A 115,343-nucleotide genomic window follows, 5' to 3' on the forward strand; every position below is an offset into this window, starting at 1 on the left:
GGCCAACGCCGAGACCATCCAGGGCTACATCACTCAACCGATGCAACAGAGCCTGGCGAGCGCCGAGGGTATCGACTACATGACGTCGGTCAGTCGCCAGAATTTCTCGGTGATCTCGATCCACGCCCGTATCGACGCCAACACCGACCGTCTGTTCACCGAATTGCTGGCCAAGGCCAACGAGGTCAAGAACCAGCTGCCACAGGATGCTGAAGACCCGGTGCTGAGCAAGGAGTCCGCCGACGCTTCGGCGCTGATGTACATCAGCTTCTTTAGCAAGGAACTGAATAACCCGCAGATTACTGACTACCTGTCGCGGGTGATCCAGCCGAAACTGGCCACATTGCCCGGCATGGCCGAGGCCGAGATTCTCGGCAACCAGGTCTTCGCCATGCGCCTGTGGCTGGACCCGGTCAAGCTCGCTGGCTTCGGTCTGACCGCCAGCGACGTGACCAACGCGGTGCGCCAGTACAACTTTCTCTCCGCCGCCGGCGAGGTGAAAGGCGAGTACGTGGTCACCAGTGTCAACGCCAACACCGAGCTCAAATCAGCTGAAGCCTTCGCCGCCATTCCACTCAAGATCGAAGGCGACAGCCGAGTGCTGCTCAGCGATGTCGCGCGGGTGGAAATGGGCGCGGAAAACTACGACACCATCAGTTCCTTTGGCGGCACCCCTTCGGTGTACATCGGCATCAAGGCGACGCCGGGCGCCAACCCGCTGGACGTGATCAAGGAGGTGCGCAAGATCATGCCGGAGCTGGAAGCACAGCTGCCGCCGAACCTCAAAGGTGAAATCGCCTACGACGCGACGCTGTTCATTCAGGCGTCGATCGATGAAGTGGTGAAAACCCTGTTCGAAGCCGTACTGATCGTCATTGTGGTGGTGTTCCTGTTCCTCGGCGCCCTGCGGTCGGTGGTGATTCCGGTCGTGACCATCCCGCTGTCGATGATCGGCGTGATGTTCTTCATGCAAATGATGGGTTACTCGATCAACTTGCTGACCCTGCTGGCGATGGTGTTGGCCATCGGCCTGGTGGTGGATGACGCCATTGTGGTGGTCGAGAACATTCACCGGCACATCGAAGAAGGCAAGACGCCGATGGATGCTGCCATCGAAGGCGCCCGGGAGATCGCCATGCCAGTGGTCTCGATGACCATCACCCTGGCGGCGGTCTATGCCCCCATCGGCTTCCTGACGGGGCTGACCGGGGCCCTGTTCAAGGAGTTCGCCCTGACCCTGGCCGGTGCAGTGGTGATCTCCGGCATCGTGGCCCTGACTCTGTCGCCAATGATGTGCGCCTTGCTGCTGCGCCACGACGAGAATCCCAGCGGACTGGCGCATCGACTGGACCGGATATTCGAAGGTCTCAAACGCCGCTACCAGCGCATGCTCCACGGCACGCTCAATACCCGGCCAGTGGTGCTGGTGTTCGCCGTCATCGTGTTGTGCCTGATTCCGGTGATGCTCAAGTTCACCAAATCCGAACTGGCACCTGACGAGGATCAGGGCATCATTTTCATGTTGGCCAACGCACCGAAACCCACCAACCTCGACTATCTGAACGCCTACACCGACGAATTCATTGCCATTTTCAAGGAGTTTCCCGAGTACTACTCCTCGTTCCAGATCAACGGATTCGACGGTGTGCAATCGGGCATTGGCGGCTTCCTGCTCAAGCCGTGGAATGATCGTAGCCGCACTCAAATGGAAATCCTGCCGGAGGTTCAGGCCAAGCTGGAGAACATTTCCGGACTACAGGTTTTTGGTTTCAACCTGCCCTCCTTGCCAGGCACGGGCGAAGGGTTGCCGTTTCAATTCGCCGTCAACACGGCTAATGACTACGAGATGCTGGCGGAGGTAATGGGCCGGATAAAAAAACGCGCCATGGAATCGGGCAAATTCGCCTTCATCGACGTCGACCTCGCGTTCGACAAACCCGAAGTCGTCGTGGATATCGATCGCGCCAAAGCGGCACAGATGGGCGTGTCGATGCAGGACCTGGGCGGAACGCTGGCAACGTTGCTGGGTGAGGCGGAGATCAACCGATTCACCGTTGAAGGTCGCAGCTACAAAGTCATCGCCCAGGTCGAACGGCCTTTCCGGGATAACCCGGACTGGCTGAACAACTATTACGTAAGAAACACCAAGGGGGAGTTGCTGGCATTGTCGACCCTCATCACGGTGACAGACCGGGCGCGACCGCGACAGCTCAACCAGTTCCAGCAACTCAACTCGGCGCGCTTGTCCGGCGTGCCTTTAGTGAGCATGGGCGAGGCGCTCGACACTGTGCGCCAGATCGCTCGGGAAGAAGCGCCGGTGGGGTTCGGAATCGACTATGCCGGCGCCTCCCGCCAGTTTGTCCAGGAGGGCACTGCCCTGTGGGTGACGTTTGCCTTGGCACTGGCGATTATTTTCCTGGTGCTGGCAGCGCAGTTTGAAAGCTTCCGCGATCCGCTGGTGATCCTGGTGACGGTGCCGCTGTCGATTTGCGGGGCGTTGATTCCGCTGTTCCTGGGGTGGTCGAGCATGAACATCTATACCCAGGTCGGACTGGTGACACTGATCGGGTTGATCAGCAAACACGGGATCCTGATCGTGGAATTCGCCAACCAGCTGCGCAAGGAAAAAGGGTTGACGGCACGCGAGGCAGTGGAAGAAGCAGCGGCGATTCGTTTGCGGCCTGTATTGATGACCACGGCGGCAATGGTGTTTGGCATGGTGCCGCTGATCATTGCCACGGGTGCAGGGGCTGTCAGCCGTTTCGACATCGGCATGGTGATCGCCACCGGGATGTCGATCGGGACGCTGTTTACGCTGTTTGTATTGCCGTGCGTGTATACGTTGCTGGCGAAACCTGACAAGCCAAAGGAAAACACATAACCCTGTGGGAACAGGTTGGTTCCTGTAGCAGCTGCCGAGGCACGAGGCTGCGTTTACGGTCCGCAGGACCGTCCTCGGGGGCCGCTTCGCAGCCCAACGCAGCCTCGTGCCTCGACAGCTGCTACAGGGCTCACCCGCTTCCACCCTCAAGCCCAAATAAAAGGCCTCGCATTTGCGAGGCCTTTTATTTGGGCTTCAATTTGTTCAACTCTGCGGCCTCATTCCCTGGGAAAGTCCGAACATGAACAGCAACAGGTCATGATCGGGTTGGGACGCTTCGGATGCTTTCGCGACCCGTGGCAGCGGACAGTGAGCGTCGCCGCTCACCGAACTGAGGACCTGCGTGCGGGGCTGCTCCCAAGCCGCCACCGCAATTGAAGCAACTGCCAAGGCTCCTATCAGAAACACACCTCGCGCAATTTCGAGTTTCATTGCTATAAACCCTTGATAGCGCTGCCAAACGCCGTCTCATAAAGGTAGACCAGTTTTGTCCAATCCGCCGTGCTGAACGACGAGTGGCGGCGCAGTTGCTTCATGTCATGGGCGGCTGCCTGGCGAGCCGTCAGGCGCTGTCGGCACTTCTCCAGATCGATCAATGCGACCTCTACTTTGGCCGCCTCGCCTTCACCCGTGACACGGACAAAAACGTGCTTGATGTAAATACAACTGTGCTGCCAGCGACCCTTGTGCATCCGCGCCAGATTGTCGGCCAGATCTTTCAGCACTCGGTCGTGCACTGCCTCGCCAGAACGCTCGCGACCACCGCCGGCGTACCAGTGTTCGATTTCTTCAAAGCCGTCCAGTGACTTGGTCACCAGCAAGGCGCGCCACTTGTGCACAGGATCCCGTTGAGCTCCGCAGAAAACGACTTCCGGAACGCGTACGCCGATCTTGCGCAAACCGGTCAGCGCATCCAGTTCGCGCAAGACGGTCGGCCGTCCGAACGGGTGCAGCCAGCTGCGGTAGATATGCCCGGTCTGACGCTTGGCGTACAGCAATTGACCGTCGCTGCCCCGAACACGCTGAACGCCGCTTTCACCACCGCGACGCACGTTAGGTTCTTCTACCCATTCACCGCGCTGATTCCAGAAATAGTCGAACCGATCGCCGGAAGCGACCTCCGTTTCTGGTGCACATTGCACTGCCATCCTGTTACCTCTTGCGTAATACGTAAACTCGCCACATGGCATAGAGCGGTAAAAAATCCAGTTGTTCCTGGATGCGGAAACCCGCTTGCTCAAATTCTTTCTCTAACGTAACAGCTGGTAACACAAATCTATTTTGGTAACCTTCTTGCCCACGCGTTCTCTCGGAGCGCTTGCGTTTCCAGGCTTTGAAGTTGCCGTCCACCCACAGTGAAATGATCACGCTGTCACGCGTGACGCGCTCGAATTCACGCAAAATGGCCAATCGATGCTCGGCTTCACCAATGTGGTGCAGCAAGCGCATACAGAAAATGCTGTCGACGGCGTTATCGGGTAAGGCGATGTCGAAAGCAGATGTGTGCAAGGGTTGTACCCGTTTCACCACATCGGCAGGTTGCGCGCTCATAGCGATCTTGAGCATTGACTCGGAGTTGTCGGCTCCGATGATTGCCCGATTGGATTTTTCCGCCAGTAACGGCCAGAAACGTCCTGCGCCACAGGGTAGATCCAGGACTAGCCCCGGTTCTCCGACCAGAGACAGCGCCTTTCGTGCCATTTGCTCGTCACGCCAGTGAGACAGGCGACGGCCCAGGCCATCCTTGTGTTTGCGCAGATACCGTTGCGCATGTTGATCGTCATACTTCTCGGAAAAATCAAGTTTGATCGGCTTGTCCATCATCAAGTCTCCTAACTGCTGATGACGACCACCTTAGGTAGCGCCATGTCAGCGTCAGGTCATGACTTTGTGAAAGATTTGTCATGTAAATCGGGGATGTATTTCGAAGTTTTACAGGATCGAGTGGCGGCTATGGGCCACCACCCTTTTTAATATCTTCTCATCTCGGGTCCGAAGGTCGAAGTTCGACCTCGAAACGACAGCCATTGGGCTCCATGGTCGTCAAGCTGACGACCCATCCCTGGTTTTCACAGATCCGTTGCACCAACGAAAGTCCCAACCCCAAACCTTCCCCACGTTTCTCGGTCCCTCGCACGAAAGGCTCGAACATCGCTTCGCGCTTTTCCTCGGGAATCCCCACACCACTGTCTTCGACCAGGAAACCGGTAGGTGTCAGGGTCAAGCGGATAAAGCCGTATTCGGTGTAATGCAGTGCGTTACGCAGAAGGTTACCCATGACTGCGTGTAACAGTGTGGCGTTGTAGCAGTTGTCTGCGGGGTTACCTGGTTCAAAGATCAGCTTCAAACCTTTCGCCTCTATGGGCTCGCGCCATAGATTGAGCAACCCGTCGGCCACTTCGCCAAGGTTTTGCTGAAGCGCCTGACTGGCGTCTTCGCGTTGCGCACGCGCCAGCATCAGGAAGGTTTGCACCAGCTCTCGCATTTCCTCGCAGGCGCGAGCGATTCGCTCCACCTGGGCGTGACCGCGCTGATCGAGGCCAGGGTTTACCAGCAATAACTCGCAGGAACTGGCCAATACCATCAACGGCGTGCGCAGTTCATGACTGACATCACTGGTGAACAGTCGCTCCCGGGTCAATGCCTGGCGCAGTCGCCCCAGCGTAGCGTCGAAGGCCACGGCCAATTCGCCCACTTCATCGGCGGCGTAGTCAGGTGCCAGTGGTGGTGCCAGGCCCAGCAGTTGATCGCGATGACGCACCTGGCGAGCCAGTCGCACTACAGGAGCCATGACTTTGCGCGCCAACACCCAGCCAAGAAATACTGCCAACGCAAGACTCAGTACAAAGCCCACCAGCACGACGGCAAACAGCACCCGTTCACGCTCTTCGAAATCACTTTGATCCTGCAACAGCACGTAACGTCGGCCATCGACGACTTCGACCATTGCGTGATACGACAGCTGTTCGCGAAACACTTCGTGAAAACCAGGCTCCAGATGCCGCAAATCCTTGGGCAAGTCGAAGTCGCCAGGCCCACCGCTGAAATAGAACAGCTGGTCCGGCTCCGGTCGATGGCTCCAGTCCGAGACACTGTCCATCAGCAGCAGGCGCTGTAGATCGCCGCCCAATCCTGCCGAGATCAGTTTTTCTTCCACCAGGTGCACCGTCGCCACAATGCCCATGGCGAAAGCGCCCGCAACCAACGCGCTCATCAGCGCAAAGGCAATGATGATCCGTTGAGCAAGGCTCTGTTTAAACTCCATCTCGACCCTCGGCCAAGCGATAACCGACACCGTGAACGGTCTGCAGCAACGGTTTGGCGAAGGGTTTGTCGATCACCTGGCGCAACTGGTGGACATGGCTTCGCAGGCTGTCACTGTCCGGGCAGTCATCGCCCCACAGCGCTTCTTCGAGAATTTCCCGGCGCAGGACGTGCGGGCTTTTCTGCATCAACACGGCCAACAATTTCAGGCCGACCGGGTTGAGCTTCAGCAAGCGACCTTCGCGGGTGACTTCCAGGGTATCGAGATCATAGGCCAGGTCACCGACCTGCAAGGTACGTCGACCGCCACCCTGAGCCCGGCGCATGACTGCTTCGATTCTTGCGGCCAGCTCAGACAGGGCGAAGGGTTTGATCAGGTAGTCATCGGCACCGGACTTGAAACCCTGCAGGCGGTCGTCCAGTTGATCGCGAGCGGTGAGCATGATCACCGGCGTGTCGCGGCGGGCATCTTCGCGCAAGCGTTTACACAGGGTGTAGCCGTCGATACCGGGCAACATGATGTCCAGAACGATCAGGTCATAATGCTCGGTGGCCGCCAGGTGCAGGCCTGACAAACCGTCTTGCGCGCAATCCACGGTGTAGCCTTTGAGCCCCAGGTAATCCGCCAGATTGGCCAGGATATCGCGGTTGTCTTCAACCAATAGAATTCGCATGGGTAACTCCTCCGTACACAGTGACGGCCGTCTTGGCCCGCGCAGCTTAAGGCCAAGTCAGGCTCAGGGCTAGGACTGTGTGCAGATGTAATTTGGCCATACAAGCCTGTTCGAGCCTTGACGACTTTTTCACTATCGATTCACACGTAGACGACAGAATCCGGTTCAAACTCCGCGCGGCTGCGCCTTCAGAACACTTTACAGAACACTTCACAGAACAAGGAATTGCCATGGTGTCCACCACTGCCCGCCCCACCTCGCGCCCTCTCAATTTCTGGGTGTGCCTTGGGGTTCCTGCTGTCGCGGCAATTGTTCTGCTGCTGCTCGAACTGACCGACCTGGACATGGCCCTGGCCAACCTGTTCTATGACCCGGTCGCCGGTGGTTTCGTCGGACGACACAGTTACTTCCTGGAAAACATCCTGCACGACCGCGCCAAACAAGTGGTCATTGCCTTCTCTGTGCTGGCCATCTTCGGCTTCATCGGCTCTTTTTTCATGGAGAAGCTCAAACCGTTCAAGCGGGAGCTGGGGTGCCTGGTGCTGTCGCTGGCGCTGGCGACGTCTTTTGTCACGCCGGTCAAGGCGGTGACCGCGGTTCAGTGCCCCTGGAGCCTGGAGCAATTCGGTGGACATGAGACCTACAGCGAATTGTTGAGCCCTCGCCCGGCCACGGAAAAACCTGGACGTTGCTGGCCAGGTGGGCATGCGGCGACGGGTTTCACGTTGTTTGCGCTGTTCTTTGTGCTGCGTGATCGTCGACCCAAGCTGGCGCGCAAGGCGTTTGTCTTTGCGTTTGCGCTGGGGTCGGTATTTTCCGTAAGCCGGATGATGCAGGGCGCGCACTTCTTTTCGCACAATGTGTGGACGGCGATTTTTTGCTGGCTGATTTGTCTGGGGGCGTATTACTACGTTCTTTATCGACCGGCCTCAAGGGTTGACGCGGTTGCTAAAGCAGAACCTGTAGGCGTCTGACAGAAGATCAAAAGATCGCAGCCTGCGGCAGCTCCTACATAGGTCCGCGATCAACTGTTGGAGCTGCCGCCGGCTGCGATCTTTTGCTTTTGATCATGTAAAAGACAATAAAAAACCCCGCCTGCTTTCGCAGGCGGGGTTTTTAGTACAGGGGTAAGGCTGGCTTACATCATGCCGCCCATGCCACCCATACCGCCCATGTCTGGCATACCGCCGCCAGCTGGGCCGTCTTCCTTGATCTCGGCGATCATGGCTTCGGTGGTGATCATCAGGCTGGCGATGGAAGCCGCTGCCTGAAGAGCCGAACGAGTCACTTTAGCCGGGTCCAGGATACCCATTTCGATCATGTCGCCATATTCGCCGGTAGCAGCGTTGTAACCGTAGTTACCCGAACCCTGCTTGACCTTGTCCACAACTACGCTTGGCTCGTCGCCGGAGTTGGCAACGATCTGGCGCAGTGGCGCTTCAACAGCGCGACGCAGCAACTGAATACCAACGTCCTGATCAGCGTTGTCGCCTTTCAGTTCGGAGATTGCCTGCAGAGCGCGAACCAGTGCCACGCCGCCGCCAGGTACCACGCCTTCTTCAACGGCTGCACGAGTAGCGTGCAGGGCGTCTTCAACGCGGGCTTTCTTCTCTTTCATTTCAACTTCGGAACCAGCGCCAACCTTGATCACTGCAACGCCGCCGGACAGTTTGGCCAGACGCTCTTGCAGTTTTTCACGGTCGTAGTCGGAAGAAGTATCAGCCACTTGCTGACGGATCTGCAGAACGCGAGCCTGGATGTCAGCCTCAACGCCGGCACCGTCGATCACGGTGGTGTTTTCTTTCGACAGGATGACGCGCTTGGCATTACCCAGGTGTTCCAGGGTAGTGCTTTCCAGGCTCAGACCGATCTCTTCGGAGATAACGGTACCGCCAGTCAGAACAGCGATGTCCTGCAGCATTGCCTTGCGACGGTCGCCGAAGCCTGGAGCCTTGACGGCTGCGACTTTAACGATGCCACGCATGTTGTTCACAACCAGAGTCGCCAGGGCTTCGCCTTCAACGTCTTCAGCAACGATCAGCAGTGGACGGCCGGCTTTTGCAACGGCTTCCAGTACTGGCAACATTTCGCGGATGTTGGAGATTTTTTTGTCGACCAGCAGGATCAGCGGACCGTCGAGCTCGGCAGTCATGGTCTCTGGTTTGTTGACGAAGTACGGGGACAGGTAGCCACGGTCGAACTGCATGCCTTCAACAACCGACAGTTCGTTTTCCAGGCCCGAGCCTTCTTCAACGGTGATCACGCCTTCTTTACCGACTTTTTCCATGGCTTCGGCAATGATGTCGCCGATGGAGCTGTCGGAGTTGGCCGAGATGGTACCGACCTGAGCGATTGCCTTGGTGTCAGCGCAAGGCTTGGACAGGGCTTTGAGCTCTTTGACGATAGCGATGGTCGCTTTGTCGATGCCGCGTTTCAGGTCCATCGGGTTCATGCCGGCAGCGACGGCTTTGAGGCCTTCGTTGACGATCGACTGAGCCAGAACGGTAGCGGTGGTGGTGCCGTCGCCTGCGTCATCGTTGGCACGGGAGGCAACGTCTTTGACCAGCTGCGCGCCCATGTTTTCGAAGCGATCTTTCAGCTCGATTTCTTTGGCAACGGAAACGCCGTCCTTGGTGATGGTCGGAGCGCCGAAGCTCTTCTCGATGATCACGTTACGGCCTTTAGGGCCCAGGGTCGCTTTTACTGCGTCAGCCAGGACGTTGACACCGGCGAGCATTTTCTTGCGGGCGGAATCGCCGAATTTAACTTCTTTAGCAGCCATGATCGATATTCCTTAAATACTTTGTAGTAGCGGGAAAATGAGCGGGGAATCAGCCTTCGATAACAGCGAGAATCTCGTTCTCAGCCATTACCAGCAGGTCTTCGCCGTCGACTTTCACAGTGTTGCTGCCGGAGTACGGACCGAACACAACCTTGTCACCCACTTTAACGGCCAGTGCGCGCACTTCACCGTTTTCCAGCACGCGGCCGGTACCGACAGCGAGGATCTCGCCGCTGTTGGCTTTTTCAGCAGCCGAACCTGGCAGGACGATACCGCCAGCGGTTTTCTTTTCTTCTTCGCTGCGACGGATGACGACGCGGTCATGCAGAGGACGAAGCTTCATTGTCGATCTCTCCTAATTGTGGTTTTCATCGGCCGGTGTAGTCCCGGCGGGTTTAACAAATCCGGCGGTGCCGGGTGCGGCTCGACAAGCGAGACGCGGAAGTCTGTCTGGCGTGAATGCCAGAAACCTTGCGGTGACCGTTACATAAGGGCGCATAAGCTTATTACAAGAGCGGGGATCGAAAATTTTTTACCTTGATACCCCGAAAAACGAACACGGCACCCGAAGGTGCCGTGCAGTGAAGCGGTTACTTGGGATCGCGGTGTTCGAACTCGCCTTCAATCACGTTCGGCTCGCGGCCCAGAGGCTCGCGGGGGGCCGGACCGCCACGGGATTGCAGGTCATCGGCGAACGCACGCTGCCGGATGGCCTGCTCTTCGGCGCGCTGGCGCATTTTATTGGCCAACAGCCGACGAGAGATCGGCAGCAGCATGATCAGGCCAAGCACATCGGTGACGAAACCCGGAAGGATCAACAGACCACCGGCCAATGCCAGCATCAGCCCTTCGATCATGGTCTGGGCCGGCAGCTCACCGCGGTTAAGGCTTTCACGAGCACGCAACGCAGTGGCCAGACCGGCGATACGCAGCACGAATACACCGAGCATCGAGCCGAGAATGACCAGCAGGAGGGCCGGGAAAAACCCGATCGCACCGCTGACCTTGACGAATACGAACAGCTCCAACACCGGAAACAGTACAAAGAGCAATAAAAAAGGGCGCATCAAATGGTTCCTCAACGCAAGAATGCCTTGCCAGTCTTCCCTAGATGACGTCGCCGTTTCGTGAATTCAAGCGTCGGCCACTTCATTTTTTGGCCAATGCTCGGCGTGAGCCAGGAAAACCAAGGCTTCCCGCACTTGTGTCGGCGTATTACACGGGGCTTGGAATGGCAGCCAGTAGAGCGTCTGAGCAATGCGCAGGTGCATGCCTTCAGTATCGATACCGGCCAACAGCGCCGGCTCGGTCTTCGGCAAGCCCGCCAGTTCTACATAGTGAGCAATGGCCTTGGTGTGATCGGCATTCATGTGCTCGACCATGCTTACTTCAGCCTTGCCCGCGAACGGGTTGGCCAGGGTCAGATGATCAACCCAGTGAATCGCGCCGAAACCGCCGATGTAGCGATGGCGTACGGGTTTGAGCACCCAGAAATCGAAATCGTGAGCCTTGTGATAGTTCCGGGAGTCCGGGAAATAGCGGTAGTAGCGCTCGGCTGCCGCCTCTATTGCGGTAGCGTCCTCGAGCTTCTCGGCTTCGGCCAGGTAGGTCAGTCGACCAACGGCTTGCACATCTTCGGCTCCGCGCTCGCCTACAAACAAGGAGCATTTCGGGTCTTTCTGCAGGTTATGCGTGTGCTGGGCAATACGACTGATCAGGATCAGCGGCCGGCCTTGCTCATCCAGGCAGTACGGAACGACAGATCCGAAAGGAAAACCTGGCATGGCCTTGGAGTGGGTCGACAAGACTCCACGGTATTCCTTGAGAAGCAATTCTCGGGCATTCTTGGCCGCTTCAACGCTCAATTTATGACTCCTTATATAGAATCCGTCGTAAAAACGGACAGGCGCCTGGTGATAGTTCCAGCACGCCATCGGGGCAGTTCTCATGTGCAGCCGGGTGGTATCAGGTGCAGATCGAGAGGCCCTCTAGAAATAAGACCACTGCGACCTACTACCGGGGCATGCGAATGCAACTCACTGACAAAGTAATCATTATCACGGGCGGTTGCCAGGGTTTAGGCCGCTCCATGGCCGAGTATTTCGCTGGCAAAGGCGCGAAACTCGCGCTGGTGGACCTGAACCAGGAAAAGCTCGATGACGCGGTCGCCGCGTGCAAGGCCAAGGGCGTCGAAGCCCGCGCCTACCTGTGCAATGTGGCCAATGAAGAGCAGGTTACGCACATGGTCGCTCAGGTGGCTGAAGACTTCGGCGCGATCCATGGCCTGATCAACAATGCCGGGATCCTGCGTGATGGTTTGCTGATCAAGGTGAAAGACGGCGAAATGACCAAGATGACCCTGGCCCAATGGCAGGCCGTGATCGACGTCAACCTGACCGGTGTGTTCCTGTGCACCCGTGAAGTCGCGGCCAAAATGGTCGAGCTCAAGAACGGCGGCGCGATCATCAATATCTCGTCGATCTCCCGCGCTGGCAATGTCGGTCAGACCAACTACTCCGCTGCCAAGGCCGGTGTCGCTGCGGCGACCGTGACCTGGGCCAAGGAACTGGCACGCTATGGCATTCGTGTGGCGGGGATTGCACCGGGCTTTATCGAAACTGAAATGACCTTGGGCATGAAGCCTGAAGCACTGGAGAAGATGACGGCGGGGATTCCGTTGAAGCGCATGGGCAAGCCAGAAGAGATCGCCCATTCCGCGGCTTACATTTTCGAGAACGACTACTACACCGGTCGGATTCTGGAGATGGATGGCGGGTTGCGGATCTAAGCGAGACTTAAAACGCAGTCTCGTGTAGCAGCTGCCGAGGTACGAGGCTGCGTTGCGTGTCCGCAGGACCGCCCTCGGGGGCCGCTACGCAGCCCAACGCAGCCTCGTACCTCGGCAGCTGCTACAGGAGGCTGCGATCCGTTCGTTGAATCAATCGTCGCTGATGGTGATGTTCGGCATCGCCGGCGATACCGCTTCCTGCAACACGATCCGCGCGCCGACATGACGAGCGAGCTCCTGGTAAACCATTGCGATAGGGCTGTCCGGCTCGGCGATCACCGTCGGTTTGCCGCCATCCGCCTGTTCGCGGATCGCCATCGCCAGTGGCAACGACGCCAGCAACTCGACGCCGTACTGGCTGGCCAGTTTCACACCACCGCCCTCACCGAACAGATGCTCGGCATGTCCGCAATTGGAGCAGATGTGCACGGCCATGTTTTCCACGACACCCAGCACCGGAATGTTGACCTTGCGGAACATCTCGACGCCTTTGCGCGCATCGAGCAACGCCAGGTCTTGCGGCGTGGTGACGATGACGGCACCGGCCACCGGGACTTTTTGTGCGAGGGTCAGCTGAATATCACCGGTGCCTGGCGGCATGTCGATGACCAGATAATCCAGGTCGCCCCACGCGGTCTGGGTGACCAGTTGCAACAGCGCACCGGAGACCATCGGGCCGCGCCAGACCATCGGCGTGTTGTCGTCAGTCAGGAACGCCATGGACATCACTTCGACACCATGGGACTCGATCGGCACAAACCACTTCTGGTCTTTGACCTTTGGTCGGGTGCCTTCAGGGATACCAAACATGATGCCCTGGCTAGGACCGTAGATGTCCGCGTCGAGAATCCCGACCTTGGCGCCTTCGCGGGCCAGGGCCAGGGCCAGGTTGGCAGCGGTGGTGGATTTGCCCACACCGCCCTTGCCGGAAGCGACGGCCACGACGTTCTTGACGTTGGCCAGGCCCGGGATCTGTGCCTGAGCCTTGTGCGCAGCGATGACGCTGGTGATGTCGACACGGGCGCTCGTAACGCCCTCCAGGCCTTCGATGGCCATTTGCAGCATCTGCGCCCAGCCACTTTTGAACAGACCGGCGGCGTAGCCCAGTTCCAGCCGGACGCTGACACGATCACCCTGGACGTCGATGCTGCGTACGCACCCGGCGCTGACCGGGTCCTGGTTCAAATAAGGGTCGGTGTATTGGCGAAGGACGGCTTCCACCGCTGCGCGATTGACGGCGCTCATGGGCAACTCCGATAACAAGACTGGAAAATCAGGCGGGTATCCTAACCGTTCTAGGTCATGGACGGCATGCCCGACAATCATTTGCAGTGAACACAGTCCTGTGGCGAGGGAGCTTGCTCCCGCTGGGTGGCGAAGCCGCCCCATCGATATACGACTGCTGCGCAGCCGAACGGGAGCAAGCTCCCTCGCCACAAAAACGCCCCTGCACCGCAGTCATGCGTAACGATGATTTTTACATTCAGCGCATTTGGATACAGGCACACGGGGTGAAAAATATGCGCCGGCGCTTTATAGTGGCCGACCTCCGTTTCATCAAGTAGCCGAGCCCCATGTCCGAGCCACGCAAGATCCTCGTCACCAGCGCCCTGCCCTATGCCAATGGTTCGATCCATCTTGGCCACATGCTGGAATATATCCAGACCGATATGTGGGTGCGCTTCCAGAAGCACCGCGGCAACCAATGCATCTATGTCTGCGCCGACGACGCCCACGGTTCGGCCATCATGCTGCGCGCGGAAAAGGAAGGCATCACCCCGGAACAACTGATCGCCAACGTCCAGGCTGAACACAGCGCCGACTTTGCCGAGTTCCTGGTGGACTTCGATAATTTCCACTCCACTCACGCCGACGAAAACCGTGAGCTGTCGAGTCAGATCTACCTGAAACTGCGTGACGCCGGGCACATCGCCCAGCGTTCGATCACCCAGTACTTCGACCCGGAAAAGAAAATGTTCCTGGCCGACCGCTTCATCAAGGGCACCTGCCCTAAATGCGGCACGGAAGACCAGTACGGCGACAACTGCGAAAAATGCGGTGCGACCTACGCCCCGACCGATCTGAAAGATCCGAAGTCGGCGATCTCCGGCGCCACTCCGGTGCTGAAGGATTCCCAGCACTTCTTCTTCAAACTGCCGGACTTCCAGGAAATGCTGCAAGCCTGGACCCGCAGTGGCACCCTGCAAGACGCCGTCGCCAACAAGATCGCCGAATGGCTGGATGCCGGCCTGCAACAGTGGGACATCTCCCGCGATGCGCCGTACTTCGGCTTCGAGATCCCGGACGAGCCCGGCAAATACTTCTACGTCTGGCTGGATGCGCCGATCGGCTACATGGCGAGCTTCAAGAACCTTTGCGCCCGTCGCCCGGACCTGGATTTCGACGCGTTCTGGGCCAAGGACTCGACCGCTGAGCTGTATCACTTCATCGGCAAGGACATCGTCAATTTCCACGCCCTGTTCTGGCCAGCCATGCTAGAAGGCGCGGGTTTGCGCAAGCCGACCGGCATCAACGTCCACGGCTACCTGACCGTCAATGGTCAGAAAATGTCCAAGTCCCGCGGCACCTTCATCAAGGCCCGGACCTACCTGGATCACCTGTCACCGGAATACCTGCGCTACTACTACGCGGCCAAGCTGGGTCGTGGCGTCGACGACCTGGACCTGAACCTCGAAGACTTCGTGCAGAAGGTCAACTCCGACCTGGTCGGTAAAGTCGTCAACATCGCCAGCCGTTGTGCCGGTTTCATCAATAAAGGCAATGCCGGCGTGATGGTCGACACCAACGCCGCGCCCGAGCTGACCGATGCGTTCCTGGCCGCTGCGCCAAGCATTGCCGACGCCTATGAAGCCCGCGACTTTGCCCGCGCCATGCGCGAGATCATGGGCCTGGCCGACCGTGCCAACGCCTGGATCGCCGACAAGGCACCGTGGTCGCTGAACAAACAGGAAGGCAAGCAGGAAGAAGTCCAGGCCATCTGCGCCACCGGCATCAACCTGTTCCGCCAGCTGGTGATCTTCCTCAAACCTGTGCTGCCGCTGCTGGCCGCAGACGCCGAGGCGTTCCTGAACGTCGCGCCGCTGACCTGGAACGACCACGCGACCTTGCTCGGCAACCATCAGCTGAACGAGTTCAAGCCGCTGATGACCCGTATCGATCCGGTGAAGGTGCAAGCCATGACCGACGCTTCTAAAGAAGACCTGACTGCCAGCCAGACTGACACCGGCAGCGCTGCACCCGTTGCCGATGGCGAACTGGCCAAGGATCCGCTGTCGCCGGAAATCGATTTCGATGCCTTTGCCGCAGTCGACCTGCGTGTCGCCCTGATCGTAAAAGCCGAACACGTGGAAGGTGCCGACAAGCTGCTGCGCCTGACCCTGGACATCGGTGGGGAGCAACGTAACGTGTTCTCCGGGATCAAGAGTGCTTACCCGGATCCGTCCAGGCTCGACGGTCGCCTGACCATGATGATTGCCAACCTCAAGCCGCGCAAAATGAAGTTCGGGATCTCCGAAGGCATGGTGATGGCCGCCGGTCCTGGTGGTGAAGAGATCTACCTGCTCAGCCCGGACAGTGGCGCCAAGCCAGGTCAGCGCATCAAGTAAGTCTGCGCGACACCCCTATCCCACAGTCGTGCCCGGCGCGCCTGTGGGATTTTCATGTCTGGCCCATACTATCTCTCAGGTCCGGCTTTCCCCTTGTCGGAGCTGCCGCAGGCTGCGATCTTTTGATCTTGCTTTATAAGATCAAAAGATCGCAGCCTGCGGCAGCTCCTACAAGGTAATCGGCGACCAGCAATATGTTCGGATACGGACGATCATGACCGAGACGCTTCTTACACTCATCAGCGCTGCCCTGATCAACAACTTTGTGTTGCACTGGCCGCTGGGCGTCGATCCACTGCTCGGCGCCCAGCGCCAACAGGTCCATGCACTGGGCATTGCAACGACCAGCCTGATGCTGGTGGTCGGCGTGCTCGGTTATGCGCTCTATCAGGGGGTGTTGGTGCCGTTGGAGCTGACATCGTTGAGTCTGTTCGTGTTCCTGCCGCTCAACGTCCTGTTGATAACTCCGCTGCTGACGCTGTTGACGCGACTGCTGCCACAGCTTTCATTCCAGGGGCTTTGGCCACTGGTGCTAGGCAACGCCGGACTCTTGGGGTTAATGCTGATCAACGTTCAGGACGACAAGGGTTTTTTCCACGCTACGGCGCTGAGCCTTGGTGCAGGGTTGGGGTTCTGGCTGGTGCTGAGCCTGTTCAGCGATTTACGCCAACGCACGCTCGATAACGATGTCCCCCTGCCCTTTCGCGGCCTGCCGATCGATCTGATCAGCGCCGGCCTGATTGCAGTGGCTTTTCTCGGATTCACCGGACTGATCAAAACATGAGTCTGATTCAACGCATCGACGCCCTCTTGCCGCAGACCCAATGCGGTAAATGCGGTCATCCCGGATGCAAACCCTACGCCGAAGGCATTGCCAGCGGTGAGTCGATCAACAAGTGTCCTCCCGGTGGCAGTGAAACCATCGCGGCCCTGGCCGACCTGTTGAAAGTCCCGGTGCTGGAACTGGATACCAGCCGCGGTTCTGCGCCTGCGCAAATTGCTTTTATTCGGGAAGCTGAGTGCATCGGTTGCACCAAGTGCATTCAGGCATGCCCGGTAGATGCAATCGTCGGCGCGGCGAAACTGATGCACACCGTCATCATCGACGAATGCACCGGTTGCGATCTGTGCGTAGCGCCTTGCCCGGTAGATTGCATCGAAATGCGTCCGCTGCCGCTGGCGACGGTGGTGCCTATTGTTGGCGGTCTGGCCGTCAGCCTTGAGGAACAACGCTCGCGAGCCGTTAAACGCAATCACGCACGGCGTCGCTTCGAACAGCGTAATGCCCGTTTGCATCGTGAGGAAGAACAGAAACTGGCCGAGCGTCAGGCCCGTGCGCATCGAACCGCGCCACAGCCCAGCGCCTCGACGCTCGATCCGGTGCAGGCCGCACTGGAACGCGTTCGGGCGCAAAAAGCTGCCACCGCCGACACGGCGCTGAAAAAAGCCAAGATCGATCTGGCCATGAGTCGCGCGCAGTTGAATAAATCACTCAAGGCGTTTGGGCACCCTCCCACCTTCGATCAGCAGTCGCAGTTGATCATCCTGCAGCAGCAATTCGAGGCGGCCGAACAGGCATTGGCAACACTGGAAGACGGTTCAGCGGCCCTGCCGACGCCGGCTCCCCCGGCGAAAAATGCTGAGTTGAATCGTGCAAAAATCCAGTTGGCCATGCGTCGCGCCGAGCTCAAAAAGGCGCAATCCAGCGAGTTGCCGCCGGAGCAGATCGAGGCATTGGAACGTGCGTTGAATGAAGCCGAGCGCCTGGTGGACAGTTATGCCACCCCTTGAACCGGTCGACGAGCGTCTTCAGCAGGCCATGAAGCTGGTGTTGCTGGCGACTCTGCCAGGCATGCTGGCGATGTTTTGGCTGTATGGCTGGGGGGTATTGATCAATCTGATTCTCGCCGCTGTCAGCGCGCTGGCCGTTGAAGCGGTGCTGCTGCAACTGCGCAAGCGCCCAATTTCGGCGAACGTGTGGGACGGTAGCGCGCTAGTCACCGCGACCTTACTGGCGTTGGCTTTGCCGCCTTATTGCCCTTGGTGGCTGACCGTCAGCGCCGCGAGCTTTTCGATGGTATTGGGCAAACACCTGTACGGCGGAGTCGGCAGCAATCCGTTTAACCCGGCCATGCTTGGCTTCGCCTTGGTGATTGTGAGCTTTCCTCAACCGATGACCCATTGGCCATCGTCCCACGGCATGGACCTGGTGGGTGGTTTGCAGCATATCTTCGGCTCTAATTCCGGCCAGTCACCGGATGCCTGGGTTCAAGCCACCGCACTGGACAGCCTGCGCATCAACAAAAGCCTGACCATGGACGAACTGTTCGCGGGCAACCCTGCGTTCGGTCACTTTGGCGGACGTGGCGTGGAATGGGTCAACCTGGCGTTCCTCGCGGGTGGCGTCTTTCTGCTGCAACGGCGGGTGTTCAGCTGGCATGCGCCTGTCGGCATGCTGGCGAGCCTGTTCGTCATAAGTTTGTTGTGCTGGAACGGTTCGGGCTCCGACTCCAATGGGTCTCCGCTGTTTCACCTGCTCACCGGCGCGACCATGCTGGGCGCCTTCTTCATCGCCACCGAGCCGGTGTCCGGACCAAACAGCCCCGGCGCGCGATTGATGTTCGGTGCGGGCGTGGGACTGTTGACGTACTTGATCCGCACCTGGGGCGGTTATCCCGATGGTGTGGCGTTTGCCGTGCTATTGATGAACCTCTGCGTACCGGCGCTGGAGCGGCTGGTCACAGCGAGACAGGAAAGGATTGCGCCGTGAACCGAGCAACGAGTGGCGTGATCCTGGTGTTGGTTGCAGGTCTGGGCATGGCCGCGACGTATTTCGCGCAGCATGTCAGTGCCCCGGGGATCGCCGCGCAACAACGCCTGATCGACAGTCGCAAGCTGCTGGATATGCTTTCGCCTGACAGCTACGACAATCAACCGCTGGAACTGCCCCTCACACTCACCGACACCACATTGGCCAACAGCACTCTGCTGGCTGGCTATCGCGCGACCAGAGCCGATCAACCCAGCGCCATATTGCTACGCAGCCAGACTACCGGTTACGCAGGTACTCTCGAGCTGCTGATCGCCATCGACGTCAATGGCAAGTTGCTGGGCGTTAAAACGCTCAAGCAATCCGAAACCTCCGGGCTGGGTGCGCGAATCGCCGAATGGCCAAATGGCTGGCTTCAGGTGTTTTCCGGCCTGTCTCTGGCGGAAACCGGCAACAATGGCTGGGCGCTGAAAAAGGATCAGGGGCAATTCGATCAGATAGCGGGGGCCACCATCACCTCCCGCGCGGCGATCAATGCGATCCATGATGCGTTGCGCTATTTCGATGAACATCGGCAAGCGTTAATCGGGGCTGACAGCCATGGATAAGACATCGTCACTGCGGAACTCGCTGATGCTCGCGCCATTGATCGGTGCTACGGGCTCGTGGATGACCGCTTTGGGCGTGTGGCTGATGTTTATGGTGGTGACCCTGTCTTTCGGCCTGAGCATGAACGCTGTGCGAACCCGTTTGATGCCTGCGACCCATTTGGTGGCGGGGGTGTTGCTGGCGGCGACGTTGACCGGTTGCGCGGAAATTGCCGCACGGGCCTGGTCACTGCAATGGCACCAACACCTCGGAATCTACTCAGGATTTATTGCCTTGCAGTGCGTCATTCTGGACCACTCCGGTTTTTTCCAGAATAACTGGCGTGATCGCCTTCGATTGTGCGTCCTGTTCGGCGCATTGATGGTCGGCCTCGGACTGCTGCGTGAAATCCTCGGCACAAGCGGGATACGTCTGGCCACCCTGGCACCCGGCGGTTTCATCCTGCTCGGATTATTGATCGCTGCCTGGCAGGCTTGGGCCCGTCCTACCTCATCACACTGACCTCCTTCGGAGAAACGTACTGTCCATGAATGCAGCAAAACGGCTGGAAATTTTTCGCAGGCTTCACGAAGACAACCCGGAACCGAAAACCGAACTGGCCTATTCCTCGCCGTTCGAACTGCTGATCGCGGTAATCCTCTCGGCGCAGTCAACTGATGTGGGCGTCAACAAGGCCACCGCCAAACTCTACCCGGTGGCGAATACTCCGGCGGCCATTCATGCGTTGGGTGTCGAGGGGTTGTCGGAATACATCAAGACCATCGGCCTGTTCAACAGCAAAGCGAAAAATGTGATCGAGACCTGTCGGTTGCTCGTGGAACGTCACGGCGGCCAAGTGCCGCAGACTCGCGAGGAGTTGGAAGCGCTACCAGGGGTGGGTCGCAAGACGGCGAATGTCGTGCTCAATACTGCGTTCCGTCAGCTGACCATGGCCGTAGACACTCATATTTTCCGGGTCAGCAATCGCACCGGCATTGCGCCCGGAAAGAATGTGGTCGAGGTGGAAAACAAACTGATGAAGTTCGTGCCGAAACAATATTTGCTCGATTCTCATCATTGGCTGATCCTCCATGGCCGCTACGTCTGCCTGGCCCGCAAGCCTCGCTGCGGGAGCTGTCGCATCGAAGATCTGTGCGAATTCAAGCACAAGACTTCGGACGATTGAGCCGCTATTGGTTTTATTGATACATCGATTGAAAAAATCTTTTTTACCCGCAGGGAGATTATCGCTATAAGAGGCGCCAACGGCAGTCTTAGCCTGGAGTTAACCTATGAGCACTGGCAAAGAGCAATTGGACGTAGAAGAAGACTTCACAGCCGTTGAAGCCGAAGACGCTGAACCGGTAGTGGAAGTGGCAAAGACCAACCTCAGCAAGCGCCGTACCATCGACAATATGCTGGAGGAGCGCCGATTGCAGAAGCAACTGGCCGATTACGATTTTGACCTATGACACCTAAAAGCCTCCCGAAACGGAGGCTTTTTACCAGGTGCGAAACTTTGATGAACGCGAGATCAATCACACCAGTCCATTGCGTTGTGCCAGCTCGATCAGGTCAACAAGCGAACGCGCATTAAGTTTCAATAGCAACCGGGTTTTGTACGTGCTGACCGTTTTATTGCTGAGAAACATTCCATCGGCAATCTCCTTGTTGGTTTTACCTCGAGCCAACTGTTGCAACACCATCATTTCTCGTCCGGACAAGCGATCCACCATGTCGGCTTCACTGGCATTTCCCAAACTGGAACGCACGGTGTGCAAGGCCTGGTTCGGAAAGTAGCTGTAACCTGACAACACAGCCTTTATTGCACTAAGCAATTCAGTAAGATCCTGCTGTTTGCAAACATATCCTGCCGCGCCAGACTGCATGCAACGCATTGAAAAATGCCCCGGAGCCTGCGACGTTAAAATCAGGACTTTAATCGGCATTGCTGTCGATACCAGGCGCGCGATAACTTCAAGCCCGTCCAACTTCGGTATATGAATATCCAGAATGACAATATCCGGCATATGGTCACGAGCCAGCTGCAATGCATCCACGCCATTATCGGTTTCGGCAACGACCTCGTAGCCATGACGCTCCATCAGCATACGTACCGCAAGACGAATGACGGGGTGATCATCCACGATCAGCACTTTATTCATGGGCAAGTCCAATTTCGCTGTTCGAATTTTTAGAACCAGCACAATAGCCTAGTCGTTTCGCCCATGGCATGGCAGCCCCCCCGCCTGCTTGCACCGAGAGACGATTCCTACAAATATTGAAGATTTGTCCTACAAAAAAACCTTCTGAACAGCCCCTCTGAAGTGTAAATCGTCTCGTAATATTTCGATTTTTTATAGTTTTTGTATCCACTCACAACAACAAACGCGTTAACAAAAATGTGAGCAGTCAATTTATAATTCATCCAGCAATAGATTACGATAAAGAAGACGCCACACTTAGACCTTTTTAATTCACTCTAAAAATACCGCACCTCACAACTAACCTTACCGACGTCAGCCAACAACTATTATAAAAAATCCTGCCCACTCTAAGAAGCAGAGCGCCAGTCGAACCACTGTAGCGCCCTGTAAAACCCTAAACCCACGAGAAAAAGATAAAACAGATGAGAAAAAATCATGAACAAACTCAAACAACGAATAACCAACCCCATGACAATTATCGCCATATTCGCAACACTGTCTGAAACGTCGGCGGCTATCTCCCTACCCTTTCTCGACGATTCGGAACGAGAGATTTATGTCTGGTTTCTAATCAGTTTCCCTTTTTATTTACTGCTGCTTTTCTTCGCCACGCTCAATTTCAACTACCGCTCACTCTATGCGCCTGCCGACTTTGAAAAGAGTAAACATTTCCTGAAAGTCATGGGCAACGAGCGCTCGCAGACGCGCGAAGCCAAAGCGCCAAGCGAGGAAGGTTTGCGCATACCCCGACCTATGGAGCATTACATTCGTTTTCCCAAGCGACTCAAGGACCTCTATATCGTCGACGTGCGGGGAGTCAGTAAAAAAACTGTCATCAACTTTTCAGTTGAGAACATTCAGGACGAACCGGGAAAACGAGCCCGTGCGATCGTATTCATCACGTGTGCGGATTCGGAGGTTTTGCTGCAGGCGAGCGCGCTCGATAATTTCAAGCACGCGAAAAAAGGCAGCACGTTCTGCGCGTCTTACAATTTGAGCTCGAATGACCTGACGATCATGGAACATGACACCCCACTGGCACATGGCAACCAGTAGCGTAGAGACCCAACCTGAGAGATAAAACGGGAAGGAATTGAAAGCGCACGAGAAAACGCAGCACATTCAAATGGAACATTTCTTTTTTCGAATGTGTGGCCTTGTCGCTGACAAGGCCACACATCACTGCGCGGGGTTAACGCTCAAAGGGCTCAGAAAAGCTTCCGGCCTTTGTTCGCGGCAATGCGCATGCGCAAGGCGTTGAGCTTGATGAAGCCCGCCGCGTCCGCCTGGTTGTAGGCACCGCCGTCTTCTTCGAAGGTCGCAATGTTCGCATCGAACAACGATTCGTCGGACTTGCGACCTGTAACGATCACATTGCCTTTGTACAGCTTCAGACGCACAACACCGTTCACGTGTACCTGGGAGGCATCGATCATCTGTTGCAGCATCAGACGCTCCGGGCTCCACCAGTAACCGGTGTAGATCAGGCTCGCGTACTTTGGCATCAGCTCGTCTTTGAGGTGAGCCACTTCACGGTCCAGCGTGATCGATTCGATCGCACGGTGAGCGCGCAGCATGATGGTGCCGCCAGGGGTTTCGTAGCAGCCACGGGACTTCATGCCCACGTAACGGTTTTCCACGATATCCAGACGGCCGATACCGTGCTCGCCACCGATTTTGTTCAGGGTCGCCAGAACGGTGGCCGGGGTCATCTCGACACCATCCAGTGCAACGATGTCGCCATTGCGGTAGGTCAGTTCCAGGTACTGAGCCTTGTCAGGAGCCTGCTCCGGGGAGACGGTCCATTTCCACATGTCTTCTTCGTGCTCGGTCCAGGTGTCTTCCAGCACGCCGCCTTCATAGGAGATGTGCAGCAGGTTGGCGTCCATCGAGTACGGGGATTTCTTCTTGCCGTGACGCTCGATCGGAATATTGTGCTTCTCGGCGTAATCCATCAGCTTCTCGCGGGACAGCAGGTCCCACTCACGCCAAGGGGCAATCACTTTCACACCAGGTTTCAAGGCGTAAGCGCCCAGTTCGAAACGAACCTGGTCGTTACCCTTGCCAGTGGCACCATGGGAGATAGCGTCAGCGCCGGTTTCGTTGGCGATTTCGATCAGGCGTTTGGCAATCAACGGACGAGCGATGGAAGTACCCAACAGGTACTCGCCTTCGTAAACGGTGTTGGCGCGGAACATCGGGAAAACGAAATCACGCACGAACTCTTCGCGCAAATCGTCGATGTAGATCTCTTTGACGCCCATGGCCTGAGCCTTGGCGCGTGCAGGTTCGACCTCTTCGCCCTGACCCAGGTCAGCGGTGAACGTCACCACTTCACAGTTATAAGTATCCTGCAGCCACTTGAGGATCACCGAAGTGTCCAGGCCGCCGGAATACGCCAGAACGACCTTGTTTACGTCCGCCATGCCATCACTCCACGGGGTTCTACGGAAAGCCGTCGAGTCTACCGGTCATGCGCAATAATTTACAGAGGCGCGACAGCTTATGACGACGAAGCGACAGATTCTGTCGAGAGCGCGACGATGACCGGCAAGTCAGGATGTTGCCGACGTACTGCCGGGTGCAGTGATTTGTGGCGCGACTTGCGGCGTGGCCTTCTCCGTGGGTGCCACCCTTTCGAGGCGCACGGCGACCCGGCGATTCTTCGCCCGGTTAGCGGCGCTGTTGTTAGGGGCCACAGGATAACGTTCGCCATGAAAGCGCATCGTGATCTGCGATTCCTGAACGCCATTGGCCTTGAAGAACTCCATGACCGCCAGGGCACGACGTCGCGAGAGGTCACGGTTGGTGAGGCGATTACCACTGTTGTCGGAGTGACCGTCCAGTTCGATGTGATTGACCGTCGGATCAGCCTTCATGAACTCGAGCATCACCTGCAACTGGGCCTTGGCTCGGGCGTCCAGATCCAGGCCTTCGCCGGAAAAACCTATCTGGGACTGCCGGATTTGTTCAAAATTCTTCGGCAGCAGCTTGGCCACACAGCTCTGGTAGTCATTGAACGCCTGGCTGAACCTGACCGGCAGCAGTCGCACTTCCGATACCCGGCCATCTCCTGATGAATGCCGGATAACCGGGCTTCGACCGTCCAGCAAGCCGCTGATCAAACGCCCGGCCTGTACCTGCGAAGTGTCAAACAGAACGTTGCCACTCCCGATGCGCACAGACCCCAGGTTAATATCGCCACGCCCCGGCTGCCAGGGCGCGGCGGCAGCCAGCAAGGTCGCCGAACCGCCGCCAATCATGGCGTTGAAGGCCGTCAGACGAAAAGTCGCCTGTTCTCCAGCACGGCGGACGAATCCACCAGCGCCGAAGTCGGTAATCGGTTGAGTCAGACGGCATTCGAACTTGTCCCCTTCGACCGTCCACTCGATGCTCTCCAGGCGCGTCTGGAAAGTGAGCGCCATGGCAGGAACGCTGGCAAACACACTGAGCAAGGCTAAATAACGCTGGCGCACGGGAGGCTCCACTGGCTTCTACAACAAAAAGACCGACACAGACTTGTTTACGGCATACCTGTTGGATATCGGAAGCTTGCGGCAAAACTTGATAGCGAGTGCCTGGAAGAGTCTTTTCCGGTAGCATTCCCCTCAGTTTGACCCGCCTGGAATCCCCTCATGTCCGACCGCCTGACCCTGCTGCGTCCCGACGACTGGCATATTCATCTTCGCGATGGTGCCGTGTTGACCAATACCGTCGCGGATGTTGCGCGCACCTTTGGTCGCGCCATCATCATGCCCAACCTGGTTCCTCCGGTACGCAACGCTGCTGAAGCCGATGGCTATCGCCAGCGAATTCTGGCCGCACGGCCGGCCGGTAGCCGTTTCGAACCGCTGATGGTTCTCTACCTGACCGACCGCACCCAGCCCGAAGAAATTCGCGAGGCCAAGGCCAGCGGATTTGTTCACGCCGCCAAGCTGTACCCGGCCGGCGCGACCACCAACTCGGACTCTGGCGTCACCAGCATCGACAAGATTTTCCCTGCGATAGAGGCCATGGCCGAAGTCGGGATGCCCTTGCTGATTCACGGTGAAGTCACCCGCGGTGATGTCGACGTCTTTGACCGCGAGAAGATCTTCATCGACGAGCACATGCGTCGTGTGGTCGAGCGCTTCCCGACGCTCAAGGTAGTGTTCGAACACATCACTACCGCAGACGCCGTGCAGTTCGTCAACGAGGCCTCGGCCAACGTCGGCGCGACCATCACCGCTCATCACCTGCTGTACAACCGCAACCACATGCTGGTTGGCGGGATTCGCCCGCACTTCTACTGCCTGCCGATTCTCAAGCGCAATACACACCAGGAAGCCCTGCTCGACGCCGCCACCAGCGGCAGCGAAAAGTTCTTCCTCGGTACCGACTCGGCGCCGCACGCCCAGCACGCGAAAGAAGCCGCATGCGGCTGTGCAGGTTGCTACACCGCTTATGCAGCGATCGAGATGTACGCCGAAGCGTTCGAGCAACGCAACGCGCTGGACAAGCTCGAAGCCTTTGCCAGTCTGAACGGCCCGCGCTTCTACGGCCTGCCGGTCAATACCGATCGCATTACCCTGGTCCGTGATGAATGGACCGCCCCTACCAGCCTGCCATTTGGCGAGCTGACCGTTATCCCGCTGCGCGCCGGTGAAAAACTGCGCTGGCGCCTGCTGGAGGAACACGCGTGAGTGAAGACCATTTCGACGACGAACAGGACGGTCAAGGCGGCGGAGGTGGTTCACGCCACCCGATGGCTGCTCGCTTCCGTGGATACCTGCCAGTTGTTGTCGACGTTGAAACCGGCGGTTTCAACTCTGCCACTGACGCCTTGCTGGAAATCGCCGCAACAACCATCGGCATGGACGAAAAGGGCTTTGTTTATCCCGACCACACCTACTTCTTCCGTGTAGAGCCTTTTGAAGGTGCGAACATTGAAGCAGCGGCGCTGGAATTTACCGGGATCAAACTCGATCATCCGTTGCGCATGGCTGTCAGCGAAGAAGCTGCACTGACCGATATCTTTCGCGGCATCCGCAAGGCTTTGAAAGCCAACGGTTGCAAACGGGCGATCCTGGTCGGTCACAACAGCAGTTTCGACCTGGGCTTTCTCAACGCTGCCGTAGCGCGCCTGGACATGAAACGTAACCCGTTTCATCCGTTCTCCAGCTTCGATACTGCAACGCTTGCCGGTCTGGCCTACGGTCAAACCGTGCTCGCCAAGGCCTGCCAGGCCGCTGACATCGATTTCGACGGTCGCGAGGCCCACTCGGCTCGCTACGACACCGAAAAGACAGCCGAGCTGTTCTGCGGCATCGTCAATCGCTGGAAGCAGATGGGTGGCTGGGAAGACTTCAACGACTGATTGCTGTTGCTGATTTGCGCCCACAAAAAAACCGGCCTCAGAGGCCGGTTTTTTTATGCCTGAAACGCGCCTTACAAAGCAGCAGCGTTTTCGGTCAGGTAAGCCGCGACGCCTTCGGTCGAAGCGGTCATGCCTTTGTCGCCTTTTTTCCAGTTGGCAGGGCAGACTTCGCCGTGCTCTTCGTGGAATTGCAGAGCGTCGACCAGACGGATCAGCTCTTCAATGTTACGGCCCAGCGGCAGGTCGTTGATGATCTGCGAGCGGACAACGCCCTTGTCGTCGATCAGGAATGCGCCACGGAAAGCCACGCCGCCTTCGGATTCAACGTCGTAAGCCTTGGCGATTTCGTGCTTCAGGTCGGCCGCCATGGTGTAACGAACTTCGCCGATGCCACCGTTGTTCACCGGGGTGTTGCGCCAGGCGTTGTGGGTGAAGTGCGAGTCGATCGACACGGCGATCACTTCAACGTTGCGTGCCTTGAAGTCAGACATGCGGTTGTCCAGAGCGATCAGCTCGGACGGGCAAACGAAGGTGAAGTCCAGCGGGTAGAAGAACACCAGGCCGTATTTGCCTTTGATGGCCGACGACAGGGTAAAGCTGTCGACGATTTCGCCATTGCCGAGTACAGCCGGTACGGTGAAGTCAGGGGCTTGTTTGCCTACGAGTACGCTCATCGAATATCTCCTGGTGTAAAAACGTGAAGTTCCGGGTTTGCGCCAGCCTGCCACCTTCAGGCGACAGCCCTGTGACACGAACCCGCTTCATAAGGACCGGCCATCATACACTGCGTTTTTAACCTGTCCTCAACGGATTTTTCAACGCTGCCAAATTGCTTCTCACAGAAAAATGCTATAGCCAACCGTTCGTCAGGGACGGGCGCTTATAACGCGAAGCTTTCAGAAACCACTTTGACAATCATTCTCGTTAACATTAAGATCCATCGCAATTGAGTCACAACCAGCGACGGTTATCACTTATGTATGTCTGCCTCTGCACTGGCGTCACCGACGGACAAATTCGCGATGCAATCTATGAAGGTTGCTGCAGCTACAAGGAAGTCCGCCAAGCTACCGGCGTAGCCAGCCAATGCGGTAAATGCGCCTGCCTTGCCAAGGAAGTGGTTCGTGAAACCCTGACCAAACTGCAAACGGCCCAGGCCGCGATACCTTTTCCTGTAGAATTTACGGCCGCTTAAAATACCCTATTTAAAGAACCGGACTTGATGTCCGGTTTTTTTATGCCTGCAAATCAATCGCTTAGGCGCTAGACGCGGAACACAAACATTCTTATTCCGATTAATTTTCACTTAACTTTCAATAACTTAGGTTTGACACTCTTTATGACGCGGCTCAAACTCTGCCTTATAGACAGTTAATAAAGGGCAGGACCCCATCATGAAAGGCGACATTACAGTCATCCAGCATCTCAACAAGATCCTTGCCAATGAGCTGGTCGCGATCAATCAATATTTCCTGCATGCGCGCATGTACGAAGATTGGGGCCTGAACAAGCTCGGCAAGCACGAGTATCACGAATCCATCGACGAGATGAAGCACGCGGACAAGCTGATCAAGCGCATCCTGTTCCTTGAAGGCCTGCCGAACGTCCAGGACCTGGGCAAGCTGCAGATCGGCGAGCACACCCAGGAAATGCTTGAGTGCGACCTGCGTATCGAACGTACCGGTCACGCTGATCTGAAGGTCGCGATTGCTCACTGCGAAACCGTAGGTGACTTCGGTAGCCGTGAACTGCTCGAAGATATCCTTGAGTCTGAAGAAGAACATATCGACTGGCTGGAAACCCAACTGGGCCTGATCGATAAAGTTGGTCTTGAGAACTATCTGCAATCGCAGATGGGCGAAGAGTAAGGCTGTAGGAGCTCTGTAGGAGCTGTCGAGTGAAACGAGGCTGCGATCTTGGCTTTAGCAGCAGCGACATTGACTTCGACTTCGACTTCGACTTCGACTTCGACACAACTTACCAAACGCAATAAAAAGCCCCGCTCCTCTCACGAGGGCGGGGCTTTTATTTGCTGAAGATCAAAAGATCGCAGCCTCGTTTCACTCGACAGCTCCTACAGAGCTCCTACAGAGCTCCTACAGAGCTGCTACAGCCTTAAGCTTCAGTCTTGTTCGCAGCAGCTGCTTCGACAGCAGACTTGATAGTGCTCTGCAACGAACCGTCCGCAGCCATCTCGGTCATGATATCGCTACCGCCGACCAGCTCACCACCGACCCACAGTTGCGGGAAGGTTGGCCAGTTGGCGTATTTAGGCAGGTTGGCACGGATTTCCGGGTTCTGCAGGATGTCCACGTAGGCGAACTTTTCACCACATGCCATCACGGCCTGTGCAGCTTTTGCGGAGAAGCCACACTGGGGGGCATTCGGCGAGCCTTTCATGTAAAGCAGAATGGTGTTGTTAGCAATCTGCTCTTTAATCGTTTCGATGATATCCATGGAGCACCTCGGCTGAACTTTCCGACTCAGAGGTCGGCACGGTGGCGCATTGTAACGGAAACCCGAGCGCTATGCTCGGTCTCCCCGACAGACACGATCACGCCGCCGCCACGGTCACCGGCACCCCGTTGAGCGCCGCATTACCCGACAATTCGTCGAGCTGGCATTCATCGGTCAGGTCATTGGCGCTGGAGCCTGGCTGACCACTGGCGATTGTCATCTGCACGCCCGGCCGCGCATGCCCCCACCCGTGGGGCAGGCTGACCACGCCTTTCATCATGTCCAGGCTGGCAACCACCTCCACTTCGATGACCCCGACCCGAGAACTGACCCGCACGCGCTGACCATCGTTAAGGCCGCGGCTGGCGAGATCCTCAGGGTGCATGAGCAGTTGATGACGCGGCTTGCCTTTCACCAGTCGGTGATAGTTGTGCATCCACGAGTTGTTGCTGCGCACGTGACGCCGGCCAATCATCAACAACTCATCGGGCGCAGGCGCCTGCAAGGCTGCAAAGCGCACCAGGTCCGAGAGAATCGCTGGAGGCGCGGCCTGAACACGCTGATTGGCAGTTTTCAAACGCGGCGCCAGGTTGGATTTCAGGGCCCCCAGATCGATACCGTGAGGGTGATCGAACAAGGTCGCCAGCGACAGCTTGTGCGGCGACGCATCGCCATACGCCCCCATCCGCAAGCCCCGATCAATCATCTGGGCCGGCGCGATGGTCGGTTTCAGCTCCTTGCCGGTCTTGCTGGCAAAGGCCTTGGCCAACCCGACGAAGATTTCCCAATCGTGCAACGCACCTTCAGGCTTGGCGAGAATGGCGCGATTGAACCGACTGACATTGCGCACGGCGAACATGTTGAACGTCGTGTCGTAATGATCGTTTTCCAGGGCCGAGGTGGAAGGCAGGATCAGGTCGGCATAGCGCGTGGTTTCATTGATGTACAGGTCAATGCTGACCATGAACTCCAGCCCGTCCAGCGCCTGCTCCAATTGCCGGCCATTGGGTGTCGACAACACCGGATTGCCCGCCACAGTGACCAGCGCGCGTACCTGCCCTTCCCCTTCGGTGAGCATTTCTTCGGCCAAGGCCGACACCGGCAGCTCGCCAGCGTACTCCGGGCGCCCGGAGACACGGCTTTGCCACAGATTGAAATGCCCTCCTGACGTAGACGCCACCAGATCCACGGCCGGTTCAGTGCACAGCGCACCACCGACCCGATCAAGATTACCGCTGACCAGATTGATCAATTGCACAAGCCAATGGCACAACGTGCCGAACGCCTGGGTCGACACGCCCATGCGCCCATAGCAAACAGCCGTAGGTGCCGCAGCAAAATCGCGAGCCAGTTGCCGGATCTGCTCGGCCGGCACCGCGCACAGCGGGCTCATGGCCTCGGCGGTGAAATGGCTGACCGCCTCACGCACTTCATCCAGACCGTCCACCGGCAGATGGCTTTCGCAGTCCAGTCCTTCGGCAAACAAGGTGTTGAGCAACCCGAACAACAACGCTGCATCGCCACCGGGACGCACGAACAGATGCTGATCGGCCATCGCCGCCGTTTCGCTGCGACGCGGATCGACCACCACCACTTTTCCGCCCCGTGCCTGAATAGCCTTCAGGCGTTTTTCCACATCCGGCACGGTCATGATGCTGCCATTGGACGCCAGCGGATTGCCGCCAAGGATCAACATGAAATCGGTGTGATCGATGTCCGGGATCGGCAACAGCAAGCCATGGCCGTACATCAAATGGCTGGTGAGGTGATGCGGTAACTGGTCCACCGACGTCGCGGAAAACCGGTTGCGGGTTTTCAACAGCCCGAGAAAGTAATTGCTATGGGTCATCAACCCGTAGTTGTGCACGCTGGGGTTGCCTTGATAGACCGCCACCGCATTCTGCCCGTGATGCGCCTGAATCGCCGCAAGGCGCTCGGCGATCAGGTTGAAGGCGTCTTCCCACTCGATGGGCTGCCATTCGCTTCCCACGCGCTGCATCGGCTGATGCAGGCGGTCCGGGTCGTTCTGGATATCCTGCAGCGCAACGGCCTTGGGACAGATATGACCGCGGCTGAACGTGTCCTGCGCATCCCCCTTGATCGAGGTGATCTGCACGCCGGCGCCGTCAACTTCAGTGGTTTCGATGGTCAGGCCGCAAATGGCCTCACACAGGTGGCACGCACGGTGATGGAGAGTCTTGGTCATGGCCAGTCTCTGTTTTGTTCTGAGCGGGCAATATCGGCCGCGGGAACAAAACTATGGCGCCAGACCCGAAAGTGCGCCAGCGACGTTCGTCTTGTGAATCGGCGGCCATCAGGCCAGCCGATGAGCGCCACTGATCATCGCGACCAACCCTTCAAGCAGATCAGTTCGGTGGAAGCCTGGGGGGCGATTGCAGCTGGATCTCCTGGACGGTCTCGATCTGCTCCTGGGCAACATGCACACCAGTGAGTTCACCGATCAGGCGCCAATGCTCGTCCAGTCCGGTACTGATGGTGGCCATGCGATCGATCATGCGTCTGCCGGCGGCTTTGGTGACTTCGTCATGGCTGCGCATCAACTCGAAGGACATCGAGGTCATTGAGGCCGTGAGATGGGTCAGTGAGCGGGCCGTGAGGCTGAGTAATTCCATTAATTGCTGTTCTTTCGATTCCATTCCGGAAGCTTCCTGCGTCGCTCGAAAGGTAGTTATAACCCAGCACTTTGCTTTAGCAAATGTTTCAGACGAGACACAGGCTCCATAAGCCTTGCCGAATGACAGGTCGCAAACCGACCGGCGATACACCCTGCCCGCCCTGCAAGATTGCAAAGCCCCGCAAGCACAGTGTACAAATGGCGGGCTGCTGTCAGGAAACAGGCTTCAAAAGCGCTACTGCGGTCTCCCCGTAGCCCCTCTGAAATCCCCTAAAAACCGTAGCCCTATTGGTAAGACGCGACATTTAATTATAAGATCGCGCCTTCCCCTATTTCGTCGCCCCGTGCGGCTTACGCCGCAGGTCTCGCCCGTTTTTCAGTTAAACAAGGCTTTGAGTATCTGCGGTCTGTTGCAAAAAGGTAGTCAATGATGAGCGCAAGGCACTTTCTCTCCCTGATGGATTGCACGCCCGAAGAGCTAATCAGCGTGATCCGTCGAGGCGTTGAGCTCAAGGACCTGCGTAACCGCGGCGTACTGTTCGAGCCTCTGAAAAACCGCGTTCTCGGGATGATTTTCGAGAAGTCCTCGACCCGTACCCGTATTTCCTTCGAAGCCGGCATGATCCAGCTCGGTGGCCAAGCGATTTTTCTGTCGCCCCGTGACACCCAACTGGGTCGTGGCGAGCCGATCGGTGACGCTGCCATTGTGATGTCGAGCATGCTCGATGCCGTGATGATCCGTACGTTTTCCCATAGCACCCTGACCGAATTCGCTGCCAACTCCCGCGTTCCGCTGATCAACGGCCTGTCCGATGACCTGCACCCGTGCCAGTTGCTGGCCGACATGCAGACTTTCCTCGAACACCGTGGCTCGATCCAGGGCAAGACCGTGGCCTGGATCGGCGACGGCAACAACATGTGCAACAGCTATATAGAAGCGGCGATCCAGTTCGACTTCCAGTTGCGCGTTGCCTGCCCGGAAGGTTTCGAGCCTAACGCTGAATTCGTGGCCAAAGCCGGTGATCGTGTGACCATCGTCCGCGATCCGAAAGACGCCGTGCGCGGTGCACACCTGGTGAGCACCGACGTCTGGACCTCCATGGGCCAGGAAGAAGAGACCGCCAAGCGCCTGAAGCTGTTCGCACCGTTCCAGGTCAACCGGGCCTTGCTCGACCTGGCCGCTCCGGACGTCTTGTTCATGCATTGCCTGCCCGCTCACCGTGGCGAAGAAATCAGCCTCGACCTGCTCGACGACAAGCGCTCCGTTGCCTGGGATCAGGCCGAGAATCGTCTGCACGCACAAAAGGCCTTGCTCGAGTTTCTCGTCCCGCCTTCGTACCACCACGCATGAGCCAGCCATTACTGCTTAACCTGCGCAACCTCGCCTGCGGCTATCAAGATCAGCGCGTGGTACAGAATCTCAATCTGCATTTGAACGCGGGTGATATCGGTTGCCTGCTCGGCTCTTCGGGTTGCGGCAAGACCACCACCTTGCGTGCCATTGCCGGGTTCGAACCGGTGCATGAAGGTGAAATCCAGCTGGCCGGCGAGACGATCTCCAGCGCCGGCTTCACGCTTGCGCCAGAGAAACGCCGTATCGGCATGGTGTTCCAGGACTACGCGCTGTTTCCGCATTTGAGCGTCGCCGAAAACATCGCATTCGGAATCCGCAAGCACCCGCAAAAAGAACGCGTCACCGAAGAATTGCTCGAACTGGTGAACCTGAAGAACCTCGGCAAGCGCTTTCCCCATGAGTTGTCTGGTGGTCAGCAACAACGCGTGGCCCTGGCCCGTGCGCTAGCGCCGGAGCCCCAATTGCTGCTGCTCGACGAACCGTTCTCCAACCTCGATGGCGAGTTACGCCGCAAGCTCAGCCATGAAGTACGCGACATTCTCAAGGCTCGCGGCACCAGCGCCATCCTGGTCACCCATGATCAGGAAGAAGCCTTTGCAGTGAGCGATCACGTCGGGGTTTTCAAAGAGGGTCGCCTGGAACAATGGGACACGCCCTACAACCTGTATCACGAGCCGCTGACTCCCTTCGTTGCCAGTTTCATCGGTCAGGGTTACTTCATTCGCGGGCAGCTGAACAGCCCGGAATCGGTGCAGACCGAACTGGGTGAACTGCGCGGCAACCGCGCCTACACCTGGCCTGTGGGTGGCGCGGTCGATGTGCTGCTGCGTCCGGACGATATCGTTTATGCACCGGATAGCGCCCTGAAAGCCCGCATCGTGGGCAAGACCTTCCTCGGCGCATCAACCTTGTATCGGTTGCTGTTACCGACCGGCGCGCAGCTTGAGTCGATCTTCCCAAGTCACGCGGATCATCTGGTCGGTGCCGCAGTCGGCATTCGCGTTGCGGCTGAACACCTGGTGCTGTTCCAGGCAACCGGTAGCACGGCGGCGCAGATACCGGCAGTGGAGTCAGGCGTCCGACGGTACAGCACAACCAGCTGACATCTGTAGATCTAAACTGTGGGAGTGAGCCTGCTCGCGATGACGGTGCTTCAGTCAATGATTTGTCGACTGACACTTCGCCATCGCGAGCAGGCTCACTCCCACAATGGATTTGGGCGCATGCCCACTCCAGGTTATGCCCTGCCGATATCCGCAAACTTCGCCTGGGTATGCTCCGCCAGCACCGCAGGCGCCAGCTCCACTTCAAGCCCCCTCCGCCCAGCACTGACAAAAATACTCGCAAACGGCTGGGCCGAATTGTCGATAAACGTGCGCAGACGCTTCTTCTGCCCCAACGGACTGATGCCACCCAGCAGATAACCTGTCGACCGCTGCGCCGCTGCCGGGTCCGCCATCTCGACTTTCTTTACCCCCGCCGCATGTGCCAGCCCTTTCAAGTCGAGACTGCCAACGACGGGCACTACAGCCACCAGTAACTCACCCTTCTCACTGGCTGCCAGCAAGGTCTTGAATACCTGTGCCGGGTCGAGCCCCAGTTTCTCCGCAGCCTCCAATCCGTAAGACGCAGCCTTGGGATCATGTTCGTAACTGTGCACGCGATGTTCGGCTCGAACTTTTTTCAACAAATCCAATGCAGGGGTCATGACAGCTCCAGACTGGTCGGCAGTACAAAAATCTCGTGCTGGATTCTAGGCCATTGACCCGTAAAAGGCTCTATCACAGCCCTGTTTCATTGAACTTGCCGATCATTTTGCCGTTCGTCCACATTAAGCCCATCTCGTGAACAACAGGATCATTCACGTGACTAATAGTTGAAATGTGACCGATGGTTCACTTTCGACCTTTGACAGCAGTGTTTCTTGTCTATATTTTTTCGAATACGAATACGGTACGAATATTCCTTTGCAGCACCCAGACAAAAACAACAACGAGGTTTTCAATGACAACTGCTTTACAACAACCGCCGCTCTCGAGCCAGTGCATGGCCGAGTTTCTGGGTACTGCCCTGCTAATCTTTTTCGGCACCGGTTGTGTGGCTGCACTCAAGGTTGCAGGTGCCAGCTTTGGCTTGTGGGAAATCAGCATCATCTGGGGCGTCGGTGTGAGCATGGCGATCTACATGACCGCCGGGGTTTCAGGCGCGCATCTCAACCCTGCCGTCAGTATTGCGCTGTGCATTTTCACCGACTTCGAAAAGCGCAAACTGCCGTTCTATATCCTTGCCCAGGTAGCGGGCGCCTTTTGTGGGGCCTTGTTGGTTTACACGCTCTACAGCAATTTATTCTTCGATTACGAACAAACGCACCATATGGTTCGCGGCACCCAGGCCAGTCTTGAATTGGCCTCGGTGTTTTCCACGTTCCCGCACCCAGCCCTGTCCACAGCCCAGGCGTTTCTGGTTGAAATGATCATCACGGCCATTCTGATGGGCGTGATCATGTCTCTGACCGACGACAACAATGGTTTGCCCAAAGGGCCGTTGGCACCCTTGCTGATCGGTTTGCTGATTGCAGTGATCGGCAGCTCGATGGGGCCTTTGACCGGTTTTGCGATGAATCCGGCGCGCGACTTCGGGCCCAAGCTGATGACGTTCTTTACGGGCTGGGGTGAAATGTCCTTAACCGGCGGGCGCGACATCCCGTACTTCCTGATTCCGGTTTTTGCACCGATCGTCGGTGCCTGCCTCGGTGCTGCAGCTTATCGCGGGCTGATTGCCCGGCATTTGCCCGGTACCCAACCTGCTACAAAGGATGCAGCACCGGCCATTGACGGCAAACCTCGAACTTCTTGATACCGTAGGCGTGTGATCCTGCCAATCTGGTCCCTCGCCTGACCTCACTCCCTTATTTCGTCCAAGGCAATCGACATGACCGACATTCAGAATAAGAACTACATCATTGCCCTCGATCAGGGTACGACCAGTTCGCGCGCGATCATTTTTGACCGTGACGCAAACGTGGTGTGCACCGCCCAGCGTGAATTCGTCCAGCATTACCCGCAAGCCGGTTGGGTCGAGCATGACCCGATGGAAATTTTCGCCACGCAAAGCGCAGTGATGGTCGAGGCCCTGGCCCAAGCCGGCCTGCATCACGATCAGGTCGCCGCCATTGGTATCACTAACCAGCGTGAAACCACCGTAGTCTGGGACAAGACCACCGGTCGCCCGATCTACAACGCGATCGTCTGGCAGTGCCGCCGCAGTACTGAAATCTGCCAGCAGCTCAAACGCGATGGCCACGAGCAATACATCAGCGAGACCACCGGACTGGTGACCGACCCGTACTTCTCCGGCACCAAATTGAAGTGGATCCTCGACAACGTCGAAGGCAGCCGCGAACGTGCGCGCAAGGGTGAGCTGTTGTTCGGCACCATCGACAGCTGGCTGATCTGGAAATTTACCGGCGGCAAAGTACACGTCACCGACTACACCAACGCCTCGCGCACCATGCTCTTCAACATCCACACGCTGGAGTGGGATGCGAAGATGCTCGACGTGCTGGATATTCCCCGCGAGATGCTGCCGGAAGTTAAATCCTCGTCCGAAATCTACGGCCACACCAAAAGCGGCATCGCCATCGGCGGTATCGCCGGTGACCAGCAGGCGGCTCTGTTCGGCCAAATGTGCGTCGAGCCCGGACAAGCGAAAAACACGTACGGCACCGGCTGCTTCCTGCTGATGAACACCGGCAACAAAGCGGTGAAATCCAAGCACGGCATGCTGACCACCATCGCTTGCGGCCCTCGCGGTGAAGTCGCCTACGCACTCGAAGGTGCAGTGTTCAACGGCGGTTCGACCGTCCAGTGGCTGCGCGACGAGTTGAAAATCATCAACGACGCCCATGACACCGAGTATTTCGCCAACAAGGTCAAAGACAGCAATGGTGTGTACCTGGTCCCGGCCTTTACCGGCCTGGGCGCTCCGTACTGGGACCCGTATGCCCGTGGTGCGCTGTTCGGCCTGACCCGCGGCGTACGCGTGGATCACATCATTCGTGCAGCGCTGGAATCGATTGCCTACCAGACCCGCGACGTTCTGGACGCCATGCAACAGGATTCCGGCGAACGCCTCAAAGCCCTGCGCGTGGATGGCGGTGCGGTGGCGAACAATTTCCTGATGCAGTTTCAGGCCGACATTCTCGGCACGCAGGTCGAGCGCCCGCAAATGCGCGAAACCACCGCACTGGGCGCAGCCTATCTCGCGGGCCTGGCGTGTGGCTTCTGGGGCAGCCTGGACGAGTTGCGCGGCAAGGCGGTGATCGAACGTGAATTCGAGCCGGCGCTGGACGAAACCAAGAAGGAAAAACTCTACGCGGGCTGGAAAAAAGCGGTCAGCCGCACCCGAGACTGGGAACCCCATGAAGGCGATGAATAAGCCATCCTTGCGAGAGGATTAGGGTTGTAACTGGTCGGGAGCAGATTCCTGCGGCATCATGGGCAAATTTTGCATGGCAGCCCAAAGGAAGCCCAATGAATCTGCCTCCCCGTCAGCAGCAAATCCTCGAACTGGTCCGCGAACGCGGCTACGTGAGTATCGAGGAACTGGCCACGCTGTTCGTCGTTACACCGCAGACTATTCGCCGCGATATCAATCAGCTCGCGGAAGCCAATCTATTGCGCCGCTACCATGGCGGCGCAGCCTACGACTCTAGCGTCGAAAACACCGCCTACGCCATGCGCGCCGATCAGATGCGCGACGAAAAACAGCGTATCGGCGAAGCCATCGCGGCACAGATCCCCGACCACGCCTCACTGTTCATCAACATCGGTACCACCACCGAGTCGATCGCCAGGGCGTTGCTCAATCACAATCACCTCAAGATCATCACCAACAACCTGCATGTAGCCTCCATGCTCAGCGCCAAGGACGATTTCGACGTCCTGCTGACCGGTGGCAATGTGCGGCGCGACGGTGGTGTGGTTGGCCAGGCCAGCGTCGATTTCATCAACCAGTTCAAGGTCGACTTTGCGCTGGTCGGCATCAGCGGCATCGATGAGGATGGCAGCCTGCTGGACTTCGATTATCAGGAAGTGCGCGTGTCCCAGGCGATCATCGCCAATGCGCGGCAGGTGATTCTGGCAGCTGACTCCAGCAAATTCGGGCGCAACGCCATGATTCGTCTGGGTCCGATCAGCCTGATCGATTGCCTGGTCACCGATCAGCAGCCGGTGCCGGCGCTGGCGCAGTTGTTGAGTCAGCACAAGATTCGGCTGGAAGTGGTTTAACCCCTTTCCGCCTGTTGAAGAAACCCTGTGGCGAGGGGATTTAGCGAACCGTCGCACCGCCCCGTTGGGTGGCGCAGCCACCCCAAAGATTTTGGAACTGCTGCGCAGCCCAACGGGGCGGTGCGACGGTTCGATAAATCCCCTCGCCACATTTGCATTCCGATAAATCCCCTCGCCACATTTTGTTCTTCACGCCCCCTAAATGTTCGTAAATTTTCCTTTCATAGCCCTTCGATGAGTATTTTCAATCGAAGTTGACTGGCTGTGGGCGTCTTTATGGGCTACCATTTTCGCAAATGAACATTAATGTTCGAATTCCAATACAGAAAATCAAAGCCCGAGGCCAGCCGATGCCCACTTCTACCTTGCCTACGCCCCCTCTCGCCGAGGTCTACGATGTTGCCGTTATCGGTGGCGGCATTAATGGCGTGGGGATCGCAGCGGATGCCGCCGGTCGCGGTCTTTCGGTGTTCCTTTGCGAAAAGGATGACCTGGCCAGCCACACCTCGTCTGCCAGCAGCAAACTGATCCACGGCGGTCTGCGCTACCTCGAACATTACGAGTTCCGTCTGGTGCGCGAAGCGCTGGCCGAACGCGAAGTGCTGCTGGCCAAGGCGCCACACATCGTCAAGCAAATGCGCTTCGTGTTGCCTCACCGCCCGCACCTGCGCCCGGCGTGGATGATCCGTGCCGGCCTGTTTCTGTATGACAACCTTGGCAAACGGGAAAAACTGGAAGGTTCGAAGAGCCTGAAGTTCGGTCCGGACAGCCCGCTGAAAAGCGAAATCACCAAGGGCTTTGAGTACTCTGATTGCTGGGTCGACGATGCTCGCCTGGTGGTGCTGAACGCCATGGCCGCCCGCGAAAAAGGTGCCCATGTGCACACCCAGACCCGTTGCACCAGCGCCCGTCGCAGCAAGGGCCTGTGGCATCTGCACCTGGAACGCGCCGATGGCAGCCTGTTTTCGATTCGCGCCAAGGCCCTGGTAAACGCCGCCGGCCCGTGGGTCGCCAAGTTCATCCGTGACGACCTGAAGATGGAATCGCCGTATGGCATCCGCCTGATTCAGGGCAGCCACCTGATCGTGCCGAAGCTGTACGAAGGTGAGCATGCGCACATTCTGCAAAACGAAGATCAGCGAATCGTCTTCACCATTCCGTACCTGAACCACTTCACCCTGATCGGCACCACCGACCGTGAATACACCGGCGATCCTGCGAAAGTCGCAATCACCGACGGCGAGACCGACTACCTGCTCAAGGTGGTCAACGCGCACTTCAAGAAGCAAGTCAGCCGCGACGACATCCTGCACAGCTACTCCGGCGTTCGCCCGCTGTGCAACGACGAATCCGACAACCCTTCGGCCGTTACCCGCGACTACACCCTGGCACTCTCCGGCAGCGGCGAAGAAGCACCGTTGTTGTCAGTCTTCGGCGGCAAGCTGACGACCTATCGCAAACTGGCCGAGTCGGCGCTGGCACAACTGACGCCGTACTTTACCCAGATCAAACCCAGCTGGACGGCCACCGCTACGCTGCCAGGGGGCGAAGACATGACGACGCCTCAAGCGTTGTGCGCCTTGATTCGCGACAAGTTCGACTGGGTGCCGACCGAAATCGCGCGCCGCTGGTCCACTACCTACGGCAGCCGCACCTGGCGGATGCTCGAAGGCGTACAGAGCCTGAATGACCTGGGTGATCACATCGGCGGCGGGCTCTACACCCGCGAAGTTGATTACCTGTGCAGCGAAGAGTGGGCAACCACTGCGCACGACATCCTGTGGCGTCGCAGCAAGCTCGGGCTGTTCACTACCCCGGCAGAACAGCAGAAGCTGGTGGATTACCTGAGCAAGGTCGAACAGAACCGCAGCAAGATCGAAGCGGCCTGATCGGCCATTTACTTAAACGAAAGCCCCTGAATCGCAAGTTTCAGGGGCTTTTTGCATTTCCCCTGCACCGCTGTTCATTGTGGGAGCCGGGCTTGCCCGCGAAGACGGCAGCACAGCCGAGATTAAATTGACGGACACACCGCTATCGCGGGCAAGCCCGCTCCCACAAGGTTATGTACAAGGAGTGCCATTCGGTTTTCCGAACACGACTTGGCAGTCGATTCGGTAAACCGGATTAAACAACGTGAAAAATATCGCCACAAATATTTAATATCCTTAAAAATCAATGATTTGATCTATAGCGCCTAGCCTGGCACGAGTCATGCTCTACACTCTTGGACGAATGCTTGCTGCGCCGATCCTTCAAACGCCAGCAAACCTTCGAAGCACAAAAGGGCCGACGAACTGGCTCCATAAAAAAAACAATGTCGAGGAAAATTTGATGCGCATCGTTCCCCATATCCTGGGCGCAGCCATTGCTGCCGCTCTGATTACCACTCCAGTTTTCGCTGCCGAACTCACTGGCACACTGAAGAAGATCAAAGATTCCGGTGTCATCACCCTCGGGCATCGTGACGCCTCCATTCCGTTTTCCTACATCGCTGATGCCTCCGGCAAACCGATCGGCTACTCCCACGACATCCAGCTGAAAATCGTCGAAGCGATCAAGAAAGACCTGGACCTGCCAAACCTGCAGGTCAAATACAACCTGGTCACCTCGCAAACCCGTATCCCGCTGGTGCAAAACGGCACCGTGGACGTCGAGTGCGGCTCCACCACCAACAACGTCGAGCGTCAGCAGCAAGTTGACTTCTCCGTCGGCATCTTCGAAATCGGCACCCGCCTGCTGTCGAAGAAAGACTCCCCTTACAAAGACTTCGCCGACCTGAAAGGCAAGAACGTCGTGACCACTGCCGGCACCACGTCCGAGCGCATCATCAAATCGATGAACGCCGACAAGCAGATGGGCATGAATGTCATTTCCGCCAAAGACCACGGCGAGTCGTTCCAGATGCTGGAATCGGGCCGCGCCGTTGCCTTCATGATGGACGACGCCTTGCTGGCCGGTGAAGCAGCCAAAGCCAAGAAGGCCAGCGACTGGGCCGTGACCGGTACGCCACAGTCCTACGAAATTTACGGCTGCATGGTCCGCAAGGGCGACGAGCCGTTCAAGAAAGCCGTGGATGACGCGATCGTAGCGACCTACAAGTCGGGCGAGATCAACAAGATCTACGAAAAATGGTTCATGGCGCCAATCCCGCCAAAAGGCCTGAACCTGAACTTCCCGATGAGTGATGAACTCAAGGCCCTGATCGCCAATCCGACCGATAAAGCGGCTGACGAAAAGAAATCCTGATTTCTGACTAACCTTACCTCCTGAGAGGGCCGTTGCCCTTTCAGGAGGTTGTCACTCCCTGCTGGCATTTCTGGAAACACTCGAACCGGTGGCTGTCGAGCCGGTGGCGTGTGCCCGACGTTCAAGTCGGGTGGGAACGGAGCTTCCCCAGGCGGGCACTTGCACATTGATCGATCCGAGGGGAGACCCTAATGAATTACAACTGGGACTGGGGCGTGTTCTTCAGGTCCACCGGGGTGGGCAGCGAGACGTATCTCGACTGGTACATCACCGGGCTGGGCTGGACCATCGCCATCGCCATCATGGCCTGGATCATTGCCCTGACGCTGGGCTCGATTCTGGGTGTCATGCGCACCGTACCGAATCGCATCGTATCGGGCATCGCGACCTGCTACGTCGAAATCTTCCGTAATGTGCCGCTGCTTGTTCAGCTGTTCATCTGGTACTTCCTGGTACCCGATCTGCTGCCTCAAGGCATGCAGGACTGGTACAAGCAGGACCTGAACCCGACCACATCGGCATTCCTCAGCGTCGTCGTGTGCCTGGGTCTGTTCACCACTGCTCGTGTCTGCGAACAGGTACGCACCGGCATCCAGGCGTTGCCGCGCGGTCAGGAATCCGCCGCTCGTGCCATGGGCTTCAAGCTGCCGCAGATCTACTGGAACGTGCTGCTGCCTCAGGCCTACCGGATCATCATCCCGCCGCTCACCTCGGAATTCCTGAACGTGTTCAAGAATACCTCCGTGGCCTCGCTGATCGGTCTGATGGAACTGCTTGCACAAACCAAGCAAACCGCCGAGTTCTCCGCCAACCTGTTCGAAGCCTTTACCCTGGCGACCCTGATCTACTTCACCCTGAACATGAGCCTGATGTTGCTGATGCGCCTGGTCGAGAAGAAAGTCGCTGTGCCGGGCCTGATCTCCGTAGGGGGTAAATGATGGAATTCGACTTCTCGGGCATCATCCCGTCCCTGCCGGGCTTGTGGAACGGCATGGTCATGACCCTGCAATTGATGGTAATGGGCGTCGTCGGCGGGATCATTCTCGGCACCATCCTCGCGCTGATGCGCCTGTCCCACAGCAAACTGCTGTCGAACATCGCCGGCGCCTACGTCAACTACTTCCGCTCGATCCCGCTGCTGCTGGTCATCACCTGGTTCTACCTGGCGGTGCCGTTCGTGCTGCGCTGGATCACCGGCGAAGACACGCCGATCGGCGCGTTCACCTCGTGCATCGTGGCCTTCATGATGTTCGAAGCCGCGTACTTCTGCGAGATCGTCCGGGCCGGTGTGCAGTCGATTCCCAAGGGCCAGATGGGCGCTGCCCAGGCGCTGGGCATGACGTATGGCCAGATGATGCGGTTGATCATCCTGCCGCAAGCGTTTCGCAAGATGACCCCGCTGTTGCTGCAACAGAGCATCATCCTGTTCCAGGACACCTCGCTGGTTTACGCCGTCGGCCTGGTGGACTTCCTCAATGCCTCGCGTGCCAGTGGCGACATTATCGGTCGCTCCAATGAGTTCCTGATCTTCGCAGGGCTCGTGTACTTCATCATCAGCTTTTCCGCCTCGCTGCTGGTCAAGCGTCTGCAAAAAAGGTTCGCCGTATGATCTCTATCAAAAATATCAACAAGTGGTATGGCGACTTCCAGGTGCTGACTGATTGCAGCACCGAGGTCAAAAAGGGTGAAGTGATCGTGGTGTGCGGGCCTTCCGGCTCCGGCAAGTCGACCCTGATCAAATGCGTCAACGCCCTGGAACCGTTCCAGAAAGGCGACGTGGTCGTCGATGGCACGTCCATCGCCGACCCGAAGACCAACCTGCCGAAACTGCGCTCGCGCGTCGGCATGGTGTTCCAGCATTTCGAACTGTTCCCGCACCTGACCATTACCGAAAACCTGACCATCGCGCAGATCAAGGTGCTGGGTCGCAGCAAGGAAGAAGCCACCAAGAAAGGCCTGCAATTGCTTGAACGCGTCGGCCTGTCGGCGCATGCCCACAAGCACCCTGGCCAGCTTTCCGGTGGTCAGCAACAGCGTGTGGCGATTGCCCGTGCGCTGGCGATGGACCCGATCGTCATGCTGTTCGACGAACCGACTTCGGCGCTCGATCCGGAGATGGTCAACGAAGTGCTGGACGTGATGGTGCAACTCGCTCACGAAGGCATGACCATGATGTGCGTCACCCACGAAATGGGCTTCGCCCGCAAAGTGGCGGACCGGGTAATTTTCATGGACCAGGGCAAGATCATCGAAGACTGCAAGAAAGAAGAGTTCTTCGGCGACATCAGCCACCGGGCCGAGCGTACCCAGCACTTCCTCAACAAGATTCTGCAGCACTGAGAAAGACACCGCTCCCCTCTGTGGGAGCGGGCTTTTGTGGCGAGGGGATTTCTGTGGCAAGAGGATTCATGTGGCGAGGGGATTTATCCCCGTTCGGCTGCGAAGCAGTCGTAAATCCGGACAACTCAGTTTGACTGAACTGACGCTGGGGCCGCTTCGCAGCCCAACGGGGATAAATCCCCTCGCCACATGAATCCCCTAGCCACAGGAGTCTCCTGGCCACAAGAGCCACCATCACAAAGTTCGTGGTGGTCTTGAGATTTGTGTTGTGGTTGACCCAAGGCATCTGTGATGAAATGCGACCCCACTCTCTATCGCGCAGCGCCGCCATCACTCGCCGTGAAACCCCGTCTGATTCGCCATCTGTTCCTGCCTCCGCTGATCATCGCACTGATGATCGGATTGGGTTACGTCGGCTTCTGGGTCAGCGAGTACTACGGCATACGCAGCCTCAGCGAAAACGGCCAGCGCCAGCTGGAGTTGCATGCACGCGCCGTCGAGAGCGAGATCAGCAAGTACACCTACCTGCCCAGCCTGCTGGAACTCGAAACCAGTGTTTCCCAACTGCTGGCCGATCCGTCGCCGGAACATCGGCAAACGGTCAATGACTACCTGGAAGGCCTGAACCGCCGCAGCCGCAGTCGCGCCATCTACGTGATGGATACCACCGGCCGCGTCATGGCCACCAGTAACTGGCGCGATGTCGACAGTTACCTGGGTGAAGACCTCTCTTTTCGCGCCTATTTCCAAAACGCTATTCGCGGCCAGCCGGGACGCTTCTATGGCATCGGCAGCACCAACGGCGAACCCGGTTACTACCTGGCCCACGGCCTGGAAGAACACGGCAAGATCATCGGTGTCGCGGTGGTCAAAGTCCGTCTTGAAGCGATGGAAGAACGCTGGCAGCGCGCACGTCTGGAAGCCTTCGTCAGTGACGAGAACGGCATCATCATTCTTTCCAGCGATCCGGCGCGTCGTCTCAAATCAGTGATACCGCTGAGCGACGAGACCAAGGAAAAACTCGCCCGCAGCCTCCAGTACTACTGGTTCCCGCTCAACGAACTGCAACCGCTGGCCCGGGAAAAACTGGCAGAGGGTGAAGAGAAACTGACCTTCCCCGCCAACAGCGAAGTGGAATCCGATCAGGAAGACATCAGCTACCTGTCGCAAACACGCCCGTTAAGCGACACACCGTGGAATTTCACCCTCCTCACCCCACTCCAGGATTTGCGCCGCGAAGCAATCAATCAGGGGATTCTGGTGGCCGTGGCATTGGCCCTGGTGACGTTTCTGCTGATTGCCTGGAATGAGCGCCGAAAGGTCATCTCCACCCGCCTCGCCGCCCGGGAAGCCTTGCAGGAAGCCAACAATCAACTGGAGCGTCGGATTACCGAACGCACCACCGACCTGCGCGCCAGTAACGAACGGCTCAAGGGTCAGATCCGTGAACGGCGCCAAGCCGAAGAGACCTTGCGCCGGGCCCAGGATGAACTGGTGCAGGCGGGCAAACTCGCGGCCATCGGCCAGATGTCCACCAGCATCGCGCATGAACTCAACCAGCCGCTCGCCGCGCTGCGAACCTTGTCCGGCAACACGGTTCGTTTCCTGGAACGCGGTCAGCTGGATGTCGCCAGCACCAACCTCAAAACCATTAATGAACTGATCGACCGCATGGGCCGGATCACCGCCAGTCTGCGGTCATTTGCCCGTCGCGGCGACGACAAGGGTCAGGCCAGCCTCGGTAAGGCCGTGGATGCGGCCTTGCAGTTGCTTGGCGGCCGGGTAGAAAGCGCGCACCTGCAAGTGCATCGCGACTTCAGCGATGTGCAGGTGCAAATCGATCAGACGCGACTGGAGCAGATTCTGGTCAACCTGATGGGCAACGCCCTGGATGCCATGCAGGCCCAGCCGTTGCCGGAGCTGTGGCTTGAAGGCGAAGTGTTCGATGGCAAATACCGTCTTCGTGTCCGCGACAATGGCCACGGCATCGACGCCGAAACGCGCAAGCATCTGTTTGAACCTTTCTTCACCACCAAACCCGGCGAGCAGGGTCTGGGCCTCGGCCTGACCTTGTCCGCGAGCCTGGCCGCCGCCACCGGCGGACACCTGGGTGTCGAACACCCGGCCGGCGGTGGAACCACTTTTGTCCTCAGTTTACCGTTGGTAAGCCCCTCTTTCGCCGAGCCAATATGAACAACGATCTTAGTGTGCTGATCGTCGAAGACGATCCTCATGTACTGCTCGGCTGCCAGCAGGCGCTGACCCTGGAAGACATTCCCTGCGTGGGCGTGGGCAGCGCCGAAGAAGCGCTGGAGCGGGTCGGCGACAACTTTGCCGGGATCGTCATCAGCGACATTCGCCTGCCGGGCATTGACGGCCTGGAACTGCTGACCCGACTCAAGGCCCGTGATCGCAGCCTGCCCGTGGTGTTGATCACCGGCCACGGCGACATCTCGATGGCGGTCGGCGCGATGCAAAAAGGCGCCTATGACTTCATGGAGAAACCGTTTTCCCCGGAGCGCCTGGTGGACGTTGCCCGTCGCGCCCTGGAGCAACGCAGCCTGGCGCGTGAAGTTTCGTCGTTGCGGCGGCAACTGGCAGAGCGCGATTCGTTGGAAGGCCGGATCATCGGCCGTTCTGCGGCCATGCAGAATCTGCGGGAGCTGATCGCCAACGTCGCCGACACCTCGGCCAACGTGTTGATCGAAGGTGAAACCGGCACCGGCAAAGAATTGGTCGCCCGCTGCCTGCACGACTTCAGTCGCCGCCACACCCGGCAATTTGTCGCGCTGAACTGCGGAGGCCTGCCGGAGAACCTGTTCGAAAGCGAAATCTTCGGCCACGAAGCCAACGCGTTTACCGGCGCCGGCAAACGGCGGATCGGCAAGATCGAACATGCCGACGGCGGTACGTTGTTCCTCGACGAGGTGGAAAGCATGCCGCTGCCGCTGCAGATCAAACTGCTGCGGGTATTGCAGGAGCGCACCCTCGAACGCCTCGGTTCAAACCAGAGCGTGGCGGTGGATTGCCGGGTGATCGCGGCGACCAAATCCGATCTGGACGAGTCGAGCAAGGCCGGCGAATTCCGCAGCGATCTGTATTACCGCCTGAACGTGGTGACCCTGGAACTGCCGCCGCTGCGCGAGCGTCGTGAAGACATTCTGCAGCTGTTCGAGCACTTCCTGCAGCAATCGTCCCTGCGCTTTGACCGCGCGGTGCCGGAGCTGGACAACCAGACCCTGTCGAACCTGATGAGCCACGACTGGCCGGGCAACGTGCGCGAACTGCGCAACGTCGCCGAACGCTTTGCCCTTGGCTTGCCGGCTTTCAAGAAATCCGGCACCAGTGGCAGCAATCACGGCCTGGCCTTCGCCGAAGCGGTGGAAGCGTTCGAACGCAATCTGCTCAGCGACGCCTTGCAACGCAGCGGCGGCAATCTGACCCAGGCCAGCCTGGAGCTGGGCATGGCCAAGACCACCCTGTTCGATAAAGTGAAGAAATACGGGCTGAGCCACTGATGGACCTGATACTCAAAGCAACCCTGGGTGCAGCGGTGGTGATCATTCTTGCCGCGCTGGCTAAAACCAAAAACTATTACATCGCAGGATTGGTGCCGCTGTTTCCGACCTTTGCACTGATCGCGCACTACATCGTCGGCAAGGGCCGTTCACTGGATGACCTGAAGACCACCATCGTGTTTGGCATGTGGTCGATCATTCCGTACTTCATCTACCTGGCAACGTTGTATGTGATGGTAGACAAGATGCGGCTGGAGGCTTCGCTGGCCGTTGCGGCAGTGGCGTGGTTGATGGCAGCGACTGTGCTGGTCAGCGTGTGGGTGCGCGTCCACGGCTGACCCTCTGCCCCCCCTGTGGCGAGGGGATTTATCCCCGTTCGGCTGCGAAGCAGTCGTAAATCCGGACAACTCAGTTTGACCGAACGAACACTAGGGGCTGCTTCGCAGCCCAACGGGGATAAATCCCCTCGCCACAAAAGCGCGAATCAGCTGACGGTTCCGCCCTTCGACTCGCTCATGATCTGCCGGATCGCCCCGACAAACGTCTCAACCGGTTGCCCGCCGCTGACCGCGTACTGCCCGTTGAACACCACGGTCGGCACCGAACTGACGCCCCGTGACAGCCACAGCTGCTCTTCTTCGCGAACCTCTTTGGCGAACTCATCCGACGCCAATATGGCTTCGGCGCGCTTGCAATCCAGTCCGACGCTTTCGGCGATCCTGGCCAACTGCTGAGGGTCAGACGGATTGCCGCCTTCGGTGAAATATGCCCTGAACAGCGCCTCCTTCAAATTGAACTGCGCACCCTCGAGCCCCGCCCAATACAGCAAACGGTGAGCATCGAAGGTGTTGTAGATGCGGCTATTACCGTCCGTGCGGAAGGCAAACCCGAGCTCGGCACCACGGGCCCGGATCATTTCGCGATTCTTCTGCGATTGCTCAGGCGTCGATCCGTATTTCTCGGTGATGTGCTCGGTAATGTTCTGCCCTTCAGGCCCCATCTTCGGGTTCAGCTCGAACGGCTGGAAACGAATCTCGGCCTGCACCTCATCGCCCAGCAAATCCAGAGCGCGAGTCAGGCCGTACAAGCCCACAACGCACCAGGGGCAGGACACGTCGCTGACGAAATCGATTTTCAGGGGGGTACTCATCACTCACCTCGCAAACTGGAATGCGCCGCAAAGGTCAAACGATACACCTGTAGGAGCTGCCGAAGGCTGCGATCTTTTGAGCTTGATCCTCGAATGCCCCGAAGAGATCAAAAGATCAGGATCAAAAGATCGCAGCCTTCGGCAGCTCCTACAGGGCCAATGGTTACAGGAGGTTCGGTGCCGGCACCGGATCAATCTGCGCCCAATGCGAAGTGTCTTCGCGATGAGCCTGCAAATAAGGCAGCACCGCCGCCAGCAGCGGCGCCTTGAACGCCTCCTGGAATCGATGAGCCAGCCCCGGAATCAGCTTCAACTGGCTGCCGCGAATATGCGCCGCCAGGTGCACGCCGTGCATCACCGGCAGCAACGGATCCGCCGTGCCATGCACCACCAGCGTGGGTACCCGCAGCTGATTGAGCAACGCTACCCGACTTGGTTCCGCAAGGATGGCCATGATCTGGCGCTTGACGCCTTCAGGGTTGAAGGCCCGGTCATAGGACTGTGCCGCCTGATGCAACAATGCCTGCCGATCATCACTCACCGTCGGACTGCCCAGCGCCGCGAGCAGATCAGCCTGCTGTTCCAGGGCGGCTTCGCGATTCGGCGCACCACGACGCGCAAGCAACTGCACCAGTGCCGCGCTCGGCGCCGGCAGTCCTTCGGCACCGGAACTGGTCATGATCAAGGTCAGGCTCTCGACCCGCTGCGGCGCCATCGCCGCCATGTGCTGGGCAATCATCCCGCCCATGCTCGCGCCCAGCACGTGGAATTGCTCGACGTGCAAGGCGTCCATCAACCCAAACGCATCGTCCGCCATGTCGGTCAGGGTGTAGGGCGCCGACACAGGCAGACCCAGTTTGTAGCGCAGCACTTCGAAGGTCAGGTTGGCGTCGACAGGAGGTTGCCGCCAGGTCGAGAGACCGACATCGCGATTGTCATAACGAATCACCCGAAAACCCTGCTGACACAGCGCGACGACCACCTCGTCGGGCCAGTGAATGAGCTGTCCGCCGAGCCCCATCACCAGCAACAGCGCAGGGTCCGATGCACGACCAATGCTCTGGTACGCCAGACTCACCTGTGCCATATCGGCCCGCTCAGTCGGAACATTGACATCGCAACGCGAAGCCGCCAAAGACGGCAGGCCGAACAACAGCGCGGCCAGGAATAAAAATACACGCATGAAAAAACACCGAAACGCAGAACCCCAGTAGAGCGCGAGTCTGATGAAGTTTGTTCAAGCGCGCTGCCACAGTTGCGTGACAGTTTGATGAAGAGTGCCGAGCGGTCATGTTCTAGACCGAGTCATCGAGAAAGGGCCTTGTCAGGCGGGGCGGATGTTGGATGGGCGACCGCTTTCGTCGGAACGCCGCCCGGACCAAGCCTGCTTCCACAGGATCCATGCCGTACACAACCTCTGCGGTCGACATAAACACAATGTGGGAGCGAGCCTGCTCGCGATGGGGCCGGGTCAGCTGGCATCGATGCTGGATGTGCAACCGCTATCGCGAGCAGGCTCACTCCCACAGGGTTCATGCCGTATACAACCTCTGCGGTCGACATAAACAGAATGTGGGAGCGGGCTTGCCCGCGAAGGGGCCGTGTCAGGCGGGGTGGATGCTGGATGGGCAACCGCTATCGTCGGAACAGGTGTCGCTAGACGTTACGCCAGCTGACTGCGCAACTGCCGAGCCGCCGCCACCATATTCACCAGCGCTGCCTCGGTTTCCGGCCACGCCCGTGTTTTCAGTCCGCAATCCGGATTGACCCACAACCGCTCGGCCGGAATTCGCTTCACTGCCTTGCTCATCAACTTGACCATCTCGGCCGTGTCCGGCACCCGTGGCGAGTGAATGTCGTAGACGCCCGGACCGATGTCGTTCGGGTAGTCGAACGCCTCGAACGCCTCCAGCAACTCCATGTCCGAGCGCGACGTTTCGATGGTGATCACATCGGCGTCCATGGCCGCAATGGACTCGATCACGTCGTTGAATTCGCTGTAGCACATGTGGGTGTGGATCTGGGTTTCGTCACGGACACCGGAGGCGGTCAAGCGGAATGCTTCCACCGCCCAGTCCAGGTATTCCTGCCACTGTGCGCGGCGCAGAGGCAAGCCTTCACGGAATGCGGCTTCGTCGATCTGCACGATCTTGATGCCGGCAGTTTCCAGGTCCACCACTTCGTCGCGCAGGGCCAGGGCCAGCTGCTGCGCCTGAACTTTGCGCGAAACATCCTCACGGGGGAACGACCACATCAGCATGGTCACGGGACCGGTGAGCATGCCTTTCATGACCTTGTCGGTCAGGCTCTGGGCATAAGTGATCCAGTCCACGGTCATGGCGTTCGGGCGGCTCAGATCGCCGTAGATGATCGCCGGTTTCACGCAGCGCGAACCGTAGCTCTGCACCCAGCCGAAGCGCGTGAACAGATAACCATCAAGCTGCTCGGCAAAGTACTCGACCATGTCATTGCGCTCGGCTTCACCGTGCACCAGCACATCCAGGCCAAGCTGTTCCTGAACCTGCACGGCGTGGCGAATTTCGCTGTGCATGGCATCGGTGTAATCGTTGGCCGACAGCTTGCCCTGCTTGAACGCCTGACGCGCCAGACGGATCGAGCCGGTCTGCGGGAACGAGCCGATGGTGGTGGTCGGGAACGCTGGCAATTTCAGGCGCGCACGCTGCTGTTCGATGCGCTTTGCGAACGGCGAATGACGTTGGCTATCCGCCGCACTGATCGCGTCGATACGAGCCTGAACATCGGTTTTATGAATGCGTGGCGACTCGGCGCGGCTCGTTTGAATGGCACGACTCTCGGCCAGTGCTGCCCGTACTTTCGGCGATTGCGGGTCGTTGAGCGCATCGCGCAGAACAGCGATTTCGCCACACTTCTGCACCGCAAAGGCGAGCCAGCTTTTGAGTTCCGGATCGAGTTTGTCTTCACGGTCCAGGTCCACCGGGCTGTGCAGCAACGAGCAGGAACTGCTGACCCACAGGTTGTCGCCGAAACGTTCCTGGGCAAACTGCAGTTGTGCCAGCACCGGTTCCAGCTCACAGCGCCAGACGTTGCGCCCATTGACCAGACCCACCGAGAGAATCTTGTAGGTCGGCAAGCGGTCGAGCACGTGCAGCAGTTGGTCGGGGGCACGCACGGCATCGATGTGCAAGCCTTGTACTGGCAGGCCGACCGCCAGACCGAGGTTGTCTTGCAGGCCGCTGAAGTAGGTGGCCACCAGCTTTTTCAGCGGCGAATACTGAAGGATGTGATAAGCGCGTTCGAACGCGTTTTTCCAATCCTGTGGCAGATCGAGGGTCAGGATCGGTTCGTCTATCTGCACCCACTCCACCCCTTGTTCGGCGAGGCGAACAAGGATTTCGTTGTAGACCGGCAGCAGGCGTTCCAGCAGGTCGAGTTTGTCGAAGTCGTTGCCTTTGGCTTTGCCCAACCACAGGTAGGTCAGTGGGCCGATGATCACCGGTTTGACGCTGTGGCCGAGAGCACGAGCTTCGTCGACTTCATCAAACAGCTGCTCCCAGCTCAGTTTGAAGGCCTGGTCCGCGCTGAACTCCGGGACCAGATAGTGGTAGTTGGTGTCGAACCACTTGGTCAGCTCCTGGGCGTATTGCGCCTTGTCGTGCTCACCGCCGCAGCAACTCGCCGTGGCGCCACGGGCCATGGCGAACAAGGTATCTAGGGTCGGCAGGCCATTGGCATCCAGGGCGCTGTCGAAGCGCGCCGGGATCACACCGAAGGTCAGGGAATGGGTCAGCACCTGGTCGTACCAGGCGAAGTCGCCGACCGGCAGCAGGTCGATGCCGGCGTCTTTCTGCAATTGCCAATGGCTGGCGCGCAGTTGTTGGCCAACGCGCTTCAACGCGTCCTGATCGAGGTCGCCTTTCCAGTAGGATTCCAGGGCTTTTTTCAGTTCGCGATCAGCGCCGATGCGTGGAAAACCAAGTGTGTGTGCCAGGGCCATGATGAAAATTCTCTCTTTAAAAGATGCTGTAAAACATGGCGCTATTGTCGACACTCAACCCAACATGAGACAAACTCAACCTTTTCGTGTTGATCACAAGTTTTCCTCATGGAGCCCCCGGTGCTTGAAATCCGTCACCTGAAAACCCTGCATGCCTTGCGCGAAGCCGATAGCCTGGTAGACGCAGCCGATCGCCTGCACCTGACGCAGTCCGCCCTCTCCCACCAGTTCAAGGAACTGGAAGAGCGCATGGGCATGCCGTTGTTCGTGCGCAAGACCAAACCGGTGCGCTTCACCAGCGCCGGTTTGCGCCTGCTGCAACTGGCCGACGCCACTCTGCCGCTGTTGCGTGGCGCCGAGCGCGACATCGCGCGACTAGCCGGCGGCACTGCCGGGCGTTTGCACATGGCGATCGAGTGCCACAGCTGCTTTCAGTGGCTGATGCCGACCATCGACCAGTTCCGCGATGCCTGGCCGGAAGTCGAGCTGGACCTTGCCTCGGGTTTCTCCTTCGCCCCGCTGCCGGCCCTGGCCCGTGGCGATCTGGATCTGGTGGTGACGTCCGATCCCCTGGAGCTGGCAGGCATCACCTACGTGCCGTTGTTCACTTACGAAGCCATGCTTGCCGTCGCCAACCAGCACCGTCTGGCGAACAAGGCCTACATCGTCCCGGAAGATCTGCTGACAGAAACCCTGATCACCTACCCGGTCGAGCGTGACCGGCTGGACATCTTCACCCGCTTCCTGGAACCCGCCGACATCGAACCGGCCCAGGTCCGCACCTCGGAACTGACGGTGATGATGATGCAATTGGTAGCCAGCGGCCGTGGGGTTTGCGGAATGCCCCATTGGGCACTGCATGAATACAGCTCACGGGGTTATGTGAAGGCCAAGCGACTGGGTGAGAAGGGATTGTTTGCGACCTTGTACGCCGGGATTCGCGCCGACATGCTGGATGCGCCGTACATGCGCGATTTTCTGCTGACGGCGAAAGATACGTCGTTCTCGACGCTGGATGGGGTCAGCGCAGTTCGTTGATCCCTGAGTTAATGCGATCCCTGTGGCGAGGGAGCTCGCTCCCGCTGGGTTGCGTAGCAGCCCTAAACCCTGCAGCACTGTCTCCTCAGGCACACCGGACTCGCGGGATCTGTGGGATCTGTGGGATCTGTGGGATCTGTGGGATCTGCGGCTGCTGCGCAGCCGAGCGGGAGCGAGCTCCCTCGCCACAAAAGCATTACTCGTGAGATTGCGGAATCAGTTCGCGCCACATATGAATCTTGTCGAGGTAGTCCTCGCCCACGCGCACGGCCATGGGCTCGAGGCCGTACTGGATGAAGCCGCAGCGCTGGTACAACCTGAACGCTGCGTCATTGCCAGCGGTGACGGTGAGCTGAATCAAGCGCAAACCCTGATGGTTGTGCGATTCAGCCAGCGCGGCTTGCACCAGCGTGTAGCCCAGCCCGCGCTGACGGGCCTTGCCGGACACGTACATGCCAAACAGCGTCACCTTGTGCCGGGCCTTTTCCCGAGGCTCGAAGGCCAGGCCGACAATGCCCGCCAACTCGTCGTTTTCAAAGGCACCAAACACCACGTCCAGCTTGTTGCTCAGACGCGATTCCCACCAGCTCAACGGCATTGCCGCGCGCTCTCGCACACTGGAAGTAAACGCCTGAGGGTGCAGGTCATAGGCTTCGAGCATCAGCGCCCGATAATCCAGGGCATGGCTGGCATCCAGTCGCTCAATCCACATGGTCAAGCCGCTCTTCGTTGCTCAAGCATCAGCCGCACCGCCAGCGCAGCCAACACAAACCCCATGAAATAACGCTGCACCGCCAACCATGTCGGGTTGTTGACGAACCAGGAGGCGATACCCGCGGCAAACACGGCGATCAACAGATTGACGCAGAAACTGACGCTGATCTGGGTCAGGCCGAGGATGATGCTCTGGGTGAACACCGAGCCATGCTCAGGCGTGATGAACTGCGGGAATACCGACAGGTAAAACACGGCGATCTTGGGATTCAGGGCACTGGTGAGAAACCCCATAGTGATCAGCTTACGCGCCGAGTCCGGCGGTAACTGCTGCGCTTCGAACGGCGACCGCGCCCCCGGTCTGACCGCCTGCCAAGCCAGCCACATCAAGTACAGCGCCCCTGCCCACTTCAACACTTCATAGGCCATTGGCACCGCCAGGAACACCGCAGTCAAACCGGCAGCCGCCGCGAACAGGTGCACAAAAAATCCCGCAACCACACCCAGCAATGACGTCACGCCCGCCTTGCGTCCCTGGCAGATCGAACGGGAGATCAGGTAGATCATGTTCGGCCCGGGCGTCAGCACCATCAGCAAGGCTGCAGCGGCGAAAATCAACAGGTCTTGATGGGGAATCATGGCAAGTGTTCGTCCGTAAAGATCAGGCAGTTGTGGTCAGCGAAGCTCGATAAAACGGCAGGATCAAGTCTCGTGTCAATGGCGCGAGCGTGAGGTCGCCGTCGGTGGCCGGGTCGATCCAGACAACCTCTTCGATCTCAGCGGCAGGCGATACGTCTGAATCAATGGTCAGCAGAAAGAGTTCCGCCTGCACCACAAACCCCGGCTCGTTGGCGGCCGGGGCGCTGAATTGGCCGAGGTACGTGGCGTGCGCGGGATCGATGACCAGTCCCAGTTCTTCCTCCAGCTCACGAGCCAGGGCGTGGACTGGTTGCTCATGGGGCTCGATCTTGCCGCCAGGCTGCATGAACGCCTCGGTCCCGCGCTTGCGAACCAGCAACGTGCGACCGCGCGGATCAATCACCAGGGCTGCGGCGATGTGGATGAGACGGGGTGAAGTGGCGGATGAAAGGGTCATGAAACAGGATCGTCCTTGGGTAAAAGAGGCAAGGATCACATGAGTTTCCGTACGGCGTCATCATCATCCTTGGTATCGATTGAACCGACGCCATCGTGAGCAGGCTCACAGTTGATCTTTAATGGTCATAGCATTGCCGGACTAGACATCAGGTCGGCTCTCAGGCCGCCTCGCTTTGGCTTTTGATCTGCTTTTGATTTTCTTGCCCCATCGGTAGGCCGAGCGCAGGTTCTGCGCAGTGGGTAACCCGGCATGGATGCCGGGTTAGCCGCGCACGGCCATGGATGGCCGATCGCGGCGGGCCCACGGAGCAGGACCGGAGTGAGGGTATGCCGAGCCCAGGCGAGGCACCGGACGAAAGGGGCAAGAGCGTTTGGTTACTTGGCGCTCCTCCAAGTGACTCGCTGTAAGAGCGAAACCAATAGCAGCCGTGACCGCAGGAATGGATATGTACACCATCAAAACCTCACCGCCGATCAGACCGCCATCGCGAGCAGGCTCACTCCCACAGTTTGATCCGGGTACATCAGGGAAATACTCATCGGCTGTCAGAGCGCCATCGCCGGCAAGCCAGCTCCCACAGTTTGATCCGGGTGCATCAGGGAAATACATCGGCTGTCAGAGCGCCATCGCTGGCAGGCTCACTCCCACAGCTTGATCCGGGTACATCAGGGAAATACTCATCGGCTGTCAGAGCGCCATCGCCGGCAAGCCAGCTCCCCCAGTTTGAACCGGGTGCATCAGGAAAGACTCATCGGCTGTCAGGCCGTCATCGCGACACCTCACCCGCCTCAAGAACCGCGCCCGACAGCGCTTCCGGCTCCTTCACAAAAATACTGTACTTCGCCCCCTCCATCGCTTCAAAGGCAATCAACTTCTCCACCAACGCCCCGTTCAGTACCTTGCCCGCATTCAACAGCAGCATGCCGTTATCAGCATTCAGGTTGCGCGCCAGAATCATGCCCGCCGCTACCTCCCGAGTCGTCAGCACCTTGACCAAAGGATCAGCCAACGACACATCACTGAGATACGCCGCGCACACCTGAATGAAATCCTCCACCATCTCAGGATCATAAAGCCGCCCGGCATAACTGCGGATGTACACCAGCGCTTCATCGCTGTTCATCTGCCGCTCGAGAATCAGGCCTCGCTGCAACTCGATGAAATCCACCGCCAGTTTCAGCAGCCGCGAACCGAAAGGAATCGCCTCACCCTTGAGCCGGTCGGGAAAGCCGTTGCCGTCCCAGCGCTCCTGATGGTGAAGAATCAGGCGTGCCGCGTCCTTCATCGGATCAAGGGTCATCAACAGCGATTCGCTCTGTTTCGGATAACCGCGATAACGCTCGCGATCGTTGTGATGCAGCAGGTCCGCCGGGGCGGTCATCATGCTGTCGGTCCAGCTCAGCTTGCCAATGTTGTAGAGCGCCGCCGCCATGGTCAGGTCGCGACTGCTGCCTTCGTCCAGGCCATGCCGTTTGCAGTAGACCCGCACCAATTCGATGATCTGCCGGTTGGTCTGCTTGGCCGGCGGCAACCGCAGGTTGGCCAGCAGCGAAAACACCTCGGTGCCGGTGACGTAGCTGTGTTTGAGTTCCTCGTACGCCAGGTCCAGCATGTCAGCGGTCTGCTGCAGCTCGGCAGTGCGGGAGGCGACGTGTTTTTCCAGGGTGGTGTTGAGCTGCTTCAGTTGCTCGTTCTGATCAAGCGTTTCCTGCACCAGGCGCACCCGTTCACGCTCGGAATGTTGGTACGCAAGGGATTGGCGCAACGTCAGGAGCATTTCTTCATCGTGCCAGGGTTTGCTGATGTAACGATGAATCTGCCCTTCATTGATGGCTTTGATGATGGCCGACGGATCGGCATAGCCGGTGAGCATGATTCGTGTGGTGTGGGGGTAATGCAGATGGATGTAAGCCAACAAGGTGGCGCCATCCATATTGGGCATGCGCGCATCGCTCATCACCAGATCGATGGGCTGTTGCGCCATGATTTCCAGGGCCTGGGCACCGCTGGTGGCCAGCAGCACATCGTAGGGTTGGCCGCGTAACAGGCGCCGCAGGCTGTTGAGAATCGACTCTTCATCATCAACCAGCAGCACGGTGGGTTTGTAGGTCAAAGGCGTGGGGAGTTGCTCTTCCATGGCGTACCTCGTGTGAAACAACCGTTTCGCTGTGTCAGGCCCCGAATCAACATCCCCTATTGTCGGAGCCTGACCTACAGGCTAGATGATTTTCAGCCCGCTCCGGGAAATGATTCCATTCAACTAGCGCGAAGTCCCCCGCAGAGGACTATGCTCAGCTGACTCGGATCCATATCTGTACGTTCGGCAGGTGATCAGGGAAAGGATGCCCGTCCTATGAACACACCCCATCAAATCGCTGACAGTGGCCGCGCATGGCGATGAATACGCTGATCGCGCGCACCAACCGAAGGATTCTTATCGTCGACGATACTGTCTCGATCCATGCAGACTTCGTCAAAATTCTCAGCCCTCCCACTTTCAATGACGACCGCCTGATCAGTGCCGAAAATGTCCTGTTCGGTACACCGGCGGCGATGTCACTGCAAAGCTTCGTACTCGATTCGGCGTTCCAGGGCCTCGAAGCACTGGACAAGGTCGAGACGGCGCTGGCCAACGATCTGCCCTACGCGATGGCCTTCATCGACATGCGCATGCCCCCTGGTTGGGACGGGCTGGAGACCATCGAACGGCTGTGGCAAGTCGATCCCAAGCTGCAAGTGGCGCTCTGCACCGCCTATTCCGACTATTCCTGGGAAGACATCGACGAGCGCCTGGACCTGGGTGACCGCCTGCTGATTCTGAAAAAACCCTTCGATGCCATCGAAATCCGCCAGATCGCCAGCGCGCTGACCGCCAAGTGGCAGATGACCGAAGACGCGGAGCTGAAGATGTCGCTGCTGGAGCAAGCCGTCGAAGAGCGCACCCGCGAGCTGTCCGACGCCAACATCATTGTGCAAAACAGCCCGACCATCCTGTACCGGCTGCGCGGTGAGCCATCGTTTCCCCTGATGTACATCTCCCACAACATCACCAAGTACGGGCACGTCGCGGCGAACCTTGTCGCCTCGGCCAACTGGGCCCGGGAACTGATTCATCCCGACGATCAATCGAAGGTCGACACCGCCATGGCCCGAGTGCTGGATCGTCATGCGGCAGGCGCTTCCATCGAGTTCAGGATGCGCACGGCCAATGACGCCTGGCGTTGGGTCGAAAACCGTTACATCCCGGTGCGCGACGATGACGGCCGTTTGCTGGAGGTCGAAGGCATCATCATCGACATCACCGAACGTAAACTGGCGGAAGAGAAAATCGCCCTGCTGGCGCGCACCGACGGCCTGACCGGACTGGCCAACCGCGCCACCTTGATCGAGCGGCTGCACCAGGCCTTCGCGGCCGCTCGAAGGGGCGCCGCAGCGTTTGCCATGTTTTACCTGGACCTGGATCACTTCAAGCGCATCAACGATTCGCTGGGGCACCCGGTCGGCGACCTGTTGCTGCAGGAGGTTGCCCAGCGGATACGGTCCTGCGTGCGTGAAAACGATGTAGTCGCCCGCCTCGGCGGAGATGAGTTCGCGATCCTGCAACTGGAGGTCAGTGACCCGACCCACGCCGCGGCCCTCGCCGCCAAGGTCCGCGATGCGCTGGTGCTGCCTTATGCCCTGGCCGGCAACGACGTGCGGGTGTCAGTGAGTATCGGCATCAGCCTTTACAGCCCTTCCTGCACCAGCGCCGACGGCCTGCTGACCCAGGCCGACATGGCGCTGTATCGCTCCAAGGAAAAAGGCCGCAACCAGTACCATTTCCACTCCGAGGAGATCAATCGGGAGGTGGTCGAGCGCATGACCATCGCCAACGACCTGAGAGAAGCCATCGACCGCCAGGAACTTGAACTGCACTACTGGCCGGAAGTTGACCTGAGCAGCGGCAAGATCCTCGGCATGGAAGCGCAGGTCAGCTGGAACCACCCCGAGCGCGGGTTGCTGGAAGCCTCGGCGTTTCTGCCCGCGGCGGAAAAAACCGGCACCATCGTTGCCCTCGGTCACTGGGTGCTGGATCGCGCCTGCCAGCAAATGCGCCAATGGCGCGATCAGGGCATGGCGCCGCCGGTCATTGCAATCAAGTTGTCCCTGGCGCAACTCAAGAGCGGTCCTGAGCTGATCTATGACGTACTGCGCACCACCGCACGCTGGGAACTCTGTCCGTGGGACCTGCGCTTTGACGTCACCGAAGCCACCCTCGCCCAGACCAAATGGACCCACAACGATGTACTGCCGCGTCTGCGCGAGCTCGGGGTAAAGATTGCCATCGATGACTTCGGCACGGAGTACTCCTCGTTCGATTACCTCAAGACCTATCAGGTCAATCACCTGAAGCTCACGCAAACCTTCATCGACACCGCTGTCCGCGACCCGGCCAGTGCCAACACACTGCGCGCCATCATCAATTTCGCCCGGGAGGTCGGGATCGGCATCATTGCCGAGGGCGTCGAGACCCAGGAGCAACGCAGCTCATTGATGGCGACGGGTTCACCGATGAATGCCCAGGGTTATTACTTCAGCAAAGCCGTCACCAGTCAGCAGGCCGCCGAGCTGCTGAAGGCCGGCAGTATCGTGCCACCGAGCCACGACATCGGACCGATTCTGGACAACCCGCAACGCTCCACGGAGGACAAGGGATGAAAACGCCTTTCGTGCGAACCAACCGGCGCATTCTGATCATCGACGACACGCCCTCGATTCATGAGGACTTTCGCAAGATCCTGGGTGCCCCGGTCGACGACGAACAAGCGCTGGCGGGTACGGAAGAAGCCTTGTTCGGCACGCTGCCCATCGATCGTCTGACCTTCCAGCTCGACTCGGCCTATCAGGGCCAGGAAGCACTCCATCGGGTCCAATGCGCACTGGATGAAGGCCGGCCGTACGCCATGGCGTTCATCGACATGCGCATGCCGCCGGGCTGGGATGGGCTGGAAACCATCGAACAGTTGTGGAAGGCCGACCCGCACCTGCAAATTGCACTGTGCACCGCTTACTCCGACTACACCTGGGAAGACATGGCCGAGCGGCTGGAATTCGGCGACCAGTTGCTGGTGCTGAAAAAGCCCTTCGACAGCCTGGAAATCCGTCAGATGGCCAGCGCCATGACCTGGAAATGGCAGATGACCCAGGACGCGGCGATGAAGGTCCTGAGCCTGGAGCAAACCATCGAGGCCCGGGTCCACGAACTGCTGAAAGTGTCCCACTTGTTGCAGTACGACGTACTGACCGAACTGCCCAACAGTACCTTGCTGGGGGACCGATTGAACCAGTCGCTCGCCCTGTCCCGGCGCCATGACAAACAACTGGCGGTGATGTTTCTGGGGCTGGACCGCTTCAAGCGCATCAACAACGCCCTGGGCCATCCCGCCGGTGACGAGATGCTCAAACAGGTCGGCCGCAATCTGGTGGCGACGGTGCGTGAGTCCGACTCGGTGTTTCGCTACGGCTCGGACGAATTCGTGGTGATCCTCGCCGACATTCGTCACCCCCAGCAGACCAAGGGCATCGCCGAAAAACTGTTGACGGCCATTCGCGCGCCGCAACACATCGCCGGCCACGACCTGAGCGTGACCGCCAGTGTGGGCATCAGCATTTACCCCGACGATGGCTTCGACGCTATCTCGCTGATCAAGAAAGCTGAAACCGCCATGCGCAACGTCAAGGAAAGCGGGCCTAACGATTTCCGCTTTTTCATCGACGAAATGAACCAGCGCGCCCGGGATCAGCAAAGCATCGAGACCGGTATTCGCCTGGCCCTGGAGCGCAATGAATTCGTCCTGCATTACCAACCCAAACTCGACCTTGCCAGCGGCCAGGTGGTGGGCGCCGAGGCGTTGATTCGCTGGCAGAAACCGGGAAACGGACTGGTCTACCCCTCAGCGTTCATCGGGGTCGCCGAAGACAGCGGCCTGATTGTCCAGTTGACCAAATGGGTGCTGGCCGAAGCCTGCCGGCAAACCTGTGCATGGCGGGACGCAGGGCTGCCGACGATCTGCATGTCGGTCAATATCTCGGCCATCGATTTCCGTCAGCGGGACTTTGTCGAAAGCATCGAACAGATCCTCGTGCAGACGGGTATGGACCCCTCCTCGCTGGAACTGGAAATCACCGAAGGCGTCCTCATGCAAAACATTGAGGCCACCGTCACGTCCCTGAACCGGATCAAGGCATTGGGGGTGCGACTGGCCATCGATGACTTCGGCACAGGTTATTCCAGCCTGAGTTATCTGCGGCGCTTTCCCATCGATGTACTGAAAATCGATCAATCATTCATTCGCGGCTTGAGCAGTGACAGCAATGACGCTGCTCTGGTGAGCGCCATCATCAGTCTGGGCCGCAGCCTGAAACTGATCATCATTGCCGAAGGCGTGGAAACCCTCGAGCAACTGGATTTTCTCAAGAGCCACCACTGTGAGGAAGGTCAGGGTTACTACTTCAGCAAAGCCGTAACGCCTGAGGCGTTCGTACGGTATCTGGAGTCGGTGCAACCCTCTTCATCTGCCACCCCGTGATCGAGGCTCAACGACACTCCGGCCAACCGCCAAGGAAACTATTCGATGTCGCCCGCCTTTGCGCACCTGCTGTTTGTACCGTTGCTCGGGCTTTGCCTGAGCGTTTCTGCCGCCCCACTGGATGAACCGCTCAAACCCTTGCCAGCCGTGCCCGAGCAGAATCCGCTACGGGTCGAACTCGGCCGCCAGTTGTTCAACGAACCGCGCCTGTCGATCAACGGCTCGTTATCCTGTTCAAGCTGCCACCGGCTGGAGACCGGCGGCGCTGACAACAAGCCGTTCTCCATCGGCTTCGCCGGACTCCCGGTGGGCATCAACACCCCCAGCGTGTTCAACGCGAGCCTGAACTTTCGGCAATTTTGGAATGGTCGTGCCGACACCCTCGAAGCCCAGATCCACGAAGTGGTGCAAAGCCCCAGCGAGATGGGCAGCAACTGGGAACATGTGGTGCAAACGCTGTCCGCCGATCCGGCGTACCAGGCCTCATTCGCCAACGCCTACCCGGACGGCGTAAACATAAACAACGTGCAAAACGCCTTGGCCAGCTACGAACGCACACTGATCAGTGCCAATTCGCGTTTCGATCAATACCTGCAAGGCGATACCGATATTCTCACCACGGATGAAAAGTACGGTTACCAGCGCTTCAAGGAATACGGCTGCATCGCCTGCCATCAGGGGGTGAACATTGGCGGCAACATGTTCCAGAAGTTCGGCGTGATGGGTGATTACTTCCAGGAGCGGGGCAAACCTGTTGAGTCCGACCTGGGGCGTTATCTGGTGACCAAGGACGATGAGGACCGCAACGTGTTCAAGGTGCCGAGCCTGCGCAACGTCGCCGTGACCGCGCCGTACTTTCACGATGGCTCGGCCAGAACCCTCGAAGATGCGGTGGATGTGATGTTCAAGTACCAGCTCGGTCGTGTTCCGTCCCCGGAGGACAAAACCCTGATCATCAAATTCCTCAAGACCCTGACCGGCGAATGGGAAGGTAAACTCCTATGAGGCTGTCTCACCGCCGCAACCTGGCGCTGCTCGGCATCGTCGCCGTGATGCTGGCTTCGACGCTGCTGTTCCTGTACCTCAAGTCCAGCTCGAACCAGACCACCCACTACGCCGAATCCCGGGACTTGATCGGCCGGATCAAGCAACTGAACGCTCAATGGGAAACCGAAATCCTCAAGGCCAGGATCGTTATCAATCACAACTACGATCCTCTGGTCGCACCGCTGACCGAGATGACCCGGCTGTGGCAACAGTTCGAGTCGATGGAATCCGGTCACGGCCGCAATGACTCGCCCACCTGGCGCGCCAACCATGACGCCTTCCTCAGCGCCCTGCAGGAAAAGACCCGGCTGGTGGAGCAGTTCAAGTCGCACAACGCCGTGCTGCGCAACTCGCTGGCCTTCCTGCCCACCGCCGAGGACGACATTCAGGGACAGCTTGTCCAACTGGTGGACGGGGACAAACTGCAGCTGCAAAACATCGCCACCGACACCTATGACTTGCTGCTGAGCAGTATGGAGTTTGTCCAGGTAACTTCGGACGACAAGGCGGCCGACATCCTGCTGGGGCTGAACAAAATGGAGGTGAACAAACAGCGTTTGCCAGAACAGTTCCACAGTCCCATCGACATCCTGAGCAAGCACATTTCGCTGATTCTGCGGGAGCAACCGGTGGTCAACCGGTTGCTGGAACACATCGAAGCCATACCCGTGGCCGAACGTCTCGACGACATCACCGGCCTGTTGAATTCGGACCAGCAACGCACCGACGCGATCGACCAGCGCTACCACTTTTACATGCTGGTTTTTTCAGTCCTGCTGGTGTTGCTGCTGGTGTACCTGGCGATTCATTTGATGCGCAGTTTCACGATCATCAATCGCGTCAACAAAGCCCTGCAATCGGCCAACGACGACCTCGAACGGCGGGTAGAAGAGCGCACCCGCGAACTCAGGGACACCCAAAGCGAACTGCTCGACACCGCACGCCAGGCCGGTATGGCCGAGATCGCCACCAACGTGTTGCACAACGTCGGCAACGTTCTCAACAGCGTAAACATCTCGGCCGACCTGGTCACCCGCAAACTGCGTGGCAGCAAGACTCTGGGCCTGGGCAAAGCCATGCAGCTGATCAATGAGCACCCGGGGGATCTCGGCACGTTTCTGACCCAGGACGAGAAAGGCAAACTGCTGCCCGGTTACTTGAATCAACTGGTGGAGGCCATTGCCCTGGAACAGCAAGGCATGACCGACGAACTCGCGCAGCTGAGTAAAAGTGTCGACCACATCAAGGACATCGTCGCGACCCAGCAATCCTATGCGGGCGCCAACAGCCTGATGGAACCGCTGCACATCAGCGAACTGCTCGAAGACGCCTTGCGCATGAATTCCGGCGCCCTGACCCGGCACCACGTCACGGTGATCAAGGACTACAGCGAGGTGCCGCAGATCATGGGCGACAAACACCGGCTGCTGCTGATCCTGATCAACCTGATCAGCAACGCCAAATACGCCATGTCCGACCTCGGCAACCGCCCGCGACAAATGACCCTCGGGGTGAAAATCGTCGACGACACGACCCTGCAAGTCAGCGTCAAGGACGACGGCGAAGGCATCGCCGAGGAGAACATGACGCGGATCTTCGCCCACGGGTTCACCACCCGCAAAGAGGGCCACGGATTTGGCCTGCACAGCTGCGCCCTGGCCGCCATCGAGATGAACGGCCACCTCACCGCCCATAGCGACGGCCCAGGCAAAGGTGCGCTGTTCACGTTGCAGATCCCGCTGAAAGCCGTCACGGAGGACGCATGAGCGAGCGCTCGAATCGACGCATTTTACTGATCGATGACACCCCGTCGATCCATGTGGACTTTCGCAAGATTCTCACCCCGGAACCGGTGCAGACCGCGGAAATGGACCAGATGGAATCGGCGCTGTTCGGCAGTGAGGTGAAAGCCGCCAGCGCCCTGTTCGAACTGGACTCGGCGTACGGCGGACAAGAGGGGCTGGGTAAACTCAAATGGGCGTTACAGGAAAACCGCCCCTACGCCCTGGCCTTCGTCGATATGCGCATGCCGGAAGGCTGGGACGGCGCGAAAACCATTGAACACCTGTGGCAGGAAGACCCGCGCCTGCAAGTGGTGGTGTGTACCGCCTACTCCGATTATTCCTGGGACGAACTGCTGGACCGCCTGCAGGCGCATGACCGTCTGCTGATTCTGAAAAAACCGTTCGACAACATCGAAGTGCAGCAGATGGCCAACACCCTGCTGACCAAGTGGGACATGACCGAACGGGCGTCCTTGCAGATGAGCCATCTGGAGCAACTGGTGCAGCAGGAGATCGACGAGCGCAAACAGCTTGAATCGCAACTGGTGCAATCGGAAAAGCTCGCCTCACTGGGACAACTCGCGGCCGGTGTCGCCCATGAAATCAACAACCCCATCGGCTTCATTTCTTCCAATCTTGGCACCCTGGACGGCTACTTCAAGCAGCTTCAGGAAATGCTCGACGCCTACCGGGATGCGGAAGAGGCCCTCGGCTCCAGCGAACTCGTCGAGCGCTTGCAGCAACTGCGTGAACAGGTTGAGCTGGAGTTCCTGCGCGAGGACATTCCGCTGCTGATCAAGGAGTCCAAGGACGGCATCAACCGGGTCGGACAGATCGTCAAGGACCTCAAAGATTTCTCCCGGGTGGACTCCAGTCTGGAATGGCAGTGGGTCAACTTGCAGCAGGGTATCGAGTCGACGCTGAACATCGTGGCCAACGAACTCAAGTACAAGGCGGATGTGCTCAAGGTGTATCAGGAGCTGCCTGATATCGAATGCCTGCCGTCGCAAATCAATCAGGTGATCATGAACCTGATCGTCAACGCGTCTCAGGCCATTGGCCCGGAACGCGGCACCCTCACCCTGCGCACCGGGCAGGCCGATGAAAACGTGTGGATTGAAGTCGAAGACACCGGCGCGGGCATTGCGCCGCAAAATTTGCAGAAGATTTTTGACCCGTTTTTTACGACCAAACCGGTAGGCCAAGGGACGGGGTTGGGCTTGTCGCTGTCGTACGGCATCGTGAAAAAGCACCGGGGGGAGATTTCAGTGCGCAGCGAGGTTGGGGTGGGGACGACGTTTCGCGTTGAATTGCCGATACGACAGACAAAACCGGCAGGTTGAACACCAGATCTACTTCAACCTGAAAAAAACAGGTTGTCTGTCAGGCCGCCATCGCTGGCAAGCCAGGCTCCCACAGTTTCAGCGGTTTCACCCAAAACCTTCGACCAGCCTAAAACACTGTGGGAGCTGGCTTGCCAGCGATGGCGGTGGCACATCCGGCATCCGTATCACCTGACACGCCCCTTACTCAATCCAGCCCTTACAATTTCTTCACAATCCCGTTCGCCATGCTGGGGATAAAATCCCGGTTTGAAGTGTTTTCAGTTTTTCGTCAGGCGCAGAATACCTGGCAACTTCTGAAACAATGCGCAGACCTGTGGCGAAGGAACAAGCGCCTGGCCTTAGAATGCTTTTCAAGCTGTACCGAATAACTGATGAGTCCGAACCCAAGGAAACCGTATGAGCCTGTCCCTCCTGAGCCGCTACGCCTTCTTTGCCGCTTGCGTAGTGTTCACCCTCGCCAGCCTGCCCTTCCTCGAACACGATTGGCTCTGGCCCTTCACTGCCATCACCGCCGTCCTCAGCCTGATCGGCCTGTTCGACCTGCTGCAAAGCCCTCACGCCGTGCGGCGCAATTATCCGATCCTGGGCAATATCCGCTATCTGGTCGAAGGCATCCGCCCGGAAATTCGTCAGTACCTGCTTGAATCCGACAGCGATGCCCTGCCCTTCTCCCGCGCTCAGCGCTCGCTGGTTTACTCGCGTGCCAAGAATGAAAGCGCCGACAAACCCTTCGGCACGTTGATCGACGTGTATCAATCGGGTTTCGAATTCATCGGCCATTCCATGCGTCCGGCACCTTTGAGCGACCCGAGCGGGTTTCGTGTGATCGTCGGTGGCCCGCAATGCACTCAACCCTACTCGGCCTCGGTGTTCAACATCTCGGCGATGAGCTTCGGCTCTCTCAGTGCCAACGCGATTCGCGCGCTGAACCAGGGCGCCAAACTCGGCAACTTCGCCCACGACACCGGCGAAGGCAGCATCAGTGCCTATCACCGGGAACACGGCGGCGACCTGACCTGGGAACTGGGCAGCGGCTACTTCGGCTGTCGTACCGCGGACGGTCGTTTCGACCCGGAACGCTTCGCCGCGCAGGCACAGACACCGCAAGTGCGAATGATCGAAATCAAGATGAGCCAAGGTGCAAAACCGGGTCACGGCGGGATCCTGCCCAAGCACAAGGTCACCCAGGAAATCGCCGAAACCCGGGGCATCATGATGGGCGAAGACTGCATCTCACCGTCACGCCACAGCGCGTTTTCGACGCCAATCGAGATGATGCATTTCATCCAGCAATTGCGGGAATTGTCTGGCGGCAAACCGGTGGGTTTCAAGTTCTGTCTCGGGCATCCATGGGAGTTCATGGGCATTGCAAAAGCCATGCTGGAGACCGGCATCCTTCCGGACTTCATCGTCGTCGATGGCAAGGAAGGCGGCACCGGCGCTGCGCCCGTGGAGTTCACCGACCACATCGGCGTACCGATGCGCGAAGGTTTGCTGTTCGTGCACAACACCCTGGTCGGCTTGAACCTGCGGGACAAGATCAAACTGGGCGCCAGCGGCAAGATCGTCAGCGCCTTCGACATCGCCAGCGTCCTGGCCATCGGCGCCGACTGGGCCAACTCGGCGCGCGGCTTCATGTTCGCCATCGGCTGCATCCAGTCGCAAAGCTGCCACACCAACAAATGCCCGACTGGCGTCGCCACCCAGGACACTCTGCGCCAACGTGCGCTGGTGGTGCCGGACAAGGCTCAGCGTGTATTCAGTTTCCACCGCAACACCCTCAAGGCACTGGCCGAAATGCTCGCCGCCGCCGGCCTCGACCATCCTTCGCAACTGTCGGCCAAGCACCTGGTACGGCGCATGTCGGCGACCGAGATCAAGCTCTTCTCACAGTTGCATGTGTTCCTCAAACCGGGGGAATTGCTGACTGGCGAAGTCAACGGCGAGTTCTACTCCCGGATGTGGCAGATGGCGCGGGCGGACAGTTTCGAACCCAATGAAGTGGCCGCCGCTTAAGGACTGTTTTCCCGCCAGCCTCATCATGAGGTTGGCGCGACCTCAAGGAAGAACTGCATGTTGAAAGTGATCGCCCGGGACTTTATCAAACCCGAATTTATTGAAACCGTTCGCCCGTGGTACGCCGAACTGGTCGAGAAGACTCGCCTGGAACCTGATTGCATCGCCTACGACCTGTTTGTCGATCAGAAAGACCCCGGGCATTTTGTCTTCATTGAACAATGGCCGAATCAGGCAGCACTGGACGCTCATTGCCGATCGGAGCACTTCCGGCGCCTGGTCCCGCAGATCAACCATTACCAGGCCCGGGATTGCATTGTCGTGCTGATGGACGCGTTCTGACGCGTGCTTCACCAGCGAAGCGAGCTGATCGGGGATGGCTCCTTCATGACGATAAAACCGTAATCACCGATGAGGTAGATCCGGTAAAACTGGCTGTCCACCAGCGCCGGATAACGCTGATACCCCACCCGCGTGGCATTGCGCCGTTCCTTCTCCGCGACAACGTTGGTGATGCCCACGCTCGGCAGGTTCTCGGCCAGCACGAAAAAGTCGATGTTGAGCAAGTAATGCAACACCGGCATCTTCTTGAACGAACCCGCAGCCCCCCGCAGCCAGTGATCGGAATAGGTCACCGACAAGTAGATACGCTTGGCCTCGCGTAGCTGGCGATGGGAGGCAATATCGTATTGAAGGCTGGTCAGGGCGTTGGCCGCGAAGGTTTTCTGCACCGTCAGCACCCGACCATAGCCGTACGACAACGACAACATCGCCAGCAACGGCACGACTAACAGCAGCGGTAGCCGAGGGTGCAGGCGGACCAGTGCCACATGGCTCAAATAGAACAACAAGACCAGCAACACCGCGAACCCCATGAGTGTTCTGGCGCCTTCGTTGAAATCACGAAAAAAAAGCGCCATGCCTGACACCAGCAACATCACCATCGGCAGCGTCAGCAAGCACGCCAGGGCGATCAGGCACTTTTTTGCGCCACTGTCTCGTCGTTGCAGAATGTGCGCGCCCACCCGCACACCGCCCGCCATCGCGCACAGCAACAACCCGGCGAACACCCAAGTGAGTCCACCGTGAAAAAGCAGCTGCACTTTTTCCAACACGCGACCGATGTTGGTGTAAACCTGCAGCCAAGGGCTTGCAGCCCAGTTCAGTAAAAGCGTGCGACTCTGGCTGGTGAACGGGTAAGCACTGACGGCGTAAATCAACGCGCCCAACAGGGCTTGGGCGATCTTTGCCCCCACCCAATCGCGCCAGTGCTCCCAGCTCACGTTGTCTTGAACAGCCCTCAGCACTTCCACACAGCACAGGCCCAGAAAGACATTGAAACTCACCTGATAAAGCCCCAGCCCCAGTGCGATCAAAAGCGCCGGCACCAGCCATCGCAGGTTCCGTGAAGGATGCTCAAAGCTGATTGCGTAGACCACGGCGACCACACTGAATGCCATGCCCGCGCCGTCGTATTGATACGACAGGTTCTGCAGAAAAAACGGGTTGTACCAAAGCGGCAATACAACCAGGCAACCCGCGACTGTGGGCTGAGGCCAGTAGTGAAAAGTCAGGCGGGTCAACGCCGAGGCCATGGCCAGTGAGGCAATCAGCAGCGGCAGCGGAAAGATGTTCGGCGCGCCATCGCTGAACGTCAGTGCGTTGTAGAACAGCTGCGTGAACAACCGGCCCTGATCCGCCCAGGCCGTGCCGGCGGACAGTGAGCGCCAGTTGTCATCGATGTAGGGATAGTCCGCGAGGATCAGCGGCAAGACATACACAAGGATCGCGATCAGAAAAAACAGCCAGACCTGACGGCGCCCCAGTTCCCGGGTGAAGTAGTCGCTGAAACGGCCCATCAAGGCTCGATCCGTTTTTTGCCGCCGACGATGTCCTTCACCACATAGCGCGGCCGATGCTTGGCTTCAATGTAGATACGACCTACGTACTCACCGAGGATGCCGATGCCGATCAATTGCACTCCGCCGAGAAACAGGATCGCGGTCATCAACGAGGGGTAACCGGGCACGCTGTTACCGAAGAAAATCTTGTCCAGCACCATGTACACCGCATAGATCACGGCAAAGATCGAAATGGCGCCGCCGATGTAGGTCCACAGGCGCAATGGCACCGTGCTGAACGACGTCACGCCTTCCAGTGCCAGATTCCACAGCTTCCAGCCGTTGAACTTGCTGCTTCCCGCCACTCGCCCGGCACGCTCGTACTCCACCACCACGGTGTTGAAACCGGCCCAGGACAGCACGCCCTTCATGAACAATTGATGCTCGGGCAAGGCGCGGATGACATCCACCACCTTGCGGTCCATGAGACGGAAATCACCGACGTTCTCTTCGATCCGGGTGTACGAAATGCGGTTAAGGAGGTGATAAAACAAGGTCGCGCTGTGACGTTTCATGTAACTGTCGGCGCTGCGGTCGCGACGTTTGGCCAGCACCACGTCTGCCCCTTTTTGCCATTGCTCGATCAGCAATGGAATGACGCTGATGGGATCCTGCAAATCCACATCCATGGGAATCACCGCGTCGCCCGTGGCGTATTCCAGCCCGGCGAACAGTGCAGGTTCCTTGCCGAAATTGCGGGAAAAGTTGATCAGCACCACCTGCTCATCGGCCTGTGCGAGTGCCGCAGCCTGCTCTGCTGTCTGGTCGGTACTGCCGTCGTTGATGAACACGATCTCGACGTCGGCGTGGTCGATCTGCAGCTCGCGTCGAACCGCCTGGTAGAACAGGTTGATCGACTGTTCTTCGTTAAACACGGGAACGATGAGCGAGATCTTCATAGCTCATGCTCGCGAAACACCACGTACTTGGAAAACAGAAATCCCAGCACCAGGCTCAAGCCCGAGAACAGCGCCACGGTCAGTAGACCCGGTAATTTCCATACATCAGCGACATGGCCAACGCCGAGGCTCAGGGCGCCCATGGTTCCCAGAAACAGCAGATAGCTGCCCGTCGACACCCTGGCGTCGAAGGTAAATTGTGCGTTCATGTAGAAAGAGAAAGAGGCTGCTACGAAGAAAGCCGCCAGGTTGCTGAGCGCCTGGCTGAGATCGGCCGCCACGCTCAGCAGGAAAAAGATTTGCCAGTGGATCAGCGTATTCGCAACCCCGATTATCGTGTAGCTGGAAAACCCTCTCCACAAGCGTCTCATGCGGCTCACCCGTTGTTGAACGCGTCACCTTGACTTCATAAGCATTTGAGCTTGTCTACTGTCATAAATCGCAGGTGAGCGTGCCTTTCAGACCAGCGGTTGAGTGCTGAAGATCAAAAGATCGCAGCCTGCGGCAGCTCCTACAGGGGGAACGCGTTCCAGGGTAGGAGCTGGCAGGCTGCGATCTTTTGATCGGAGTACACCTGTAGGAGCTGCCGCAGGCTGCGATCTGTTGATCTTTAAAACGCAAAAGCCCCGGCCATCAGGACCGGGGCTTTTGCATTTCATACGGACGACTTACGAAGCCGAACGCGCCGCACCTTGCGAAGCGTTGGTCGGTTGCAGCTTGAACGCGTAGAACAACACGGTCAGCAGCACCAGGAACGCCGGGCCGACATAGAGCGCCACACGGGTGTCCGGGAAGTACGCCATCAGGCCGACCACCAGCACCAGGAACGCCAGCGCCAGGTACGAGCTGACCGGGAACAGCCACATCTTGTACTTGAGGCCCGCACGTTCGCTGGCGCTCAGGCCTCTGCGGAACTTGAGCTGGGACAGCAGGATCATCACCCAGGTCCAGATCGCGCCGAAGGTCGCAATGGCTGTCACCCAGATGAACACCTTCTCAGGCACCAGGTAGTTCAGCAGAACGCCCAACAGCAGGGCGCCGATCGACAGCAGCAACGCGCGACGCGGCACACCGTTGCTGGAAGTCGTGGCGAACGCTGCCGGGGCCTGACCATTTTGTGCCAGGCTGTAAAGCATGCGCCCGGTGCTGAAGATGCCGCCGTTGCACGAGGACAACGCCGCAGTGATCACCACGAAGTTGATGATGCCCGCGGCGGTTTTGATGCCCAGGCGTTCGAACGTCATCACGAACGGACTGCCCTGAGTGCCGATTTCGTTCCACGGGTAGATCGACAGGATCACGAACAACGCGCCTACGTAGAACAGCAGGATCCGCCAGAACACCGAGCCGATCGCGTTGGGGATGGTTTTCTGCGGGTTTTTGGCTTCGCCGGCAGTCAGGCCGATCATTTCGACGCCCAGGTAGGCAAACATCACCATTTGCAGGGACATCAACACGCCTTGCACGCCATTGGGCATGAAGCCGCCGTGAGCCCAGAGATTGGAAATCCCCAGCGCCACGCCGTCGTTGCCGAAGCCGAACGCGATTACGCCGATACCGCCAATCACCATCGCAATGATGGTGACGATCTTGATCAGGGCGAACCAGAATTCGAACTCACCGAACGCTTTCACGGCGATCAGGTTGATGGTGCCCATGCTGATCAGCGCGGACAGCGCCCAGATCCAGCGGGGTACTTCGGGGAACCAGACGCCCATGTACACCGCCACCGCGGTGATTTCTGCGACGCAGGTCACCAGCCACAGGAACCAGTAGTTCCAGCCAGTGAGGAAGCCCGCCAAGGGGCCCAGGTAGTCTTGGGCGTAACGGCTGAACGAGCCGGCGACCGGGTTATGCACGGCCATCTCGCCGAGGGCGCGCATGATCACCAGGATCGCCAGACCGCCGATGATGTAGGACAGCATGATGGCCGGACCAGCCATTTCGATGGCCTTGGCCGAACCGAGAAACAGACCGACACCGATACAGGCACCCAGCGCCATCAAACGAATATGCCGTTCGCCGAGTTCGCGTTTAAGCGGGCCGCCCTGAGCGGTCTCGCCTTGGGGCAGGTGATTGCCAACTGGCATAGGGGTACAACCTCGTCTTGTTATTGGATATGACCACCGAGTGTCGAAGCGCTGGCTGGTAAACCATTACTTCCATGAAACCGGTCCTGCTTCGTGGGCAGCACCGTCTTGTCGGACAAAACCTCCAAGATCAGCGGGGCGTGCAGTATAAAAAGCTTCTTACAGGTTTTTTCACTCTATAAACCACAACATTCAGCAAGAACTCTCGGCAAAAGCCCGGTTAGCGGAGGGGCATTACCTGTCTCATGTAGGAATTTTCGCTGCTAAAACGGCGCGGAGTATTGCACAGCATTGGTGCATCGTCATGTCCCTACCAAGGTCTTATTTATCGTTCGAGGCGTCTATTTCAGTCATTTCAGACATACCCTCCGGGATGCATGAACTTCTGTGGCTAGGGTTTTGTGGCGAGGGGATTTATCCCCGTTCGGTTGCGCAGCAGCCGTAAAACCGGTGAATCCGATTTAACAGAATGGATACAGGGGGAGCGCTTCGCACTCCAACGGGGATAAATCCCCTCGCCACATACCCCTTTCACCACATAAATCCCATCACCACAAAAAATCCTAGATCGCCAAATTCTTCGCAAGAATCGGAAACTTCACTCAAAAGTCTCAGCGTTGCTTTAGACCACTGCGTACTAGCCTGAACGCGTCACTTGACGATCATAAGGAAGCAATGGATTGCCTACTCAACCAAACTCTCATCGCCTGCGCGTCGGCCGACATTCCGAAATCGGTCGTGCTTATCTCATCACCGCAGTTATCCACAAGCGCCAACCACTTTTTTCCGATTGGCGCTTGGGCCGCCTGCTTGTCGCAGAAATGAGACGGGCTCACGACTCTGGACAGGTGAATTCAATCGCTTGGGTGGTTATGCCTGATCACTTTCATTGGCTGATGCAACTGCAAGACGACAACTTAGGGAACGTCATGGGAGCTACCAAAGCCCGATGCGCCCAGGCAGTGAACAAAACGACCGGCAGAAGCGGCTCTTTGTGGCAAACCGGTTATCACGACCGAACCATTCGTGATGGCGAAGAGCTCCTACCGTTCGCTCGTTACATTGTTGCCAATCCCTTGAGAGCAGGGCTCGTAGACAAAATCGGCGATTACCCACTCTGGGATGCCTGCTGGTTGTAACTGTCACCTTCCTTTAGTGGCTATCAAACTCCCTGTGGTGAGGGGATTTATGTGACCAACGTGTGGCGAGGGGATTCCTGTGGCGAGGGGATCCCTTCACCCCCTAAATCCCCTTCACCATTGGATCTCCTGTCCACATAAATCCCTTCACCACAAAAACGCCTTTCCACAGGTACTTGACGATGGGAAATCGACATTTGTGTATTCACAATTTTTTCACCATCGCCAACCACCGACTAAGCTTCAGACAAGTCCGATCAATCTGCGTGAATGGATCAGTCGACTATGGGCGCGTTATGGCAAACCGATTCGAGTAAAACCGTGGTCCAGACTGAAGCTGTGGATGATGCGCCGCCACCTGAAAAACCCCGTGGCACCCAGCATGGGTGGAAGGCCTTTTGGTTGTTGGTGTTAATCATCGCCATCGTCCTTGGGCTCGCTGCGGCCAAGGAAATGCGCACGTCGAAATTCCAGTCCCGGGAAGTGAGCAAATTTGCGGCGAAGCTGACTTATGACCTGCAACCCGGCCCCAGCGATGCCATTCGCTACCCCGGCGCCGGCCCGTTTGATTTGCGCTTGGGCTACAGCTCCCTGAGCGACTTTCTGCCGCGCCTGATCAAGCGCGATTACGTGGTGCAATCGCAAACCCGCTTCTCCCAGGCGCTGATGGACTACAGCGGCAAAGGCTTTTTTGTGCCCTATGCGGAAAAGATCCAGGCGGGGCTGTCGATCACCGATTGCCGTGGATCACCGCTGTATCAGTACAAATACCCGCAGCAGCTCTATTCAAGCTTCGAAGCAATACCGCCGGTGGTGGTGAACAGTCTGCTATTTATTGAGAACCGCTTCCTGCTCGACCCTCGTCAGCCCCGGGCCAACCCTGCCGTGGATTGGCCACGATTCGGCATGGCGGCGTGGTCCCAGGTGGCAAAATTGCTGCACATGCCTGGGCAGTCGGCCGGCGGCAGTACCTTGGCCACGCAGCTGGAAAAGTACCGGCACTCGCCCGACGGCCTGACGGTGTCGGGGGCGGAAAAGATCCGGCAGATGATTTCCGCCACCGTCCGCGCCTATCAGGCGGGACCGGACACCCTGGTAGCGCGGCAGAATGTGGTGCGTGACTACCTCAACAGCGTGCCCCTGTCAGCCGTTCCGGGCCATGGCGAAGTGCATGGCATGGCTGAAGGACTGCGCGTCTGGTACGGCGCCGACTTCAACACGGCCAACGAAACCCTGGCCAGCACGGCAACGGACCCGAAAACCATGGCGGCGAAGGGCCTGGCCTTGCGCGAAATGTTGTCACTCATGATCGCCCAGCGGCGCCCGTCCCATTACCTGACCAAGGGTCACGACGAACTGGCCGACCTCACCGACAGTCACATTCGCCTGCTCGCGCAAAACAATGTGATTGATGCCCAGCTGTCGGCTGCCGCGCTGGCCAGCAAAGTGACCTATCGCGATTGGGCGACGCAGCCCACTATCCAGCCGATCGAAACCAACAAGGGCATCAGCGTGGCGCGCAGTCGCCTGGGTGGCCTGCTCAATCGTCCGCTGTACGATCTCGACCGTTTGGACCTGTCCGCCACCAGCACCCTGCAAGGCGATCTGCAAACCCGGGCCACCGAATACCTCAAGCACCTCGCCGACCCGGTCTTTGCCGCGCAGATCGGCTTGATGGGCGAGCGCCTGCTGACCCCCACCAGCACCACCCAGGTACGTTACAGCTTCACCCTGTTCGAACTGACCCCCGACGGTTCGCGGGTGCGGGTACAAACAGACAGCACCGACCAACCGTTCGACATCAACGAAGGCAGCAAGCTGGAACTCGGCTCCACGGCCAAAATGCGTGTGATGACCACTTACCTGCAAATCATCGCCGAGCTACACGATAAATACGGCGCAATGACCGTACCGGAACTCAAGAAACTCGATGTACCGGACCAGGACCGTCTGAGCCGCTGGGCCATCGACTATTTGATCCAGAATAAAGACCGCAATTTGCAAACCATGCTCGGCGCCGCGCTGGATCGTAAATATTCCGCCAGCCCGGGCGAAGCGTTTTTCACCGGTGGCGGGCTGCACACGTTTAACAACTTTCGCAAAGAAGACAACGGCCGCAACCCCACTCTGCGTGACGCCCTGCGCGAGTCGATCAACTTGCCGTTCATTCGCCTGATGCGCGACCTGGTGCGCTATAGCACCTACTCGGGCCCCAATAACAGTGCCGAATTGCTCAAGGACGACCGCGACCCGAGACGTCAGGAATACCTCGCCTCGTTCGCCGACCGAGAAGGCACATCGTTCCTGCTGAAGTTCTGGAAAAAGTACAAGAACAAAGACACCCAGGCGCGACTGGAGACCTTCCTCGACAGCATTCGCCCGACCCCGATTCGCATGGCCGCGGTGCATCGGTATCTGCTGCCGCAAGCCAGTCAGGAAAGCTTCAACGCCTTTGTTCGCGCGCATCTTAAAGGTGCCAAGCTCACCGAGAAGCTGACCGATGAACGCCTTGAGCGGCTCTATGAAAATTACAGTCCCGGCGCCTATGACCTGCCGGATCAGGGTTTCATCGCCAAGGTTCACCCGCTGGATCTATGGCTGATGGGTTACTTGCTGAACAACCCGGATGCCAAGTGGAGCCAGATCGTCAAAGCCAGCCAGTTCGAACGTCAGGAGGTCTACAGCTGGCTGTTCAAGAGCCGTCACAAAGGCGCCCGCGACAGCCGCATCCGCACCATGCTGGAGATCGAGGCGTTCCTCGACATTCACCAACGCTGGCAGAAAGTCGGCTACCCGTTCGATCACCTGGTGCCGTCACTGGCCACCGCCATCGGCAGCTCGGGCGACCGCCCGGCAGCGCTGGCCGAGTTGATCGGGACCATCCTCAACGACGGTGTGCGGATGCCGACCTTGCGTATCGACACCCTGCACTTCGCCGCGAACACGCCCTATGAAACCAAGTTGATCAATGATCCGGACGTCGGCAAACGGGTGATGCCTTCCGAAGTGGCGACAGCCATGCGCGAGGCCTTGTCGCAAGTGGTCGATGCCGGTACGGCCAAGCGTGTCTCCGGCAGTTTCATCACGCCCGATGGCAAACCGTTGGCCATGGGTGGCAAGACCGGCACCGGGGATAACCGCATCGAAGCCATCGGCTCCGGCGGGCGGATCCTCAGTTCGAAATCGATCAACCGCACCGCAACCTTCGTGTTCTACATCGGCGACACCCACTTCGGCACCTTGACCGCGTTCGTGCCGGGTCGCACGGCCGAAGCCTTCAAGTTCACCTCGGCATTGCCGGTGCAGGTGCTCAAGGGCATGGCGCCGATTCTGACGCCGTATCTGCAACCGGGCAGTGCTTCGCAATGTCACCCGGTTGAAGGCTCGACGGTCGCGATAAACGATGCAAAATCGCGGTCCTGAGTTTTCGTGGTTGGGGGCGGTATCCGGATATTTTTCAGGTTCGAATATTCAACCGGTCCCGGGCAAAAACCGTGGGTTAAGGACTGATCTTTAGACTGTTGTTTTGAGCCTGGGCAGATAGGCTGATCATTCTTAAATCAATCAAGGATGATTGCCATGTATGGTTCCCCTTTGCCTGCCCAAAACACCCATAAAGGCCGGCATTACGAGTTCATCAAGAACGCCACCCACGAAAACTTCAAAACCGCCACCGTCAGCAGAGCCAAGGCACTGACGGCCACCCGACTGAAGATCGAGCCGTGGTACACGACGGTTCCCGCCCTCCATCACGAGAAGCTCAAAGCCGCCAACCTCATGGCCTGGGGTTCCCAGAATCAGGTCGATAAACTGTTCGAAAAGCTGCAGGACATCCATTCATTCGCAGCGCCCTTGCTTCAGGCGAAGCTCAAGGAACGATACGGTATCGATCACGACGTCAAGACGACTTACCTGTACCTGTACCTCCCCAAAGACAAGCCCTGGTACGTGATGAACCTCTCCGGCGGTGTAACGAGCCACACGGTCTCCCTGCTGGAGGCGGCACTGCACAACTTTGCCAGGACCGAAACGGTCCATGCCGACTCGCAATTCATCACCAGGCCCGACAGCCGTGGCCACTTCGATGTGCTGCCGATAAAAAAGAAAATGACCATCGGCCAGTTCCAGGCTCTGTGCCGGGAGCTGGATATCGGTGCGCGTTACAAGGAACACATCGAACGCTTTCTGCTTCCCGGCGAACCCGTGGCCGAAGCGGTCATGAAACTCAAAGTCATCGACAGCCAGAAAGACGCACTGCGCGTCGCTGCGCAGCTGGCGTTGACGACCGGGGATATCCAGTACGACGCCTACAAACTGGTGCTGGACCTGACAAACGACGCCCCTCAACTTTTGCTCAATGGTCGGGAAATGGTGTGCTGCGACCTCTCGATGATGGAGACACGTCTGACCGGCATTGCCCTGTTGATTCCTGCCGTCAAGGACAGTCGAGGCATTCGCCGTCTTATCGCCTATGTTCCCCATGACCCGGATCACCCACTCAAGGAATACGACTCGCCCAATGCCTTCATGACCGAGCTGACGCGCCAATTACGCGAAAACAAAACCGCCGCATCCTCGCAACTGAGTTACCGCCAGTTCTTCAGCCAGTTTGTCGATCAACAGCAGCGCGGGCACTTTTTTGCTGATCTCGATCAACGAATCACTGCCGTCAAATGGCATGAAAAAGAGGACCCGACGGATCAGCGCCCGACATGGCGCGAAGAACCCATACCGCGCCCACACCTGCAATTTCGGCCCCTGCCCCTGCCACGGGATTTCTGGAGGCACAGCTACCAGCAAAAACTCAACAAGGTACTCAACGACGCACGGGAAATTGCCGTGTCCACCGCTGACACCGACAGCAAAGCGCGCTGGGCCTGGTGGGACAATTTCAAGAAAATCGTCTCGGACATTTTCAACGTCGCCCTGCTGGTCGCCACGCCGCTCGTGCCGGGGGTAGGCGAACTGATGATGGCCTACACCGCTTACCAACTGACCAGCGATGTGATCGAGGGGATTGTCGATCTGGCTGAAGGTCTCGGTGTTGAAGCGGCCGAACATGTGATCAGCGTGGTGACCGATGTCATCCAATTGGCGGCTTTCGCAGCGGCCATTGAAATAGGCAGCGCGTTCAGGCTCAAACTGTCGCCGCTGATCGAAGGCATGAAACCGGTGAAGTTGCCCGATGGCAAACTGACGCTGTGGCATCCCGATCTCGCTCCCTACGAACAGCAAAATCTTTCTCTGTCGGCCGGTTCGAAACCCGACCAATATGGACTTCATCAAGCAGCGAGCAAGCAGATTCTGCCGCTGGAAGGCAAGCTCTACTATGTTGAGAAAGCTTCGACAGAACCGACCTCCATCACTCACCTGATCAAACATCCCACGCGCCCCAATGCCTACTCGCCCAGGCTGGAACATAACGGCCACGGGGCCTGGGCGCATGAGGGTGAGGTACCGGGCCATTGGCAAGGCGAAATCTTGATGCGCCGCCTCGGCCACAGCGTTGATCGTTTTTCGCCCACTGAGCTGGAGCAGATCCGCATCAGCAGCGGCACCGACGACAACGTACTGCGCCGTATGCATGTCGAGAATGCTGCGCCACCGGCGGTGCTGGCCGACACCATCAAGCGCTTCAGCGCGTATGACGAGGCCAAGGGACAGAAAGGCGAAATAGCCAGAGACCTGTACCTGGCCGGTGAGCGGTCAAGCAATGCGCAAGTCGCCTTGCTCAGGCAAACGTTCCCGGACATGCCGCTCACCCTTACCGAAAAACTTCTGACTCGTGCCAGTCCGGCTGAACTGCAGCGAATGACCGATGAACATCGCCTGCCGCTGAGGATCAAGTCCCTGGCGCGTGAAATGAATTTCGAAGCCGCCGCTGCCCGCGCCTACGAGGGGTTCTACCGCGACGAGATGAGCGGGCCGGACACCGAGCGATTGGCGCTGAGCACCCTGAAATTCAGTACCGACAGCTTCGGCGACTTGCGCATCGAGGTACTGGACGGTACCGGTAACGGCACACTGCGTTGCAGCGTTGGCCCGGATGACGCCTCGACGGTGCGGCGGCTGGTCAGGGATGAGCATGGCCGATATGAGGTGCTCGATGCAGACAACAACACACTTCACGAAGCCGGCGATTTCTACGAATCGATTCTGTGCGCTCTGCCCGACGACAAACGTTCGGCATTGGGCTACCAACCGGGTCAAGGCCGCCGGCTGAAACAGTGGATCATGGAAAAATCCGCACCGCCCGCCGAGCGCCGAACCGTGCTGGCAGAGCCCCCCATTCGCCCGGTTGCCCGTCTTGAAACCGAGCATCTGGTGCGTGGGTGGTTCTGGTTCCTGAGCCCGAAGACACCTGAAGAAAAGCTCAAGAACCTTTATCCGAAGTTGAACGAACACGAGGTAAAAGCATTCATTGAGGCGTTACGTGCCAAGGGTGATCCTGACCAGGCCATTGACCTGCTCAAGGACGAAATCGACGAGCTGAGGAATACACTGGCAGTATGGGAAAACAACGTGCTGGGCTACGTTCCGCCCGACGGGGACCCTGGTGCTGATTATCTAGCCTTCCGGTCTAACGGCGGAAGGCACATTCGGGAACGACTGCTTGAATGCTTCGAACGCAAAGGCCAGGCCTTTGGTGAACGCAGTACCCATCCAGAAAGCGGCTATACGCTGGACTTGTCCTCAGACCTGGCCGGCCCGAATCTCGAGCGTTGGTGGAAGAATTTACGTGAGCAACCCGAGATCAAAAAATACCTCGATCAAGTGACAGTGCTCAATCTGGACAACGCGCGTTTTTCCAGCGATGCGGAAGGCCTGTTGAACGATTTCCCCCACATTCGTCATTTGACCGCGCGCTATAGCGACCTGACCGAGCTGCCTTCTAGTGTCGGCAAGATGCGTCTGCTCGAAACCTTGCGCCTGTCTAACAATAGAATCAGGTTGACACCAGAGTCCGCCAAACAGTTGGCAGCGCTCACTCGCCTGGAAACACTCAGGCTGGATGGCAATCCGTTGATGCAACCCGTAGATGTTGGTCGCATGCCCGGATTAAAGGTACTGAGCCTTAACACCACCGGTCTGAACGTCTGGCCGGAACGTCTTTTCAAGGACGGTATTATGGCGAAACATCGCCCGCGCAGTTTTTATCTCGACCTGCGCAATAGCCCGATCAACACCGTGCCCGATATCGCCCCTGGCTCCAATCACGCGTTGATCGTGGCGCGTACACGTCTCGACACCAGAAAGCTTTCCGATGCCGATCGAGTCCGTCTGGAAAATTACCGCCAGTCGGTAGGTTTTGCTCCTCAACAAACCTATGACGCGGCTGCGACCGAGGAGATCTCCCACTGGAGGTCGTTACCGGACGACTCGGCACTTTACAACAACGTCACGGGGGTCGGAGCGTATAGGGAAGAGTCCTGGCACGACGTGGCGTCGGAACCGTACTCCGATGATTTTTTCAAAGTCATCCGCACGTTAAGGGAAAGCAGTGATTATCGTGCCTCTGACTCGCGCAAACTGCTGACCAAACGGGTCTGGGAGGTCATTGATGCCGTCGCCCTGGACACCAACCTGCGAGAGAGGTTGTTCAGTCTGGCCACTGAGTTCGATAGCTGTGAGGACGGTGGGGCACAACTGTTTAACAGCATGGGGATAGAAGTGTTGAAGTCAAAGGCATACGCGGAGTCGACGTCTGCCCAGGAACTGGAAAACAACCTCGTCAAACTGACCAAAAGCAATGCCCGCCTGAAACGAGTGGCCGGTATTGCGCGAAAGGAGATTGAATCTCAGCAAGCCAAGAGTGACATCGACCCGGATTACCACGCTCCGGATCATGTGGAGGTGCACTTGGCATACCAGACGGGACTGGCCAAGCGCTTGGGCCTGCCCTGGCAGTCCGAAAACATGCTGTATTGGAAAACCTCACGCGTGAAGGAGAACATGATCGACGACGCCTACAGCAGGATTCTTGAACTCGAAAAAGACGATGGACTGGTCAACTCAATGATTGAATTAGAGTTTTGGGAAAAATACCTGCAAAAAAACAACCCGGCACAATTCGAGGCCAATACGCGTCTTTTCGAAGACAGACCGAATGTGTTCGACGAGTTGCGCACCGTCCAGAACGAATGGGTTGAAACCGCGCAGGGCCAGGAAAAGGATTCGCTGCGCATAAAGCTCAAACAACTGGCTAAACAGTTGAATATGCCGGATAGCCAAGTGCTCACCGGCGAAAAAATGACCCAGCAGTTTTATGACGACAGTCTGTCAAGGATGGGCTATGAACGAAACGAACTGGCCAGAAAACTGACCCGTGAAGCGATGGCAAAAGCAGGAATCTAACGACTGCCATACGCCATGGACGTTATCGATTGAGCCTGCCCCAGCCCCGAGTGTTACCCACTCGAGGCTGGCTTTTCATGCGGCACAGTGTTCAGCCCACTTCCGAATCCCAGATAACCGTGACATTGCCCGAATAACTTCGGGAGGTGCCTGGCTTGAGCATTTCCTCGATGGCCTCGGGGGCCACTTCGAAATGCAGCGTGCCGGGTTTGCGGTCCAGGTAAAAGCCAGGCTGAAAAGACTCGGTGCCAACGCCATCGCGCCGCAGCGGACGCCGTTTCACAGGCTGCCCCACCGCATCTGTCAATCCGGCAGGCAGCGTGACGCTGACTTCGAGCGGTACTTCATGGCCGGCTTTCGGCTCCCACAAGGCACAGTTGTTACCACTGACGTACTGGCATTGCAGACTCATCTTGAAGCGGCTCGAAGCGGAAATATTGAACGTCTGATCGCGCAACAGGCGAGTAGGTTTGCGCCCCTGCGACAGCCAGGATTGCCAGCCACCCTGGGGTTCCAATATGACGCGATTGCCGCCTGGGGGAATGTCGACTTTCAAGGTGTGTTCGACAATCAGGGTAAAGTTGACGGAGATTAAACTGTCGTCAGGCACCATGACATCACCCATGTCGAAATCCTGGCCTGGGCCCACGCTGTAATTCAATACACCGCGGTAGGTGCCCGACGACATCTTGAGGGGATTGGGTGTAATGAGCTGATAAGAAAACCCCATGTCTCGGTAAGCAAAATCATAGGATTGATCAATTGTTTTTTGTGCCTGTTTGGAGCAAATACCCGCATCAGCGGGAACTCGCCAGAAAAAGGCGTAGTAAAACTCGTTGCCATAACCCACACCACCATATCGACACGGTGACGGGGGGTTGACCCAACTAAATTTCCAAACTCCGGCAGGAAGAGGTGTCTTGATCGTGTAGGCAGCGCCAATACCATTCACCCGCATCCTGACCGTCTCGTTCTCGCCGGTCTCTTCGTGGATGACACTGACATCCTTCCAGGAGGAGGGTACCTGGAACATCGGGCCTTGACGTTCGTCATGCAATGCCGGAATGGACGCCACGGATCTGAACCGAATCGGCAAAGCGATGCTGAACACACCGTCCTCGCAATACTCCGGATGATCGCCGCAGTAGCCTCCCTGGGGTGTCTTATTGACAAATTCATTGTGCATCGGATTCGTCGGGTCCGGCTGGAACAGCGCCGTGATCGCTACATTCGCGGCACTGGCCGATGTCATAAAGCCTGTCAGTACCAGGGCACAAAGACCGCTCGCCTTGCTTGCAAGGTTCATTATTCATACGCTCTTGGTCATTCAGTCGATTGTGCCCATGCACAACCGGTCACGAGCTTCGTACGCGCCAGCTACACACTCACTCCCCCGGCGCCCTGGCACTGAACAGCAACAGGACGTTGCCGCTGTATTCCCCGGCCCGATAGCCACCGACCGGTTTCACCGGATCGATCTCCAGCAGCACCCGTTTGCCCGCCGCCGCTTCGGCCGCCGTCACCACCTGGCGCGGCACACTCTCAGGGCTCAGTTCCACGCCGTTGAAACTGACCCGCAACGCAATGTCGTCACCCGGCCGGCCGTTCGACAGGTATGGTGCGGCTTCCAGGCGCGCTTCAATCGCGCTGGTGTCATGTCGCACATCGAAATTCTTGCGCACACTGCTCAGCGTCGAGGTCGCATAGTCCCAGGTCAGCCGCTGCGGCCGGTGTATCCAGTCCGGTTCGGCCGGGATCAGGTAAAACGAGCGATTCGGGATAGTCAGGGAGACCTCGAAGGTGTGCTCCTCCCTGGCCGCCCATGCCAAAGAGCCCGTCATTACGGTCATTGCCGTCAGTGTGAAGACGGCGCATTGCTTGATCATGTTTGTTACCCGTTGCGTCAATGGAAAGCCGGCCTAGCGGCTCGCGACTTTCAGGACTTTTTTGCTGTCGCCTTCTATCAGGAAAAAACGGTATTCACGGCCCTTCTCCTTGTCGAAGCCAAAGGTTTTGCCAGCCATGATGTGGTGTTTGGTGGTCGAGCCGCAGTCGGCTTCATTGCTCAATGAGCAGCTTTTGAACTCATCGACGATGACCACCGTGTTGCCGTTATTGCGCAGTTCGTAGCGGTTCGCTGTGTCGCTGACGGCCGTGTCGAAGCGGGCGTCTTTGGGCCGCACGAAAAAGACCGTGCCAAACCCGGTCATCACATTGACCCCCGCCGACAGGTTCTTTTTGTAGTCTTCGCGCTCTTCGCTGGAGATGGCGAATTCATCTTCCTTTTCCGGCACCACCGGCACGAAACGCACACGGAAGTAGCGCTCACGGTCACGCTCGCCCATGTACAACAGGCGGGTACCCTGCATGCCCTGGGCCGGTACGATCAGCCGCGCCGGGCTGGCCATGAGACCGTTGCGCGAGGCGCCATCGGCGGCATTCTCGACCGGAATTTCCTTCGGCGCGCCGTCGGCCCCGTAGACGATTTCCAGCACATTGACCTTGACGAATGCGGTGCTGTCTCCGCTGTTGAATACCCGTTTCAGGTAGGTACTTTGATCGGCATCGAGATAGTCGTAGACGGTACCGACATTGATCTGCGGCCCGGCGTTTGCCGCCATTCCAAATACACTGAGCAATCCCAGCAAACACACACGCTTCATTGTCTTCAATCCTGTGAAAAATGAAAAAGGCGGGGCTGCAACGGTCATACCTCCGAGTCCCAGATAATGGCGATGTTGCCGCTGAGCGTGTCGGTGAGTCCGGGGCGCAGGAGAAAGTCGACGGCGAACTTTGTCATCTCGAAACGCAGCGAGCCGGCCTTGCGATCGACGTAGATCCCGGGCTGAAACGGGCCGGCCCAAGAGTTAAATCTCAACGGCAGAAGCCTGACTGGCCCACCACCGGAAGTGGTAATCCCGTCGGGCAGGGTGAGGAATGTTTCCACCTCGGTGGTATTGCCTTTCGGGCTGCCAAGCTTGCAGGCGGTGCCACCGGTCGAGTTGCACAGCATCATGACCTTGAAGCGCGACGACGCCGACAGATAGAACAGCTGATCGCGGTAGATCCTGGTCGGTTTGCGGCCTCCCTCGATCCAGCGCTGCCATCCCCCCTCAGGTTCCAGCGCCACCTTGTTGCCACCCGGTGGCAAATCGACTTTCAGGGTGTGCTGCACGTCAAGTACGAAGTCCAGGGTCAGGTTGCTGTCGTCCGGGAGCAAGACCGGTCCCAGATCGAAATCGCCGCCGGGGCCCAGGGTGTAGGCAATGGCTCCGGTGTAAAGCCCACTCGACATGCCCAAGGGGTTGGGTGTGCGCAGCTCATAGGCGATATCGAGGGTGTCAAAATAGACGGAGGGAATGAAGTAAGCAGCCACCTTGACGCAGGAGGCCTCCACGGGTGTTTTCCAGAAAAACCGATAGCTTTTGGGCCCGTACCCCCCCACACCGCTATACCGACAGGGCGCTGGCGCGTAAACCCAACTGTTCGTTCTCCACAGCTTTTGATGACCTTCGAGTATGTCCGATACCCCCACCAGGTTTGCGGCTGACTCGCTCAGAAAATATTCGGAGCCGATACCGGTGATGCGCACTTCGACGACCTCTCTTTCCTGCGTCTCGGCATTAGTGACGATCAACCGTCGCCAGTTGGCCGGCGCCTTCACCGGGATACCTTCGCCGGACCCGATAAAGCGACTGGCGTTGAACCGAATCGGCAACTGGATACTGAACATTTGGTTTTCAACACACTCGGACGGATAGTTGGCGCAATAACCACTGTTCGGCGTTTTGTTGAGGAAAACATTTTTGTTGGGTTGAGCAGGATCTGGCTGGAACAACGCCCTGATTTCCTGATTCACCGCCTCCGCCGAAGGCACGTTCAGCGCCATCAACAGCCCGATGCACCACGCAGTCTTCTTCATGGAATCAACCCGCCTTCTGATCGGTGGAAGTGACGTCGGCCAATGTGTCCGGCGTGCACCGCAGGTCACCGATCATCAACACATTGTTTTCACTGCGATGACGGCTCGCATCGAGACGGAATTGACACAACAACTGGTTGCCCTGACGCACTTCCAGGGTCGGCGAGCCCGCATTCATTTCCATCGAGAAAAACCCGTCGACTTCCGTCACGCCGCGACTGGCGTGATTGATCACGTGATGACCCTTGAGCGGTCGTCCTTGCGCATCGACCAGTCGCCCGAGCACGGTCAGGGTTTTCATCACCCGCACCTTGCGGTATTCCACCCCACCCTTGTTCAGGTGATAGCGGGTGCGCGCCGGCTCGATCGTCGCCGCTGGCACGTGGTTACCCTGGAAGTCGAAACTCACCGAGCTGTTCTGATACGCGGTAATCGGGATGAAGTTGCGCCCCGGCTTCAATGCCGCGCTGCCGCCGCTGTAGTCGTCGGCGCGCAGGGCGATGTCGTCGATGTCCGATTCCACATCGACGATCAACCCGGCGCCACGCATCTCGTATTGGCTGGTGAGCATCATTTGCTCGCCGCCGATGGCCAGGGTGCTGTCGAGGTTCAGGCCGCCCGTGAAGTTGCCGTTGTAGGACGAGCGCTGAACAAAACCGTCGCCATTGACCTGGTCGGTGCGAAAGTTCGCCAGACTGGACATGCCCAGGCCGTAGGTGTCAGTGAGCGCGGTCACCGAGACACTCTGAAGCACGTGATCCTTCAAATCCTTGCGCCAGCCGATCGAACCGTTGTTGTCGCGGCTGCCATCCCGTGCCGTGCGCGAACCGATGCTGCCGGTGATCTGTTGCCCCGGCGCGCCGAGTGCCAGGTTGACGCTCAGGTCGACACCGCGATTGCGCGCACTGCCGCTGCTGTAACTGCCGGGGCGGTCGAACAGCGACAGCCGCCAGTTGCCATCGCTGCCAAACAGCGTGGTGCGCTGGTTCCAGCCCAGGTCCAGGCCGACGCCTTCGACGTTACCTTCGCTGTGCGACACCCTGGCGTTGACCGAACTTTTGCTGCTCAGCCGATGATTGAGCGCCAGCGACGAGTTGCTGGTCTCCCCGCGAAAGACATTGCGCTGGCGAATGCGGGTACCGTCCGGCAGGGTTTCGTAGAGGTTGGTGGTGTCCAGCCAGCTGCGATTGTGGCTGAAGACGATGCTGCCGGAGCCGTAGTTATAGAGGCTTTGCAGATCCAGGCCGGTGCCATGATCCTGCGTCTGGTAGACGTTGGCGTACAAGCTGATGTGATTGGCCAGGGTCCAGTCGATGGACGTGCCGTATTGCAGTTTTTCGCGAATCTGCCGTGCCGACAGCCCGAGAATCACACGCGGGTGCATCAGGTAGTTGACCGAGGCGCCTGCCGTGGGACTGCCGCTGGACTGCTGATCCCAGTTGCTCAGCAGCTTGCTTTCTTCGCCGGCAAACAGGTTGTAGCGCCAGCGATCATCGAGGTTGCGCCAGTTGCTGGGTTTGTACACCAGCTCCTGGGTGGTGGAGGTGATCTGGCCGTCTTCGATCAGGCGCACTTCCACTTCGTAGATACCACCCGGCAGCGGTCGGGTGTCGAGGGTCTGCAATCCCGCCGGCACCGACTGGGTGTTGATCAACAGGCCGTCGCGATAGATCTCCACCGAGCCTTGGCGATTGGCCGTGACGTAGATCGGATAGACGCTGGGCATCGGGCTGTTGATCGCCAGGCTGTCGGAGCTGCCGTACATGACGCCGACAGCGGTATCGGGGCTGGTGCCAAACGTTCGAGGTTGGCGGGTCAGCCCTTCGGAATTGGGGGTGAAATAACCCAGGCGCAGGAAGCTGCCTTGCAGTTCGCGTTGGGTGTAGAGCTCATGGACTGCGTGGTAAAGCTTGTCATCGGGACCGCCGAGGCGGGCCAGTTGCATATTGAACGTCTGGCTCCAGTTGCCCAGGCTCGCGCTGGCTTCAAGGCCAAAGCGCCCGCCCAGATCCTGATCCTGGCCGCCATTGAGGTTGAGTTGATTGCGCAACATCAGACCACTGCTACCGCCCTCTGGCTGATCGAAGTAGCGTTTGGCTTGCACATCGCGCTCAGCGTTTTCGGTGAGGATCGAGACCAGCGAGTTTTCCAGGTTGTAGTGCACCGCCAGCACTTGATCCGGACACGAACCGGTGCAATTGCCCAATGGCACGCCTGGCTTGAGGTAGCTCGCCCATTTTTCCCGTTCAGCGGGGCCGAAACGGTTTTCGCTGGTGTCGGTAAATTCGAGCAGGGTGATGCGATCGTCGCGAGACAGCACAACCATCGCTTCCCCCAGTGGCTGCTGATCGAGTTCCACCCGAACGGCCAGAGGTACATCAAAGAAGTGCTCCTCGAAATCTGCCGGCAGGCCTTTGGCCTGGGCCAACAGACTTCTCGGTGTCGTACCGGCAGAGGAAACCGGAGCCGCCGCTGCACTGGCACAAAACAGCAGCGCAAGCGCCGCCGCGATGGGTGTCATCGGGAACATGAACTCTTTCTCTGATTACGAACTCGTTGGAATCCGACGGAGCAAACACTGCTGTTTGCCCCCTCGGGTGACGCGAACTTGAACAGTCAGCGTTTGTTGATCAAAGACTCGATCAAGGCGTGACTGGAGGAACCGCGTCGAAGGTCATTGCTACGACACCGGTGTAATCGCCAGCAGGGGGAATTGTCGCTGGATTTGCCAAAGCAATGTTCAGCGGCGCACGGAAGTTCACGTCTGACTCAGCCTCACCCACAATCGTTTCCGGAGTAGTAGTCAGTACAACGTTGTTGATGGTGACTTTCAGAGGAACAGTATTGGCCCCAGAGATCAATGTGGCTGGGCTGTCCAGACTTGCCTTGACCAAACCATTGTTGTTACGGATATCGAAGAACCCGTTAACTTCACCCATTTTGCCAGAGCCCGGCTGGAAGCTCATGTCCTGGTCCTTGTTGACCAAGTCAGGATTGGTCGGAACCACGTAGAAACCGTTGGTCGGTACGTGGGCAACGATGCTGATCGAGTGAGCCGCTTCACCGGCGGCAAATGCACCCGAAGAACCCAGAGCCAGGAGAGCCAGAGGAGCAGCGATTGCGAATTTCTTGAACATTGTTAAGTACCTGTTTTCTTTATGGAGTCGGTTCATTGAAAGTTGAAAACAAGTGGACCTTTAGTCGGCCACTTGCCTGGGCTTTCAATGCCCGACCATCTTCGACTGTTCGAGATTCAAAGTAAGCAGGCAACTTCCGATGATCGCGTAGTTAAACCACCCCGCACCTCGAAGGAAAAAGAAACAAAAAATCCAAATGCCAAACAGTGACTGTAAGTTACGACCTACATACAGTTTCATTAAAAAAACCATACAGCAACTTCAACTATGTAACACGGGGCTTTAATGGTTTTTAGAATACTAGCTCTAAATACATTAGAGTAATAGCTTTAACTTCGGGAAGAGGTTTCTCGTGTGAGAAAGGTCTTGCTGGCCCTTTGGTAATTTGCATCGCGTGATCCGTCGCCGCTCGTCAGCTCAAGCGGCCTTCTGTGCACAAGCTGCTTGCGTTCGACTTAAGATATATCTTACGTTGTATCTAAATACGACCAAGAGAACGCAAAAATGAGAGACCATCATTCCCCCCACCGCGAACACGGTGATGGCCGCGACGGCTTTGAGAAGCGCACAGGCCGCGAACGCGGTGGCCGCGGGCCACGGGTATTCGCCCCCGGTGACCTGAAGTTGTTGCTGCTGGCGTTGATCGCCGAGCAGCCGTGCCACGGCTATGACTTGATCCGCCAGATCGAGAACATGTTCGACGGCGCCTACAGCCCCAGCCCCGGCGTGATTTACCCGACCCTGACCTTTCTGGAAGAAAGCGACCTGATTCAGGGCGATGCCGAAGCCGGCAAGAAACGCTATGCAGTGACTGACGCGGGTCGCCAGTCCCTCGCGGATCAAGCGATTGCGCTGGAAGGTGTGCGCATGCGCATCGACGTGAGCAAACGTTCATTGCGCGGTCATGATCGTCCCGCTGAAATCCACGAGGCGGTGCATAACCTGCGTCATGCACTGCAACTGCACCACGGCCGGTGGAATCCGGAGGAAATCCTTCGCGTCAGCACGCTGCTCAACGACACCGCCAAAGCCATTGTCGACGGCCCTGCCGTTCAAGCCACCCAGGAGAAAGCCGAATGACTGCTGTCGAGACCCCAACCATTCACCGCGTCATGCACGAAATCAAACGGCGTCGACTGGAAGTCCTGCGCGTGGTCGACCTGACGCCGCGGATGCGCCGCATCACCTTGGGTGGACCTGAACTGGCAGGTTTTGTCAGCCTCGGCACCGATGACCACGTAAAACTTCTGTTCCCGCAAAACGCGGCGGAACACGCGGCACTGGAAACCCTGGTGCTGGGTGCGGGCAAAGATGATGGGCCGAAACCCGCCATGCGCGACTACACACCGCGCCGCTACGACCTTGATGCGCTGGAGCTGGACATTGATTTTGTGCTGCACGGCGATGGGCCTGCCTCGACCTGGGCCGAACAGGCCACACCCGGGCAGTTCCTGCACATCGGCGGGCCACGGGGTTCGATGATCGTGCCGGACATCTTCGACAGCTACCTGCTGATCGGCGACGAAACCGCCCTGCCCGCCATCGCGCGTCGACTGGAGGGGTTGGCGGCCAATCGTCGGGCACTGGTGATTATTGAAGTGGAAAATGGTGCCGAGCAGCAAAGGCTCGAAAGCGCGGCGCAGGTCGATGTGATTTGGGTGCTGCGCGAGGGTGGAAAGGACCACTTGCTGACGACCGTGAAGCAGCTGAAGGTGCCTGGCGGCAATCTGTATGCGTGGGTGGCGACCGAGAGCAAAGTGTCTCGGCAGATTCGTCGGGTGCTGCTGGATGATCATGGGCTGGATGATAAATTCGTCAAAGCGGCCGGCTACTGGCGACTGGATGACAGCGACGAGGAGTGATTCACGTTCGATGGTCGCGGGCCTTTGTGGCGAGGGAGCTTGCTCCCGCTGCGCTGCGAAGCGGCGCCAAACCAGCAGTCGGAATACACCTGGCAGGATTTGGGGCTGCTTCGCAGCCCAGCGGGAGCAAGCTCCCTCGCCACAAAGGCAGGTCTGGTTCAAATTTCCTGACTTCGACCTGCACGCCATCGATCCAACCCGATCACCAGCAGCGCAATCACCACAAACCCCACCAACAACCCACCCGCATTCACAAACACCTGTGGATAACCCAGCTTGTCCACGTCAATAAACGGATACGGGTAAACCGCCAGCGCATGCCCGCGAAACAGTGAATAGGCGAAGTACACCAGCGGATAAATCACCCACAGTCCCACGTGTTTCAGGCGCAACGTGCCTTTGGGCACGCAGCACCACCAATAGATCAGAAACAGCAGGGGCATGATGTCGTGCATCAACTCATCGGCCAGGAACTGCCAGCCTTCGGGGTGCCACAGATGGCGCAGCAACACGCTGTACGCCAGCCCGACCAGGGCAATGCTCACCGCCACCCCGCTGCTCACCCACGGTTGCAGAAACCAGCGCCGCGCCGCCGACTCCCGTGATGTCATTTCACAGGTCAGGACCGTCGCTACCAGCGTATTGCTCAGCACCGTGAAATAGCTGAAGAAGCTGATCAGCCCCCCGAGCAGGCTGGCTTCCAGCGTCCAGCGTGAGTAAAGAATCAGGTACAGCTGAATACTCAATCCCGCCCAGCCGAGGACGGCCGCTACGGCCACGAAACGACGCCGCGCGGCAGCGTGGTTGGCCATGCTCAGACAGGTCGCTTGGTGCGCATCAACTTCACGTACAGGCGCTCGACTTTCTCCCGCGCCCATGGGGTTTTGCGCAGAAAAGTCAGGCTCGACTTGATGCTGGGATCGCTTTTGAAGCAGCGAATATCAATGCGCTCGGCCAGCCCCGACCATTCGTAATGCTCAACCAGGGCATTAAGGATTTGCTCCAGCGTCACGCCGTGCAGCGGGTTGTTGTTTTGTTCGGTCATGCCGGGCCTTCGAGCGGTGAAAGAATGGGAAGCCGCGCACCTTAGCCGAGGGCTTCGTTGGGGGGAAGCGATCTGTGTACGGTCAGTTAAATGTAGGTGAACCGCAAAAGATCGCAGCCTCGTTTCACTCGACAGCTCCTACACCGGAATGCGATCACCTGTAGGACTGTCGACAGTCACCACATTGAAATGTAATCACCTGTAGGAGCTATCGACAGCCCCACATTGAAATGCGATCACCTGTAGGAGCTGTCGAGTGAAACGAGGCTGCGATCTTTTCCCGGGACTGTTACCAAATCCGAAACGCTGCATGTCACTAAAAGCCCTTTCTCTATTTGTAACAGAACATTATCCTTACGCCCGCACCCGCTGAAACGCTCCCGCTGCCTGCTTCACGCCTGCTGATTTCAGTTCATCCCCCAGAAAAAGATCAAGAATCTCCCCTCATGCCCGAATTCCACACTTTGCGAGACAGCGCTGTCTGCTTGTCTGTTGCCAGTCGAAAAGCCCTGAACCTGATCGGCGGCTTCACCGTATTAGGTCTTGCTACCTGCACCCAGGCCGCTCCGGCCTTCGATAGCGAATCACCGTGGATGCTCGGTGACTGGAATGGCAGTCGCACCGAACTTTCGGAAAAAGGCTACGACTTCAAAGTCGATTACACCGGTGAAATGGGCAGCAACCTGCACGGCGGTTACGACCACGATCGCACGGCGCGGTATAGCGACCAGTTCGGCTTCGGCACGCACCTGGACCTGCAGAAAATTCTGGGCTGGGACGACGCCGAGTTTCAGCTGACGATCACCGAACGCAGCGGCAACAACATCAGCAATGACCGCATCAACGATCCCCGCGTGGGCGGTTTCACCTCGGCCCAGGAAGTCTGGGGACGCGGGCAGACCTGGCGTCTGACGCAGATGTGGTATCAGCAAAAATTCTTCGACCAGAAGCTCGACATCAAGGTCGGTCGCTTTGGCGAGGGCGAAGACTTCAACAGCTTTCCGTGCGACTTCCAGAACCTGGCGTTCTGCGGTTCCCAGGTCGGCAACTGGGTCGGTGGCATCTGGTACAACTGGCCGGTCAGCCAGTGGGCGATGCGTGTCAAATATCACCTGACACCCGAGCTGTATGCGCAGGTCGGTGCTTACGAGCAAAACCCGTCCAACCTGGATCGCGGTAACGGCTTCAAATTGAGTGGTAGCGGCACACAGGGTGCGATCCTGCCGGTGGAACTGGTGTGGTCGCCCAAGCTCAATGGCCTGCCAGGCGAGTACCGCGCCGGTTACTACTACAGCAACGCCAAGGCCACCGACGCCTACAAGGACAGCAACGGTCAGCCGGCTGCCCTGAGTGGCGAGGCTTACCGCAGTGCCTCCAGCAAACACGGCGTGTGGTTGGGTGTGCAGCAACAATTGACCAGCCGCGCCAGCGACAACTCCCGCGGTTTGAGCGTGTTCGCCAACGGCACGATGCACGACAAGAAGACCAATGCCATCGACAACTATGTCCAGGCAGGCGTCGTCTACAAAGGCCTGTTCGATGCACGCGCCAAGGACGACATCGGTTTCGCCATGGCCCGCGTCCACGTCAACCCGGCCTATCGCAAGAACGCCGAGGCGACCAATCAGGCTCGCGCCGTCTACGACTTTGATGATCCGTCTTATCTGCCACCGCAGGACACCGAATACAGCGCCGAACTCTATTACGGCGTGCACGTCACGAACTGGCTGACCGTGCGCCCCAACCTGCAATACATCCGCCACCCCGGTGGCGTGGACCAGGTCGATGACGCGCTGATTGGCGGGATCAAGATCCAGTCGTCGTTCTAACCTACACCGCAACCCCTGTAGCAGCGAGCTTGCTCGCGATGGTCGTCAACGAAAACGCTGGGAACCTGATACCCCTCAGCGTTCTCAAGTTTTTCGCGAGCAGGCTCGCTCCTACAGGGGGCCGCATCAACCCAACATTTTTTATCTGAACCATGCCCGTACAGGATCGTCATCTACAGTGAACCTGCGCGGATCAACTTAAAACGTCACGGAGAACCACACTATGAGCACTGATGGTGCTTTGAGTCGAAGCCGTCTATTGCCGACGCTGCTCGGCATTCTGCTTTTGCTAATGGGCCTGGCCATGCTGGCCGGAGGGATCAAGCTGAGCATGCTGGGCGGCTCGCTGTACTACCTGCTGGCCGGTATCGGCATGGCGCTGACCGGCGTACTGCTGATCGCCGCACGCCGTGCTGCGTTGGGCCTCTACGCACTGGTGCTGTTCGCCAGCACCGTCTGGGCGTTGTGGGAAGTCGGCCTCGACTGGTGGCAACTGGTGCCGCGTCTGGCACTGCTGTTCGCCCTCGGCATCGTCATGTTGCTGCCGTGGTTCCGTCGTCCACTGCTGCGCACCGGCGCTGCACCGATGGGCACTGGCGCGCTGAGCGTTGCCGTGGTGATCGCGGGCGTGGCGGCACTGGCCAGCCAGTTCACCAACCCCGGTGAAATCAAAGGCCAACTGGATCGCGACAGCGTACCGGGCATGACCAACACCGCCCCGGCAATGGCCGACGGTGACTGGAATTCCTACGGCCGCAGCGCCCATGGCGACCGTTACTCGCCACTGGCGCAGATCACCCCGGAAAACGCTCACAAGCTGGTTCCGGCCTGGACCTACCGCACCGGTGACATTCCTGGCCCTAACGATCCGGGCGAAACCACCGCCGAAAACACCCCGCTGAAAGTCAACGGCATGCTCTACGTGTGCACGCCGCACAGCCAGGTGATCGCGCTGGACCCGGACACCGGCAAGGAAATCTGGCGTTTCGATCCGAAGCTTTCGACGCAAAACGCGGCGAACTTCAAGGGTTGGGCGCACATGACCTGCCGTGGCGTGTCGTATCACGATGACGCCGTTTACGCTTCCGAGCAGAGCCCGACCGGCACCGCCAGCCCTGCGCCAGTCAGCGCTGTTTGCCCGCGTCGCATCTTCCTGCCCACCGCCGATACCCGTCTGATCGCCCTGGATGCCGACACCGGCAAAATGTGCGAAGACTTCGGCGATAAAGGTCAGATCGACCTGAGCGCCAACATCGGCGGCTTCAATGCCGGCGGTTACTACTCCACCTCGCCACCGGCCGTGACCAAGGACCTGGTAGTGATTGGCGGCCACGTGACCGACAACGTCTCCACCGACGAGCCAAGCGGCGTGATCCGCGCGTTCGACGTGCACACCGGCAAACTGGTGTGGAACTGGGACAGCGGCAATCCGGACGACACCACGCCGATTGCCGGTGACAAGGTTTACACCCGCAACTCGCCGAACATGTGGTCCATGTTCGCCGTCGACGAAAAACTTGGCATGCTCTACCTGCCAATGGGCAACCAGACCCCGGACCAGTTCGGTGGTGACCGTACCCCTGAGTCGGAACTGCACGCCGCCGGCCTGACCGCGCTGGACATCGCCACTGGCCAGGTACGCTGGCACATGCAGTTCACCCACCATGACCTGTGGGACATGGACGTCGGTGGCCAGCCAACCCTGATGGACCTGAAAACCGCTGACGGCGTGAAGCCGGCGGTACTCGCGTCGACCAAGCAAGGCAGCATCTACGTGCTGGACCGCAGCACCGGCAAGCCGATTGTGCCGATCAACGAAGTGCCGGTTCCGCAAGGCGCTGTCGCCGGTGATCACACCTCGCCGACCCAACCGAAATCCGACCTCAACCTCATGCCACCGCCGTTGCAGGAACGTGACATGTGGGGCGTGACGCCATTCGATCAACTGATCTGCCGGATCGACTTCAAATCCATGCGCTACGACGGCCCGTTCACGCCGCCATCGCTGCAGGGTTCGATCGTTTACCCAGGCAACTTTGGTGTGTTCGACTGGGGTGGTATCTCGGTGGATCCGGTGCGTCAGATCGCGTTCGTGAACCCGAGCTACATGGCGTTCAAATCGAAAATGATCCCCGCCGCCGAAATCGCCGCCCAAGGCCCGCGTAAAAGCGAAACCGAAGGCGTGCAGCCAAACAAAGGCGCGCCGTATGGCGTTGTCCTCGAAGCGCTGCTCTCGCCAATGGGCCTGCCGTGCCAGGCGCCCGCTTGGGGCTACGTGGCGGCAGTCGACCTGACCACTTCGAAAGTCCTGTGGAAGCACAAGAACGGCACCGTGCGTGACAGCTCGCCGGTTCCGATCCCGCTGAGCATGGGCGTTCCAAGCCTGGGCGGGACGTTTGTGACCGCTGGTGGCGTTGGCTTCCTGAGCGGTACGCTCGACCAGTACCTGCGCGCCTATGACGTTAAAAACGGCAAGCAGCTGTGGGAAGGTCGTCTGCCAGCCGGCGCGCAAACCACACCGATGACCTACACCGGCAAGGACGGCAAGCAATACGTGCTGGTCGTTGCCGGCGGTCATGGTTCGCTGGGCACCAAGCAAGGTGACTATGTGATGGCGTACAAACTGTCCGAGTAAGTTTTAGCGGCAGTTAAAACAAAGGCGACTCCTGCGAGGGGGTCGCCTTTTTTTGTGGGCTTTTGATGCAATCTGCTCTCCTGTAGGAGCTGACGAGTGAAACGAGGCTGCGATCTTTTGACTTTGCTTTTAAAGGGCAAGGTCAAAGGATCGCAGCCTCGTTTCACTCGTCAGCTCCTACAAGGGATCGAGGTCGGTCTGAAAAATCTGCGCGAGTCCTACAACCGCATCTGATCTGGAGGAGGATTCCGACAAGCTCTATCGGTTGTTGCATCGGAAGCCGGAAAGATAGGCTTTTGGGGTCGCTGCAAATTCAGCGAACGGGTTTGGTCGCCCAGGTTTAGAATGGCGCACTTTTAGTGCTTGCTTCATGGCGAGCTGTGCGTGGGAGGGCTCCGGCCCTGCCGGGTTCCATTCCCTGGTCGACCAACCTGCGTACGGTTCGCCACCCTACTGCTTGGTCGCAGTCGTGGCGAACTCCGTTTCCTCGAATGGAGCTTCACATGTTCAAACCAACCCCGAATCCCCCTGATACCGCCGACCTCCCTCCCCGCCCGTCGATTGCCGACATCAAAGACACGCCCCGCACGCCCAGTACTCTGTTCACAGTAGACCCAGAGGCCACGACCGAAACCCTGGTGGTTTATCTGGTCGAGACACTGGCCTCGGTCGATGTGATGGTCCATCAATTGATCGACCACCTCGACGGTGGGTCGCGCAATGCATTGCTGGGTATTTCAAACAGCATCATGTTGGCGGAGATCACGGCGAACCGGGTATTGGATCAAATCAATCCTCCCTAGCAGACGCAGGTCTCTGTGGCATTTGGCCTTTGCTCTGTGGCCTGTGACCTGTGGCCTGTGGCCTGTGGCCTGTGACCTGTGACCTGTGGCCTGTGGCCTGTGGCCTGTGGCCTGTGACCTGTGACCTGTGGCCTGTGGCCTGTGGCCTGTGGCCTGTGGCGAGGGAGCTTGCTCCCGCTGGACTGCGTAGCGGTCCCTTTTTTTTAGGGTCGCTTCGCAACCCAGCGGGAGAAAACTCCCTCGCCACAATGATGTGCTGCGTTATTCCGGAATAATCGAACGCTTGCGCGATACTCGAATACCCTGAATTAACCCCTCCCATTGAAACCACCCCCCGCCTGCCCCATCTAAGACCCATACCCCATTGCGCAGGTGCCCCATGAGCGACCAGCAAGAACTCCCCGAAGACTTGAGCGAATACGCCGATCCGGAGAACGCCGAACATCATTCCACCGGTAAAGGCCTTGCCCTGCCAGGCCAGAACCTGCCGGACAAGGTTTACATCATCCCGATCCACAACCGCCCCTTCTTCCCGGCGCAAGTACTGCCGGTCATCGTCAACGAAGAACCATGGGCCGAAACACTGGATCTGGTCAGCAAATCCGATCACCACTCCCTGGCCCTGTTCTACATGGACACGCCCCAGGAAGACCCTCGTCATTTCGACACCTCGGCCCTGCCGCTCTACGGCACGCTGGTCAAGGTGCACCACGCCAGCCGCGAAAACGGCAAGCTGCAATTTGTTGCCCAGGGCCTGACCCGCGTGCGCATCCGCACCTGGCTCAAGCACCATCGCCCGCCGTACCTGGTGGAAGTCGAGTACCCGCACCAGCCCACCGAGCCGACTGACGAGGTCAAGGCCTACGGCATGGCCCTGATCAACGCGATCAAGGAACTGCTGCCGCTCAACCCGCTGTACAGCGAAGAGCTGAAGAACTACCTCAACCGCTTCAGCCCCAACGATCCGTCGCCCCTGACCGACTTCGCCGCTGCCCTCACCTCGGCGACTGGCAATGAGCTGCAGGAAGTGCTCGATTGCGTGCCGATGCTCAAGCGCATGGAAAAAGTCCTGCCGATGCTGCGCAAGGAGGTCGAAGTCGCGCGCCTGCAGAAAGAAATTTCCGCCGAAGTGAACCGCAAGATCGGTGAGCACCAGCGCGAGTTCTTCCTCAAGGAACAGTTGAAGGTCATCCAGCAAGAGCTGGGCCTGACCAAGGACGACCGCAGCGCCGACATCGAACAGTTCGAGCAGCGTCTGGAAGGCAAGGTGCTGTCGGCTCAGGCGCAAAAACGTATCGAAGAAGAAATGAACAAGCTGTCGATCCTCGAGACCGGCTCACCCGAGTACGCGGTAACCCGCAACTACCTCGACTGGGCGACGTCGGTGCCGTGGGGCGTGTATGGCGAGGACAAGCTCGACCTGAAACACGCGCGCAAGGTGCTGGACAAGCACCATGCCGGCCTGGACGACATCAAGGACCGCATCCTCGAATTCCTCGCCGTGGGTGCCTATAAAGGTGAGATCAGCGGCTCCATCGTGTTGCTGGTCGGCCCGCCGGGCGTGGGTAAAACCAGCGTCGGCAAATCCATCGCCGAATCCCTGGGGCGTCCGTTCTACCGCTTCAGCCTTGGCGGCATGCGCGACGAAGCCGAGATCAAGGGCCACCGCCGCACCTACATCGGCGCGCAACCGGGCAAACTCGTGCAGGCGTTGAAAGACGTTGAAGTGATGAACCCGGTGATCATGCTCGACGAGATCGACAAGATGGGTCAAAGCTACCAGGGTGATCCGGCTTCGGCCTTGCTGGAAACCCTCGACCCGGAACAGAACGTCGAATTCCTCGACCACTACCTCGACTTGCGCATGGACCTGTCGAAAGTGCTCTTCATCTGCACCGCCAACACCCTGGACTCGATCCCCGGCCCGTTGCTGGACCGGATGGAAATCATTCGCCTGTCGGGCTATATCACCGAAGAGAAAATCGCCATCGCCAAGCGCCACTTGTGGCCGAAGCAGCTTGAAAAGGCAGGCGTGTCCAAAGGCAGTCTGAGCATCAGCGACAGCGCGCTGAAGGCGCTGATCGATGGCTACGCTCGCGAAGCCGGGGTGCGCCAGCTGGAGAAGCAGCTGGGCAAACTGGTGCGTAAAGCCGTAGTGAAGCTGATTGATGAACCCAAAGCGGTGATCAAGCTCGGGCCGAAAGACCTGGAATCTTCCCTCGGCCATCCGGTGTTCCGTAACGAACAAGTGCTGTCGGGTACTGGTGTGATCACCGGCCTGGCCTGGACCAGCATGGGTGGCGCGACCCTGCCGATCGAAGCCACACGTATCCACACGTTGAACCGTGGGTTCAAACTCACCGGGCAACTGGGTGACGTGATGAAAGAGTCGGCGGAAATCGCCTACAGCTACGTCAGCTCCAACCTGAAGTCGTTTGGCGGCGATCCGAAGTTTTTCGACGAAGCCTTCGTCCACCTGCACGTTCCTGAGGGCGCCACCCCCAAAGACGGCCCGAGCGCGGGCGTGACCATGGCCAGCGCCCTGCTGTCCCTGGCGCGCAATCAGGCACCGAAGAAAGGTGTAGCAATGACGGGCGAGCTGACGCTGACCGGGCATGTCCTGCCGATTGGCGGGGTGCGCGAGAAGGTGATAGCGGCGCGGCGGCAGAAGATTTTCGAGTTGATTCTGCCGGAGCCGAATCGCGGGAGTTTCGAAGAGTTGCCGGACTATCTGAAGGAAGGGATAACCGTGCACTTTGCCAAGCGCTTTGCGGATGTGGCGAAGATTTTGTTCTAAGCGGTTAAAGCACAACTTGGAAATGGCCAGACTTTTCGTCTGGCTTTTTTCATAGTGCACCGTTCAAGATAAACCACGAAATCCGTCGCCCCGGCTATAACGCGAAACATAAAACAACATAACCAAAAAATCTAAAAAACTGTCAATTCTGCCAGTATATCTTTCTACCTCATTCACCTATCTTTCCGGTAGCGGCACTTAACTTTCCCCTCTCCATTTAATCCATGGAAATTACTACGAAAGTGGCGAGCTCTATACCGGTCAGTTTGCAGCCGTCTATCACTTGCAAAGTGCCATCTTATTAAACTGTGAACGTTAACAGGGCATCACATGAAGACTAAAGACAGCTCAAAACATATACAGTCGGGCGAGTACTTCAAGGCGACGCGAGAAGGTGAGGAGCCATTCAACGCCAACGCCGTATACGTCCGTTATGAACAAAATAAAGTTGTGGTTTCAGCATTTATGGATTCCAATCCGCTGGAAAAACGTATTTTTTTTGTGAACATCGACCGCGGCACTCCGAATGGAGAACATGAATATGACCGTGGAAAAATGAGTGTTCAATACCAATCTATTGACGGAACCGCGAACGCTCTTTCTGGAACCGTTAATTTGAATCGTGATGACGTAAACAAAAGCTACCACACAACCTTCAAGTTACTATTCGTTGGCGGCGAGATTGAGGGCGAGTTCCACGTTCACAGCGAAGTTATCAAATAACCTCGGTCTTGCGATTGTACGAGTACCTGATGGCCAGCGACTCAACTACTGGGTCCTGGTCACAATTTGTCTCATCTTCAGTTATGCTCGCCGTTCGTCGTGAACGCCGGAGCCACTGACCTTATGTCCCCCACCCGCTTCTTTGTCCCCCTCGCCCTCTTGTTGCTGGCCGCTTGCGCCACGCCACCCAAACAGAACGTGACTGTGGAAAAACAAAGCCAATGTCCGGTGAAACTGAACAACGGACAAAACCTGATCCTGACCCTGCCGAGCAACCCGACCACGGGCTACCGTTGGGCGATTCAGGATTCGGCCGGTGGCGTGCTGATGGCGCTCAGTCCTGAGGTTTACAGCAATCCGGAAGACGCGGGGATCGTCGGCAGTGCGGGCCTTTCGACCTGGCGCTTTCAAGCGTTCGCCAGCGGCAATGGACGTTTGCGCCTGACCTCCCAGCAGCCGTGGGCACCGGAAGTGTTGCCGGTGGACACCTTCGACTGCGCGATTTCGGTGAACTGATCGTGGGCTGGCTAATCCTTGCGCTGATGGGCGCCGTGACGTTTCTCTATGGCCTGAGCGTACACGCGACACTGCTGTGTTTGCTGGTCAAACCGTTGCCCGTGCTGGCCTTGCTCGGCTGGCTGCACGATGCACCGCCCAGCGACTATCGCCGCTGGATCAGCCTTGGATTGATTTTCTCTCTGCTGGGCGATGTGCTGCTGGCGTGGCCCGGGGATTTGTTCGTGTTCGGCCTCGGGGCTTTCCTGGTGGCGCATTTGGCGTACCTGAAAGCCTATTTAAGCGACTGCCGGCGTCTGGCGTTGTTGCCGTTGGTCCTGGCGCTGGGTGTCGGCGCCGTGTTGCTGGGGATTCTGATTTCCCACGGATTGGGGCCGCTGCTGGTGCCGGTGATTGTCTACGGCCTGGCCATCAGCGCAATGCTCTGGCGCGCCTTGGCCCGACTCGGTACACAGGTGCCTGAACGCTCGGCGGTGCTCGCGGCAGCGGGTGCGGTGGCATTCGTGTTTTCTGACAGCGTGATCGGGATCAGCCGCTTCGTCGTGCCGTTCGAGGCCGCGCCTTATGTGATCATCCTCAGTTACTGGTTGGGGCAATGGGGGATCACCGCGTCGGCGTTTACTCAGAAACCGCGTTGAACCCTGTGGCGAGGGAGCTTGCTCCCGCTGGGTTGCGAAGCAGCCCAAAAACCATTCAACCGCGTTTAAACCGATACACCGGAGTAGCCGGGTTTACGACTGCTGCGCAGCCGAGCGGGAGCAAGCTCCCTCGCCACAACAGCCCTTTCACCCTTCAAATAGTGTAAGCCCGGCGGTTTATCAGACAACCCGCGCATCCCCGCGCCAAGTTGGCTAAAATGCCGGCCTTTTCCACCTACACCGCTGGAACCGCCGTGAGCAAAGAACCCGATCGCCTTTTCGCCCAGCCTTTGGCCCAGGTGCCCGACTTCGCCTTTAACGAGGACGTGGTGCGGGTGTTCCCGGACATGATCAAACGCTCGGTGCCGGGTTATCCGACCATCGTTGAAAACCTCGGCGTGCTGGCTGCGCAATTTGCCCAGCCCAACAGCGTGCTTTACGACCTGGGCTCGTCACTCGGCGCAGTAACCCAGGCCTTGCGCCGTCATGTGCGCACCGACGGCTGCCGCGTTATCGCTGTGGATAACTCTGCGGCGATGGTTGAACGGTGCCGTGAGTACCTCAACGGTCAGGACTCGATGTTCCAGGAGTTGCTGCCGGTGGAAGTCATTGAAGGCGACATTCTCGCACTCGACTTCCAGCCGGCCTCGGTGGTGGCGCTGAATTTCACCCTGCAATTCATCGCCCCGGACCAGCGCACGGCATTGCTCAGCCGTATTCATCAGTCGCTGCTGCCTGGCGGCGCGTTGATTCTCTCGGAGAAGCTGCGCTTCAACGACCTCGAAGAACACGCGCTGCTTACCGACCTGCATGTCGCCTTCAAACGCGCCAACGGTTACAGCGAACTGGAGATCGCCCAGAAGCGCAGCGCCATCGAAAACGTCATGAAGCCCGACAGCCTCGAAGAACACCGCGAGCGCCTGTTGGCCGCCGGATTCTCGAAAGTCGTGCCGTGGTTCCAGTGTCTTAACTTTGCCTCGTTGATTGCCCTGCCATGATTGATCTGTCCCCCCTCGCCCGCCGTCTGGCCGGTACTCCGCTGGCCGATTGGGCCAACACACTGCAAGCTCAGCTCGACAAGAAAATGGAAAAGGGTCATGGCGATCTGGAGCGTTGGCAAAGCGCGCTGGATGCGTTGCCGAAGATCCAGCCCAGTGAAGTCGACTTGCTGAACGGCCTGAAGCTGGATACCGATTGCGACGATGAAACCCGCGTGCAGATGCGCACCGCACTGATGGGCCTGTCGCCGTGGCGCAAGGGGCCGTTCGACCTGTTTGGCGTGCACGTCGATACCGAATGGCGCTCGGACTGGAAGTGGTCGCGCGTTGCGCCGCATCTGGATCTAAAGGGTAAACGCATTCTCGATGTCGGCTGCGGCAACGGCTATTACATGTGGCGCATGCTCGGCGCCGGTGCCGACAGCGTGATCGGCGTCGACCCCAACTGGCTGTTTTTCTGCCAGTTCCAGGCGGTGCAGCGATATCTGTCCGAGCCCAATGCGTGGCACTTGCCGTTCCCGTTTGAAGACCTGCCACCGGAGCTTGAAGGTTTTGATACGGTGTTTTCCATGGGTGTGTTCTACCACCGCCGCTCGCCAATCGAACATCTGTTGGCGCTGAAGGATTGCCTGGTCAAGGGCGGGGAACTGGTGCTGGAAACCCTGGTGATCGAGGGTGATCAACAGCAGGTACTGGTGCCGGAAGACCGTTATGCGCAGATGCGTAATGTGTGGTTCTTGCCATCGGTACCTGCGCTGATGCTCTGGCTGCGCCGGGCCGGATTTACCGATGTTCGTTGTGTGGACGTCAGCGTCACCAGCGTCGAGGAACAGCGCGGCACAGAGTGGATGAAGTATCAGTCGTTGAGTGATTTCCTCGATCCAGACGATCACGGCAAGACGATCGAAGGGTTGCCGGCACCGATGCGCGCGGTGATCGTGGCCCGCAAGTAAAATCAAGATCAAAAGATCGCAGGCTGCGATCTTTTGATCTCAGTCGCGACTAGCCCGACGCGCCTTGAAGAACTCGCTGAGCACCGCCCCGCACTCCTGCGCCAACACCCCGCCTTCAAACAACACCCGGTGATTCAAAAAGCCCTGGGTAAAAAACTGCCCCTGGCTCTGCACAATCCCCGCCTTCGGCTCCAGCGCCCCATACACCACCCGCGCAATCCGCGAATGCACGATCAGCCCGGCGCACATGCTGCACGGTTCGAGCGTCACATAAAGCGTGCTCCCCGGCAGACGATAATTGCTGGCCGCCAGCGCCGCCGCGCGGATGGCGACCATCTCTGCGTGGGCACTGGGGTCGTGGCCACTGATCGGGCAATTGAAGCCGCGACCGATGATTTCACCGTCCTGCACCAGCACTGCCCCCACCGGTACTTCACCCAGTGCCGCACCCTGCGCAGCCAGGGTCAGTGCTTCGCGCATGAATTCACGGTCACGGCTACGATCGATGATCGCCACGGGATGAATCTGACGCATCACGCCACCTCGATGGCGGCCATGAGGCCGGTTTCCATGTGGTCAATCACATGGCAATGGAACATCCACACACCCGGATTATCCGCCACCAACGCCACCTGCGCGCGTTCGTTCTTGCCCAGCAGGTAGGTGTCGGTGAAGTACGGAATGACCTTGTGCCGGTTCGAGGCGATGACCTTGAAGCTCATGCCGTGCAGGTGGATCGGGTGTTGATACTGCGTCATGTTTTTTAATTCGAAAATGTAGCTCTTGCCCTTTTCGAGCTTGGCAATCGGACGATCGGCGCAGGTCTTGTCGGTGATATCCCAGGCCTGGCCATTGATCTGCCACAGGCTGGGCGGCTTGCCGTTGTCGACGTTCACCGACACCGAGCCGACCCACTCGAAATTGAAGTTGAGTTTCTCGGCATTCGCCAGGTCCGGTTCGGCCACGGGATTGGCAGGCAACGCGGACGGCCATTGAGTCGGCGCGTCGCTGTTCGCCACCGAACGGAACGTGCCCAAGCGCACCGGGCCGTTGCGGAGTGACAACTCTTCGCCGGCCGGCGGAGCCTTGATCGCCAGGCAGATACGCATGCCGGGGCCGAGCCAGTATTCCTTGCCCATGGGGCGCGGCTCGATGGGGTTCCCGTCCAGCGCGTAGATCTGCGCTTCGACGCCGGGGATATTGATGCGATAGGTCAGGGTGTTGTCGAGGTTGAGCAGACGCACGCGGGTGATCTGACCGGCGGGTAATTCGACCACCGCCTGCGAGACGCCGTTGATGGTCGACAAACGCCCCGCCGTGCCGCCACGCGCCGCTTCGCGAGGAATGCTGAACGCGACGAACGCGCCTTCCTCATCGACGTGCCAGCTCTTGAGGCTCAAGGTCTTCTCGTACTTGAACCCGGTGGGTTCGCGCTCTTCAACGATCAGTGGGCCGACCAGACCGCGACCCAGCTCTTCGCTGCTGTTCACATGTGGGTGATACCAGTAGCTGCCGGCATCGGGCACGCGGAATTTGTAGTCGAAATACTCGCCTGGCAACACTGGAAGCTGAGAGACGTAAGGCACACCATCCATTTCCAGCGGCAGGCGGATGCCGTGCCAGTGGATGGTGGTCGCAACCGGCAGGTGGTTGATGAATCGTACCCGCAGCCATTCCCCCTGGCGCACCCGCAATTCGGTACCCGGCGCTGACGGACCGAACGCCCAGGCCTCGGTTTTGTGGCCAGCCACCAGCTCGACATCCAGGGGAGCGGCAATCAACTCATAGTCGTGGCCCGCGTCGGCGTCGGCCATCTTGCCAAGCCAGTACCGCGACGCGCCTCCCGCTCCGACGCCAACGACTACAAGACCGGCCAGGCCACCGAGGATTTGGCGACGGGTAAAGGACATGAACTCAACTACCTCACGTATCAGCGACAGGCCTTGGGGCCTGCAAAAGGCGAATACGATACACCTGCGGTTGAGAAACAGTAAGGGTGGGGCGGCGGATGGCCGCAGGAGACAGTTGGCCCTTTAAAAGATCGCAGCCTTCGGCAGCTCCTCAAACCGGCGACCGCTTCGGCCAAGGCACGGGCCAACTGCTCGCGCTCAAACGGCGGACTGCTGCCGGGCTCCTTCACGTATTGATCCACGATAGCTATTACCTGGTGCGGTACGTTAACGAGTTGAAAACCTGGGTCATCATCGATCCGGCCAATCCTTACTCGTTTTATCGCAATCTACCCATACGCCTGGACGAAGCCGGTGACTGGCAGCCAATCAACCGGCCCGGCCTGTTCGGCGGCGGCAAGTTCGACGGGTTGTGGCCTTGGGGTCGAGCCAGCGAGTCGCTGCCAGACGTCGACAGCCCGCCAACCGCCTACGACATGCCACAGGCCTTGCGCGAAGACCTGCGCGATATTGCACGGGGAACCGCGGCCAAGTACGACCTCAAAGACTATATGGAAAGCCTGCCAAAGCCTGACGGCAGCAATCCCGTCGCAGACTTCAAGGCCATGAGGCAAACCTTGTACCGCGACGCCACCGCGGCGCTCGAATCGCCCTCGTTGCCGGCCAGGCCCGAAATCCCTTCCCTGCCGCCCCGCCTGCCCCATAAAGACATCATCAAAAAATTGCTGCGCGCCGCACCAGGGCTGGTGGTGGGCGAAAGCCACGCCAGTGTGGGCAGCAAGCAGTTTCTGATCGAAAACATGCAGGTGCTGAGCAAGCAGAAAGTCAAAACCCTCTACCTGGAACACCTGCTGACAGATTTTCACCAAGCCGATCTGGACGCGTTCAACCGCACAGGCACCTTGTCCGAGAGTCTCGAGAACTATCTGAAAAACCTGGATCTGGGGCACGGCACCGACCCCAGCGGGCAATTCAATTTTCTGGAGCTGGTCAAGGCCGCCCGCAACAGCAACATCCGGATTCAGGCGATTGATTGCATCGCCAGCTACCGGAGCACAGGCATGCGCGGTGTGAGCAGCAACTACCGCCAGAAAATGATGAATTTCTTCGCGCATGAGGTGATCAGTGCCGATCAGACCGCCCGAGGTGCCCATCGCTGGGTAGCGCTGGTGGGCGATAGCCATGCCGCCACCTGGGAAGGCGTCCCGGGCCTCAGCGAACTGGAAGGAGGTATCAGTTTGCGCATCGAGAGCACACCGGCGGGTTCGGCGAGAGGAATAGAAGTCGATCCGGGACGCGTTCCGACCGATGAACTCGGCCGACCGGTGGCAAACGTTAAAAACGATCTGCGCCTGCAACTGGATACTCCGCCCAGTGTCGCGCTGGCCGAGACACTGGAAAACGCATTGCGCGAACCCGGTGATTGCACAGTGATGAGCATTGATGGCAACGCCACGCTCATCCATCTCAGCAGTGATGGTTCCATCGTTCGCACACCGATCCTGCGCGACCATGGTCTGTTTTACATCGAGCGGCCCAGCTGGCCGTCCGTCAGCGGTCGTCGCTACCCGAGCCTGGGCGAGTTTGCATCGAGCGGCCCAGCTGGCCGTCCGTCAGCGGTCGTCGCTACCCGAGCCTGGGCGAGTTTGCATCGGCGCTGAGACTCATGGGACTCAGGTCGGTGCGGGTGGCGGGCACCTGATGCGCAAAAGGCCCCGTAAACTCGCGTTCACGGGGCCTTTTGGGTGTTATGGACGATCAGTCAGATCGGGATCATTCCCACTCAATTATCAACCATCCAGCAAATTCGCCTATTTGAAGGGCTAAAAGATAAAGCGCTCCTGTCACAGGCATTCGCGTTACGGGAAACTGGGGATGAGAGTGCCATTAATCGGTTTTATAGCCCCGCCTCTGATCAAACTCCTGATATTTCTGGAAGATCGCAGGATCGTCTGAGCGTCCCTCGACAGTGTCCATCGTCACTAAGCCATTCAGGCCGCGGACGGAGTGAATAGCGGCTTCCCATGCGCCCGGCTCAAGTGCAGGTTCGATAAAGTTTTTTAAGTAGGCATCCAGAATGCCCTTATCAGGCGTCTCAATCTCTTGAGTCAAAGCTGATAGGTAGGCCGTCTTATCCGTCCTGCCCCAATTGATCGAAAACCCTGCTCGATGACATAGGGCTGAATGAACCACCAGCATCGCTCTACCATTGCCATCTAGGAACGGATGACCGTAGGCAAAAAAACCCATCACCAGACCGGGTGATTTTCTTTGCACGGCCGGGTCCTGACCTAGACGAAGCCCCTCCTCAACGGCCCTCTTGGCTTCGTACGGAAGACAAAAAAAGGTGCCCGCTTTAGAGATCGCCAAGTCAGGAGAAGTCGTCATCCTGTCGCTGCCCGCCCACGGATAAAGATCGCCAAACAGAAGCGCGTGGACCTGTAGAAAATCGCGGTAAGTGATCGTGCGTTTCTTAGCCAAATAGGCCATCGCGTCAGCAAGGTTCGCCGTAAACAGATCATGTTCAAGCTGCTTGACGATGTTTAGGTCTTTTTCACCCACAACGTTTCTGAGATAGCCCTTCGCGTCAAAGTCCTTGAATGGATCAAACACGCTGCTTTTCCCTCAAGTAGTTGGTCAGCAGGTGAACCGCTTCCAGACCGGTGACTTTTTTCTCTTTCTTCAGCGCGATAACCAAGTTCTCAATGACGTCGGTGCGAACATCGTCCCCCGCCAGCCGAGAAACATTTTCCGCCCACTCATCTGCGTAAGTCCTGATGTAAGCGACCTGGCATGAGTCCGCCAGATCCATCACGTAACGTCGCAGTCCAGACTTCGGAATGATCAAGGCACCCGTTTTCGGATGACGCCGTATCGAGATTTTCGCTTTTCTGGGAGATGCGAGCTCATTGACGTAAACCACCGACCGTCCACCAAGCGATAGCTTGCGACGAATTCGGCGGCTACCTTTTACGCAGATCTTTGCGTCTTTTGACGCCACTAAACGCCCGGATCCGGATGCGGAGATCTGCACCGAAGCACTGACGCCCAGTCGCTGAAACACCTCAACAGCGAGTGTTTCAAGGTCAGCTACAGGGGTAACAACACCTGTTTCAGCGTGACGAAAAGCTTTCGCGTATATGCCAATGCCCATGCGGACGATCACGCCTTTGCGCATTAACTCATCCAACGCGACAGAAACCTGTGAATGCCCCCCAAGCGCTGCAACATCCATGCGCAGGATCACGTTTCCCAGCATGCCGTCAAAGGCAATCTGCATACGCTCTTCCAGCTTCATGTATTGGCCTCCAGGATCGCGACCGCTCACAGTGAGCAATGGCATCAGCTATTCAGTTCGATTGAGAACGATAAGGTAGCTTTGCTTCATTTCGATTATGGGCAAGCTCAGGAAATTCTCCAACCCTTCCTGGCTTGAAGTAGAGTTTGTACGGGTCTCCTTGGGAAAGAAAGCACCGTGAATATTCCGAAGAAATGGCGTGAACAGTTCCCCCATGCGCTCATTGAACAGCAGGCCACAGAAAACAATCGCCATTGGCTGCTGATGACCACTGTACCGGGACGGGATTTGGCCAGCCCCAGCGAGCTTTTTGCCGAGCAGATCATAGAAATTCTGGCGACGGCGCTGCGTACTTTGCATCAAGTGCCCGTCTCACTTTGCCCCTTTGACCCTTCCCTTGAACAGCGCATCGCATGCGCTCAGGAGCACATGAGTGCCGGACTACGATGCAGCTTGTTACCGTTGAGACCGGACAAACAGAAACGACCTTCCGTAGAATGCCCTCGTGGCTATGGAACACCTTCCTTCTAACCTTCTATGACCTAGGGGTTCCGCTCTCCACACCGCGCCTGCTTCTTGCAGGCGTTTTTACATCCGCTGTAAACACGATGCTGCAGTTCGTCCACGACGGCGGCCAAGGGAGAAAATCAAGCATGAATCAGGAGCTGTTCCTGCGTCGCCGTACGAAAGTTCACGTCCCATTGGGCACTGGCGGTGCCACACGCGCTCAGGTCGCGTCGGCTGTCCGGGAAATCGCGGCGTACCGATGCGTACTATCAGAGCCTTTGATTGAGCGAATCGGCACGTTGTCCGCGACAGAACTCAAGCACTGGCTGCGCGACATCGTCGGAGTGCTTCAGCGGGAGACTGGCGCTCATGTACACCACCGGCCGTTTTATCCTGACTTTCCGGAGCAAGTTCTGAAGGCCTCAGAGGCGGAGTTGTACCTTAACGCCGTCATTCACTACCTCACGCTTCGGCGTTTACCACCGACTGAACGTTGTCGACCTGCGATGCTTGAGGGCAACTTCATATCACGCGTTATCGAACTGGGAAGCGTCTCTGAGTTCGAGGCACTGCTCGAACCGCTTGTTTCATCGCGCAGTTCGCTCTGCGAAGAGGAAATCGCCGATGTCGTCTGGTTTATCCAAGAGTACAAAAGCGATGTGTTCCGTCTACTGCCTGAGACCATCCCGTTCCGGGAGATCCGTGCACAGGTTGGCAGCGCACTGATCCTAAATGTCGCCAGCGATGCACGGGTGGACGCAATCCTGGAGCGAAACGTCGAAACGGCAACTGACTTGCTACGCCTGGCGGTAGCGCTGAATGGAGGAGACGTTTCGCTGACAACAGCTTTGACACGTTTCAAAGCGATGAAGCGCTCGATGCGCCGCCTGCTGTTGCGGCTACTCGATCAGATACCCAACGCTGCAGAGGATGTGATGCGACATGCTGAGCGATGGAAACGCCTGGCTGAAGTACTGCATCCGGGCGACTATGCCGATAAGTACCCACGAGCGCTAGCCGCCATCACGGTGGCGCGTCGCAACGAAGCGCCAGACTCATTTGGATCACAAGTCGAAACATTGCTTGCCCAGCGTCACATCGCCACGCTTACGCCCATACTAAAGAGCCGCCCTGGTGAGTTCGCACGAAGGCTGGACGTTACCCTTCGGCGCGCGACGGAACCAGAGTCGGTTCTCGACGCTTTCGAGGATGTTGCGACACAAGTGTCGTCACCCATTCTGCTGCAGTTGCTGGCCCAGGTACGTGCTCCGCGTCCCCTGCCCCTGCGGGCCTTCACTCCGAAAGGTTCATTTGCAAAAGTCTATGGCATCAAGGATCGACGCGAACCTCTCACACCCGACGTGTTGGCTCGTGCAGCCCGAATCTGCGAAGACGCTCTTGTAACGCGCTTTGCGACACTACCGCCACTAGGCCGCTGCTTCATCGATCCAGCATTACGCGAATACAAGGTGCCGCTGGCGCAGCGTGCCTCATCGAAGTCGCTACGTACGCTGGTTCGGGGCAGTCGGTTGCCTATACCTGACACACGTTTCATTCGCCTGTTCCTGTGGTGGAAGAACGGCCGAGAACGCACGGACATCGACTTGTCTGCAGCATTTTTCGACGCCAACTTCGTGTTCAAACAAACGGTCTCGTACTACAACTTGAAGGGTTTCGGCGGCTACCACAGTGGCGACATCGTCGACGCGCCCAAAGGGGCTTCGGAGTTCATCGATCTCGACCTCAATGTCCTCGTCGAGAAGGGTATCCGCTATATCGTCACGTCTATCAACTCATTCACCGAGCAGCCGTACTGCGATCTTCCAGAATGCTTCGCTGGCTGGATGGCCCGCGCCGACACGGCGTCGGGTGAAGTATTCGAGCCGCGCTCCGTGTTCGACCGTATCGATATCGCATCCGATACAGGGATCTGTCTGCCATTCGTGATGGACTTGCAGGAACGACGCATGATTTGGGCCGATCTGGGGCTCACTTCATCTGCGCGGTGGAACAACGTCGAGAACAACCTCAGTGGGGTATCGTTGATGCTGCGAGCTTTGGTGCATACACCAAGGCCGGATTTGGACACTCTGTTCGATTTACATGTTCGAGCACGAGGAGAACGAGTGGGTTCACCGCAGCAGGCACAGGTGGTGTTTTCGCCTGATCAAGGGATAACACCGTTCGATACGGATTTGATTCGGTCACAGTTTCTCTAACAACTGCGCCAGCCTTTGCCGCTCATTGAAAACGACGGCTCTTGCTTCGGGGCTTTCTACCCAAAAACAAAAATGCCAGTCAGCATAACTGACTGGCATTCGCTAAACCCCTTCCTGCGCTACTCCGAATCTAGCGCTGCACTCTAGTGAGTGCCGGGCGATCTATTACTCCCACTCAATCGTCGCTGGCGGCTTGCTCGACACGTCGTAGGTGACGCGGGAGATGCCTTCGATTTCGTTGATGATGCGGCCGCTGACGGTTTCCAGCAGTTCGTAAGGCAGGTGTGCCCAACGCGCGGTCATGAAGTCGATGGTTTCAACGGCACGCAGGGCAACGACCCAGGCGTAACGACGGCCATCGCCAACAACGCCAACCGATTTGACTGGCTGGAACACCACGAATGCCTGGCTGACCTTGTGGTACCAATCGGCTTTACGCAGTTCTTCGATGAAGATGTGGTCGGCACGACGCAGCAGGTCGGCGTATTCCTTTTTCACTTCACCGAGGATGCGAACGCCAAGGCCCGGGCCCGGGAACGGGTGACGGTAGACCATGTCGTACGGCAGGCCGAGTTCCAGGCCCAGACGACGGACTTCGTCCTTGAACAGCTCGCGCAGGGGTTCAACCAGCTTGAGGTTCATTTCTTCCGGCAGGCCGCCCACGTTGTGGTGCGACTTGATCACGTGGGCCTTGCCGCTTTTGGCGCCAGCCGACTCGATCACGTCCGGGTAGATGGTGCCTTGGGCGAGGTACTTGATGTTGTCCAGTTTGTTGGACTGGGCATCAAAGACGTCGATGAAGGTACGGCCGATGATCTTGCGTTTCTTCTCAGGGTCGGACTCGCCGGCCAGGTTGTCGAGGAACTGATCTTCGGCGTTGGCGCGGATCACCTTGACGCCCATGTTCTCGGCGAACATGGCCATCACTTGCTCGCCTTCGTGCAGACGCAGCAGGCCGTTGTCGACGAAGACGCAGGTCAGTTGGTCGCCAATGGCTTTGTGCAGCAGTGCAGCAACAACCGAAGAGTCAACGCCGCCGGACAGGCCGAGCAGTACGTTGTCGGTGCCGACCTGGGCGCGAATGTTGGCGATGGCGTCTTCAGCAATTTTCGAAGGCGTCCACAGGGCTTCGCAGCCGCAGATGTCGAGGATGAAGCGAGACAGGATGCGACCGCCCTGCTTGGTGTGGGTCACTTCCGGGTGGAACTGCACGCCGTAGTAGCCGCGAGCGTCGTCGAACATGCCGGCGATCGGGCAGCTCGGGGTGCTGGCGAGGATGTGGAAGTCCTGCGGCATTTTGGTGACTTTGTCACCGTGGCTCATCCACACGTCGAGGCCGAACAGGCCGTCAGCGTCGATGTGGTCTTCGATGCCGTCGAGCAGGCGGCTCTTGCCGACGACGTCGACACGGGCGTAACCGAACTCACGCAGCTCGGAGCCTTCTACCTTGCCACCCAGCTGTTCAGCCATGGTCTGCATGCCGTAGCAGATACCGAAGACCGGTACGCCAAGGTCGAACACCGCTTGCGGGCAGCGAGGGCTGTTGGCTTCGTGCACGGACTCCGGGCCGCCGGCGAGAATGACGCCTTTTGGAGCGAATTCGCGAATCGCGTCTTCATCCATGTCGAACGGATGCAGTTCGCAGTACACGCCGATTTCACGCACGCGGCGAGCAATCAGCTGGGTGTACTGGGAACCGAAATCGAGGATCAGGATACGGTGAGCGTGAATGTCGAGGGCCATGATTCAGTCTCGTCTAAATAATTCAGAAACAGTCGTGATTCAGAAACAACTCGGGGCTGAATCAAACAGCCCCGGTTACTTAACTTTTTGCTGGAAGGCTCAACCTACGCGGTAGTTTGGCGCTTCTTTGGTGATCTGCACGTCGTGGACGTGGGACTCGGCCATGCCAGCGCCGGTGATCCGCACGAACTCAGGCTTGGTGCGCATTTCTTCGATGTCGGCACTGCCGGTGTAACCCATCGAGGAACGCAGGCCGCCCATCAGTTGATGGATGATGGCGCTCAGGGTGCCCTTGTAAGGAACACGCCCTTCGATGCCTTCCGGAACCAGCTTCTCGGCGCCTGCCGAAGAGTCCTGGAAGTAGCGGTCGGAGGAACCTTGAGCCTGGGACATGGCGCCCAGCGAACCCATGCCGCGATACGCCTTGTACGAACGGCCCTGGAACAGTTCGATCTCACCCGGCGCTTCTTCAGTACCGGCGAACATCGAGCCCATCATCACGCAGGAAGCACCGGCAACGATGGCCTTGGACAGGTCACCGGAGAAACGGATGCCGCCGTCGGCGATCAACGGAACGCCAGTACCTTCGAGGGCAGCGGCGACGTTGGCGATGGCACTGATTTGCGGGACGCCGACACCGGCGACGATACGGGTGGTGCAGATCGAGCCAGGGCCGATACCGACCTTGACCGCGTCAGCGCCCGCTTCGGCCAGGGCCAGGGCAGCAGCGCCGGTGGCGATGTTGCCGCCGATGACCTGCACGTCAGGGAAGTTCTGTTTGACCCAGCGAACGCGATCGATCACGCCTTTGGAGTGACCGTGAGCGGTGTCGACCACCACCACGTCAACACCGGCGTTGACCAGCGCAGCAACACGATCACCGGTGTCTTTACCGGTACCGACTGCAGCAC

General features: G+C 58.2%; 98 protein-coding genes and 2 pseudogenes (2 of these 100 only partly in view). 54 read left to right on the forward strand and 46 right to left on the reverse strand.

Translation table 11 applies throughout. From position 1 onward, the window contains the following. Positions 1-2,881, forward strand: partial view of a multidrug efflux RND transporter permease subunit gene (locus ACA063_RS23390; protein WP_497663546.1) — the 3' portion only. Its footprint begins 158 nt before the window's first position; 2,881 of the gene's 3,039 nt are visible here — the last part of the coding sequence; its start codon lies beyond the left edge, outside the window; its stop codon occupies positions 2,879-2,881. A gap of 204 nt (positions 2,882-3,085) precedes the next feature. On the opposite strand, the gene ACA063_RS23395 is transcribed toward ACA063_RS23390, so the two are convergent. From ACA063_RS23395 to colR, 5 genes are all read right to left on the reverse strand, one after another. After that, a complete protein-coding gene (locus ACA063_RS23395) occupies positions 3,086-3,313 on the reverse strand; it encodes a hypothetical protein (RefSeq protein ID WP_162439435.1) in 228 nt (75 codons plus the stop codon). Positions 3,314-3,315: 2 nt separating this feature from the next. Next, positions 3,316-4,029: a lipopolysaccharide kinase InaA family protein gene (locus ACA063_RS23400; protein ID WP_497663547.1), complete on the reverse strand. Its 714-nt coding sequence runs from the start codon at positions 4,027-4,029 to the stop codon at positions 3,316-3,318. A gap of 4 nt (positions 4,030-4,033) precedes the next feature. Next, positions 4,034-4,702, reverse strand: a complete 669-nt coding sequence (locus ACA063_RS23405) for a class I SAM-dependent methyltransferase (RefSeq protein ID WP_497663548.1) — start codon at positions 4,700-4,702, stop codon at positions 4,034-4,036. Between the two features lie 160 nt (positions 4,703-4,862). Beyond that, entirely contained in the window at positions 4,863-6,146 is a 1,284-nt protein-coding gene (locus tag ACA063_RS23410) for a sensor histidine kinase (protein ID WP_497663549.1), read from the reverse strand. Beyond that, positions 6,136-6,819, reverse strand: coding sequence for a two-component system response regulator ColR (gene colR, locus ACA063_RS23415; RefSeq protein ID WP_162439431.1), 684 nt, complete (start codon positions 6,817-6,819; stop codon positions 6,136-6,138). The genes ACA063_RS23410 and colR overlap by 11 nt, the downstream gene beginning before the upstream one ends. A gap of 230 nt (positions 6,820-7,049) precedes the next feature. Between colR and ACA063_RS23420 the strand changes: the two genes are divergently transcribed. Then, a complete protein-coding gene (locus ACA063_RS23420) occupies positions 7,050-7,793 on the forward strand; it encodes a phosphatase PAP2 family protein (RefSeq protein ID WP_497663550.1) in 744 nt (247 codons plus the stop codon). A 164-nt stretch (positions 7,794-7,957) separates the two neighbouring features. Here ACA063_RS23420 and groL read toward each other — a convergent pair whose 3' ends face one another. The 4 genes from groL to ACA063_RS23440 all read right to left on the reverse strand — a co-directional run bounded on the left by groL (position 7,958) and on the right by ACA063_RS23440 (position 11,466). After that, positions 7,958-9,601, reverse strand: coding sequence for a chaperonin GroEL (groL, locus tag ACA063_RS23425; RefSeq protein WP_162439429.1), 1,644 nt, complete (start codon positions 9,599-9,601; stop codon positions 7,958-7,960). A gap of 49 nt (positions 9,602-9,650) precedes the next feature. Continuing rightward, the gene (locus ACA063_RS23430) at positions 9,651-9,944 is read right to left on the reverse strand and encodes a co-chaperone GroES (RefSeq protein ID WP_054045166.1); all 294 of its coding nucleotides are present in this window, start codon (positions 9,942-9,944) and stop codon (positions 9,651-9,653) included. Between the two features lie 247 nt (positions 9,945-10,191). Further along, positions 10,192-10,668 (reverse strand): FxsA family protein, encoded by a 477-nt coding sequence (locus ACA063_RS23435; protein WP_497663551.1) that lies wholly within the window; start codon positions 10,666-10,668, stop codon positions 10,192-10,194. A gap of 66 nt (positions 10,669-10,734) precedes the next feature. Beyond that, complete coding sequence (locus ACA063_RS23440; protein ID WP_497663552.1) at positions 10,735-11,466, reverse strand: HugZ family pyridoxamine 5'-phosphate oxidase; 732 nt, start codon at positions 11,464-11,466, stop codon at positions 10,735-10,737. Between the two features lie 164 nt (positions 11,467-11,630). Between ACA063_RS23440 and ACA063_RS23445 the strand changes: the two genes are divergently transcribed. Beyond that, positions 11,631-12,389 carry an SDR family oxidoreductase gene (locus ACA063_RS23445; protein ID WP_497663553.1) on the forward strand — a complete coding sequence of 253 codons (759 nt, stop codon included), beginning with the start codon at positions 11,631-11,633 and terminating at the stop codon, positions 12,387-12,389. A 150-nt stretch (positions 12,390-12,539) separates the two neighbouring features. Here the strand turns inward: ACA063_RS23445 and apbC are convergent, their stop codons facing one another. Continuing rightward, positions 12,540-13,634 carry an iron-sulfur cluster carrier protein ApbC gene (gene apbC, locus ACA063_RS23450; protein ID WP_497663554.1) on the reverse strand — a complete coding sequence of 365 codons (1,095 nt, stop codon included), beginning with the start codon at positions 13,632-13,634 and terminating at the stop codon, positions 12,540-12,542. Positions 13,635-13,963: 329 nt separating this feature from the next. Between apbC and metG the strand changes: the two genes are divergently transcribed. The 8 genes from metG to ACA063_RS23490 all read left to right on the forward strand — a co-directional run bounded on the left by metG (position 13,964) and on the right by ACA063_RS23490 (position 20,845). Further along, positions 13,964-16,015 carry a methionine--tRNA ligase gene (gene metG, locus ACA063_RS23455; protein WP_497663555.1) on the forward strand — a complete coding sequence of 684 codons (2,052 nt, stop codon included), beginning with the start codon at positions 13,964-13,966 and terminating at the stop codon, positions 16,013-16,015. 214 nt (positions 16,016-16,229) lie between these two features. Beyond that, positions 16,230-16,799: an Rnf-Nqr domain containing protein gene (locus tag ACA063_RS23460; RefSeq protein WP_497663556.1), complete on the forward strand. Its 570-nt coding sequence runs from the start codon at positions 16,230-16,232 to the stop codon at positions 16,797-16,799. Then, the gene (gene rsxB / locus ACA063_RS23465; RefSeq protein ID WP_497663557.1) at positions 16,796-17,806 is read left to right on the forward strand and encodes an electron transport complex subunit RsxB; all 1,011 of its coding nucleotides are present in this window, start codon (positions 16,796-16,798) and stop codon (positions 17,804-17,806) included. The genes ACA063_RS23460 and rsxB overlap by 4 nt, the downstream gene beginning before the upstream one ends. Continuing rightward, positions 17,793-18,785 carry an RnfABCDGE type electron transport complex subunit D gene (locus tag ACA063_RS23470; protein ID WP_497663558.1) on the forward strand — a complete coding sequence of 331 codons (993 nt, stop codon included), beginning with the start codon at positions 17,793-17,795 and terminating at the stop codon, positions 18,783-18,785. Before rsxB ends, ACA063_RS23470 begins: the two co-directional genes overlap by 14 nt. Then, positions 18,782-19,393 carry an RnfABCDGE type electron transport complex subunit G gene (locus ACA063_RS23475; protein WP_497663559.1) on the forward strand — a complete coding sequence of 204 codons (612 nt, stop codon included), beginning with the start codon at positions 18,782-18,784 and terminating at the stop codon, positions 19,391-19,393. Before ACA063_RS23470 ends, ACA063_RS23475 begins: the two co-directional genes overlap by 4 nt. Beyond that, positions 19,386-19,895, forward strand: coding sequence for an Rnf-Nqr domain containing protein (locus tag ACA063_RS23480; protein WP_497663560.1), 510 nt, complete (start codon positions 19,386-19,388; stop codon positions 19,893-19,895). The genes ACA063_RS23475 and ACA063_RS23480 overlap by 8 nt, the downstream gene beginning before the upstream one ends. Before the next feature lie 25 nt (positions 19,896-19,920). Further along, positions 19,921-20,559, forward strand: coding sequence for an endonuclease III (gene nth, locus ACA063_RS23485; protein ID WP_497663561.1), 639 nt, complete (start codon positions 19,921-19,923; stop codon positions 20,557-20,559). Between the two features lie 106 nt (positions 20,560-20,665). Further along, on the forward strand, positions 20,666-20,845 hold the full coding sequence (locus ACA063_RS23490; RefSeq protein ID WP_162439417.1) for a PA3496 family putative envelope integrity protein: 180 nt from the start codon (positions 20,666-20,668) through the stop codon (positions 20,843-20,845). Between the two features lie 66 nt (positions 20,846-20,911). Here the strand turns inward: ACA063_RS23490 and ACA063_RS23495 are convergent, their stop codons facing one another. Further along, positions 20,912-21,538 (reverse strand): response regulator transcription factor, encoded by a 627-nt coding sequence (locus tag ACA063_RS23495; RefSeq protein ID WP_162439416.1) that lies wholly within the window; start codon positions 21,536-21,538, stop codon positions 20,912-20,914. Positions 21,539-22,015: 477 nt separating this feature from the next. On the opposite strand from ACA063_RS23495, the gene ACA063_RS23500 reads away from it, so the two are divergent. Beyond that, positions 22,016-22,636 carry a hypothetical protein gene (locus tag ACA063_RS23500; RefSeq protein ID WP_497663562.1) on the forward strand — a complete coding sequence of 207 codons (621 nt, stop codon included), beginning with the start codon at positions 22,016-22,018 and terminating at the stop codon, positions 22,634-22,636. A gap of 152 nt (positions 22,637-22,788) precedes the next feature. On the opposite strand, the gene ACA063_RS23505 is transcribed toward ACA063_RS23500, so the two are convergent. After that, complete coding sequence (locus tag ACA063_RS23505; protein ID WP_497663563.1) at positions 22,789-24,006, reverse strand: argininosuccinate synthase; 1,218 nt, start codon at positions 24,004-24,006, stop codon at positions 22,789-22,791. Between the two features lie 129 nt (positions 24,007-24,135). Continuing rightward, positions 24,136-25,056 (reverse strand): flagellar protein MotY, encoded by a 921-nt coding sequence (locus ACA063_RS23510; RefSeq protein ID WP_497663564.1) that lies wholly within the window; start codon positions 25,054-25,056, stop codon positions 24,136-24,138. Between the two features lie 159 nt (positions 25,057-25,215). Between ACA063_RS23510 and pyrC the strand changes: the two genes are divergently transcribed. Together pyrC and rnt are read left to right on the forward strand one after the other, a co-directional pair. After that, on the forward strand, positions 25,216-26,262 hold the full coding sequence (gene pyrC, locus ACA063_RS23515; RefSeq protein ID WP_162439413.1) for a dihydroorotase: 1,047 nt from the start codon (positions 25,216-25,218) through the stop codon (positions 26,260-26,262). Then, complete coding sequence (gene rnt, locus ACA063_RS23520) at positions 26,259-26,936, forward strand: ribonuclease T (RefSeq protein ID WP_162439412.1); 678 nt, start codon at positions 26,259-26,261, stop codon at positions 26,934-26,936. The genes pyrC and rnt overlap by 4 nt, the downstream gene beginning before the upstream one ends. 71 nt (positions 26,937-27,007) lie before the next feature. Here rnt and ACA063_RS23525 read toward each other — a convergent pair whose 3' ends face one another. Beyond that, complete coding sequence (locus ACA063_RS23525; protein WP_064679479.1) at positions 27,008-27,610, reverse strand: peroxiredoxin; 603 nt, start codon at positions 27,608-27,610, stop codon at positions 27,008-27,010. 302 nt (positions 27,611-27,912) lie between these two features. Between ACA063_RS23525 and ACA063_RS23530 the strand changes: the two genes are divergently transcribed. Together ACA063_RS23530 and bfr are read left to right on the forward strand one after the other, a co-directional pair. Further along, complete coding sequence (locus tag ACA063_RS23530) at positions 27,913-28,131, forward strand: bacterioferritin-associated ferredoxin (protein WP_008057530.1); 219 nt, start codon at positions 27,913-27,915, stop codon at positions 28,129-28,131. A 199-nt stretch (positions 28,132-28,330) separates the two neighbouring features. Further along, positions 28,331-28,804 (forward strand): bacterioferritin, encoded by a 474-nt coding sequence (gene bfr, locus ACA063_RS23535; RefSeq protein WP_017340571.1) that lies wholly within the window; start codon positions 28,331-28,333, stop codon positions 28,802-28,804. Between the two features lie 247 nt (positions 28,805-29,051). Here the strand turns inward: bfr and grxD are convergent, their stop codons facing one another. From grxD to plzR, 3 genes are all read right to left on the reverse strand, one after another. After that, the gene (gene grxD / locus ACA063_RS23540) at positions 29,052-29,393 is read right to left on the reverse strand and encodes a Grx4 family monothiol glutaredoxin (RefSeq protein WP_497663565.1); all 342 of its coding nucleotides are present in this window, start codon (positions 29,391-29,393) and stop codon (positions 29,052-29,054) included. Between the two features lie 97 nt (positions 29,394-29,490). Continuing rightward, positions 29,491-31,599: a molybdopterin oxidoreductase family protein gene (locus ACA063_RS23545; protein WP_497663566.1), complete on the reverse strand. Its 2,109-nt coding sequence runs from the start codon at positions 31,597-31,599 to the stop codon at positions 29,491-29,493. 160 nt (positions 31,600-31,759) lie between these two features. Beyond that, positions 31,760-32,050 (reverse strand): PlzR type 4 pili assembly inhibitor, encoded by a 291-nt coding sequence (plzR, locus tag ACA063_RS23550; RefSeq protein WP_490148194.1) that lies wholly within the window; start codon positions 32,048-32,050, stop codon positions 31,760-31,762. A gap of 408 nt (positions 32,051-32,458) precedes the next feature. Here plzR and argF point away from each other — a divergent pair, with 408 nt between their 5' ends. Both argF and ACA063_RS23560 read left to right on the forward strand, forming a co-directional pair. Then, a complete protein-coding gene (argF, locus tag ACA063_RS23555; protein ID WP_162439408.1) occupies positions 32,459-33,379 on the forward strand; it encodes an ornithine carbamoyltransferase in 921 nt (306 codons plus the stop codon). After that, entirely contained in the window at positions 33,376-34,485 is a 1,110-nt protein-coding gene (locus ACA063_RS23560; protein WP_497663567.1) for an ABC transporter ATP-binding protein, read from the forward strand. Before argF ends, ACA063_RS23560 begins: the two co-directional genes overlap by 4 nt. Positions 34,486-34,619: 134 nt before the next feature. Here the strand turns inward: ACA063_RS23560 and ybaK are convergent, their stop codons facing one another. Next, entirely contained in the window at positions 34,620-35,090 is a 471-nt protein-coding gene (gene ybaK, locus ACA063_RS23565) for a Cys-tRNA(Pro) deacylase (RefSeq protein ID WP_007971306.1), read from the reverse strand. A 296-nt stretch (positions 35,091-35,386) separates the two neighbouring features. Between ybaK and ACA063_RS23570 the strand changes: the two genes are divergently transcribed. The 11 genes from ACA063_RS23570 (at position 35,387) to ACA063_RS23620 (ending at position 48,112) form a co-directional block, all read left to right on the forward strand. Further along, positions 35,387-36,238: an MIP/aquaporin family protein gene (locus ACA063_RS23570; RefSeq protein ID WP_497666577.1), complete on the forward strand. Its 852-nt coding sequence runs from the start codon at positions 35,387-35,389 to the stop codon at positions 36,236-36,238. Positions 36,239-36,313: 75 nt separating this feature from the next. Further along, positions 36,314-37,819: a glycerol kinase GlpK gene (gene glpK, locus ACA063_RS23575; protein ID WP_497663568.1), complete on the forward strand. Its 1,506-nt coding sequence runs from the start codon at positions 36,314-36,316 to the stop codon at positions 37,817-37,819. A gap of 95 nt (positions 37,820-37,914) precedes the next feature. Then, positions 37,915-38,670, forward strand: coding sequence for a DeoR/GlpR family transcriptional regulator (locus ACA063_RS23580; protein ID WP_162439403.1), 756 nt, complete (start codon positions 37,915-37,917; stop codon positions 38,668-38,670). 350 nt (positions 38,671-39,020) lie between these two features. Next, entirely contained in the window at positions 39,021-40,559 is a 1,539-nt protein-coding gene (glpD, locus tag ACA063_RS23585) for a glycerol-3-phosphate dehydrogenase (RefSeq protein WP_162439402.1), read from the forward strand. Between the two features lie 442 nt (positions 40,560-41,001). After that, positions 41,002-41,916 carry a glutamate/aspartate ABC transporter substrate-binding protein gene (locus ACA063_RS23590; protein WP_497663569.1) on the forward strand — a complete coding sequence of 305 codons (915 nt, stop codon included), beginning with the start codon at positions 41,002-41,004 and terminating at the stop codon, positions 41,914-41,916. 191 nt (positions 41,917-42,107) lie between these two features. Then, positions 42,108-42,854, forward strand: a complete 747-nt coding sequence (locus ACA063_RS23595) for an amino acid ABC transporter permease (protein WP_162439400.1) — start codon at positions 42,108-42,110, stop codon at positions 42,852-42,854. Beyond that, on the forward strand, positions 42,854-43,525 hold the full coding sequence (locus ACA063_RS23600) for an amino acid ABC transporter permease (protein WP_497663570.1): 672 nt from the start codon (positions 42,854-42,856) through the stop codon (positions 43,523-43,525). Before ACA063_RS23595 ends, ACA063_RS23600 begins: the two co-directional genes overlap by 1 nt. After that, the gene (locus ACA063_RS23605; protein ID WP_162439398.1) at positions 43,522-44,256 is read left to right on the forward strand and encodes an amino acid ABC transporter ATP-binding protein; all 735 of its coding nucleotides are present in this window, start codon (positions 43,522-43,524) and stop codon (positions 44,254-44,256) included. The genes ACA063_RS23600 and ACA063_RS23605 overlap by 4 nt, the downstream gene beginning before the upstream one ends. A gap of 291 nt (positions 44,257-44,547) precedes the next feature. Continuing rightward, positions 44,548-46,449 (forward strand): two-component sensor histidine kinase AauS, encoded by a 1,902-nt coding sequence (gene aauS, locus ACA063_RS23610; protein ID WP_497663571.1) that lies wholly within the window; start codon positions 44,548-44,550, stop codon positions 46,447-46,449. Further along, entirely contained in the window at positions 46,446-47,774 is a 1,329-nt protein-coding gene (aauR, locus tag ACA063_RS23615) for a two-component response regulator AauR (RefSeq protein ID WP_497663572.1), read from the forward strand. The genes aauS and aauR overlap by 4 nt, the downstream gene beginning before the upstream one ends. 8 nt (positions 47,775-47,782) lie before the next feature. Beyond that, positions 47,783-48,112 (forward strand): GlpM family protein, encoded by a 330-nt coding sequence (locus tag ACA063_RS23620; RefSeq protein WP_178114321.1) that lies wholly within the window; start codon positions 47,783-47,785, stop codon positions 48,110-48,112. A gap of 146 nt (positions 48,113-48,258) precedes the next feature. Here the strand turns inward: ACA063_RS23620 and ACA063_RS23625 are convergent, their stop codons facing one another. The 3 genes from ACA063_RS23625 to metE form a co-directional block, all read right to left on the reverse strand. After that, entirely contained in the window at positions 48,259-48,924 is a 666-nt protein-coding gene (locus ACA063_RS23625; protein ID WP_497663573.1) for a DsbA family oxidoreductase, read from the reverse strand. Positions 48,925-49,087: 163 nt separating this feature from the next. Continuing rightward, a complete protein-coding gene (locus ACA063_RS23630; RefSeq protein ID WP_497663574.1) occupies positions 49,088-50,107 on the reverse strand; it encodes an alpha/beta fold hydrolase in 1,020 nt (339 codons plus the stop codon). A 480-nt stretch (positions 50,108-50,587) separates the two neighbouring features. Further along, on the reverse strand, positions 50,588-52,900 hold the full coding sequence (gene metE / locus ACA063_RS23635; protein ID WP_497663575.1) for a 5-methyltetrahydropteroyltriglutamate--homocysteine S-methyltransferase: 2,313 nt from the start codon (positions 52,898-52,900) through the stop codon (positions 50,588-50,590). 120 nt (positions 52,901-53,020) lie between these two features. Between metE and metR the strand changes: the two genes are divergently transcribed. Next, a complete protein-coding gene (metR, locus tag ACA063_RS23640) occupies positions 53,021-53,938 on the forward strand; it encodes a transcriptional regulator MetR (protein ID WP_010457725.1) in 918 nt (305 codons plus the stop codon). A gap of 196 nt (positions 53,939-54,134) precedes the next feature. Here metR and ACA063_RS23645 read toward each other — a convergent pair whose 3' ends face one another. The 4 genes from ACA063_RS23645 to nosR form a co-directional block, all read right to left on the reverse strand. Beyond that, complete coding sequence (locus ACA063_RS23645) at positions 54,135-54,650, reverse strand: GNAT family N-acetyltransferase (protein ID WP_497666578.1); 516 nt, start codon at positions 54,648-54,650, stop codon at positions 54,135-54,137. Positions 54,651-54,652: 2 nt separating this feature from the next. Then, the gene (locus tag ACA063_RS23650) at positions 54,653-55,291 is read right to left on the reverse strand and encodes a LysE family translocator (RefSeq protein ID WP_497663576.1); all 639 of its coding nucleotides are present in this window, start codon (positions 55,289-55,291) and stop codon (positions 54,653-54,655) included. Positions 55,292-55,313: 22 nt separating this feature from the next. Next, positions 55,314-55,748 (reverse strand): NUDIX hydrolase, encoded by a 435-nt coding sequence (locus tag ACA063_RS23655; RefSeq protein WP_497663577.1) that lies wholly within the window; start codon positions 55,746-55,748, stop codon positions 55,314-55,316. A 769-nt stretch (positions 55,749-56,517) separates the two neighbouring features. Then, positions 56,518-57,888, reverse strand: coding sequence for a response regulator c-di-GMP phosphodiesterase, NosR family (gene nosR, locus ACA063_RS23660; protein WP_497663578.1), 1,371 nt, complete (start codon positions 57,886-57,888; stop codon positions 56,518-56,520). A 254-nt stretch (positions 57,889-58,142) separates the two neighbouring features. On the opposite strand from nosR, the gene ACA063_RS23665 reads away from it, so the two are divergent. From ACA063_RS23665 to ACA063_RS23695, 7 genes are all read left to right on the forward strand, one after another. After that, complete coding sequence (locus ACA063_RS23665) at positions 58,143-60,449, forward strand: putative bifunctional diguanylate cyclase/phosphodiesterase (protein WP_497663579.1); 2,307 nt, start codon at positions 58,143-58,145, stop codon at positions 60,447-60,449. Then, a complete protein-coding gene (locus ACA063_RS23670; protein ID WP_497663580.1) occupies positions 60,446-62,320 on the forward strand; it encodes a putative bifunctional diguanylate cyclase/phosphodiesterase in 1,875 nt (624 codons plus the stop codon). Before ACA063_RS23665 ends, ACA063_RS23670 begins: the two co-directional genes overlap by 4 nt. A 45-nt stretch (positions 62,321-62,365) precedes the next feature. Further along, the gene (locus ACA063_RS23675) at positions 62,366-63,325 is read left to right on the forward strand and encodes a cytochrome-c peroxidase (RefSeq protein WP_497663581.1); all 960 of its coding nucleotides are present in this window, start codon (positions 62,366-62,368) and stop codon (positions 63,323-63,325) included. Further along, complete coding sequence (locus ACA063_RS23680) at positions 63,322-65,133, forward strand: DAHL domain-containing protein (RefSeq protein WP_497663582.1); 1,812 nt, start codon at positions 63,322-63,324, stop codon at positions 65,131-65,133. Before ACA063_RS23675 ends, ACA063_RS23680 begins: the two co-directional genes overlap by 4 nt. Next, the gene (locus tag ACA063_RS23685; RefSeq protein WP_497663583.1) at positions 65,130-66,494 is read left to right on the forward strand and encodes an ATP-binding protein; all 1,365 of its coding nucleotides are present in this window, start codon (positions 65,130-65,132) and stop codon (positions 66,492-66,494) included. Before ACA063_RS23680 ends, ACA063_RS23685 begins: the two co-directional genes overlap by 4 nt. A 399-nt stretch (positions 66,495-66,893) precedes the next feature. Next, positions 66,894-68,513 (forward strand): FMN-binding glutamate synthase family protein, encoded by a 1,620-nt coding sequence (locus tag ACA063_RS23690; RefSeq protein ID WP_497663584.1) that lies wholly within the window; start codon positions 66,894-66,896, stop codon positions 68,511-68,513. Between the two features lie 57 nt (positions 68,514-68,570). Then, on the forward strand, positions 68,571-68,855 hold the full coding sequence (locus ACA063_RS23695) for a putative quinol monooxygenase (protein ID WP_497663585.1): 285 nt from the start codon (positions 68,571-68,573) through the stop codon (positions 68,853-68,855). 8 nt (positions 68,856-68,863) lie between these two features. Here ACA063_RS23695 and ACA063_RS23700 read toward each other — a convergent pair whose 3' ends face one another. The 4 genes from ACA063_RS23700 to ACA063_RS23715 all read right to left on the reverse strand — a co-directional run bounded on the left by ACA063_RS23700 (position 68,864) and on the right by ACA063_RS23715 (position 73,403). Beyond that, positions 68,864-70,372 (reverse strand): glucosyltransferase domain-containing protein, encoded by a 1,509-nt coding sequence (locus ACA063_RS23700; protein WP_497663586.1) that lies wholly within the window; start codon positions 70,370-70,372, stop codon positions 68,864-68,866. Beyond that, positions 70,372-71,313: a glycosyltransferase family 2 protein gene (locus ACA063_RS23705; protein WP_497663587.1), complete on the reverse strand. Its 942-nt coding sequence runs from the start codon at positions 71,311-71,313 to the stop codon at positions 70,372-70,374. The genes ACA063_RS23700 and ACA063_RS23705 overlap by 1 nt, the downstream gene beginning before the upstream one ends. Beyond that, positions 71,310-71,684, reverse strand: coding sequence for a GtrA family protein (locus tag ACA063_RS23710; protein ID WP_497663588.1), 375 nt, complete (start codon positions 71,682-71,684; stop codon positions 71,310-71,312). Before ACA063_RS23710 ends, ACA063_RS23705 begins: the two co-directional genes overlap by 4 nt. Positions 71,685-71,981: 297 nt before the next feature. Then, a complete protein-coding gene (locus tag ACA063_RS23715) occupies positions 71,982-73,403 on the reverse strand; it encodes an amino acid permease (RefSeq protein ID WP_497663589.1) in 1,422 nt (473 codons plus the stop codon). Positions 73,404-74,083: 680 nt separating this feature from the next. On the opposite strand from ACA063_RS23715, the gene ACA063_RS23720 reads away from it, so the two are divergent. From ACA063_RS23720 to ACA063_RS23730, 3 genes are all read left to right on the forward strand, one after another. Continuing rightward, positions 74,084-74,542 (forward strand): REP-associated tyrosine transposase, encoded by a 459-nt coding sequence (locus ACA063_RS23720; RefSeq protein ID WP_497663590.1) that lies wholly within the window; start codon positions 74,084-74,086, stop codon positions 74,540-74,542. Positions 74,543-74,827: 285 nt separating this feature from the next. Continuing rightward, on the forward strand, positions 74,828-77,965 hold the full coding sequence (locus tag ACA063_RS23725) for a transglycosylase domain-containing protein (RefSeq protein ID WP_497663591.1): 3,138 nt from the start codon (positions 74,828-74,830) through the stop codon (positions 77,963-77,965). Between the two features lie 156 nt (positions 77,966-78,121). Then, positions 78,122-82,897, forward strand: coding sequence for an NEL-type E3 ubiquitin ligase domain-containing protein (locus ACA063_RS23730; protein ID WP_497663592.1), 4,776 nt, complete (start codon positions 78,122-78,124; stop codon positions 82,895-82,897). Positions 82,898-82,988: 91 nt separating this feature from the next. Here ACA063_RS23730 and ACA063_RS23735 read toward each other — a convergent pair whose 3' ends face one another. The 6 genes from ACA063_RS23735 to ACA063_RS23760 form a co-directional block, all read right to left on the reverse strand. Then, positions 82,989-84,203: a hypothetical protein gene (locus ACA063_RS23735; protein ID WP_497663593.1), complete on the reverse strand. Its 1,215-nt coding sequence runs from the start codon at positions 84,201-84,203 to the stop codon at positions 82,989-82,991. A 79-nt stretch (positions 84,204-84,282) separates the two neighbouring features. Further along, positions 84,283-84,783, reverse strand: a complete 501-nt coding sequence (locus tag ACA063_RS23740; protein ID WP_497663594.1) for a CS1 type fimbrial major subunit — start codon at positions 84,781-84,783, stop codon at positions 84,283-84,285. Positions 84,784-84,816: 33 nt separating this feature from the next. Next, complete coding sequence (locus ACA063_RS23745; protein ID WP_497663595.1) at positions 84,817-85,560, reverse strand: molecular chaperone; 744 nt, start codon at positions 85,558-85,560, stop codon at positions 84,817-84,819. A gap of 44 nt (positions 85,561-85,604) precedes the next feature. Beyond that, complete coding sequence (locus ACA063_RS23750; RefSeq protein ID WP_497663596.1) at positions 85,605-86,819, reverse strand: hypothetical protein; 1,215 nt, start codon at positions 86,817-86,819, stop codon at positions 85,605-85,607. 4 nt (positions 86,820-86,823) lie between these two features. Further along, complete coding sequence (locus tag ACA063_RS23755) at positions 86,824-89,349, reverse strand: CS1-pili formation C-terminal domain-containing protein (RefSeq protein ID WP_497663597.1); 2,526 nt, start codon at positions 89,347-89,349, stop codon at positions 86,824-86,826. A gap of 112 nt (positions 89,350-89,461) precedes the next feature. Continuing rightward, positions 89,462-89,956, reverse strand: a complete 495-nt coding sequence (locus ACA063_RS23760; RefSeq protein ID WP_497663598.1) for a CS1 type fimbrial major subunit — start codon at positions 89,954-89,956, stop codon at positions 89,462-89,464. A 504-nt stretch (positions 89,957-90,460) separates the two neighbouring features. On the opposite strand from ACA063_RS23760, the gene ACA063_RS23765 reads away from it, so the two are divergent. Beyond that, positions 90,461-91,036, forward strand: a complete 576-nt coding sequence (locus ACA063_RS23765) for a PadR family transcriptional regulator (RefSeq protein ID WP_497663599.1) — start codon at positions 90,461-90,463, stop codon at positions 91,034-91,036. Next, entirely contained in the window at positions 91,033-91,818 is a 786-nt protein-coding gene (locus ACA063_RS23770; protein WP_497663600.1) for a siderophore-interacting protein, read from the forward strand. The genes ACA063_RS23765 and ACA063_RS23770 overlap by 4 nt, the downstream gene beginning before the upstream one ends. A 158-nt stretch (positions 91,819-91,976) precedes the next feature. On the opposite strand, the gene ACA063_RS23775 is transcribed toward ACA063_RS23770, so the two are convergent. Both ACA063_RS23775 and ACA063_RS23780 read right to left on the reverse strand, forming a co-directional pair. After that, positions 91,977-92,630: a Pr6Pr family membrane protein gene (locus ACA063_RS23775; protein ID WP_497663601.1), complete on the reverse strand. Its 654-nt coding sequence runs from the start codon at positions 92,628-92,630 to the stop codon at positions 91,977-91,979. Between the two features lie 2 nt (positions 92,631-92,632). Then, positions 92,633-92,863 carry a VF530 family protein gene (locus tag ACA063_RS23780; protein WP_007944895.1) on the reverse strand — a complete coding sequence of 77 codons (231 nt, stop codon included), beginning with the start codon at positions 92,861-92,863 and terminating at the stop codon, positions 92,633-92,635. 446 nt (positions 92,864-93,309) lie between these two features. On the opposite strand from ACA063_RS23780, the gene ACA063_RS23785 reads away from it, so the two are divergent. The 3 genes from ACA063_RS23785 to ACA063_RS23795 all read left to right on the forward strand — a co-directional run bounded on the left by ACA063_RS23785 (position 93,310) and on the right by ACA063_RS23795 (position 98,130). Further along, positions 93,310-94,692, forward strand: a complete 1,383-nt coding sequence (locus ACA063_RS23785; RefSeq protein ID WP_497663602.1) for a carbohydrate porin — start codon at positions 93,310-93,312, stop codon at positions 94,690-94,692. A 223-nt stretch (positions 94,693-94,915) separates the two neighbouring features. Continuing rightward, positions 94,916-97,327, forward strand: coding sequence for a glucose/quinate/shikimate family membrane-bound PQQ-dependent dehydrogenase (locus ACA063_RS23790; protein WP_497663603.1), 2,412 nt, complete (start codon positions 94,916-94,918; stop codon positions 97,325-97,327). 503 nt (positions 97,328-97,830) lie between these two features. Next, positions 97,831-98,130: a DUF6124 family protein gene (locus ACA063_RS23795; RefSeq protein ID WP_497663604.1), complete on the forward strand. Its 300-nt coding sequence runs from the start codon at positions 97,831-97,833 to the stop codon at positions 98,128-98,130. Here ACA063_RS23795 and ACA063_RS23800 read toward each other — a convergent pair. Beyond that, a pseudogene (locus ACA063_RS23800) lies at positions 98,127-98,237 on the reverse strand (hypothetical protein); the annotation flags it as partial. The gene ACA063_RS23795 and the pseudogene ACA063_RS23800 overlap by 4 nt on opposite strands. Then, positions 98,227-98,379, reverse strand: a pseudogene (locus ACA063_RS23805) (hypothetical protein); the annotation flags it as partial. The pseudogenes ACA063_RS23805 and ACA063_RS23800, both read right to left, overlap by 11 nt. A 130-nt stretch (positions 98,380-98,509) precedes the next feature. Between ACA063_RS23805 and lon the strand changes: the two are divergent. From lon to cmoB, 6 genes are all read left to right on the forward strand, one after another. Further along, positions 98,510-100,927, forward strand: a complete 2,418-nt coding sequence (gene lon, locus ACA063_RS23810) for an endopeptidase La (protein WP_497663605.1) — start codon at positions 98,510-98,512, stop codon at positions 100,925-100,927. A 330-nt stretch (positions 100,928-101,257) separates the two neighbouring features. Then, positions 101,258-101,650, forward strand: coding sequence for a hypothetical protein (locus ACA063_RS23815; RefSeq protein WP_497663606.1), 393 nt, complete (start codon positions 101,258-101,260; stop codon positions 101,648-101,650). 123 nt (positions 101,651-101,773) lie between these two features. Continuing rightward, the gene (locus tag ACA063_RS23820; protein ID WP_497663607.1) at positions 101,774-102,166 is read left to right on the forward strand and encodes a protease inhibitor I42 family protein; all 393 of its coding nucleotides are present in this window, start codon (positions 101,774-101,776) and stop codon (positions 102,164-102,166) included. Between the two features lie 2 nt (positions 102,167-102,168). Beyond that, positions 102,169-102,804, forward strand: coding sequence for a lysoplasmalogenase (locus tag ACA063_RS23825; RefSeq protein WP_497663608.1), 636 nt, complete (start codon positions 102,169-102,171; stop codon positions 102,802-102,804). Between the two features lie 218 nt (positions 102,805-103,022). Continuing rightward, positions 103,023-103,802, forward strand: coding sequence for a carboxy-S-adenosyl-L-methionine synthase CmoA (cmoA, locus tag ACA063_RS23830; protein ID WP_497663609.1), 780 nt, complete (start codon positions 103,023-103,025; stop codon positions 103,800-103,802). After that, positions 103,799-104,755, forward strand: a complete 957-nt coding sequence (gene cmoB / locus ACA063_RS23835; protein ID WP_497663610.1) for a tRNA 5-methoxyuridine(34)/uridine 5-oxyacetic acid(34) synthase CmoB — start codon at positions 103,799-103,801, stop codon at positions 104,753-104,755. The genes cmoA and cmoB overlap by 4 nt, the downstream gene beginning before the upstream one ends. Positions 104,756-104,794: 39 nt before the next feature. Here the strand turns inward: cmoB and tadA are convergent, their stop codons facing one another. Both tadA and ACA063_RS23845 read right to left on the reverse strand, forming a co-directional pair. Continuing rightward, entirely contained in the window at positions 104,795-105,289 is a 495-nt protein-coding gene (gene tadA / locus ACA063_RS23840; RefSeq protein WP_497663611.1) for a tRNA adenosine(34) deaminase TadA, read from the reverse strand. Beyond that, positions 105,289-106,665 (reverse strand): multicopper oxidase family protein, encoded by a 1,377-nt coding sequence (locus tag ACA063_RS23845; RefSeq protein WP_497663612.1) that lies wholly within the window; start codon positions 106,663-106,665, stop codon positions 105,289-105,291. Before ACA063_RS23845 ends, tadA begins: the two co-directional genes overlap by 1 nt. A 98-nt stretch (positions 106,666-106,763) precedes the next feature. On the opposite strand from ACA063_RS23845, the gene ACA063_RS23850 reads away from it, so the two are divergent. Continuing rightward, a complete protein-coding gene (locus tag ACA063_RS23850; protein ID WP_497663613.1) occupies positions 106,764-108,326 on the forward strand; it encodes a membrane-targeted effector domain-containing toxin in 1,563 nt (520 codons plus the stop codon). Between the two features lie 226 nt (positions 108,327-108,552). Here ACA063_RS23850 and ACA063_RS23855 read toward each other — a convergent pair whose 3' ends face one another. The 3 genes from ACA063_RS23855 to ACA063_RS23865 are packed head-to-tail and all read right to left on the reverse strand — an operon-like array spanning position 108,553 to position 110,323. Beyond that, positions 108,553-109,278: a Fic/DOC family protein gene (locus tag ACA063_RS23855; protein WP_497663614.1), complete on the reverse strand. Its 726-nt coding sequence runs from the start codon at positions 109,276-109,278 to the stop codon at positions 108,553-108,555. Then, positions 109,271-109,963, reverse strand: a complete 693-nt coding sequence (locus ACA063_RS23860; RefSeq protein ID WP_497663615.1) for a hypothetical protein — start codon at positions 109,961-109,963, stop codon at positions 109,271-109,273. The genes ACA063_RS23855 and ACA063_RS23860 overlap by 8 nt, the downstream gene beginning before the upstream one ends. Before the next feature lie 48 nt (positions 109,964-110,011). Continuing rightward, positions 110,012-110,323, reverse strand: a complete 312-nt coding sequence (locus ACA063_RS23865) for a hypothetical protein (RefSeq protein WP_497666605.1) — start codon at positions 110,321-110,323, stop codon at positions 110,012-110,014. Here ACA063_RS23865 and ACA063_RS23870 point away from each other — a divergent pair. Further along, positions 110,228-110,494 carry a phosphotransferase gene (locus ACA063_RS23870; RefSeq protein WP_497666579.1) on the forward strand — a complete coding sequence of 89 codons (267 nt, stop codon included), beginning with the start codon at positions 110,228-110,230 and terminating at the stop codon, positions 110,492-110,494. The genes ACA063_RS23865 and ACA063_RS23870 overlap by 96 nt on opposite strands. Next, a complete protein-coding gene (locus ACA063_RS23875; RefSeq protein WP_497663616.1) occupies positions 110,410-112,689 on the forward strand; it encodes a TerD family protein in 2,280 nt (759 codons plus the stop codon). Before ACA063_RS23870 ends, ACA063_RS23875 begins: the two co-directional genes overlap by 85 nt. Before the next feature lie 165 nt (positions 112,690-112,854). Here ACA063_RS23875 and guaA read toward each other — a convergent pair whose 3' ends face one another. Both guaA and guaB read right to left on the reverse strand, forming a co-directional pair. Further along, positions 112,855-114,432 (reverse strand): glutamine-hydrolyzing GMP synthase, encoded by a 1,578-nt coding sequence (gene guaA / locus ACA063_RS23880; RefSeq protein WP_162438725.1) that lies wholly within the window; start codon positions 114,430-114,432, stop codon positions 112,855-112,857. 99 nt (positions 114,433-114,531) lie between these two features. Beyond that, on the reverse strand, positions 114,532-115,343 hold the 3' portion of the coding sequence (gene guaB, locus ACA063_RS23885; RefSeq protein ID WP_497663617.1) for an IMP dehydrogenase. The gene runs 658 nt beyond the window's last position; 812 of the gene's 1,470 nt are visible here — the last part of the coding sequence; its start codon lies off the right edge, out of view — the gene reads right to left on this strand; it ends in the stop codon at positions 114,532-114,534.

Source organism: Pseudomonas sp. LBUM1643, from assembly GCF_059716215.1.

Excerpts from the sequence above, each read along its gene's own strand:
- cmoB (WP_497663610.1), top strand. The coding sequence starts at position 103,799 with ATGATTGATCTGTCCCCCCTCGCCCGCCGTCTGGCCGGTACTCCGCTG.
- ACA063_RS23860 (WP_497663615.1), bottom strand. The coding sequence starts at position 109,963 with ATGAAGCTGGAAGAGCGTATGCAGATTGCCTTTGACGGCATGCTGGGA.
- cmoA (WP_497663609.1), top strand. The coding sequence starts at position 103,023 with ATGCCGGCCTTTTCCACCTACACCGCTGGAACCGCCGTGAGCAAAGAA.
- plzR (WP_490148194.1), bottom strand. The coding sequence starts at position 32,050 with ATGGAATCGAAAGAACAGCAATTAATGGAATTACTCAGCCTCACGGCC.
- ACA063_RS23775 (WP_497663601.1), bottom strand. The coding sequence starts at position 92,630 with ATGGCCAACCACGCTGCCGCGCGGCGTCGTTTCGTGGCCGTAGCGGCC.
- ACA063_RS23655 (WP_497663577.1), bottom strand. The coding sequence starts at position 55,748 with ATGACCCTTTCATCCGCCACTTCACCCCGTCTCATCCACATCGCCGCA.
- aauR (WP_497663572.1), top strand. The coding sequence starts at position 46,446 with ATGAACAACGATCTTAGTGTGCTGATCGTCGAAGACGATCCTCATGTA.
- ACA063_RS23495 (WP_162439416.1), bottom strand. The coding sequence starts at position 21,538 with ATGAATAAAGTGCTGATCGTGGATGATCACCCCGTCATTCGTCTTGCG.
- nth (WP_497663561.1), top strand. The coding sequence starts at position 19,921 with ATGAATGCAGCAAAACGGCTGGAAATTTTTCGCAGGCTTCACGAAGAC.
- ACA063_RS23795 (WP_497663604.1), top strand. The coding sequence starts at position 97,831 with ATGTTCAAACCAACCCCGAATCCCCCTGATACCGCCGACCTCCCTCCC.
- ACA063_RS23595 (WP_162439400.1), top strand. The coding sequence starts at position 42,108 with ATGAATTACAACTGGGACTGGGGCGTGTTCTTCAGGTCCACCGGGGTG.
- ACA063_RS23705 (WP_497663587.1), bottom strand. The coding sequence starts at position 71,313 with ATGAAGATCTCGCTCATCGTTCCCGTGTTTAACGAAGAACAGTCGATC.
- colR (WP_162439431.1), bottom strand. The coding sequence starts at position 6,819 with ATGCGAATTCTATTGGTTGAAGACAACCGCGATATCCTGGCCAATCTG.
- ACA063_RS23845 (WP_497663612.1), bottom strand. The coding sequence starts at position 106,665 with ATGTCCTTTACCCGTCGCCAAATCCTCGGTGGCCTGGCCGGTCTTGTA.
- ACA063_RS23605 (WP_162439398.1), top strand. The coding sequence starts at position 43,522 with ATGATCTCTATCAAAAATATCAACAAGTGGTATGGCGACTTCCAGGTG.
- ACA063_RS23770 (WP_497663600.1), top strand. The coding sequence starts at position 91,033 with ATGACTGCTGTCGAGACCCCAACCATTCACCGCGTCATGCACGAAATC.
- ACA063_RS23400 (WP_497663547.1), bottom strand. The coding sequence starts at position 4,029 with ATGGCAGTGCAATGTGCACCAGAAACGGAGGTCGCTTCCGGCGATCGG.
- ACA063_RS23710 (WP_497663588.1), bottom strand. The coding sequence starts at position 71,684 with ATGAGACGCTTGTGGAGAGGGTTTTCCAGCTACACGATAATCGGGGTT.
- ACA063_RS23690 (WP_497663584.1), top strand. The coding sequence starts at position 66,894 with ATGAGCCTGTCCCTCCTGAGCCGCTACGCCTTCTTTGCCGCTTGCGTA.
- ACA063_RS23490 (WP_162439417.1), top strand. The coding sequence starts at position 20,666 with ATGAGCACTGGCAAAGAGCAATTGGACGTAGAAGAAGACTTCACAGCC.
- grxD (WP_497663565.1), bottom strand. The coding sequence starts at position 29,393 with ATGGATATCATCGAAACGATTAAAGAGCAGATTGCTAACAACACCATT.
- ACA063_RS23790 (WP_497663603.1), top strand. The coding sequence starts at position 94,916 with ATGAGCACTGATGGTGCTTTGAGTCGAAGCCGTCTATTGCCGACGCTG.
- ACA063_RS23500 (WP_497663562.1), top strand. The coding sequence starts at position 22,016 with ATGAACAAACTCAAACAACGAATAACCAACCCCATGACAATTATCGCC.
- glpK (WP_497663568.1), top strand. The coding sequence starts at position 36,314 with ATGACCGACATTCAGAATAAGAACTACATCATTGCCCTCGATCAGGGT.
- aauS (WP_497663571.1), top strand. The coding sequence starts at position 44,548 with ATGAAATGCGACCCCACTCTCTATCGCGCAGCGCCGCCATCACTCGCC.
- ACA063_RS23865 (WP_497666605.1), bottom strand. The coding sequence starts at position 110,323 with ATGCAAAGTACGCAGCGCCGTCGCCAGAATTTCTATGATCTGCTCGGC.
- ACA063_RS23590 (WP_497663569.1), top strand. The coding sequence starts at position 41,002 with ATGCGCATCGTTCCCCATATCCTGGGCGCAGCCATTGCTGCCGCTCTG.
- ACA063_RS23725 (WP_497663591.1), top strand. The coding sequence starts at position 74,828 with ATGGGCGCGTTATGGCAAACCGATTCGAGTAAAACCGTGGTCCAGACT.
- ACA063_RS23680 (WP_497663582.1), top strand. The coding sequence starts at position 63,322 with ATGAGGCTGTCTCACCGCCGCAACCTGGCGCTGCTCGGCATCGTCGCC.
- apbC (WP_497663554.1), bottom strand. The coding sequence starts at position 13,634 with ATGAGCGCCGTCAATCGCGCAGCGGTGGAAGCCGTCCTTCGCCAATAC.
- ACA063_RS23395 (WP_162439435.1), bottom strand. The coding sequence starts at position 3,313 with ATGAAACTCGAAATTGCGCGAGGTGTGTTTCTGATAGGAGCCTTGGCA.
- ACA063_RS23685 (WP_497663583.1), top strand. The coding sequence starts at position 65,130 with ATGAGCGAGCGCTCGAATCGACGCATTTTACTGATCGATGACACCCCG.
- metE (WP_497663575.1), bottom strand. The coding sequence starts at position 52,900 with ATGGCCCTGGCACACACACTTGGTTTTCCACGCATCGGCGCTGATCGC.
- ACA063_RS23625 (WP_497663573.1), bottom strand. The coding sequence starts at position 48,924 with ATGAGTACCCCCCTGAAAATCGATTTCGTCAGCGACGTGTCCTGCCCC.
- ACA063_RS23445 (WP_497663553.1), top strand. The coding sequence starts at position 11,631 with ATGCAACTCACTGACAAAGTAATCATTATCACGGGCGGTTGCCAGGGT.
- ACA063_RS23470 (WP_497663558.1), top strand. The coding sequence starts at position 17,793 with ATGCCACCCCTTGAACCGGTCGACGAGCGTCTTCAGCAGGCCATGAAG.
- ACA063_RS23735 (WP_497663593.1), bottom strand. The coding sequence starts at position 84,203 with ATGAACCTTGCAAGCAAGGCGAGCGGTCTTTGTGCCCTGGTACTGACA.
- ACA063_RS23715 (WP_497663589.1), bottom strand. The coding sequence starts at position 73,403 with ATGCCAGTTGGCAATCACCTGCCCCAAGGCGAGACCGCTCAGGGCGGC.
- ACA063_RS23650 (WP_497663576.1), bottom strand. The coding sequence starts at position 55,291 with ATGATTCCCCATCAAGACCTGTTGATTTTCGCCGCTGCAGCCTTGCTG.
- ACA063_RS23750 (WP_497663596.1), bottom strand. The coding sequence starts at position 86,819 with ATGAAGAAGACTGCGTGGTGCATCGGGCTGTTGATGGCGCTGAACGTG.
- lon (WP_497663605.1), top strand. The coding sequence starts at position 98,510 with ATGAGCGACCAGCAAGAACTCCCCGAAGACTTGAGCGAATACGCCGAT.
- rsxB (WP_497663557.1), top strand. The coding sequence starts at position 16,796 with ATGAGTCTGATTCAACGCATCGACGCCCTCTTGCCGCAGACCCAATGC.
- ACA063_RS23560 (WP_497663567.1), top strand. The coding sequence starts at position 33,376 with ATGAGCCAGCCATTACTGCTTAACCTGCGCAACCTCGCCTGCGGCTAT.
- glpD (WP_162439402.1), top strand. The coding sequence starts at position 39,021 with ATGCCCACTTCTACCTTGCCTACGCCCCCTCTCGCCGAGGTCTACGAT.
- ACA063_RS23665 (WP_497663579.1), top strand. The coding sequence starts at position 58,143 with ATGGCGATGAATACGCTGATCGCGCGCACCAACCGAAGGATTCTTATC.
- ACA063_RS23675 (WP_497663581.1), top strand. The coding sequence starts at position 62,366 with ATGTCGCCCGCCTTTGCGCACCTGCTGTTTGTACCGTTGCTCGGGCTT.
- ACA063_RS23420 (WP_497663550.1), top strand. The coding sequence starts at position 7,050 with ATGGTGTCCACCACTGCCCGCCCCACCTCGCGCCCTCTCAATTTCTGG.
- ACA063_RS23760 (WP_497663598.1), bottom strand. The coding sequence starts at position 89,956 with ATGTTCAAGAAATTCGCAATCGCTGCTCCTCTGGCTCTCCTGGCTCTG.
- ACA063_RS23545 (WP_497663566.1), bottom strand. The coding sequence starts at position 31,599 with ATGACCAAGACTCTCCATCACCGTGCGTGCCACCTGTGTGAGGCCATT.
- ACA063_RS23745 (WP_497663595.1), bottom strand. The coding sequence starts at position 85,560 with ATGAAGCGTGTGTGTTTGCTGGGATTGCTCAGTGTATTTGGAATGGCG.
- ACA063_RS23460 (WP_497663556.1), top strand. The coding sequence starts at position 16,230 with ATGACCGAGACGCTTCTTACACTCATCAGCGCTGCCCTGATCAACAAC.
- ACA063_RS23815 (WP_497663606.1), top strand. The coding sequence starts at position 101,258 with ATGAAGACTAAAGACAGCTCAAAACATATACAGTCGGGCGAGTACTTC.
- nosR (WP_497663578.1), bottom strand. The coding sequence starts at position 57,888 with ATGGAAGAGCAACTCCCCACGCCTTTGACCTACAAACCCACCGTGCTG.
- groL (WP_162439429.1), bottom strand. The coding sequence starts at position 9,601 with ATGGCTGCTAAAGAAGTTAAATTCGGCGATTCCGCCCGCAAGAAAATG.
- ACA063_RS23780 (WP_007944895.1), bottom strand. The coding sequence starts at position 92,863 with ATGACCGAACAAAACAACAACCCGCTGCACGGCGTGACGCTGGAGCAA.
- ACA063_RS23435 (WP_497663551.1), bottom strand. The coding sequence starts at position 10,668 with ATGCGCCCTTTTTTATTGCTCTTTGTACTGTTTCCGGTGTTGGAGCTG.
- ACA063_RS23530 (WP_008057530.1), top strand. The coding sequence starts at position 27,913 with ATGTATGTCTGCCTCTGCACTGGCGTCACCGACGGACAAATTCGCGAT.
- pyrC (WP_162439413.1), top strand. The coding sequence starts at position 25,216 with ATGTCCGACCGCCTGACCCTGCTGCGTCCCGACGACTGGCATATTCAT.
- guaA (WP_162438725.1), bottom strand. The coding sequence starts at position 114,432 with ATGGCCCTCGACATTCACGCTCACCGTATCCTGATCCTCGATTTCGGT.
- ACA063_RS23870 (WP_497666579.1), top strand. The coding sequence starts at position 110,228 with ATGACCACTGTACCGGGACGGGATTTGGCCAGCCCCAGCGAGCTTTTT.
- ACA063_RS23755 (WP_497663597.1), bottom strand. The coding sequence starts at position 89,349 with ATGTTCCCGATGACACCCATCGCGGCGGCGCTTGCGCTGCTGTTTTGT.
- ACA063_RS23645 (WP_497666578.1), bottom strand. The coding sequence starts at position 54,650 with ATGTGGATTGAGCGACTGGATGCCAGCCATGCCCTGGATTATCGGGCG.
- ACA063_RS23670 (WP_497663580.1), top strand. The coding sequence starts at position 60,446 with ATGAAAACGCCTTTCGTGCGAACCAACCGGCGCATTCTGATCATCGAC.
- ACA063_RS23525 (WP_064679479.1), bottom strand. The coding sequence starts at position 27,610 with ATGAGCGTACTCGTAGGCAAACAAGCCCCTGACTTCACCGTACCGGCT.
- ACA063_RS23430 (WP_054045166.1), bottom strand. The coding sequence starts at position 9,944 with ATGAAGCTTCGTCCTCTGCATGACCGCGTCGTCATCCGTCGCAGCGAA.
- metG (WP_497663555.1), top strand. The coding sequence starts at position 13,964 with ATGTCCGAGCCACGCAAGATCCTCGTCACCAGCGCCCTGCCCTATGCC.
- ACA063_RS23765 (WP_497663599.1), top strand. The coding sequence starts at position 90,461 with ATGAGAGACCATCATTCCCCCCACCGCGAACACGGTGATGGCCGCGAC.
- ACA063_RS23570 (WP_497666577.1), top strand. The coding sequence starts at position 35,387 with ATGACAACTGCTTTACAACAACCGCCGCTCTCGAGCCAGTGCATGGCC.
- ACA063_RS23700 (WP_497663586.1), bottom strand. The coding sequence starts at position 70,372 with ATGGGCCGTTTCAGCGACTACTTCACCCGGGAACTGGGGCGCCGTCAG.
- ACA063_RS23785 (WP_497663602.1), top strand. The coding sequence starts at position 93,310 with ATGCCCGAATTCCACACTTTGCGAGACAGCGCTGTCTGCTTGTCTGTT.
- ACA063_RS23875 (WP_497663616.1), top strand. The coding sequence starts at position 110,410 with ATGCAGCTTGTTACCGTTGAGACCGGACAAACAGAAACGACCTTCCGT.
- ACA063_RS23850 (WP_497663613.1), top strand. The coding sequence starts at position 106,764 with ATGGCCGCAGGAGACAGTTGGCCCTTTAAAAGATCGCAGCCTTCGGCA.
- tadA (WP_497663611.1), bottom strand. The coding sequence starts at position 105,289 with ATGCGTCAGATTCATCCCGTGGCGATCATCGATCGTAGCCGTGACCGT.
- ACA063_RS23580 (WP_162439403.1), top strand. The coding sequence starts at position 37,915 with ATGAATCTGCCTCCCCGTCAGCAGCAAATCCTCGAACTGGTCCGCGAA.
- ybaK (WP_007971306.1), bottom strand. The coding sequence starts at position 35,090 with ATGACCCCTGCATTGGATTTGTTGAAAAAAGTTCGAGCCGAACATCGC.
- argF (WP_162439408.1), top strand. The coding sequence starts at position 32,459 with ATGAGCGCAAGGCACTTTCTCTCCCTGATGGATTGCACGCCCGAAGAG.
- ACA063_RS23480 (WP_497663560.1), top strand. The coding sequence starts at position 19,386 with ATGGATAAGACATCGTCACTGCGGAACTCGCTGATGCTCGCGCCATTG.
- ACA063_RS23695 (WP_497663585.1), top strand. The coding sequence starts at position 68,571 with ATGTTGAAAGTGATCGCCCGGGACTTTATCAAACCCGAATTTATTGAA.
- ACA063_RS23740 (WP_497663594.1), bottom strand. The coding sequence starts at position 84,783 with ATGATCAAGCAATGCGCCGTCTTCACACTGACGGCAATGACCGTAATG.
- ACA063_RS23730 (WP_497663592.1), top strand. The coding sequence starts at position 78,122 with ATGTATGGTTCCCCTTTGCCTGCCCAAAACACCCATAAAGGCCGGCAT.
- ACA063_RS23405 (WP_497663548.1), bottom strand. The coding sequence starts at position 4,702 with ATGGACAAGCCGATCAAACTTGATTTTTCCGAGAAGTATGACGATCAA.
- ACA063_RS23505 (WP_497663563.1), bottom strand. The coding sequence starts at position 24,006 with ATGGCGGACGTAAACAAGGTCGTTCTGGCGTATTCCGGCGGCCTGGAC.
- bfr (WP_017340571.1), top strand. The coding sequence starts at position 28,331 with ATGAAAGGCGACATTACAGTCATCCAGCATCTCAACAAGATCCTTGCC.
- ACA063_RS23600 (WP_497663570.1), top strand. The coding sequence starts at position 42,854 with ATGGAATTCGACTTCTCGGGCATCATCCCGTCCCTGCCGGGCTTGTGG.
- ACA063_RS23820 (WP_497663607.1), top strand. The coding sequence starts at position 101,774 with ATGTCCCCCACCCGCTTCTTTGTCCCCCTCGCCCTCTTGTTGCTGGCC.
- ACA063_RS23410 (WP_497663549.1), bottom strand. The coding sequence starts at position 6,146 with ATGGAGTTTAAACAGAGCCTTGCTCAACGGATCATCATTGCCTTTGCG.
- ACA063_RS23630 (WP_497663574.1), bottom strand. The coding sequence starts at position 50,107 with ATGCGTGTATTTTTATTCCTGGCCGCGCTGTTGTTCGGCCTGCCGTCT.